At 67.6% G+C, this 85,286-nt stretch carries 85 protein-coding genes and 2 tRNA genes; 34 read left to right on the top strand and 53 right to left on the bottom strand.

Annotated features, from left to right (window positions below):
• Positions 1-280 precede the first annotated feature (280 nt).
• The 5 genes from ACFWO8_RS31345 (at position 281) to ACFWO8_RS31325 (ending at position 5,763) form a co-directional block, all read left to right on the top strand.
• A complete protein-coding gene (locus ACFWO8_RS31345) occupies positions 281-640 on the top strand; it encodes a hypothetical protein (protein WP_378972500.1) in 360 nt (119 codons plus the stop codon).
• A gap of 217 nt (positions 641-857) precedes the next feature.
• Entirely contained in the window at positions 858-1,313 is a 456-nt protein-coding gene (locus ACFWO8_RS31340) for an EXLDI protein (protein WP_378972495.1), read from the top strand.
• Between the two features lie 29 nt (positions 1,314-1,342).
• The gene (locus tag ACFWO8_RS31335) at positions 1,343-3,517 is read left to right on the top strand and encodes an MMPL family transporter (protein WP_378972491.1); all 2,175 of its coding nucleotides are present in this window, start codon (positions 1,343-1,345) and stop codon (positions 3,515-3,517) included.
• Between the two features lie 69 nt (positions 3,518-3,586).
• Entirely contained in the window at positions 3,587-4,546 is a 960-nt protein-coding gene (gene ligD, locus ACFWO8_RS31330) for a non-homologous end-joining DNA ligase (protein ID WP_378972481.1), read from the top strand.
• Between the two features lie 266 nt (positions 4,547-4,812).
• Entirely contained in the window at positions 4,813-5,763 is a 951-nt protein-coding gene (locus ACFWO8_RS31325; protein ID WP_378972475.1) for a D-isomer specific 2-hydroxyacid dehydrogenase family protein, read from the top strand.
• On the opposite strand, the gene ACFWO8_RS31320 is transcribed toward ACFWO8_RS31325, so the two are convergent.
• Both ACFWO8_RS31320 and ACFWO8_RS31315 read right to left on the bottom strand, forming a co-directional pair.
• Positions 5,757-8,765, bottom strand: coding sequence for an AAA family ATPase (locus tag ACFWO8_RS31320; protein ID WP_378972472.1), 3,009 nt, complete (start codon positions 8,763-8,765; stop codon positions 5,757-5,759). The genes ACFWO8_RS31325 and ACFWO8_RS31320 overlap by 7 nt on opposite strands.
• Before the next feature lie 53 nt (positions 8,766-8,818).
• The gene (locus ACFWO8_RS31315) at positions 8,819-9,640 is read right to left on the bottom strand and encodes a DUF5602 domain-containing protein (protein ID WP_378972468.1); all 822 of its coding nucleotides are present in this window, start codon (positions 9,638-9,640) and stop codon (positions 8,819-8,821) included.
• A 194-nt stretch (positions 9,641-9,834) separates the two neighbouring features.
• Here ACFWO8_RS31315 and ACFWO8_RS31310 point away from each other — a divergent pair, with 194 nt between their 5' ends.
• The 3 genes from ACFWO8_RS31310 to ACFWO8_RS31300 are packed head-to-tail and all read left to right on the top strand — an operon-like array spanning position 9,835 to position 12,467.
• Positions 9,835-10,566, top strand: a complete 732-nt coding sequence (locus tag ACFWO8_RS31310) for an ESX secretion-associated protein EspG (RefSeq protein ID WP_378972411.1) — start codon at positions 9,835-9,837, stop codon at positions 10,564-10,566.
• 36 nt (positions 10,567-10,602) lie between these two features.
• On the top strand, positions 10,603-10,977 hold the full coding sequence (locus ACFWO8_RS31305) for a hypothetical protein (protein WP_378972396.1): 375 nt from the start codon (positions 10,603-10,605) through the stop codon (positions 10,975-10,977).
• Complete coding sequence (locus tag ACFWO8_RS31300) at positions 10,974-12,467, top strand: hypothetical protein (protein ID WP_378972389.1); 1,494 nt, start codon at positions 10,974-10,976, stop codon at positions 12,465-12,467. The genes ACFWO8_RS31305 and ACFWO8_RS31300 overlap by 4 nt, the downstream gene beginning before the upstream one ends.
• A gap of 282 nt (positions 12,468-12,749) precedes the next feature.
• On the opposite strand, the gene proB is transcribed toward ACFWO8_RS31300, so the two are convergent.
• The 9 genes from proB to ACFWO8_RS31255 all read right to left on the bottom strand — a co-directional run bounded on the left by proB (position 12,750) and on the right by ACFWO8_RS31255 (position 25,287).
• A complete protein-coding gene (gene proB, locus ACFWO8_RS31295; protein ID WP_378972383.1) occupies positions 12,750-13,865 on the bottom strand; it encodes a glutamate 5-kinase in 1,116 nt (371 codons plus the stop codon).
• Positions 13,866-13,970: 105 nt separating this feature from the next.
• The gene (gene obgE, locus ACFWO8_RS31290) at positions 13,971-15,434 is read right to left on the bottom strand and encodes a GTPase ObgE (RefSeq protein ID WP_378972372.1); all 1,464 of its coding nucleotides are present in this window, start codon (positions 15,432-15,434) and stop codon (positions 13,971-13,973) included.
• Between the two features lie 122 nt (positions 15,435-15,556).
• On the bottom strand, positions 15,557-15,823 hold the full coding sequence (rpmA, locus tag ACFWO8_RS31285) for a 50S ribosomal protein L27 (protein ID WP_056821498.1): 267 nt from the start codon (positions 15,821-15,823) through the stop codon (positions 15,557-15,559).
• 24 nt (positions 15,824-15,847) lie between these two features.
• On the bottom strand, positions 15,848-16,159 hold the full coding sequence (rplU, locus tag ACFWO8_RS31280) for a 50S ribosomal protein L21 (RefSeq protein WP_194828727.1): 312 nt from the start codon (positions 16,157-16,159) through the stop codon (positions 15,848-15,850).
• A 262-nt stretch (positions 16,160-16,421) separates the two neighbouring features.
• The gene (locus ACFWO8_RS31275) at positions 16,422-19,604 is read right to left on the bottom strand and encodes a translation initiation factor IF-2 N-terminal domain-containing protein (protein ID WP_378972354.1); all 3,183 of its coding nucleotides are present in this window, start codon (positions 19,602-19,604) and stop codon (positions 16,422-16,424) included.
• Positions 19,605-20,138: 534 nt separating this feature from the next.
• Complete coding sequence (gene ndk, locus ACFWO8_RS31270; RefSeq protein ID WP_266298471.1) at positions 20,139-20,555, bottom strand: nucleoside-diphosphate kinase; 417 nt, start codon at positions 20,553-20,555, stop codon at positions 20,139-20,141.
• 108 nt (positions 20,556-20,663) lie between these two features.
• The gene (locus ACFWO8_RS31265) at positions 20,664-21,059 is read right to left on the bottom strand and encodes a DUF4233 domain-containing protein (protein WP_378972345.1); all 396 of its coding nucleotides are present in this window, start codon (positions 21,057-21,059) and stop codon (positions 20,664-20,666) included.
• Between the two features lie 71 nt (positions 21,060-21,130).
• Positions 21,131-22,501: a bifunctional folylpolyglutamate synthase/dihydrofolate synthase gene (locus ACFWO8_RS31260; RefSeq protein ID WP_378972524.1), complete on the bottom strand. Its 1,371-nt coding sequence runs from the start codon at positions 22,499-22,501 to the stop codon at positions 21,131-21,133.
• Positions 22,502-22,608: 107 nt separating this feature from the next.
• Positions 22,609-25,287, bottom strand: a complete 2,679-nt coding sequence (locus ACFWO8_RS31255) for a valine--tRNA ligase (RefSeq protein WP_378972339.1) — start codon at positions 25,285-25,287, stop codon at positions 22,609-22,611.
• Between the two features lie 298 nt (positions 25,288-25,585).
• On the opposite strand from ACFWO8_RS31255, the gene ACFWO8_RS31250 reads away from it, so the two are divergent.
• Entirely contained in the window at positions 25,586-26,284 is a 699-nt protein-coding gene (locus ACFWO8_RS31250) for an AAA family ATPase (RefSeq protein ID WP_378972326.1), read from the top strand.
• Between the two features lie 11 nt (positions 26,285-26,295).
• Here ACFWO8_RS31250 and ACFWO8_RS31245 read toward each other — a convergent pair whose 3' ends face one another.
• Positions 26,296-27,243, bottom strand: a complete 948-nt coding sequence (locus tag ACFWO8_RS31245; protein WP_378972321.1) for a diacylglycerol kinase family protein — start codon at positions 27,241-27,243, stop codon at positions 26,296-26,298.
• Positions 27,240-28,868, bottom strand: a complete 1,629-nt coding sequence (locus ACFWO8_RS31240) for an FAD-binding oxidoreductase (protein ID WP_378972304.1) — start codon at positions 28,866-28,868, stop codon at positions 27,240-27,242. The genes ACFWO8_RS31245 and ACFWO8_RS31240 overlap by 4 nt, the downstream gene beginning before the upstream one ends.
• Before the next feature lie 195 nt (positions 28,869-29,063).
• Between ACFWO8_RS31240 and ACFWO8_RS31235 the strand changes: the two genes are divergently transcribed.
• Positions 29,064-29,681 (top strand): TetR/AcrR family transcriptional regulator, encoded by a 618-nt coding sequence (locus tag ACFWO8_RS31235; protein ID WP_378972297.1) that lies wholly within the window; start codon positions 29,064-29,066, stop codon positions 29,679-29,681.
• Positions 29,671-31,227, top strand: coding sequence for a glycerol-3-phosphate dehydrogenase/oxidase (locus ACFWO8_RS31230; protein ID WP_378972293.1), 1,557 nt, complete (start codon positions 29,671-29,673; stop codon positions 31,225-31,227). The genes ACFWO8_RS31235 and ACFWO8_RS31230 overlap by 11 nt, the downstream gene beginning before the upstream one ends.
• Before the next feature lie 160 nt (positions 31,228-31,387).
• On the opposite strand, the gene ACFWO8_RS31225 is transcribed toward ACFWO8_RS31230, so the two are convergent.
• On the bottom strand, positions 31,388-32,053 hold the full coding sequence (locus tag ACFWO8_RS31225; protein WP_378972285.1) for a GNAT family N-acetyltransferase: 666 nt from the start codon (positions 32,051-32,053) through the stop codon (positions 31,388-31,390).
• Positions 32,050-32,709 (bottom strand): TetR/AcrR family transcriptional regulator, encoded by a 660-nt coding sequence (locus tag ACFWO8_RS31220; RefSeq protein WP_378972281.1) that lies wholly within the window; start codon positions 32,707-32,709, stop codon positions 32,050-32,052. Before ACFWO8_RS31220 ends, ACFWO8_RS31225 begins: the two co-directional genes overlap by 4 nt.
• Before the next feature lie 177 nt (positions 32,710-32,886).
• On the opposite strand from ACFWO8_RS31220, the gene ACFWO8_RS31215 reads away from it, so the two are divergent.
• A complete protein-coding gene (locus ACFWO8_RS31215; protein ID WP_378972271.1) occupies positions 32,887-34,095 on the top strand; it encodes an FHA domain-containing protein in 1,209 nt (402 codons plus the stop codon).
• A gap of 77 nt (positions 34,096-34,172) precedes the next feature.
• Here ACFWO8_RS31215 and mihF read toward each other — a convergent pair whose 3' ends face one another.
• On the bottom strand, positions 34,173-34,487 hold the full coding sequence (gene mihF / locus ACFWO8_RS31210; protein ID WP_019045768.1) for an integration host factor, actinobacterial type: 315 nt from the start codon (positions 34,485-34,487) through the stop codon (positions 34,173-34,175).
• 476 nt (positions 34,488-34,963) lie between these two features.
• On the opposite strand from mihF, the gene ACFWO8_RS31205 reads away from it, so the two are divergent.
• A complete protein-coding gene (locus tag ACFWO8_RS31205; protein ID WP_378972253.1) occupies positions 34,964-35,779 on the top strand; it encodes a hypothetical protein in 816 nt (271 codons plus the stop codon).
• A 66-nt stretch (positions 35,780-35,845) separates the two neighbouring features.
• Here the strand turns inward: ACFWO8_RS31205 and clpX are convergent, their stop codons facing one another.
• From clpX to ACFWO8_RS31180, 5 genes are all read right to left on the bottom strand, one after another.
• The gene (gene clpX, locus ACFWO8_RS31200) at positions 35,846-37,126 is read right to left on the bottom strand and encodes an ATP-dependent Clp protease ATP-binding subunit ClpX (RefSeq protein ID WP_266298437.1); all 1,281 of its coding nucleotides are present in this window, start codon (positions 37,124-37,126) and stop codon (positions 35,846-35,848) included.
• Positions 37,127-37,368: 242 nt separating this feature from the next.
• Complete coding sequence (locus ACFWO8_RS31195; protein WP_067456730.1) at positions 37,369-38,034, bottom strand: ATP-dependent Clp protease proteolytic subunit; 666 nt, start codon at positions 38,032-38,034, stop codon at positions 37,369-37,371.
• Positions 38,035-38,077: 43 nt separating this feature from the next.
• On the bottom strand, positions 38,078-38,653 hold the full coding sequence (locus ACFWO8_RS31190; protein ID WP_378972517.1) for an ATP-dependent Clp protease proteolytic subunit: 576 nt from the start codon (positions 38,651-38,653) through the stop codon (positions 38,078-38,080).
• A 167-nt stretch (positions 38,654-38,820) separates the two neighbouring features.
• Complete coding sequence (gene tig, locus ACFWO8_RS31185; RefSeq protein WP_378972234.1) at positions 38,821-40,185, bottom strand: trigger factor; 1,365 nt, start codon at positions 40,183-40,185, stop codon at positions 38,821-38,823.
• A 151-nt stretch (positions 40,186-40,336) separates the two neighbouring features.
• Positions 40,337-40,885: an FKBP-type peptidyl-prolyl cis-trans isomerase gene (locus ACFWO8_RS31180; RefSeq protein ID WP_378972227.1), complete on the bottom strand. Its 549-nt coding sequence runs from the start codon at positions 40,883-40,885 to the stop codon at positions 40,337-40,339.
• Between the two features lie 167 nt (positions 40,886-41,052).
• Here ACFWO8_RS31180 and ACFWO8_RS31175 point away from each other — a divergent pair, with 167 nt between their 5' ends.
• Both ACFWO8_RS31175 and ACFWO8_RS31170 read left to right on the top strand, forming a co-directional pair.
• Entirely contained in the window at positions 41,053-41,853 is an 801-nt protein-coding gene (locus ACFWO8_RS31175) for a metallophosphoesterase (RefSeq protein WP_378972222.1), read from the top strand.
• A 125-nt stretch (positions 41,854-41,978) separates the two neighbouring features.
• A complete protein-coding gene (locus ACFWO8_RS31170; RefSeq protein ID WP_378972215.1) occupies positions 41,979-42,332 on the top strand; it encodes a hypothetical protein in 354 nt (117 codons plus the stop codon).
• An 8-nt stretch (positions 42,333-42,340) separates the two neighbouring features.
• Here ACFWO8_RS31170 and fabG read toward each other — a convergent pair whose 3' ends face one another.
• The 12 genes from fabG to ACFWO8_RS31110 all read right to left on the bottom strand — a co-directional run bounded on the left by fabG (position 42,341) and on the right by ACFWO8_RS31110 (position 50,563).
• Positions 42,341-43,099, bottom strand: coding sequence for a 3-oxoacyl-ACP reductase FabG (fabG, locus tag ACFWO8_RS31165; protein WP_378972204.1), 759 nt, complete (start codon positions 43,097-43,099; stop codon positions 42,341-42,343).
• A gap of 181 nt (positions 43,100-43,280) precedes the next feature.
• A complete protein-coding gene (gene xerC, locus ACFWO8_RS31160) occupies positions 43,281-44,267 on the bottom strand; it encodes a tyrosine recombinase XerC (RefSeq protein WP_378972201.1) in 987 nt (328 codons plus the stop codon).
• Positions 44,268-44,398: 131 nt separating this feature from the next.
• Positions 44,399-44,623 carry a helix-turn-helix domain-containing protein gene (locus tag ACFWO8_RS31155; protein WP_378972193.1) on the bottom strand — a complete coding sequence of 75 codons (225 nt, stop codon included), beginning with the start codon at positions 44,621-44,623 and terminating at the stop codon, positions 44,399-44,401.
• A gap of 16 nt (positions 44,624-44,639) precedes the next feature.
• Positions 44,640-46,370 carry a replication initiator gene (locus ACFWO8_RS31150; RefSeq protein WP_378972190.1) on the bottom strand — a complete coding sequence of 577 codons (1,731 nt, stop codon included), beginning with the start codon at positions 46,368-46,370 and terminating at the stop codon, positions 44,640-44,642.
• Between the two features lie 33 nt (positions 46,371-46,403).
• Complete coding sequence (locus ACFWO8_RS31145) at positions 46,404-47,051, bottom strand: hypothetical protein (RefSeq protein WP_378972185.1); 648 nt, start codon at positions 47,049-47,051, stop codon at positions 46,404-46,406.
• Between the two features lie 148 nt (positions 47,052-47,199).
• On the bottom strand, positions 47,200-47,385 hold the full coding sequence (locus ACFWO8_RS31140) for a hypothetical protein (RefSeq protein ID WP_378972180.1): 186 nt from the start codon (positions 47,383-47,385) through the stop codon (positions 47,200-47,202).
• A gap of 1 nt (position 47,386) precedes the next feature.
• Entirely contained in the window at positions 47,387-47,707 is a 321-nt protein-coding gene (locus ACFWO8_RS31135) for a hypothetical protein (RefSeq protein WP_378915105.1), read from the bottom strand.
• A complete protein-coding gene (locus ACFWO8_RS31130; RefSeq protein ID WP_378972173.1) occupies positions 47,704-49,011 on the bottom strand; it encodes an FtsK/SpoIIIE domain-containing protein in 1,308 nt (435 codons plus the stop codon). The genes ACFWO8_RS31135 and ACFWO8_RS31130 overlap by 4 nt, the downstream gene beginning before the upstream one ends.
• Positions 49,011-49,232 (bottom strand): hypothetical protein, encoded by a 222-nt coding sequence (locus ACFWO8_RS31125; protein ID WP_378972168.1) that lies wholly within the window; start codon positions 49,230-49,232, stop codon positions 49,011-49,013. Before ACFWO8_RS31125 ends, ACFWO8_RS31130 begins: the two co-directional genes overlap by 1 nt.
• 1 nt (position 49,233) lies before the next feature.
• Positions 49,234-49,836, bottom strand: coding sequence for a DUF2637 domain-containing protein (locus tag ACFWO8_RS31120; protein ID WP_378972163.1), 603 nt, complete (start codon positions 49,834-49,836; stop codon positions 49,234-49,236).
• Between the two features lie 2 nt (positions 49,837-49,838).
• Positions 49,839-50,126 carry a hypothetical protein gene (locus ACFWO8_RS31115; protein ID WP_378972160.1) on the bottom strand — a complete coding sequence of 96 codons (288 nt, stop codon included), beginning with the start codon at positions 50,124-50,126 and terminating at the stop codon, positions 49,839-49,841.
• The gene (locus ACFWO8_RS31110; RefSeq protein WP_378972155.1) at positions 50,123-50,563 is read right to left on the bottom strand and encodes a hypothetical protein; all 441 of its coding nucleotides are present in this window, start codon (positions 50,561-50,563) and stop codon (positions 50,123-50,125) included. Before ACFWO8_RS31110 ends, ACFWO8_RS31115 begins: the two co-directional genes overlap by 4 nt.
• Positions 50,564-50,731: 168 nt before the next feature.
• On the opposite strand from ACFWO8_RS31110, the gene ACFWO8_RS31105 reads away from it, so the two are divergent.
• From ACFWO8_RS31105 to ACFWO8_RS31095, 3 genes are all read left to right on the top strand, one after another.
• Positions 50,732-51,577 (top strand): GntR family transcriptional regulator, encoded by an 846-nt coding sequence (locus tag ACFWO8_RS31105; RefSeq protein WP_378972148.1) that lies wholly within the window; start codon positions 50,732-50,734, stop codon positions 51,575-51,577.
• Positions 51,574-52,257 carry an HAD family hydrolase gene (locus tag ACFWO8_RS31100; protein WP_378972140.1) on the top strand — a complete coding sequence of 228 codons (684 nt, stop codon included), beginning with the start codon at positions 51,574-51,576 and terminating at the stop codon, positions 52,255-52,257. Before ACFWO8_RS31105 ends, ACFWO8_RS31100 begins: the two co-directional genes overlap by 4 nt.
• Before the next feature lie 625 nt (positions 52,258-52,882).
• Positions 52,883-53,059 carry a hypothetical protein gene (locus ACFWO8_RS31095; protein WP_378972134.1) on the top strand — a complete coding sequence of 59 codons (177 nt, stop codon included), beginning with the start codon at positions 52,883-52,885 and terminating at the stop codon, positions 53,057-53,059.
• 552 nt (positions 53,060-53,611) lie between these two features.
• Here ACFWO8_RS31095 and ACFWO8_RS31090 read toward each other — a convergent pair.
• Positions 53,612-53,688 (bottom strand) — tRNA-Pro (locus ACFWO8_RS31090).
• A gap of 42 nt (positions 53,689-53,730) precedes the next feature.
• Positions 53,731-53,801 (bottom strand) — tRNA-Gly (locus ACFWO8_RS31085).
• A 683-nt stretch (positions 53,802-54,484) separates the two neighbouring features.
• On the opposite strand from ACFWO8_RS31085, the gene ACFWO8_RS31080 reads away from it, so the two are divergent.
• The gene (locus ACFWO8_RS31080; protein WP_056821857.1) at positions 54,485-55,438 is read left to right on the top strand and encodes a GGDEF domain-containing protein; all 954 of its coding nucleotides are present in this window, start codon (positions 54,485-54,487) and stop codon (positions 55,436-55,438) included.
• Between the two features lie 160 nt (positions 55,439-55,598).
• Here ACFWO8_RS31080 and ACFWO8_RS31075 read toward each other — a convergent pair whose 3' ends face one another.
• Genes ACFWO8_RS31075 through ACFWO8_RS31065 form a run of 3 tightly spaced genes read right to left on the bottom strand, consistent with a single transcriptional unit; the run spans position 55,599 to position 57,426 of the window.
• A complete protein-coding gene (locus tag ACFWO8_RS31075; RefSeq protein WP_378972120.1) occupies positions 55,599-56,105 on the bottom strand; it encodes a hypothetical protein in 507 nt (168 codons plus the stop codon).
• 40 nt (positions 56,106-56,145) lie between these two features.
• A complete protein-coding gene (locus ACFWO8_RS31070; RefSeq protein ID WP_378972116.1) occupies positions 56,146-56,949 on the bottom strand; it encodes an Fpg/Nei family DNA glycosylase in 804 nt (267 codons plus the stop codon).
• A 3-nt stretch (positions 56,950-56,952) separates the two neighbouring features.
• The gene (locus ACFWO8_RS31065) at positions 56,953-57,426 is read right to left on the bottom strand and encodes a ribose-5-phosphate isomerase (protein WP_378918204.1); all 474 of its coding nucleotides are present in this window, start codon (positions 57,424-57,426) and stop codon (positions 56,953-56,955) included.
• Between the two features lie 297 nt (positions 57,427-57,723).
• Here ACFWO8_RS31065 and ACFWO8_RS31060 point away from each other — a divergent pair, with 297 nt between their 5' ends.
• A complete protein-coding gene (locus ACFWO8_RS31060; protein ID WP_378972512.1) occupies positions 57,724-58,650 on the top strand; it encodes a M48 family metallopeptidase in 927 nt (308 codons plus the stop codon).
• Between the two features lie 40 nt (positions 58,651-58,690).
• Here ACFWO8_RS31060 and ACFWO8_RS31055 read toward each other — a convergent pair whose 3' ends face one another.
• Complete coding sequence (locus ACFWO8_RS31055) at positions 58,691-59,335, bottom strand: DsbA family protein (RefSeq protein ID WP_378972111.1); 645 nt, start codon at positions 59,333-59,335, stop codon at positions 58,691-58,693.
• 150 nt (positions 59,336-59,485) lie between these two features.
• Between ACFWO8_RS31055 and ACFWO8_RS31050 the strand changes: the two genes are divergently transcribed.
• The 5 genes from ACFWO8_RS31050 (at position 59,486) to ACFWO8_RS31030 (ending at position 63,366) form a co-directional block, all read left to right on the top strand.
• The gene (locus ACFWO8_RS31050; RefSeq protein ID WP_378972100.1) at positions 59,486-60,706 is read left to right on the top strand and encodes an NAD(P)/FAD-dependent oxidoreductase; all 1,221 of its coding nucleotides are present in this window, start codon (positions 59,486-59,488) and stop codon (positions 60,704-60,706) included.
• Between the two features lie 94 nt (positions 60,707-60,800).
• Entirely contained in the window at positions 60,801-61,199 is a 399-nt protein-coding gene (locus ACFWO8_RS31045) for a YciI family protein (RefSeq protein WP_378972095.1), read from the top strand.
• A complete protein-coding gene (locus ACFWO8_RS31040) occupies positions 61,196-62,413 on the top strand; it encodes an RNA polymerase sigma factor (RefSeq protein WP_378972091.1) in 1,218 nt (405 codons plus the stop codon). The genes ACFWO8_RS31045 and ACFWO8_RS31040 overlap by 4 nt, the downstream gene beginning before the upstream one ends.
• A 26-nt stretch (positions 62,414-62,439) precedes the next feature.
• Complete coding sequence (locus tag ACFWO8_RS31035) at positions 62,440-62,916, top strand: NUDIX domain-containing protein (RefSeq protein ID WP_378972085.1); 477 nt, start codon at positions 62,440-62,442, stop codon at positions 62,914-62,916.
• A gap of 18 nt (positions 62,917-62,934) precedes the next feature.
• Complete coding sequence (locus tag ACFWO8_RS31030) at positions 62,935-63,366, top strand: nitroreductase family deazaflavin-dependent oxidoreductase (RefSeq protein WP_378972082.1); 432 nt, start codon at positions 62,935-62,937, stop codon at positions 63,364-63,366.
• 51 nt (positions 63,367-63,417) lie between these two features.
• Here ACFWO8_RS31030 and ACFWO8_RS31025 read toward each other — a convergent pair whose 3' ends face one another.
• Complete coding sequence (locus tag ACFWO8_RS31025) at positions 63,418-64,365, bottom strand: AraC family transcriptional regulator (protein ID WP_378972077.1); 948 nt, start codon at positions 64,363-64,365, stop codon at positions 63,418-63,420.
• 68 nt (positions 64,366-64,433) lie between these two features.
• Between ACFWO8_RS31025 and ACFWO8_RS31020 the strand changes: the two genes are divergently transcribed.
• Entirely contained in the window at positions 64,434-65,234 is an 801-nt protein-coding gene (locus ACFWO8_RS31020) for an NAD(P)H oxidoreductase (RefSeq protein ID WP_378972073.1), read from the top strand.
• Between the two features lie 187 nt (positions 65,235-65,421).
• On the opposite strand, the gene ACFWO8_RS31015 is transcribed toward ACFWO8_RS31020, so the two are convergent.
• A complete protein-coding gene (locus ACFWO8_RS31015) occupies positions 65,422-66,240 on the bottom strand; it encodes an NAD(P)-dependent oxidoreductase (protein ID WP_378972070.1) in 819 nt (272 codons plus the stop codon).
• A 126-nt stretch (positions 66,241-66,366) separates the two neighbouring features.
• Here ACFWO8_RS31015 and ACFWO8_RS31010 point away from each other — a divergent pair, with 126 nt between their 5' ends.
• On the top strand, positions 66,367-66,723 hold the full coding sequence (locus ACFWO8_RS31010; protein WP_378972065.1) for a winged helix-turn-helix transcriptional regulator: 357 nt from the start codon (positions 66,367-66,369) through the stop codon (positions 66,721-66,723).
• A 12-nt stretch (positions 66,724-66,735) separates the two neighbouring features.
• On the opposite strand, the gene ACFWO8_RS31005 is transcribed toward ACFWO8_RS31010, so the two are convergent.
• Positions 66,736-67,563 (bottom strand): phosphoribosylaminoimidazolesuccinocarboxamide synthase, encoded by an 828-nt coding sequence (locus ACFWO8_RS31005; protein WP_378972058.1) that lies wholly within the window; start codon positions 67,561-67,563, stop codon positions 66,736-66,738.
• 274 nt (positions 67,564-67,837) lie between these two features.
• On the opposite strand from ACFWO8_RS31005, the gene pepN reads away from it, so the two are divergent.
• The 3 genes from pepN (at position 67,838) to ACFWO8_RS30990 (ending at position 71,922) form a co-directional block, all read left to right on the top strand.
• A complete protein-coding gene (gene pepN, locus ACFWO8_RS31000) occupies positions 67,838-70,429 on the top strand; it encodes an aminopeptidase N (protein ID WP_378972054.1) in 2,592 nt (863 codons plus the stop codon).
• A 169-nt stretch (positions 70,430-70,598) separates the two neighbouring features.
• The gene (locus tag ACFWO8_RS30995) at positions 70,599-71,204 is read left to right on the top strand and encodes a ClpP family protease (protein ID WP_378972049.1); all 606 of its coding nucleotides are present in this window, start codon (positions 70,599-70,601) and stop codon (positions 71,202-71,204) included.
• Positions 71,205-71,331: 127 nt separating this feature from the next.
• On the top strand, positions 71,332-71,922 hold the full coding sequence (locus tag ACFWO8_RS30990) for a ClpP family protease (RefSeq protein WP_056821542.1): 591 nt from the start codon (positions 71,332-71,334) through the stop codon (positions 71,920-71,922).
• A 36-nt stretch (positions 71,923-71,958) separates the two neighbouring features.
• On the opposite strand, the gene ACFWO8_RS30985 is transcribed toward ACFWO8_RS30990, so the two are convergent.
• The 3 genes from ACFWO8_RS30985 to ACFWO8_RS30975 all read right to left on the bottom strand — a co-directional run bounded on the left by ACFWO8_RS30985 (position 71,959) and on the right by ACFWO8_RS30975 (position 75,482).
• On the bottom strand, positions 71,959-72,792 hold the full coding sequence (locus ACFWO8_RS30985; RefSeq protein ID WP_378972042.1) for an SDR family oxidoreductase: 834 nt from the start codon (positions 72,790-72,792) through the stop codon (positions 71,959-71,961).
• Positions 72,793-72,826: 34 nt separating this feature from the next.
• A complete protein-coding gene (locus tag ACFWO8_RS30980; RefSeq protein ID WP_378972037.1) occupies positions 72,827-74,302 on the bottom strand; it encodes a flavin-containing monooxygenase in 1,476 nt (491 codons plus the stop codon).
• Positions 74,303-74,486: 184 nt separating this feature from the next.
• Complete coding sequence (locus ACFWO8_RS30975) at positions 74,487-75,482, bottom strand: patatin-like phospholipase family protein (protein WP_378972031.1); 996 nt, start codon at positions 75,480-75,482, stop codon at positions 74,487-74,489.
• Positions 75,483-75,542: 60 nt separating this feature from the next.
• Between ACFWO8_RS30975 and ACFWO8_RS30970 the strand changes: the two genes are divergently transcribed.
• On the top strand, positions 75,543-76,157 hold the full coding sequence (locus ACFWO8_RS30970) for a TetR/AcrR family transcriptional regulator (protein ID WP_378972027.1): 615 nt from the start codon (positions 75,543-75,545) through the stop codon (positions 76,155-76,157).
• 139 nt (positions 76,158-76,296) lie between these two features.
• Here ACFWO8_RS30970 and ACFWO8_RS30965 read toward each other — a convergent pair whose 3' ends face one another.
• From ACFWO8_RS30965 to ACFWO8_RS30935, 7 genes are all read right to left on the bottom strand, one after another.
• Positions 76,297-76,698, bottom strand: a complete 402-nt coding sequence (locus ACFWO8_RS30965; protein ID WP_378972022.1) for a helix-turn-helix domain-containing protein — start codon at positions 76,696-76,698, stop codon at positions 76,297-76,299.
• Positions 76,699-76,923: 225 nt separating this feature from the next.
• Complete coding sequence (locus ACFWO8_RS30960) at positions 76,924-78,123, bottom strand: alpha/beta hydrolase family protein (protein WP_378972016.1); 1,200 nt, start codon at positions 78,121-78,123, stop codon at positions 76,924-76,926.
• A gap of 112 nt (positions 78,124-78,235) precedes the next feature.
• Positions 78,236-79,102: an alpha/beta fold hydrolase gene (locus ACFWO8_RS30955; RefSeq protein ID WP_378972011.1), complete on the bottom strand. Its 867-nt coding sequence runs from the start codon at positions 79,100-79,102 to the stop codon at positions 78,236-78,238.
• Between the two features lie 207 nt (positions 79,103-79,309).
• Positions 79,310-79,774, bottom strand: a complete 465-nt coding sequence (locus ACFWO8_RS30950) for a DUF5130 family protein (protein WP_378972006.1) — start codon at positions 79,772-79,774, stop codon at positions 79,310-79,312.
• Positions 79,761-80,036 (bottom strand): hypothetical protein, encoded by a 276-nt coding sequence (locus ACFWO8_RS30945; protein ID WP_378918236.1) that lies wholly within the window; start codon positions 80,034-80,036, stop codon positions 79,761-79,763. The genes ACFWO8_RS30950 and ACFWO8_RS30945 overlap by 14 nt, the downstream gene beginning before the upstream one ends.
• A 73-nt stretch (positions 80,037-80,109) precedes the next feature.
• A complete protein-coding gene (locus tag ACFWO8_RS30940; RefSeq protein WP_378972001.1) occupies positions 80,110-81,711 on the bottom strand; it encodes an alpha-amylase family glycosyl hydrolase in 1,602 nt (533 codons plus the stop codon).
• 190 nt (positions 81,712-81,901) lie between these two features.
• Positions 81,902-82,312: a globin gene (locus ACFWO8_RS30935; RefSeq protein ID WP_378971995.1), complete on the bottom strand. Its 411-nt coding sequence runs from the start codon at positions 82,310-82,312 to the stop codon at positions 81,902-81,904.
• A 164-nt stretch (positions 82,313-82,476) separates the two neighbouring features.
• Between ACFWO8_RS30935 and ACFWO8_RS30930 the strand changes: the two genes are divergently transcribed.
• A complete protein-coding gene (locus ACFWO8_RS30930; RefSeq protein ID WP_378971991.1) occupies positions 82,477-83,190 on the top strand; it encodes an HNH endonuclease in 714 nt (237 codons plus the stop codon).
• Positions 83,191-83,204: 14 nt separating this feature from the next.
• Here ACFWO8_RS30930 and ACFWO8_RS30925 read toward each other — a convergent pair whose 3' ends face one another.
• Positions 83,205-83,774, bottom strand: a complete 570-nt coding sequence (locus tag ACFWO8_RS30925; RefSeq protein ID WP_378971985.1) for a helix-turn-helix domain-containing protein — start codon at positions 83,772-83,774, stop codon at positions 83,205-83,207.
• Positions 83,775-83,841: 67 nt separating this feature from the next.
• Between ACFWO8_RS30925 and ACFWO8_RS30920 the strand changes: the two genes are divergently transcribed.
• Positions 83,842-84,534 (top strand): AzlC family ABC transporter permease, encoded by a 693-nt coding sequence (locus ACFWO8_RS30920; protein WP_378971976.1) that lies wholly within the window; start codon positions 83,842-83,844, stop codon positions 84,532-84,534.
• A 79-nt stretch (positions 84,535-84,613) separates the two neighbouring features.
• The gene (locus ACFWO8_RS30915; RefSeq protein WP_378971970.1) at positions 84,614-84,934 is read left to right on the top strand and encodes an AzlD domain-containing protein; all 321 of its coding nucleotides are present in this window, start codon (positions 84,614-84,616) and stop codon (positions 84,932-84,934) included.
• The last annotated feature ends 352 nt before the right edge of the window (positions 84,935-85,286 follow it).

The following is an 85,286-nucleotide window of genomic DNA, read 5'->3' as shown; positions in this document are numbered from 1 at the left end:
GCGGCCACGAAGTGGCCGGTCCGCGGCCGGGTCGCCGGTTAGCGCTCGAAAGCGCTGCGCCGAAGGCGCTAGTCTCGAGCGCTAACCGGCGGCCCCTCAGGGCCACGGACACGCGCGCGCCAGCGCGCCAATAAACACAGCGTCAAACCTCCTGGGACTACCAACCCCCCGAATCCCCGACCCACCCCAAAAAACCCAACACGCCGCCCGGATTGTGTGCGCCCTCCACCACCAGTGCTTGAATGCGCCTATGACCAGGACCACATTTGCTCGAACCCTGATGGCCGTTGCCGCGGGCTGTGCGGCCGGATTCACCCTTTTGACCGTTCCCGCCCAGGCGTCGAACGAGAACCCCCTCGACTGCGCCGGCGTCCCCGGCGCCCAGGCCGCGGCCGACCGCGAGAGCGCCATCCGCGGCATCGCCATCACACCGTTGTGCTTCAGCGGCGGCCTCTACAGCGGCGTCCACGCCGGCATCCCACTGGCGGTGTTCAATCCGCTGACCATGCCGGGCACCGCGAGCGTGTGCGTCGCGGAGCGCGAAACCGTTGAGGCGGCAGCGAAATTCGAATGGACCGACCGGGTCCACGTGATGCCGATGTGCATTCAGAATCGGGCGTTCGGCGTCTACGAGCTGTAGTTCCACCCCGAACTGAGCGGTCCGCACGGAGTCGATCCGTGCGGACTTTTTTTGCCTCTTGCTCTATACGTATACATCTACTTATAGTGAGTCGGACGGAACGCACACAGTCACCGCACAACTGAACACAGACCCACGACGACGGCCCGAAACGAGGGGCACGCCGCTCGTACACCCATGCCCATATGCGCACTGCCTTATCGAATCGGAGCGATCGATGTCCACCGAACCCCTCCCCACGCACGACACCGACCTGGTTGCCGTTGACACCACCAAGCCAACCAGCCCCGACGCCGACGGCTTCGCCCCGATCATCGTCAAGGTCGGCCCCGGCGGCGGCCGCACCCAGCGCTTCACCGGCCGACAGGTCGGCGAATCGCGCCGGGCAACCCGCAAGGCCATCGAGACCGTCCGGGTCTACCTCACCCGCAAGGGCAACTTCCTGGTGCACAAGCAGACCGCCGCGTGGTCGGACTACAACGAGCTCGGCGACTGGACCGAGGACTGGAAGAACTGGCGCTCGATCCTCGGCAAGAGCGAGCAGAGCTGGGGCGACTACACCACCGAGGTGGTCGATTCGCTCGACGCACTGCGCCCACTGGTCTCGCCGAAGGTCCACCTGATGGTCGTCGACCGCGTCCAGCACCCGCGCAACCACGACCTCGACGTCTGACCCGCCAGGCCAGGAAAGGACCTACCACTATGTTCGCCGGACTGGGACGCGTCGTCGTCCACCATCCTTGGAAAGTGATCGGCCTGTGGGTGCTCGCGATCGTCGCCGTGTTGGCGACGGCACCGACGCTCACCGCGACGACCGATCAATCCGAGTTCCTGCCTTCGCATTACGAGTCGATCCAGGCGATGAAGTTGCAGGAGCGGGCATTTCCGCAGCATGCCGCACCCGCCGCCCTCATCGTGGTGGTCCGCGCGGACGGCGCGGCGCTGACCGACGCAGATTCGACGGCGGTCAGCGCGGCCGCCGCGGCACTGACCGCACGCAACATCAAGGGCGTCACCGGCATTCAGGTGACGCCACCGTCGGACAACCGTCTGGTCCAGGTCATCGCGGTGCAGATGACCAAACTGACCGACGCCGCCGACAAGACCCAAGGCGAGGCGGTGAAGAGCCTGCGCGAGCAGCTGACGGAACAGGTGCGTGACTCCGGGCTGAAGGCAGGCATCACCGGCACGGCGGCACAGACCCTCGATCAGACCGAAGAGGGTGAGAAGGGTATGGCGATCATCGGCATCGCGACGATCATCTTGATCTTGGTGCTGCTGCTGATCATCTTCCGCAGCCCGGTGATCGCCTTGCTGCCGGTGATCACCATCGGTGCGATCTCGAGCACCGTCAGCGGCCTGATCGCGATGGCCGCCAAGGCATTCGACCTCGATATCGACACCTCGATCAGCGCGATCCTGCTGGTGGTGCTGTTCGGTGTCGGCACCGACTACATCCTGTTCCTGATGTTCCGCTACCGGGAACGGCTGCGGGCGGGCGATGACCCGAAGACCGCGATGGTCAATGCCGTAGCCCGCGTCGGTGAGGCCATCACCTCGGCGGCGGCGGCCGTGATCATCGCGTTCATGGCACTGACACTGTCGAGCCTCGGGATGTTCCGGGCGATGGGTCCGGCGCTGGCGATCGCGGTCGCGGTGGCACTACTGGCCGGTCTCACGCTGGTGCCCGCGATCGTCTCGCTGCTCGGCACCAAGGTGTTCTGGCCGTCGAAGTCTTGGCAGGTCGAGCCGCGGGGTGCCAGATTCGGCGCGATCGGTGCGGCGATGGGCAGGCGGCCCGGCGTGTTCGCTGTCGCTTCCGGCGGCGTGCTGGTGGCCCTCGGGGTGTTCGCGATCGGCTTCAATCCGACCTTCGATCTGAGCTCGGGCTCCACCTCCGACGCCTCCGAGTCGGTGGTCTTCACCACCGAGTTGCTCAAGGGCATGCCCGCGGGCGCGACCCAGCCCTCCGATGTGCTGCTGCACTCGCCCGGCGGGCCGCTCGGCGATGACCAGCTCGCGGCCTACCGAACCGCGTTGACCCAGGTGGCGGGTGTCGGCCAGGTCGGACCCGCGCAGCTGTCGCCGGACCGGACGATCGCGAACTTCCAGGTGACGCTCGCCGACGCACCGGAATCCGACGCCGCGCTCGACACGGTGGCCGGTCCGCTGCGTGCGGTCGCGCATCAGGCGGCGCCCGCGGGGGCCACGGCGGCGGTCGGTGGCATGACCGCGGTGTTCGTGGACTTCAAGGACGCGATGAACCACGACTACGCGATCGTATTCCCGGTGGCCGCGATCCTGATCATGCTGGTACTGGCGCTGCTGCTGCGCAGTCTCGTCGCACCCTGGTACCTGATGGCCTCGGTGTTCCTCGGCTTCGCCGCGACCCTCGGCGCGACGGTGCTGGTGTTCCAGCAGATCCAGGGGGAGAACGGCCTGATCTTCACGCTGCCGGTGATCATGTACTTGTTCGTCGTCGCGTTGGGTACCGACTACAACATCCTGATGGTCGCCCGCTCGCGGGAAGAAGCCCGCGAGGGGCACACACCACGGGAAGCGGCGGCGCTGGCCGTGCGACACACGGGGCCGACGGTGGCCGCTGCCGGTCTCATCCTGGCGGGCACCTTCGCCTCGATGATGTTGGCGGGCAACAGCACTCTGTCGCAGATGGGCTTCGCCATCTCGGTGGGTATCGCGATCGCCGCGTTCGTGATGGCACTGTTCTTCACTCCCGCGGTGACCGCGCTCCTCGGGCGCCGCGCGTGGTGGCCCGGCCACGGTGGTGACAGTGACGAGGACAAGAAGTCGCGCTGGGCAGCGCACTCCTACGCCGAGAGCTACTACACGCCGCCGACGGAGCACAGCCGCTGGTAGCGAACAGACACACAACGACACAGGTCCGCTCCCCGTCGGGAGCGGACCTGCTCGTCTATCGTTGGGCGGGTGGCCAAGTCTGCGGCGCCCGCGGTCGAACTATCGGTGGGTGAGCACACGGTGCGGGTCAGCAATCCCGACCGGGTGTACTTTCCCGAGCTCGGCGTGACAAAGCTCGACTTGGCGCAGTACTACCTGAGCGTCGGGGACGGGATCGTCAACGCTGTGCGGGATCGGCCCTGCATGCTACACCGATTTCCCAAGGGACTACCCGGTGGAAAGGTGCACCAGAAGCGGGTGCCAGCGGGTGCGCCGGACTGGATTCCGACGGTGCGCGTACATTTTCCGCGCTACGGCAGGCATGCCGACGAGCTGTGCGTGCGTGAGCTCGCGGACGTGATCTGGGCTGTGCAGATGTCCACGGTGGAGTTCCATCCCTGGAATTCGCGGGCCTCGGATACCGAGTCGCCGGACGAATGGCGCATCGACCTCGATCCGATGCCGGACTGCCCGTGGTCGCGGGTGCGGCGGGTAGCCGGGGTGGTGCACGAGGTGCTCGACGAACTCGGAGCGGTCGGCTGGCCGAAGACCTCCGGTGGTTCCGGACTGCATGTGTACGTGCGGATCGCGCCGGAGTACGGGTTCGGGGAGGTCCGACGGGCGGCGCTCGCGTTCGCGCAGGAGGTGGAACGACGCGCGCCCGAGGACGTCACGACGGCCTGGTGGCGCAAGGACCGCGATCCCGCGCAGCTGTTCGTCGACTACAACCAGAACGCGCGCGACCACACCATCGCCGCCGCCTACTCCGTGCGGGGCGTACCGGAAGCGACCGTGTCGACCCCGGTTCGCTGGACCGAGATCGACGACATCGTGCCGCGCGACTTCACCATCGCGACCGTGCCCGCCCGCTACGCCGAGCTCGGCGACCTGCAGGCCGACATGGACAACACCGTCTTCGACATCGCACCCCTGCTGGAACTGGCCGATCGGCACGGCGTCGAGGAACTCGTCGACCTCGACGAAGAATGAGCCGTCCTGGACGACACCGCCGACGACTACACGAGACCGCGATGCGGCGGGCCGCCGACGGATGAGTGTCACGACCAGCCGACCAGCGTGTGCACCGGGACGAGAAACCATGGTGGAACGACGCGCGCTGGGGACGAGACTGGGAGGGTGCGGCGGCGCCGTCGATAGCGACCAGGAAGAATCAGAGTCCGGGACCGCGCGCGGTGCCGACGACAGCGCTCGAGCCGCAGTGCGGCGCAGAAAGCCGATCGACCCAGGAGGTCTCTGTGCAGGAATCCGCGACCACGATCGCGATCGCCCCGGACCAGCCGGCGCCGCGCTTGCTCGAGAAAGCGGTCGTCGGAGCGGGCGCTCGGGTCGGTGAGCTCGCGGAGGCCGACGCACTGATCTGGACCGGCAAACCCGGTGATTTTCCGGCGACCCTGCCGTCGTCGGTACGCTGGGCGCAGTTGCCCGCCGCGGGGATCGAGGACTTCTTCGACGCAGGCGTATTCACCGCGCACCCGGACGTGCTGTTCACCTCCGCCGCCGGGGCGTTCTCGCACAGTGTCGCCGAACACGCGCTGATGATGTTGCTGGCGGGTGTGCGGTATCTGCCCGAGCAGTTGCGGGCTACGTCGTGGCAGCAACGCGAGTTCTTCCCGCACATCGGGTCGTTGCGCGGCAAGACCGTGACGATCGTCGGCGCGGGTGGGATCGGGCGTGCGCTGATCCCGATGCTGGCCCCGCTGGGTGCCCATGTGATCGCGGTGAACCGGTCGGGACGCCCGGTGAGCGGTCATGGGATTCCCGCCGATGTCGAGACGGTGCCCACCGATCAGCTCGCACGGGTGTATTCGCATACCGATCATGTGGTGGTGGCGGCACCGGCGACGGCGCAGACCCGCCACCTCATCGGTGCCGACGAATTGGCCAGGCTCAAGCCGTCGTCGTGGGTGATCAATGTGGCCCGTGGCAGCCTGATCGACACCGACGCACTGGTGGACGCGCTGACCGGCGGGTTGATCGGTGGCGCCGGACTCGACGTCACCGACCCGGAACCACTGCCCGACGGGCACCCACTGTGGACCTTGCCGAACGCGATCATCACCCCGCACGATTCGAACCCACCGCAGCTGCGGTTGGCGGCGTTCGCCGATCATGTCGGCGCGAACGTGGCGCGGTTCGTCACGGGTGAGCCGTTGGAGGCGATGATCGACACCTCCCGGGGTTACTGAGGGATCCGACTGCTCACCCAGGCGGCGATCTGGCTGCGTTTGGCGAAGCCGAGCTTGGTGAGAATGTGCTGAACGTGGTTCTGCGCGGTGCGGTCGGAAAGTACAAGAGCCGCGGCGATTTCGTGGTTGGTCAGGCCGCGTGCGACCAGGTCGGCCACCTCGCGTTCGCGTGGTGTCAGTGCGGCGCAGGTGATCTCGTGCGCGGCCACCACGCGTAGCCGATGGGTCCACGGGGGCATGGCGAGGGAGATCGCCGTCGGCAATGCCCTTTTCGCGAGGGCGACCGCGGCGGCGGTGTCGCGGTGCAGCAACAGCAGCTCGGCGAGTTCGCACTCGGCCTCGACGGCGAACCCGGGGGCGCCGATCATGCGCGCGGTCTGCGCGGCACCGGCGAGTTCGATGCGGGCGACGTCCGAATCACCGAGTGCCACAGCGAATTTGCCCAACCAGAGCTCGACCGGGCCGAGGTAGTTGGCATTGCCGCCGCCGGTGACGTGCATGCCACGGTATCGACCGAGTTGCTCGCGGAAGTACGCGACGTCGTCGCCGATGCGCAGCGCTGCGGCGATCGCCCCACCGACCGCGAGCACATTGAGCCGGAAATACGGCGGCACCGACCATTTCTGGGGCGGCCCGAGATTGCGATAGAGCGGTTCGGCTTCGGCACTCAGCCCGCTGTCCATCATCGGGAACGCGGTGCCGAGCGCGGCGAGCAGCAGGTTGCTCACCGGTCCGCGCGTCACCGCAGCGGCCGCCGTCAGCACCTCGCGGCGATGGCCGCGATGGTGTCCGACGACGCCGAGCAACGCCCGGTAAGCCCCCTCCCCCGCCGGATGCCCGAGTGTTGTCGCGAGCTCGTGTGCCTGTCCGGCCAGGTCGAGCGCATCGTCGAATTCGGCGTGCGCCTGAGCCGACGCGGCCTGCGCGACGAGCAGGCGCCAGCGCGACATCGGTCCGCCGGTCCGCTCGGAACACCAACTCAGACAGGCCAATTCGCCGGTGATCACACTCAGATCACCCTGCTCCCACAGTGCGTCGATGCGCCACAACCTGCCCCACATCTCCACGGCGGGATCACGCGCACGCTCGCCCGCTTCGATCATCCGGGTGGCCAGTACCCGGTGCTCGTCGCGGTGCTCGGGTCCGCTGCAGGCGAGCCGACGGGCGCGCAGCGCGGCAGCCAAGACGACGGGATCATCACTGCGGTCGGCGGATTGCATTGCGGCCCTGCTGGATTCATCGACACCGTCGAGATTGCCGAGGTGAACCGCCGCCTCGGTGGCGCGGGCGAGCAACCGGGCCCGCAACGACTCGGGGAGCGCGTCGGCGGGCGGCGCGCCGCTCAGCCCGTCGGCGGGCGTGCCGTCGGGCGGGTGATCAGCCGCTGACGCCACGGCCCGAGCGCCAGCCGCCAACGCCTCGTCTCGGGCGCGGGCCGCCAGCGCTTCGTCCCGGGGGCAGGCCGCCCGCGCTTCATCCCGGACACCGGCCGCCCGCGCTTCATCCCGGACACCGGCCGCCCGCGCTTCATCCCGGACACCGGCCGCCCGCGCTTCATCCCGGACACCGGCCGCCAGCGCTTCGGCACAGGCATCGGCGATGTCGCGATCCCAGCTTCGGTCGCCGATCGGCTCGAGCACCAGCGCGGCCTCGGCAAGCAAGACGACAGCCTCAGGTCTGCGGTGCGGAGGTCCGGCGTGACATGCGGCGCGCGCTATCGCTTGTGCTGCGAGGAAATCCGACTTCGCCGAGTTCAGGACGCCGGCACGCGCGGCTGCTGCGGCGCGTTGCAGCAGCAGGCCGCCCCTGGCGACCGGGTCGAGGTCGGCCGCGTGGGTCAAGGCCAACCCGTAGAGCCGGACGGCTTCCTCGAAAGCCAGTTCCCGCAACGCGACGTCCGCCGCGCGGCGCGCCCAGCGGACCGCGGGCTCAGGGGCTCCGCCCACCGCGGCATTGGCCCAATGCCAGGCCAGCGCCGCCGAATTCGCCTCCACCGCATCGGGATACAGCTCCTCGATACCCAGCGCCGCGCGTTGATGCAGCAGCACACGCCGCTGTAGCGACAACCCGTCGAGCAGGGCGGCGCGCACGAGGGCATGGGTGAAACGCACCGTACCCGGCTCATCGGCGGCGGCCAGCAGACCCGCATCGATCGCCTCGTCGACCGCGCCGAGACAGTCCGGCACCGAACGTTCGACGAGCCGGGCGGCGACCGCGATCGTGAACCGCTCGCCCAAGATCGACGCGGCGCGGAGCAACTCCTGCGCCGATGCCGAGCGGGGTGTCATCCGGCCGCGCACCACCTCGCGCAAGCTGGTGGGCAGGCGCAGCGCGTCATCGGTGGATCCGCGCAGGGAACGGCCTAGTTCGCGCAGGTAGAAGGGGTTGCCCGCGGTCATGTCGAAGGCCTCGCCGGCCAACTGGTCGGGGAGGTCACGGCCCGCCTCGATCCGCAAACAGTGCGCGGAGTCGGTGGGCGAGAGTCCGCGCAGGGGCAGCGAGCCTGCGACCGGTTCGCGCAGGAGGTCGGGTTTGATGGTGGTCCAGCCGGTGCCCGCGGTGCCGCAACATTCGGTGGCACACACCATGATTCGGCGCTCGCGCAACGCACGCACCACATAGAGCAGCGCTTGCAGCGATGGCTCGTCGGCCCAATGGATGTCGTCGACGACCAGCAGGACGCCGCCGGTGGCACCGTCGAGGCCCGCGGCGAACCCGTCGAACAGGGCGACGCGGTCGGCGCCGGGGGCAGGCGTGCTGGTGCCGAGCGCCTGGTGCCAGAGCCAGAACGGTGGGGTGTCGGGCAGTTCGAGGGCACGGGCCCACAGGGTGCGCACTCCGTCGCGCCGCGCGCGCACGGTCAGTTCGGCGACGAGGCTGGTCTTGCCGACGCCCGCCTCGCCGGAACAGATCACCAGTTGCGGCGCGCCGTGCACCGCGTCGTCGAGCCGACCCAGCAGATCGGCCAGTTCGCCGTCACGTCCGATCAACTCGGTCGCCACACCTCACCTCCGAGTATCAGAGCATACTCGCAGGTGAGGGGCTATAACAGGGGCTATGAGGCGGTGCGCTCGGTCAGGCCGCCGACCGATACTACGTACTCCTTCGCTTGATCGTCGAAGTTGATCGAATAGGTGGTCGGATAGCGGGTCGAGTGCTGGTAGGCCTGGGGTTGGGTGATGTCGCCGGTGAACGAGGGCTTGGTGAGCAGCCAGTCCCTGGTGAACATCGGTTCGGTGAAGATGTACTGGCCGTCCCACGCGCCGTTGATCAGGGTCTGAGTGAACTCGAACTGGCCCGGAACCACCGGTTTCGTGCCGTCGACCCAATGCACGCCCATCGCGGGCACCGCCTGCACCTCGATCGGCTCGGGCAGGGTGGTGAAACCGGTCGGCATGTACTTCAGGTCGGGCTTGACGCCCGCCTTGGCGAGGAACTGCGGGTCCTGCGGGTTGATCGCCTGCACCGCGGCATCGTCGATGAAGTAGAAGTGCGTGTCGAAATGGGATTTGTCGAAGATGCCGATCGGTGGGTGGCCGTGCGGGACCCAGTCGAAGGTGAGGTGGTTGATCACCGTGCCCTCGGCTTCCGCCGGGAGGGCCAGGCCGGGGCTGGCCGGTGGCGGGCCCTCTGGCATCGTGGCGGGCATCGGCAGCCCTTCCAGCGCCGACTCCTGGATACGCAGACCGAGTTCGGTGGGATGGCCGTCCTTGTCGGTGGTCACGTAGGTGCGGATCTGGCCGTTGCCCATGGATCGTTCGTCGCCGTAATAGGTCTTCGGGCCGGAATCGTCGCTACACGCGGCCGCGGAGGCGAGGACGAGCGCGGCCGCCAGCGCCGTCGTGAGTATTCGCGCGCGCCGCCTGATATCGGACATGACCGCTCCCTTCGACGGGGTCAGTCCTGAACGTAGAAGGGTTTGCCGACCCGAGCGTCCGCCGAAATACTCATCTGAGGTACTCATCAGCGGCAAAAGTTTCCATTCGGAGGTATGGGCATGATCGGCACGCCGGAATCGGACACCGCGGGTTAGGCTGTCCCCGTCCTGGTTCGGTAAGGATGGGATCGGCAATGGGATGGACCTTCACCGCTGACGAATTCGCGCACGTCTGGCGGGAATCGGGTCAGGACCGCATGCCGTTTCCGCTGCGCGTGCTCGAGTCACCGCACACCGAGAACGACGCGGCCCGATTGCGCGCGGGGCTGCACGATCGACTACCCGGGGGCGACCCCGACCTCGCCGCCTGCCTGCGGATCATCGCCGAACCGCACGCCAGAGTCGTACTGGTCGGCGGCGCCCATACCCCCGGCAGCGAAATCCGGCTACTCGCCTGCGCGGTCTACGACCATGCCGTGCTGGTAGTGCAAGATCCGAGTACCCGGCCCGATTACGGTGGCAGCGTGCGTGTTTCGATCGGGCATACCGCGGGGATCGGCGCCCGCGTGGCGGCCTGTCTGCCCGATACCCCGCCCGGACGCGAACCCGCGCGCGAGGCCGCGACCGACGCGGTACGCGACGAGGAAACCGTGCTCGCGACCCATCCCGCGGTGCCGCGTATCCAGCGGTTATTGCGCAGGCCGCATACCGCCGAGGGCCACATTCGGATCGAGACCGGGCTCGACCGTCCGGTGCCGAGCCCGCCGGTGCACTACAGCTGGATCGACGTGGCCAACGATGGTCGATACCTGCTGCGCGCGGGTGAAACCGTGCACGTGGTGCCCGCGTCCACTGGGCAACTCGCCGCGCAGTTACAGCGCAGGTTGGTGCCGGCGCACAGTTCGCACAGCAGAAGGTCCGGCTAACCTGGACTCCACCGCATCATCTGGAGGGGAGACGCGATGACGATCGAGAGCAGCAGAGCCGAGATCTCCCGGTTCCGCAGCGCCGCCGCGGCGGGGACACTGACATTCGACCCCGATGCCGCGCGCCGGTGCGCCGACCTGTACGAACAGCAGGCCGAGCACCTCGCTCAGTTGCGGCAGGGGCTCGAGAACGCTGCCGAGGCGGCGGGGTTCGGTGGGTTCGTCTCCGCCCAGCAGTTACAGGCGGGCTTCGCGCACAAGGCACGCGACGCCGCCGAACTGCTCGACCGCTACATCGAGGCGGCCTACCGGATGAAAGAGGCGTTCCTGCTCAGCGCGGGCCTCTACGAGGAAGCCGATGCCGCCGCGGCCGCCGCCCTGCGCGCCGTCGATACGAGGGTGCGCGGATGAGCACCGACCCGACCTACGTCAGTGCGATGGAACATTTCGAATCCATGCCGCACGAACAGATCTACACGCGTGCCCAGCAGATCGACGCCGGTGCCATTCTCGGCGCGTCGATGACCTGGCTGGAGACCGCCGCTACCCTCACCACCTCGATGCCGCTCACCAAATCCGGCGCCGACCGGGTGATCAACGACACCGGCTGGTCCGGTACCGCCGCCGACGCCGCCGCGGCGAGTACCCGCAGCTTCGCCGCATCCATCGACGAACTCGCGGTGGTGATGGCCGAAGTCGGCGCCCGCCTCGGCGGTGTCGCCGCGGCCGCCGAAGCCGTGAAGCTGGCCGTTGTCGCGCCGGGCGGGTCGGGCCCGATCGGGGCGATCGCCCGCCTGCTGGAGAGCGCGCAGGTGATCGACGCGCAGATGGCGGCCGAGGCGCTGCGCCAGGAAGCCGTGCTGGCGATGAACATGATCTACAAGCCGGCGTATTCGCTTGCCGGAAGCGGTGTCCCAGCGTTGCCCACCGCACCAGGGGAAACGGAATCGCCCGCGGGCAGCGGTGGTTCACCCGCACCGGGCAACGGGTCGACGCCGAGCCCTGGCACGGACCCCTCCGCGCCACAGGGCAATTCGCCGGAATCGCCACAGGCCCCGGAATCCGGCTCGGCTCCCGGTGACGCTCCGGCTCCCGGCGCAACTGTGACGCCGGGCGAAGACCCCGCACCCCGGACGCCCGCACCGGCGGAAAGCCCTGCGCCCCAAGGCCAGGGCTCTACTCCACAGTCTCCGACACCGGAGACACCCGCGCCAACTACCGAAGCGCCCGCGCCGACTTCCGAAGCGCCCGCCCCCACACCCGAGCAGCCTGCACCGCCCACTCAGGCGCCTGCGCCAACTACCGAACCGCCTGCGCCGTCCACTGAAGCGCCCGCGCCGACTTCCGAAGCGCCCGCCCCCGCTCCCGAACCGCCTGCGCCGTCCACTGAAGCTCCTGCACCGTCGACCGAACCGCCCGCCCCGCAGAGCCAGGGGCCGACGAGTTCGCCCAGCGACGTACCCACTCCCCCGCCCTCGCTTCCGAATCAGGCACCGACACAGCAGGATTCGAACCCACCTGCACCGAAGCCGCCGACCGCAGAGAATCCGCAGCCGGCGCAAACCCCCGCGCCGGCCTCGGAACAACCCGCGCCACCACCGGTCTCGACGTCACCGCAGCCGCTTGTCACCGAGCCGGCGCCGCCGCACGTCCCGGAACCACCCGCACAGCCGAACGTCCCCACGCCGACCGCGGAGCAACCAGCCTCCCCGGCACCACCCGGCCGCCAAGCGCCACAACCACTTCCGCTGCCCGGCATGCCCGACATGTCCGACCCAGGCGGACAGCCCGGTGTCACCGGCCCGGTTCCCGGGGCAGACGTGTCGCCGTCGCAGCCCGCCACACCGAAGGCACCACCGCCGGAAACCGATCAGCCGGGCGTCGTGCCGCCACAGCGGTAAATCCGCCATGACCGCACTCCCAACCCCCACCCGCGACCCATAGGGAGCGACGGCCACGAAGTGGCCGGTCCGCGGCCGGGTCGCCGGTTAGCGCTCGAAAGCGCTGAGCCGAAGGCTCTAGTCTCGAGCGCTAACCGGCGGCCCCTCAGGGCCGCGGACACGCGCGCGCCAGCGCGCCAATAAACACAGCGTCAAACCTCCTGGGACTACTCAAACCCCGGTCATCTCTTCACGACCCGCGCCTGCCGACCGCGGACAGCCCAAACGAACAGAAGTCCCTGTTCAGACCTTGACCAGATCGTCCGCGTGAATCACCGGACGTTGCATGGTGTCGGGAAGGTCGATGGTGGACCGCCCGAGCATGGAAGCAAGTTCGGTGCTGTCGTATTCGACGACGCCCCGGGCGACGACCTCGCCGTCAGGACCGACCAGGTCCACCACATCGCCGCCGAAGAACCGGCCGCGGATCTCGGTGATGCCCGCAGCCAGTAGGGAGTGCCGTTGAGCTACCGCGTCAACAGCGCCCGCATCGAGCAGGACCGCACCGCGGGGATCGGCGGCATGGCGAACCCAGAACTTACGACCGGACAGGCGAATCGGGCGCGCGGCGAAGGCCGTGCCCACGGCCCCGTCGGTGAGCGCGGACGAGGCGTCGGCAGCCGAGGCCAGCAGGACCGGAATGCCCGCGTCGGCAGCCAGCCGGGCGGCGGAGAGTTTGGAGGCCATGCCGCCGGTGCCGAGCGCGCCACCGCTGCCCGCGATGACGCCGTCGAGGTCGGCGCTGCCGCGCACCTCGGGGATGAAGTTGGCGGCGCCCTTACGCGGGTCACCGTCATAGAGGCCCGCCACATCCGACAGCAGGATCAGCGCTTCGGCGCCCACCAGATGCGCCACCAGGGCGGCGAGGCGGTCGTTGTCGCCGAAGCGGATCTCCTCGGTGGCGACCGTGTCGTTCTCGTTCACCACGGCGATCGCGCCGAGCGAACGCAACCGGTCGAGGGTGCGCTGGGCGTTGCGGTGATGCTCGCGACGGGCGAAATCGTCGGCGGAGAGCAGGATCTGGCCGACGGTACGGTCGTAGCGGGCGAACGAGGTACCCCAGGCGTGGGCGAGAGCCAGCTGGCCGACGCTGGCCGCGGCCTGCTTCGTCGCCAGGTCCTTGGGCCGCTTCGACAGGCCGAGCGGCGCGAGTCCCGCTCCGATCGCGCCCGAGGACACGACCACCACATCCGAACCGGCCCGCATCCGCGCTTCGACCGCGTCGGCCAGCAGATCGAGCCGACCGGTATCGAGCCCGCCTTCGAGGCTGGTCAACGCCGACGAACCGATCTTCACCACGACGGTGCGCGCCGACACGATCGCCGCGCGTCCCTGACTCAGCTTCGAACCCACCTGCATCGTTGCACTCCCTGCACCACGATCACCGAGCTAACCGGAACCATCGCAGTATGCCGATCGAACGGCCGTGCCCGACAGCGAATTTCGCCGGGCACGACCCCACTCTCACTCTTTTCGTTCGCCGTTTTCGTCGAGCAGACCACGTCGCGCCTGCGAGGCGAGCTTGCGCTCGGCCGCACCGATGCGGTCGTTGGTCTCGAGCCGGAGGTCGGTACCGCGGCCGGTCGGCTGCATATCGACACCCGCCGAGATCATCGGCTCCCATTCGAAGGTGACGCCGGCGATGGTGACCGGGCAACCCGGCTGGGCACCCTGCTTGACCAGCGCGGCTTCGACACCGAGTCGAGCCAACCGGTCGGCCAGGTAGCCGACGGCCTCGTCGTTGTTGAAATCGGTCTGCCGGATCCAGCGCTCGGGGCGAGTGCCGCGCACGATGAAACCACCGGGCTCGTTCGGATCGGCGATGACGCTGAAACCGGTCTCGTCGGTCGCGATCGGGCGGATGATGGTGCGCTTGGGCGCGGCCTTGGGGTGCGCTTCGCGGTACTGGCGGACCATGTCGGCCAGCGCGAAGGTCAACGGGCGCAGGCCGGCACGGCTCACCGCGGAGATCTCGAACACCGGCCAGCCACGTTCGGCGAACTCGGCCGACACCATCTCGGCGAGTTCGGCAGCGTCGGGCACGTCGGTCTTGTTGAGGATCACCACGCGCGGCCGGTCGGCCAGGTCACCCAGGCTGGCGTCACCTGACAGTGCAGGCTTGTAAGCGGCGAGTTCGGCTTCCAGCGCGTCGACATCGGAGACCGGGTCGCGACCGGGCTCGAGTGTCGCGCAGTCGACGACGTGGGCGAGCACCGCGCAGCGTTCCAGGTGGCGCAGGAAGTCCAGGCCGAGACCGCGGCCTTCGCTGGCACCGGGGATCAGGCCGGGCACATCGGCGACGGTGAAGGTGGTGTCACCGGAGAGCACGACGCCGAGGTTCGGGACGAGCGTGGTGAACGGGTAGTCGGCGATCTTGGGCTTGGCGGCGGACAGCACCGAGACCAGCGACGACTTGCCCGCCGACGGGAACCCGACCAGGCCGACATCGGCGACCGACTTCAGTTCGAGAACGAGATCGAGCTCTTCGCCCTCTTCACCGAGCAGCGCGAAACCGGGCGCCTTGCGCGCCTTCGACGCCAGCGAGGCATTACCGAGGCCACCACGGCCGCCACGGGCGATGATGAACCGGTTGCCCACGCCGACGAGGTCGACGACGACCTTGCCGTCGCCATCGACGACCACGGTGCCGTCGGGCACGGCGAGCACCAGATCGCCGCCGTTCTTGCCTTCGCGATTACTGCCCTCGCCCGGCTTGCCGTTGCCCGCCTTGGCGTTGGGGTGGAAATGGAAATCGAGCAGGGTGTGGACGTTGGCGTCGACCTCGAGGATCACGTCACCGCCGTTACCGCCATTGCCGCCGTCGGGCCCGCCCAGCGGCTTGAACTTCTCACGATGCACCGAGGCGCAACCGTGTCCACCTCTACCGGCACGAACATGCAGCACGACGCGGTCGATGAATTTGGACATGGGTTGATCCTCCTCCTTCTGACTGGTCGTTTGCGGTAAGGGGTGGGGAGAACACGACAGAGCGGATCAGGGAATCAACCCTGACCCGCTCTGGTGTCTGTGGGGAGCGAAGCTCCAGGCGGTCAGGCCTGGACCGGCTCCGGTACGACGATGTTGACGGTCTTGCGGCCACGCTTGGTGCCGAACTCGACCGCGCCCGCCTCGAGGGCGAACAGCGTGTCGTCGCCACCACGGCCGACGTTCACGCCCGGGTGGAAGTGGGTTCCACGCTGACGGACCAGGATCTCGCCCGCGCTGACCTTCTGGCCGCCGAAACGCTTCACGCCGAGGCGCTGGGCGTTCGAATCGCGGCCGTTCCGGGAGCTGGATGCGCCCTTCTTATGTGCCATTGCTTCGTCTCCTCGGGAAAATTCTTACTTGATGCCGGTGACCTTGATGACCGTCAGCGGCTGACGGTGACCCTGGCGCTTGTGGTAGCCGGTCTTGTTCTTGAACTTGTGGATCCGGATCTTCGGGCCCTTGGTCTGGTCGATGACCTCAGCGGCCACGGAGATCTTGGCCAGCTTGTCGGCGTCGGTGGTCAGATCGGTGCCGTCGACGACGAGAACCGGGGTCAGCGCCACGGCGGTGCCGACGGGACCCTCGATCTTCTCGACCTTCACCAGGTCACCGACCGCGACCTTGTACTGCTTTCCGCCGGTCTTGACGATTGCGTACGCTGCCATCGGTCGGCTTCCTCCACTCACATTGGTCCTGCACATGTCCACGCCGCAGCTGCGACGCGTATTACTGGGCTCATCCCCGCAAGAGCGGGGGAAGAACGTTTGCTGCCTGCGGTATACACCCGGCCTGTTCGGCCAGATGCTCAATCACTGGGCAGCGACCGACCTAGGTTACCAGAGCGGTATCCACTCCCCCAATTCGGCCGGTCAGGGCCCGAATCGAGGCTTGCGTGCGCGGAGGGGATCCGCGCACGCAAGCGTCGGGCTACTTCGATTCGGCGGCCGGAGCGCCCGCGGGACGACCCACGGCGCGACGACGCGGCTTGCGTTCCGGGACGATGACCGGCTCCGCGGCGAAGTCGACGACAGCCGCTGCGGGCGGCTGCTCGTTCGCCGACAGCACGAACACGGCTCCCGCGCTGTCCGGTGCGGGTGCTGCCGTCGACCGGGCTACGCGACGCCTACGAGGCGCCCGCGGTGCGGGTTCCTCGGCGGCCGGAGCCGGTTCGGACGTCTCGGGCTGTGGCGTCTCGACGACCGCGGCCGGTTCGGGCTGCGCGGTCTCGGCGACAGCGGCATCGGCAGGCGCCGAGCTCACCACTTCCTCCTCGACCTCGGCGGCCTCGGGCTCTGCCTCGCCGGCGATGACCCCGGTGAGCGGACCCTCGGTGCTCGGCTCGGTATTCGCGGCAGCGGCACCGCGACCCGATCGGCGCGACCGAGACCGTGAGCGCGACCTGGTCGGCTCGGCGGGCGCTTCCTCGACGACCTCGGTGCGCTCGTCGGTCTGCTCGTCGTCGTGATGACCTGCCATCGCGAGCACCACCGGGTGGGCCCGCTTGACCGCGATGTCCTCCTCGGCGTGTTCGGCGGCAGGCGCGGTGCCATTGGTCGCCGGTGCGGCGGTGGTGGTGGCGGGCTTGTCGCGGTCCTTGCCGCGGCGACGGCGCGAACCGCCCTCCTTCGCCCTCGGTTCTTCGACGCCCGACCCGGAATCCACCGGGTAGGAGTGCACGAGGATGCCGCGACCGTGGCAGTGCTCACAGGTGGTGGAGAACGCCTCGACCAGTCCGGTGCCCAGCTTCTTGCGGGTCATCTGGACCAGGCCCAGCGAGGTGACCTCCGATACCTGGTGGCGGGTGCGGTCGCGGCCGAGCGCCTCGGTGAGACGACGCAGCACCAGGTCACGGTTGGACTCGAGGACCATGTCGATGAAGTCGACGACGATCATGCCGCCGATATCGCGCAGCCGCATCTGGCGCACGATCTCTTCGGCCGCTTCCAGGTTGTTCTTGGTGACGGTCTCTTCGAGGTTCGACGAGCCCGAGCCGGTGAACTTGCCGGTGTTGACGTCGACGACGGTCATCGCCTCGGTGCGGTCGATCACCAGGGTGCCGCCCGAGGGCAGCCACACCTTGCGATCGAGAGCCTTGGCCAGCTGCTCGTCGATCCGGAACGTGTCGAACACGTCGACACCGTTGTTCTCGTGCCGGTTGACCCGCGGTAGCAGGTCGGGCGCCACGGTGCGGACGTAGGTCTCGACGGTGCTCCACGCGCGGTCACCCTCGATGACCAGCTTGGCGAAGTCCTCGTTGAACAGGTCGCGGATGACCTTGACCAGCATGTCGGGCTCTTCGTAGAGCGCCTTCGGTGCGTTGGTCTCCTTGGCGGCGGCCTCTTCGATGGTGCGCCAGGCGGCCTGCAGTCGCTCGACGTCGCGAGCCAGTTCGGGCTCGCTGACACCCTCGGACGCGGTCCGGATGATCACCCCGGCGTCGGACGGGACGATCTCGCGCAGAATCTCCTTGAGCCGCTTGCGCTCGGTGTCGGGCAGCTTGCGGCTGATCCCGGTGGAGGTGCCACCCGGCACGTACACCAGGAAGCGACCGGCCAGGGAGATCTGGGTGGTCAGGCGGGCGCCCTTGTGACCGACCGGGTCCTTGGACACCTGCACCAGCACCTGATCGCCGGGCTTGAGCGCCTGCTCGATCTTGCGCTCACGACCACCGAGACCGGCGGCTTCCCAGTTCACCTCACCGGCGTAGAGCACACCGTTGCGGCCGCGGCCGATGTCGATGAACGCGGCTTCCATGCTGGGCAGCACGTTCTGCACCTTGCCGAGGTAGACATTGCCCACCATCGACGCCTGACCGGAACTGGTCACGAAGTGCTCGACGAGGATGTTGTCCTCCAGGACCGCCACCTGCGTGGTGGTCTGGTGGCCCGGCGCGTGTTCGGCGGGGTCGAACGACTTCTCGCGCACGACCATCACCCGGTCGACCGCCTCGCGGCGGGCCAGGAACTCCGACTCGGTCAGGATCGGCGGACGGCGACGCCCGGCCTCCCGACCGTCACGGCGACGCTGACGCTTGGCCTCCAGGCGGGTGGAGCCCGAAATGCCCTGTACTTCGTCGGGGTTGGTCGAGCTGGAACGGCCGCGGCTCTTGTTGCGGGGCTCGCGCTCGTGCACGACAGTGTTCGGCGGATCGTCCTCGGTCGCCGCCTCGGCGTCGGCGGACTCGCCACCGACCTTGCGACGACGGCGACGACGGCGACGACGGCTCGCGCCATCGGAGGATCCGTCTTCGTCCTCGGTCTCGGCTTCGGTGTCTTCGGCCTGTTCGGCCTCGTCGGTGACCTGCTCGGCCTGCTGCTCGGCCTCGTCGGTGTCGTCGTCTTCGGTGTCGGACTCGTTGTCCTCGCCGTCGGCGGACTGCTCGCCACGGCCACGGCCACGGCCACGGCGGCCACGGCGACGGCGGCGCGGCTGGCCGTCGGCGTCGTGGTCACCGGACTGATCGGCGGACTCGTCCTCGACCTCGGCTTCGAGCTCCTCGGCCTTCGGCGCGACAGGCTCTTCGACCGGCGCGGCGGCGGGCTCTTCGGTCCGCTTGGGAGTCCGCTCGGCCCGACGGCGCTTGCGGGCTTCCTCGGCGGCGGTGGCATCCGGCGGGAGGAACAACGGCATGCCCACAGACGCGGGCGCCTCGAAGGTCACCGGCTCGGCCTGCACGGGGGTTTCGGACACCCGGTGGGTGAACAGATCGGTATGCGCGTCCTCGCGCATCGTGGCGAACACCTCGTCGGTGCGCGCGACGTGATGCGCGGAGAACAGCGACGCGGGCGCCGCTGACGTGTCGGCCGGCTGCTCGGCGACGGGTGTGGACGCGGCGCGTTTCTTCGCGCGCGTCGTGGGTGCGGGTGCGGTGGCTTCGTCGGGGGCGCCGGGTTCGGCGTCAGCGGCGGCGATCGCGTCGCGCACCGTTTCGGCGACCGAGCGGTCGACATTGGATTGAACGCTGCGCGCCTCGGCGCCCAGCTCGGCCAGTTTGGCCAGGATGCGTTTGCTGGTCACTCCCAACCGTTTGGCCAGTGCATGAACTCGAATTCGCTCCGGCAATTGATCGGCATCCTGTTGTGTTGTGTCCAGCGGCTCTTTTTCGGCCACGAAGTCTCCTCGGGCCCCCGGGCGCGTCCTTCCCCGGTACGGGAGTGACGCGGCCGACGCGGGGGCATCGTCCGTGCACCTCGTACCCGATGGTACGAGGGTCATCTGGTCTCGCCCCGCGTGTCCGGTCGCACCTTGATCGATCGTCTGGCGCGCCAACCGGTCACACGGCGCCTGGCTGTACGGCGTGGCACCGCGCTTTCGAGCGCTCATCCAGCGTGCCTGCGCGGGCAACCCCAGCAACAGGGTTGTCCGTGGCAGCGATGATCGGCATCAACCGCGGTGTCATCCGGTCATGTCCGCCGCCGCGTCACGTACCTGCGCGACAGGTCGGCGTCGAACACATCCGTAGTCAGTATCCCATACGGTTCGCGCGGGGATCGCCATCGGCGCAACTCACGCGAACTCCGCCCCGCTCACGGCTGTCGTTTCAGCGGCGGATCCAGCGAGCGAGGGTGACCCGGCCGAGCGGAGTTCGATACCGCCTGACCGGGTGTCCGACTATCTCTCTCGCGCTGGGCGAGGCGAGGCGGGTCAGGCGGGAAATTCGGGGAACCAGAGGGCGATCTCGCGCTTGGCGGACTCGGGCGAGTCGGATCCGTGGACCAGGTTGAACTGGGTCTCCAGGCCGAAGTCGCCGCGAATGGTGCCGGGCACGGCCTTCTCCACCGGGTCGGTGCCACCGGCGAGCTGACGGAACGCCGCGATCGCGCGCGGGCCTTCGAGCACGGCCGCGACGACCGGGCCGGAGGTGATGAATTCGATGAGCGAACCGAAGAAGGGCCGCTCGGCATGTTCGGCGTAGTGCTCGGCCGCGAGTTCCGCGGACACGTTCTTCAGCTCCAGCGCCTGGAAGGTGAGGCCCTTGCGCTCGATGCGCGCCAGGATCTCGCCGGTGAGGCCTCGGGAGACACCGTCCGGCTTGATGAGTACCAACGTCTGCTCAGTCACCGGGTAACCCTAGCGTCGCCCGGGTCAGTACGCCGATCGGGCCCTCGAGCCGTCAGGACTTCGTCTGGGTTCGCTGGCTGGGGAGCAAGCCTGCGTACCCGGCAACCGTCAGGGCTTCGTCTGGGTTCGCTGGCTGGGGAGTAGGCCTGCGTCCATGCGTCGCTGGACGTCCGAGCGCAGGATCAGGATGAATGCCCATACCGCGATGAACACCACCGCGATCACACCGATCGACAGGTGGATGAACGTGCCTGCGAGCAGCAACACCTGCAGACCCATGTTGAACGGGATCGCCCACGACTTGCGCTGCACACCCGCGCCCAGGATCATCAGCAGCGAGAGCACCACCAGATAGGTCCCGGACAACCAGGTGACACCGCCGCCGACATCGGCGACCACCGGCAGCGCCAGCAGGACCACGATCGCCTCGAGAACCAACGTCCCCGCCATGACCCCGCGCAACCCCTTCCAGGGATCGTTGGCGGGAGGAGGCACTTCACTCATGCTGTGTCCATTCGGCGTGCTCGGGCGGCCTCCGTGGTCACGCTCCGCTTCCTCCTCCGGCCGCTGACCGTTCACGCCGGAGCCTTTCCGAACAGGGCGCGCGCCGCACCCGCGGTGACGACCGACCCGGTGACGATCACGCCCGCACCCGAGATCACGTCGCCTTCGTCACCGGCCTGCTCGGCCAGCGCGATCGCCGACTCCAGCGCGTCGGGCAGCGTGTCGGCGGTGATCACTCGTTCATCGCCGAACCGCTGCACGGCCAGGTCGGCCAGTGTGTCCACATCCATGGCTCGCGGTGAACCGTTGCTGGTGACGACGATTTCGTCGAAGACCGGTTCGAGCGCGTCGAGAATCCCGGCCGCGTCCTTGTCGGCGAGCACCGCGACCACCCCGACCAGCTTGCGGAAGTCGAACTCGCCGGTGAGCGTCGCGGCCAGCGCCTGCGCACCCGCCGGGTTGTGGGCGGCGTCGACGAAGATGGTCGGCGCGTTGCGCATCCGTTCCATCCGCCCCGGGCTGGCTACTGTCGCGAAACCGGTGCGCACGGCCTCGATATCGAGCTGGCGATCCGCGCCGGCGCCGAAGAACGCCTCAACGGCGGCCAGCGCCAGCGACGCGTTGCGAGCCTGGTGCTCGCCGTGCAGCGGCAGGAAGATCTCGTCGTAGACACCGCCGAGTCCCTGCAGGGTCAGCAGCTGTCCGCCGACGGCGACGGCCCGTTCCAGCACCCGGAACTCCGCGCCCTCGCGCGCCACCGCGGCGTCCTCGGCGACGGCCCGGCGCAGCAGCACATCCATCACCTCGGGCTCCTGCTCGGCGATCACCGCGACGGTATCGGTCGGGATCAGCGCCTCGGGGGCGCGCTTGATGATCCCGGCCTTCTCCTTGGCGATCGACTCGAGGTCGGGACCGAGGTATTCGGTGTGGTCGAGGCCGATCGGGGTGATCACCGCGACCTGGGCGTGGATCACATTGGTGGCGTCCCAGGTGCCGCCCATGCCGGTTTCCACGACGGCCACGTCGACCGGTGCCTCGGCGAACGCGGCGTAGGCCATGCCGGTGAGCACCTCGAACTTGCTCATCGCCGGGCCGCCGGATTCGGCGGAGCGCTGGTCGATCATGCCGATATACGGTGCGAGCTCGTGATAGGTCGCCACGTAGTCGGCCGGCGAGATCGGCGCGTTGTCGATGCTGATCCGCTCGGTCGCCAGCTGCAGGTGCGGGCTGGTGATCCGGCCGGTGCGCCGGTGCAGCGCGGTGAGCAGAGCGTCGATCATCCTGGTCACCGAGGTCTTGCCGTTGGTGCCCGCGATATGGATGGCCGGATAGTTGTTCTGCGGGTTACCCAGCAGATCCATCAGGGTGGCGATCCTGGTGAGCGACGGCTCGATCTTGGTTTCGGGCCAGCGCTTGTCGAGTTCGGCCTCTACCAGGGCCATTTCGGCGAGGTCGACCGGCGACGGCCCGGTGCCGATCGGGGCCGCGTGGTAGTCGCTGCCGCCGAAGTCGGCGTCTTCGGGGTCGAGGTCACCGGGGCCCAGGTCGCTCACTTGGCGCTCAGCTCCGCCAGGCGGGCGCCGATGCGCGTGACTTCGGCCGCGGCCACCTCACGTCGCCCGGTGATCTTGTCGACGACCGGCTGCGGCGCCTTGGCCAGGAAGGCCTCGTTGCCGAGTTTGGCCGTGGTGGTGTCGAGGTCCTTCTGCGCGGCCGCGAGATCCTTTTCCAGCCTGCGGCGTTCGGCGTCGAGGTCGATCGCGCCGGAGGTGTCGAGCTGCACGGTGACGGTCGCGTTCGACAGCCGGACCTGCACCTCGGCGGTGGTGGCGAAGTCGTCGCCCGGTTCGGTGAGGCGGGCCAGGTTGGCCACCGAGTCGGCGAACCCGCCGAGCCCGGCCTCGTCGATCCCGACGAGGGTGGCCTTCACCTTCTGCTTGTCGGCCAGCCCCTGGTCGCCGCGGAACCGGCGGATCTCGGTGATCAGCCGCTGCGTATCGGCCACTCGCTGGGCGGCGACTTCGTCGGTCGCGATGCCACTGGCCTGCGGCCACGCGGCGATCACCACCGATTCGCCGCCGGTGAGCGCCTTCCACAGGGTCTCGGTGACGAACGGGATCACCGGGTGCAGCAGGCGGAGCACCGCGTCGAGCACGCTGCCGAGCACCACCGCGGTGCTCTCGGCGCGCGCGTCGGATTCGGCGAACTGCACCTTGGACAGCTCCAGGTACCAGTCGCACAGCTCGTCCCACGCGAAGTGGTAGAGCGCCTCGCAGGCCTTGCCGAATTCGTAGGCGTCGAAGGCGGTGTCGACCTCGGCGCGGACCTCGTCGAGCCGGTCGATGATCCAGCGGTCGGCGTCGGTGAGAGTCTCGCGCGGGGGCAGCTCGCCGATGCGCGCGCCGTTCATCAGCGCGAACTTGGTGGCGTTGAACAGCTTGGTGACGAAGCTGCGCGAGGCCAGCGCGTGCGCGTCGCCGACGGAGAGATCGCCGCCGGGCTGGGCGCCGCGGGCCAGGGTGAAGCGCAGTGCGTCGGCGCCGTAGGAGTTGATCCAGTCGAGCGGGTCGATGCCGTTGCCGCGCGACTTCGACATCTTCTTGCCGTGCTGGTCGCGGATCAGTCCGTGCAGGAACACATCCTGGAAGGGCACCTGCTCGCGTCCGCTCTTCCCGGCGGTGAGCACCGGGTCGTCGCTGACGTACATGCCGAACATCATCATCCTGGCGACCCAGAAGAAAATGATGTCGTAGCCGGTGACGAGCGCGCTGGTGGGATAGAACTTCGCCAGCTCGGGGGTGGCGTCGGGCCAGCCCATCGTGGAGAACGGCCACAGGCCCGAGGAGAACCAGGTGTCGAGCACATCGGGGTCCTGCACCCAGCCCTCTGGCGCTTCCTCGCCGGGGCCCAGGCACACCATCTCGCCCTCGGGGCCGTACCAGATCGGGATGCGGTGTCCCCACCACAGCTGACGCGAGATGCACCAGTCGTGCATGTTGTCGACCCAGTCGAACCAGCGCGGTTCCTGGCTGGCCGGGTGGATCTTCACATCGCCTTCACGCACGGCGTCCCCGGCGGCCTTGGCCAGGGTGTCGACCTTGACCCACCACTGCATCGACAGGCGCGGCTCGACCGGCTCGCCGGAGCGCTCCGAGTGACCGACCTGGTGCTTGTAGGGGAACTTGCGGCCGACGATGCGACCTTCGGCCTCGAGCCGCTCGCGGATCTTGACGCGGGCCTCGAAACGGTCCATGCCGTCGAATTCGGTGCCGCTGTCGGCGATCCGGCCCGTCTTGTCCATGATCGTCGGCATCGGCAGACCGTGGCGCAGGCCGAGTTCGAAGTCGTTGGGGTCGTGTGCCGGGGTGATCTTCACTGCGCCGGAACCGAATTCGGGGTCGACGTAGTCGTCGGCGACGATCGGGATCTGGCGGCCGGTGATCGGGTGGTAGAGCGTGGTGCCGATCAACGCCTGGTAGCGCTCGTCGTCGGGGTGCACCGCCACCGCGGTGTCGCCGAGCATCGTCTCCACGCGGGTGGTGGCAACGACGACGTGCGGTTCGTCGTCGTTCAGCGAACCGAATCGCATGCTCACGAGCTCGCCGTCGACCTCCTTGTGGTCCACCTCGAGGTCGGAGATACCGGTCTGCAGCACCGGCGACCAGTTCACCAGTCGCTCCGCGCGGTAGATCAGCCCCGAGTCGTAGAGCCGCTTGAAGATCGTCTGCACCGCGCGCGAGAGACCGTCGTCCATGGTGAAGCGGTCGCGGCTCCAGTCGACGCCGTCACCGAGGCGACGCATTTGCCCCTGGATCTGCCCGCCGGACTCGCGCTTCCAGTCCCACACCTTGTCGATGAACAGCTCACGCCCGAAGTCCTCCTTGGACTTCCCGTCGACGGCGAGCTGCTTCTCCACCACCGTCTGCGTCGCGATACCGGCGTGGTCCATGCCCGGCAGCCACAGCACCTCGTAGCCCTGCATCCGCTTGCGGCGGGTGAGCAGGTCCATGATCGTGTGGTCGAGCGCGTGGCCCATGTGCAGGGTGCCGGTGACGTTCGGCGGCGGCAGCACGATCGAGTACGGCGGCTTGTCCGAGGAGGCGTCGGCGGCGAAGTACCCGGCGTTTACCCAGCCCTCGTACAGGTCGGCCTCTACCTCGCTGGGGTTCCAGCTCTTGGGCAGGGCATCGGCACGATTACGCGAGTTGTCAGGGGCTGCGCTGGTCACGTCCCAATCCTAAGGGGAGGCGGCAACCAGCTTTTTCCCGCCTACCCCAGCACAAAAAAAGACGGAATCTTCGGTGGATGAGGGACACCGAAGACTCCGTCTACACCAGTGATCCTACCGGCGATCAACCCCACCGAGCAGAATCCATATGGAATTCTCAGCTTCGCCTCGCGCTGGTCGGCAAGGCCTGTGACGCGCCATGACGACACGCGGAAACCCTTGTGCCCCAGGCCTCGAACCCGAATATCCGGGTAACCCCGGATTGCCGTTTTGTCCCTTTTACCGGACCCTGGAGAAGGTGACGCCCCCGCTCGATTCCTCGTCCCCCGTTCCCGCATCGGCGCCGAGGATCATCACCCCGACCGCACTGGTCGACCTCCGCGCGAGCGAGGTCGAAGAACTGCGCTACCCGAACACCACCGTCCTGGTCTTCGCCGGTGTGCCGGGCGCGGGAAAGTCCACCGCCTTACACCGCTTCTTCGGCGCGGGCCCCGACGCCGAACATCCGGTGCGCACCGCGTCCGGCGCCCTGGTTCTCGACTCGAACCACACTCGCAATCGCCTGCGCCATCGCTTGGGCTGGGCGCCGTACTCGCTGTGGCGCCCACTGGTCCACCTCGCGCACTATCGTGCGATCCGCGACGCACTGCGCGAGGGTGCCGGACCGGTCGCCATCCACGACTGCGCGACCTTCCGCTGGAGCAGGCGCCTGATCACCCGCTGGGCCGCGCGGAGTCAGCGCGAACTACACATGGTGCTCATCGACGTTCCCGCGGAGCAGGCCAGATCCGGTCAGATCAGTCGAGGCAGAAGCGTCAACAGCATCGCCTTCACCGCGCACTGCCGCCGCTGGGAAACGATGATGGGCTCCCTCGGAGCCCGCGACACCACCTACGCGCCGGACCCGGAGACGCGACCGCTGTCATCGACCTCGGTGGTGATCATCGACCGTCCGACGCTGCACGCGGTGTCGCGCATCGCCTTCGACCCGGCCTGATCGAGGCGCGCTCACGGCACCAGCACGCTCAGCGCCCCCGGCATCGCCTGCACCGTCACCGGCAACATCCCCGCGGGCTCACCGTCGGCCGTCGCGTACCCGCCCTCGGCGCTGACCGTGATCCGCCGGGCCCGATAGCGCTTCGTTGCGGGATGGTCGATCCGCTTGCCCGCCGACAACGCGGGCAACAGCCGCGCCATCTCCAGCCGCGACACCGCACCGACCACCGTGATGTCGAGGTAGCCGTCGTCGGCGAGTGCTTCCGGACACACCAGCATCCCGCCGCCGTAGGTGCGGGTGTTGCCGATGGGTGCCATCACCGCGTCGGTCAGGATCACCACGTGCGAGTCGGGTGGATTGTCGAGCGCACCGGGCGCGAGGCCCGACATCTCGATCCGGAACGGCAGTGTGTAGCCCCGCATGAGCTCGGCCACAGCGGCCGCGGTGTAGCGCAGGGGGCCGCGTGGGTAGCGCATCTTGTTGGCGCGCAGGGTGACTCGCGCGTCGAACCCGGTGCCGACCACGGTCGCGAACCAGGTGGGGGTGGCATCCGGCGATTCGATCCGCCCCAGATCGATGGTCCGGGCTCGACCGCCGAGCACGATCTCGACGGCGGCCAGTGGGTCACCGGTCGGTATGCCGAATTCGCGCGCCAGGTCGTTGCCGGTGCCCGCGGGCACCAGCCCGAGCGGTACTCCGCTGTGCGCGACAGCGGCCAGCAGCACGTTCATCAGCCCGTCACCGCCGACGCAGATCACCGCATCCGGCCGGTCCTCGCCCGCGATCAGCGTCCTGACCTGCGTCACCGACTCGTCCGCACTCGGCGCGCGCACCTCGACCACGTCGACATCGCGGGCCAGCAGTTCGGCCAGTACCGCCTCGGCGACACCGTCGCCACGGCCCGACCCGGAATGCGGGTTCGTGACAACTACTACGCGCCGCACCGAATGTTGGTTCACGGCACCAGCTTCCCAGGGTTGAGCACGCCGGTGGGGTCGAGTTCGCGCTTCACCGCACGCAACACCCGAACCCCCAGGTCACCGATTTCGGCGCCCATCCACGGACGGTGGTCGGCGCCGACGGCGTGGTGGTGGGTGATGGTGCCGCCCGCGGCGACCATCGCGTCGCTCGCGGCGGATTTGGCGATGCGCCACTGCGCGATCGGATCGTCGAGCTGCTTGGTGACCACGGTGAAGTACAGCGACGCCCCGGTCGGGTAGGTGTGCGAAATGTGGCACATGACCAGCGCGGGCGTGCCCTGCGCCCCGAGCGCGTCCATCAGCGCGCCGGTGACCTTCACCTTGAGATTGCCCAGGTTGGCCCAGCTGGTGGCGGTTTCGAGGGTCTCGCACAGCACGCCGACATCGAGCAGCGCGTCGCGCATGTAGGGCGCGGCGAAGCGGCCGTGCTCCCACTGCTGCGCGGGTGCCTCGCCGAGCGCGGTGCCGCCCGCGGCGGCGAGCAGGTCACTCGCCTCGACAGATCGGGCGGCGACGTGGGCCTTACTGCCCTCGAAGGTGGTGATGGCGAGGCAGCCCGAGACCGGGTTGCCGCCGACATCGGCGGAGCGGGCCAGGTTCAGGCCCGTTTCGGCTTCGTCGGACAACCGCATCACCGTCGGCGCGGCACCGGCCTGCACCACACTGCGCAGCGCGGCTGCGCCGGTGGCGAAGTCGGGGAACGACCAGGCTTGGTAGCCAACGGTTTCCGGCACGGGGTGCACCCGCAAGGTGACCGAGGTGATGATGCCGAGCGCGCCCTCGGACCCGACGAACAACTCGCGCAGGTCGGGTCCGGCCGCCGACGCGGGGGCGCGACCGAGGTCGAGGGTGCCCTGCGGGGTCGCGATCACCAGGCGTTCGACCATGTCGTCGAACCGGCCGTAGCCCGCCGACGCCTGACCCGACGACCTGGTCGCGGCGAACCCGCCGATGCTGGCGAATTCGAAACTCTGCGGAAAGTGCCCGAGCGAGAGCCCGTGCGCGCCGAGCAGCTCCTCGGCCTGCGGGCCGGTGAGCCCGGCGCCGAGGGTGGCGGTGCCGCTGGCCGGATCGACCTCGGTGAGTGTGTCGAGCCTGCGCAGATCGAGCGCGATCACAGTGGCGAACTGGCCGCGCACCGGATCGACGCCACCGACCACGCTGGTTCCGCCGCCGAACGGGACTACGGCGATGCCGTGTTCGGCGCAGTACTTCAGCAGCGCGAGAACCTGGGGGTGATCGGCGGGGAAGACAACGGCGTCGGGGGCGTCCTGCGGGGTGCTCGCGCGACGGCGCAGCAGGTCGGGGGTGCTCTTGCCGCCCGCGTGCCGGAGCCGGTCGATGTCGGCGGTGGTGAGATGTTCGTCACCGACGATCCCGGCCAGACCGGACCGATCGGCGGCGGTGAGCGTGGTGGGGATCAGCGGCACATCGTGCTCGTCACGGCGCGCGACCGGCTCACCCGAGATCCCGAAAACCTGCGCGAGCAGGCCACGGATCTGGGCTGACAGCGGCTGGTGACCGGCGGCGACGCCCCAGGCGTCCCACACCATGTTCGGTGCCACGGTGGCAGACCCCGATTGTTCGCGTTGCGTCTCGACCATGCGTTACATAATGACATATAGTGTCAAGCAGTAACCAACGACATGTCCCAGAGTCGGCATCCACACCGCTGTCGGATGTCACTACCGAACATTCGCGACCGCGACCCTGCTGGTCCGCTCGATACCCTTGGGCGGTTCCAGCCCGACCATGGCGCCGCACCACGGCGCCACCGAACACACCGGCGGTGAAGCACGATGATCGACCTCGCGACCCACGCTGACCAGCTTTCGCCCACCGACGTGGCGATTCTCGATGCCACGCGGGCCTGCGTCGTCGATTTCGGTGTTCGCCGAACCACGCTCACCGAGGTGGCGCGGCGGGCAGGTGTGAGCAGGCCGACGGTCTACCGCCGCTGGCCCGACACCGGGTCGCTGATCGCCGAGCTGCTGGTCCGTGAACTGCGCACGATCGTCGCCGAGACTGTGCCCGACACCGGCCTCGGCCGGGATCGGCTGGTCCACGGCATCGTGGCGGGTGCGGCGGCGATCAGGTCGAACGCGGTGTTCGCCAAGATCTTCCGCACCGACACCGACCTGATGCTCACTTATGTGTTCGGCCGGCTGGGCCGCAATCAGCGCACGCTGATCGGGCTGTTCGCGACCGTGATCGAGCTCGGCCACGAAGACGGGTCGATCCGGGCGGGTAATGCCGAGCACATGGCCACCATGCTGCTGCTCATCACCCAGTCGGCGGTGCAGTCGGCGGGCACGGTGGAGTCATTGCTGGCCGGTGCGGAGTTCGATGCCGAATTGTCCAGGGCTGTCGAGGGTTATCTGCTCCCGCTACCCGACAAGGACTGTGATGACTCCTGACTCCCCCTCTTCCAGTGCCCTGAACGCGGCGCGACGCACCGCCGACCTCACCGCGCTCGGCGAGAATCCCGAGGTCGATCTGGTGGTGATCGGCGGCGGTGTGACCGGGGCCGGCGTCGCCCTCGACGCCGCCGCGCGCGGGCTGCGCACAATCCTGGTGGAGCGCAACGACTTCGCGTTCGGCACCAGCCGCTGGAGTTCGAAGCTGGTACACGGTGGGCTGCGGTATCTGGCGAGCGGACGGGTGGGGATCGCGCACGAGAGCGCGGTCGAACGCGGCATCATGTTGCGCACCACCGCACCGCATCTGGTGCGCCCGCTCCCTCAGCTCGTGCCGTTGCTGCCCGGCATCAAAATGGGCCAGAGTTCGCTCATCCGTGCGGGTTTCGCCGCCGGTGACGCGCTGCGGATCGCGGCGCGTACCTCCGTCGATACGTTGCCGCGCTCGCGCCGGGTGGCCGCCGCCGAGGCATTGCGCTTGGCGCCGACCGTGCGACGAGACGGGCTGCGCGGTGGGTTGCAGGCGTGGGACGGTCAGCTCGTCGATGACGCCCGTTTGGTAGTCGCATTGGCTCGCACCGCGGCCGGGGCGGGCGCGACGGTCCTCACCCGCATGGAAGCCGTTGCGGCAACCGGCGATTCGGTCCAGCTGCGCGACACTCTCACCGGCGAGACCTTGGCGGTCCGAGCACGCGCGGTCGTGAACGCGACCGGCGTGTGGGCGGGCGAGGTCGACCACAGCATCGAGCTGCGGCCCAGCCGCGGCACTCACCTCGTCTTCGACGCCGCGGCCTTCGGTGGGCTCAGCGCCGCGCTGACGGTGCCGGTGCCGGGCAGCATCAGCCGGTTCGTCTTCGCGTTGCCCGCCGCGCACGGCCGTGTCTACCTCGGCCTCACCGACGAGGACGCACCGGGCCCGATCCCCGACGAGCCCCAGCCCACCGAGGCCGAGATCGACTTCCTGCTCGACACCATCAACACCGCCCTGCGCGAACCGTTGACCCGCTCCGACATCCGCGGCAAGTTCGCCGGCCTGCGCCCGCTGCTCAAAACCGCCGATGACAGCACCGCCGACATCTCCCGTGAACACGCGGTCCTCACCGCCCCCGACGGCCTGATCACCGTCGTCGGCGGCAAGCTCACCACCTACCGTCAGATGGCCCAGGACGCCGTCGACGCGGCGGTGGCCCGGTCGGCACTCACCGCCGCCCCCTGCCGCACCACCCACCTCCCCCTCATCGGCGCGGTCGCCGGTGCCGCCCGCGACCGCATCGACGCCCCACCGGTCCTCATCGAGCGCTACGGCAGCGAAGCGAGCCAGATCGTCTCCGCATGGCTCGCCGACCCCACCCTCGCGGAACCGGTCGCCCCCGGAATCGACGTCACCGCAGCCGAATTCGACTTCGCCATCACCCACGAGGCCGCCCTCACCATCGACGACCTCCTCGACCGCCGCACCCGCATCGGTCTGGTCGACACCGACCGCGAAGCCGCCACCCCCGCCGCTGAAGCGGCCTTCGCCAGACACGCCGCGATCACCAACTGAGCCCGCAGCTCAGCGGCTGGTGGCGGCCGGCTTGCGCGCCGCCAGATCAGCCCGGAACCGCCGAGCCGGGCGGGTACTCATCGAGGCCCGCTCGGCACGCGGCGTATGCCAGCCGATAACGGCCGTGTGCGGAGCTATGGGGCAGTCCGGCCACCGCCGGTCAGTCGAATCTCCACTTCGCGAGCTCGGCGCGCATGGACGCGCGTGGCCATGCGTCGAGGCCATGCGCCACTTCGGTGGCACGGATCGCGCGCAGGCCCGGCGGTTCGGCTGCCGCAGGAAGGTAGACGAAGCCGAGGCGTTCGTAGTACGGGCCGTTCCACGGAACCTGGGTGAACGTGGTGAGCGTGATCTCTTGTAAGCCACGGTCGTTCGCCCAGCGCACCGCGTGATCGATGAGCCGCTTGCCGATCCGCGCGCCCGCGTACGCCGGGTCGACGGAGACCTGGTCGATGTGTGGCTGCTCGTCGACCAGGCCGAGAACCAGGTAGCCGATCGGGTGATCGCGGTCGTCGGGCCAGACCCATGCGCGACCCTCGACAACGAAGGCGCGCAACACTTCCCACGGTGGTGGCTCATCGTCGGCAACGGCGATCATCCCCACCTCGGCGAACGGTGCGCCCGCCCGCCGCTCGATCTCCTGCAGCGCCGCGATCTCCGCCTCACGCGCAAGGCGCACAGGTCCACCGACCACCGGGCGCCGGACGGGCCGTTGTGCGGAATCCACGCCGGTCGCCCCACCGGTCATCGGCGAGCCGACAGCTCCCGGCTCGCCGGCGCCCGACAAGACCGAGCTGAGTTCCGCCGGCTGATCGCCCCCGCTCATCGCGCACCCACCGGGGTGGCGACGATTCCGTTGAGCAGGGCCCGCAGGGCCCAGCGGGCACGGGCGGCACCGTCGCCGTCGCGCAGGTGCGTCTGCCACGCGGTCATCGTCGGGAATCGAGCGGGCAGGTCGGCCAGGCGCCGGGAGACGTCGGCGCGGTACGCCGCGCCCCCCGCACCGGAATTCTCGGCGGCCTCGGCGGCGATGTGGAGGTAGATCAGGTCGACGGCCCAGGTGGCGGTCGCGGGGTCGAGACCACCTTCGCTCAGCAGGCACAGCAACTGTTCGATCAGGCCGAGGGCGTGTTCGGTGGTCGGGAACCGGCCGAAGGCGACGAGCGCGAGACCGTCGTGGCGGCCGAGGGCGTCGATCGAGGTCTCGACCAGCTGGGTCACCCGCGTGCGCCAGTCACCGTCGGCGGGGACCGGAACCTGGGACAGGACGTGATCGAGCATGCCTGTCAGCAGGTCGTCGCGATTGGCGACGTAGACATACAGCGACGCGGCGCCGGTGTCGAGTTCCTTCGCGACCCGGCGCATGGTGAGCGCGGCCGAGCCGTCGGTGTCGAGGACGCGCAAGCCGGTCTCGATGACGAGGTCCCGGCTCAAGGGGACTTTCGCCGGTCGGGCCCGGCGACTGACGGGTGCGGCGTTCATGCGCCGATCCTACGCGGCCGACGAACATCGTTTGGCACGAACGCCGTTCGAAGTTCGCCTTCGGACGCTATCCCCGAGCGTCGGGCAACTATGCTGACGCGGAGACCTCGGTCGCGGTCTGCCGCACAGCGGGTCGGCCGAGGCGGCGGTGAAGACCAGTCCGACAAGGAGGCGTTGATGCACGCGCATTCGTCCACCGTGGCCATCGTGCCGGGGACCGGAATCGTCGCCAGATTCGGCGATGTCGTCGTCTATCTGGCCGGGGAGACGCCGTCGACCGACCGGTTACTCGGAGCGGTGGAAACCGTCGCCAACAGCACGGCAGCGAGCGCGCCCGGTGCGGCATTGGCGCAGCGTCTGGCGGGTGTGGTGTTCGGCGGAGCTTCTGCCCCACCGCCTTTCGGTGTGCTCGCCCCGACCGCCGACGGGATGCTGATCCTGCTGCGCGGCGCGGTGATCGCCGAGATCTCCGGCGCGGAGGGCAACCGCCGCCTGGCCGGCGACCGGGCCTTCACCTGGGTCGACGAGATCATCCGCGAACCGGTCCGCCGAATCGCGGTCGGCGCCGAGATGGCCGATCCAACCAGCGCCAATCCGCGCACCGACCTACGCGCGGGCATCGTCACCGGCAACGGTTTCGTCCTCAACCTGGGCCGTCGCCGTAATCCACCGCCCCGCCGGGTCGAATCCGTCGACGAACCCGCGCCGACCGAGGCCACCGGTTTCCAAGCCTTGCGCCCACCGACCGCGCGACCCACCGACACCAGCGACGCGCTCCCGGCCACCGCCGGATTCCCGGCACCCGACCAACCCGCGACCTCGGGTTTCCAGCCCGACGCGGGCCGACCCGACAGCGAGACGGTGAGCACCGGCAGCCGACCGAGAACCGGCGACGTCGTCAGCACCGGGCCGAGCAACTCCGACGGTGTCACCGTGAGCACCGGCCCGCGCAACTCCCCCGCCGCCAACGCGCCCCGCGCGTGGTCTCGAGCACTCGATGCCGCCGAGCGCGGCGAACCGGTCGCGTTGAGCAAAGGCACAGCGCCCCACAGCAGTTCGCGCGGCGCCCTGGTCACCGAAGACGGGCTCAGCTACCCACTTGACCGGCCTTACGTCCTCGGCCGCAACCCCTCGGGTGAAGAATCGGTACGCGCTTCCGCGGCGACGCCGATACTGATCGAGCGCGATCGGCTCGTCTCGCGGGTCCATGCCTTCGTCGCCCCCGACCGTGGCAAGGTGTTCGTCCGCGAGGCCCCCGCGACCTCCGGAACCTTCTTCGCCGCACCCGACAGCGAACGCTGGTCACGCGTGGGCACCCTCCCGATCGAGTTGCAACCGGGATGGCGCCTGCGGATCAACGACTTCCTGCTGACCTACTGCGTGTAATCACCTACTGCGTATCACTCACAGACCATCCCGACGCCCGTGCATCCAGCTCCACGGGCGTCGGATCGCGAATCGGCTCAGGCCTCGAGGGCGTCGAGCAGTGCCGCGCGCTGGCGAGCACCGAGGCCGCCGATGCGGCGATCCTCGGGAATCTCGGCCTGATCCATCAGCTTGGCAGCCTTGACCGGGCCAACGCCCGGCAGTGCCTTGATCACGGCAGCGACCTTGGTCTTTTTCACCAAGTCGTCGCTGTCGGCTTTCTTGAGCAGATCGGCGACGGTGACCTTGCCCTCCTTCACCTTGCCGATCAGTTCCGAGCGCGCCTTGCGCACGGCAGCCGCTTTGGCCAACGCCTCGGTGCGCTGTTCGGCGGTCATCGTAGGCAGTGCCATGTCTCCTCCGCTTCCACTCGTCACTCGAACATCTGATTGACGGACCGAGTAAACAGCACGAAATCGGCAGCACCAGTCCGACACACCGCGAGGATACGCCGATGAGTTTTGCTTGCCGAACCCGTCGTATTCAGTGAAGGGCCTCCCAAGACAGACCAAACGGACGAAATGACAAGCGGTCAAGGCCCGCGTAACACCCCGATGACCAGCAGCGACACATCATCAGAAGCACTTTTGCGGGATCAAGGTTCAACGGCGAACCACGGAGGATCAACGAAGCTCCTCGGCCCGGGCGCGACCCGTTCTCGAACGGTCGTCACCGTCTCCCGCATCGCTGCATCGACAGCTACACAGTTGTGCGCCAGACATTTTCAGCGCCCGCGGGTCGAGCTAATTCGGGCCCGCGGGTGTGCTACCCCCGCTCGATGCGCAACAATGACGCGACCCGGCGAACCCTTTTGCTACCTGGAGTTGCGATGCGCGAGGAACACCCGCTCGATCACGAGGTCACCGCTCTGCCTGTGCGGGTGGAACGGGCCAGGCGTCGCATCGCCTATCAGTCCGATCCGGCACTGACCGACGCGCTGTCCGAAGACGAGTTGCGCGCCGAGCGCGAACTCGCCGAGAAGATCCGTACCTACGAGCGCGACCAGCGCTGGAAGCACATCAAGGCCGCCTCCTCACACGCCGACCGCTTGCGTGACACCACCGCGGAGCTCGAGCGCGCCGAGATGTCGGACCTGATGCTGGCCCGCAAGGCCATCGCCGCGCAACGTCGTGAGTCCAACCCGCGCGCCCGCCTCGCCTCGCTCTATCAGCACCGCACCTGGTCGCTGCGGGCGCTGGCAGGCGTGGTGATCACGGGCATGCTGTGGTCGGCGGTGAACGTCCAGCACAACATCGCTCCCGGTGGACCGAGCGATCCGCTCTACTGGGCCAGCTTCGGCCTGGAGGCGATGATCAGCGTGTGCCTGATCATCATCATGATCGGCACCACGCGGGTGGCCGAGTGGGGCGTGATGGGCAACCGCAACCAGGTGCTGATCGCCGAGCTGTTCCTGCTCACGCTGACCATCGCCCTCAACACCTATCCGCACTTGAGCCAGCAGCACTGGTACGACGCCGCTGTGCACGCGGTGGCCCCGGTGATGATCGGTGTCGCACTGCTCATCCACAACGCCGCCAGTGCCCGCTACAGCACCGCGATCGTCCGTGCCAGCGCGGAGATCCCGGCAGACGACGGCGACGATCTCCTGGCCGCGCCGAGCCTGGGGAACCCCGCCGTCAACTAACGGCCACCCGCACACAGCGAAGGGCCCCTCGGATCAGATCCGAAGGGGCCCTTTGCCGTTGGTTTGTTAGGCCGACTTCTCGCGACGCTCGGGCCGCTGCGCCTTGCGCGGCACGATCGTCGGGAGGACGTTGTCGACCACGGTGTCGGCGTTCACGACCACCTTGGCGACGTCGTCACGGCCCGGGATGTCGTACATCACCGGCAGCAGGACTTCCTCCATGATGGCGCGCAGGCCACGGGCACCGGTGCCGCGCAGGATGGCTTGATCGGCGATCGCTTCGAGGGCGTCGGTGGTGAACTCGAGATCGACGCCGTCCATCTCGAACAGCCGAACGTACTGCTTGACCAGTGCGTTCTTCGGCTCCGAGAGAATGGTGACCAGCGATTCCTTGTCCAGGTTCGTCACCGAGGCGACGATGGGCAGGCGGCCGATGAACTCGGGGATCAGACCGAACTTGATCAGATCCTCCGGCATCACGTCGGCGAAGTGGTCGTCGGTGTCGACCTCGGCCTTGGAGCGCACCTCGGCGCCGAAGCCGATGCCGCGGTGACCGGTGCGGTCGGAGATGATCTTCTCCAGGCCCGCGAAGGCGCCCGCCACGATGAACAGCACGTTGGTGGTGTCGATCTGGATGAACTCCTGGTGCGGGTGCTTGCGACCGCCCTGCGGCGGCACACTCGCCTGGGTGCCCTCCAGGATCTTCAGCAGCGCCTGCTGCACACCCTCACCGGAGACATCGCGGGTGATCGACGGGTTCTCGCTCTTGCGGGCGATCTTGTCGACCTCGTCGATGTAGATGATGCCGGTCTCGGCGCGCTTGACGTCGTAGTCGGCGGCCTGGATCAGCTTCAGCAGGATGTTCTCGACATCCTCGCCGACATAGCCTGCCTCGGTGAGCGCGGTGGCGTCGGCGATGGCGAACGGGACGTTCAGCATCTTGGCCAGGGTCTGCGCGAGGTAGGTCTTACCGCAACCGGTGGGGCCGAGCATCAGGATGTTCGACTTCATCAGCTCGACGGCCTCACCGCGGCTGTCGCGGCCCTTGTCGCCCGCCTGGATGCGCTTGTAGTGGTTGTAGACCGCGACGGCGAGGGTCCGCTTGGCGGTGTCCTGGCCGATCACGTAGTTCTCGAGGAAATCTCGGATCTCCGAAGGCTTGGGCAGCTCGTCGAGCTTCACTTCGCTCGACTCGGCCAGCTCTTCTTCGATGATCTCGTTGCACAGGTCGATGCACTCGTCGCAGATATAAACCCCGGGGCCCGCGATGAGCTTTTTGACCTGCTTCTGGCTCTTTCCGCAGAACGAGCACTTCAGCAGATCGCCGCCGTCTCCGATGCGCGCCATCTCGTAGGTCCCTACTTCCTTGTCCGAGTGCGACCGTCGTCCCCCGATTGGGCCGGAAATACGTCTCGGTGCCGTCAATCAGAGCAATGGTCCCTGAGTCGACCGTACCTGTTGTGCGCGAGACAGGTCGACAACTCGCGCATGTTCGATGTGAAGGGTTGTGCGGGTTCTCACCATTGTGGGCCAAGCCCGGTGAAAAAACCGGGCCCGCCGCCCAGATCAGGACAGCGGGCCCGGGCGTGTCACTTCTGTCCGCTGAGCTTGCGGTAGTCGAAGACCTGATCGATGATGCCGTAATCCTTGGCTTCCTCGGCGGTCAGGATCTTGTCGCGATCGGTGTCCTTGCGGACCTGCTCCTCGGGCTTGCCGGTGTGGCGCGAGATGGTGACTTCCATCAGGCGACGCATCCGCTCGATCTCGGCCGCGGCGATCTCGAGGTCGGACACCTGACCCTGCACACCGCCGGAGGACGGCTGGTGGATCAGGATGCGCGCGTTGGGCAGTGCGGCACGCTTGCCGGGGGCACCGGCGGCCAGCAGCACCGCGGCGGCCGAAGCGGCCTGACCCAGGCAGACCGTGACCACGTCGGGGCGCACGTACTGCATGGTGTCGTAGATCGCCATCAGCGCGGTGAACGAGCCACCGGGTGAGTTGATGTACATGGTGATGTCGCGGTCGGGGTCCTGGGACTCCAGCACCAGCAGCTGCGCCATGATGTCGTTGGCCGAGACGTCGTCGACCTGGTTACCCAGGAAGATGATGCGCTCCTCGAACAGCTTGTTGTACGGGTCGGAGGTCTTGACGCCGAACGAAGTCTGCTCGGTGAACTGCGGCAGGATGTAGCGCGACTGCGGCAGGCCGGCAGCGGAGCCGCCGTGGCCGGCGCGCGGGTCGAAGAGGTTGGCCATCTTTATCTCCAAGCTTGTCTCGAGTGAGGGGGGACGGCGGCGGTTACTTCGCCTGGCTCGCGTGGGCGACCACATGGTCGATGAAGCCGTATTCCAGGGCTTCCTTCGCCGTGAACCAACGGTCGCGGTCCGCGTCCTCGGTCACCTGCTCCACCGACTTGCCGGTGTGCAGCGACTGCAGTTCGTTGAGCTCACGCTTGGTGTGGGCGAACTGCTCGGCCATGATCGCGATATCGGCCGCCGAACCACCGATGCCCGCCGAGGGCTGGTGCATCATGATCCGGGTGTGCGGCAGCGCGAAACGCTTGCCCTTGGTTCCCGCGGTCAGCAGGAACTGCCCCATCGACGCCGCCAGGCCCATGCCATAGGTGGCGATGTCGCACTCGGCGAACTGCATCGTGTCGTAGATGGCCATGCCCGCGGTCACCGAGCCACCGGGCGAGTTGATGTAGAGCGCGATGTCCTTCGTCGCGTCCTCGGCCGAGAGCAGCAGGATCTGCGCGCAGATCTTGTTCGCGATCTCATCGTCGACCTGGGTGCCCAGGAAGATGATGCGCTCGCGAAGCAGCCGTTCGTATACGGAATCACTGAGGTTGAGTCCAGCGGTAGCGGCTGTCATGACCCCTGCCTGGTTGATCGTCACGGATACCTGCCTTCTCTTCTCACCGATTGCTACGGCCATACGAATACGGTTCGTCGTCACAAACACTAACGAAGGAGGGCGGCACCGAACTCCCGGCACCGCCCCTATTCGCTCACAGCGCAATCAAATCACGCCCCCGAAACCTACTCGGCAGCGGCTTCGTCCAGCTCGATTTCAGCGGATTCCGCAGGGTCACCGAACATTTCGGTGGTGTCGACCACGTTGCCGTCGGAGTCGGTGACCTTCACCTGACCGACAACTCCGGCAAGGGCCTTGCCGCGTCGCACGTCGGCGAAGACCGCACCGAGCTGACCCGCCTGCTGCACCTGCTGGATGAACTGCTCGGGCGACATGCCGTAACGCTGTGCCTGGAACAGGATTCGCTCGGTCAGCTCCTGCTGGCCGACCTGGGTGTTCTCGGCCTCGGCGATGGCGTCGAGCAGCAGCTGGGTCTTCACCGACTTCTCGGCGGCTTCCTGGGTGTCCTTGTCGAACTCCTCGCGGGAGGAGCCCTGCGCCTCGAGCGCCTCGGCCAGCTTGGCCTCGTCGTGGTCGAAGCCGTGCACGGCGTCGTGGACCACGGCGTCGACCTCGGCCTTGACGACGGCCTCGGGCAGCGGGACCTCAACGGTCCCGAGCAGGGTGTCGAGCACCTTGTCGCGGATCGAACCGGCCTGCTCGACCTTCTTGACGCGCTCGACGCGGCCCTTCAGGTCTTCCTTGAGCTCGTCGATGGTGTCGAACTCGCTGGCCAGCTGGGCGAACTCGTCGTCGGCCTCGGGCAGCTCGCGCTCCTTGACCGACTGCACGGCCACGGTGATCAGGGCTTCCTTGCCTGCGTGGTCGCCCGCGACCAGGGTGGAGGTGAACTCGGCGGACTCGCCGGCCTTCAGGCCGATGACGGCCTCGTCGAGGCCCTCGATCAGCTGACCCGAACCGACCTCGTGCGACAGGCCGGTGGTGGCCGCCTCGGGGACGTCCTCGCCATCGACGGTGGCCGACAGGTCGATCGACACGAAGTCGCCATCGGCCACGGCACGCTCGACACCGGTGAGGGTGCCGAAGCGCTGACGCAGCGAGGTGAGCTGCTCCTCGATGTCGTCGTCACCGATGGTGAAGGAATCGACAGTCACCTCGATGCCCGAGTAATCGGGCAGGGCGATCTCGGGGCGCACGTCGACCTCGGCGGTGAACGCCAGCTCTTCGCCGTCTTCGATCTTGGTGATCTCGATCTCCGGCTGGCCGATGACCTTGACCTCAGCGGTCTGGATCGCCTCGGCGTACTTGTTCGGCAGCGCGTCGTTGACGACCTGCTCGAGCACGGCGCCACGGCCGACACGGGTCTCGATCAGCTTGGCCGGAGCCTTGCCGGGACGGAAGCCGGGGATCTTGACCTGCTGTGCCAGCGCCTTGTAGGCCTTGTCGAAGTCGGGCTTCAGCTCCTCGAAGGGCACCTCGACGTTGATCCGGACCCGGGTCGGGCTCAGCTGCTCGACGGTGCTCTTCACGGACATACTCCTTGGTTCGTAGTTCATGGTGGTGTCCCCGCATGGGGAAACGCGCCCTGAGTAGGAGCGGCGCATGCATCCCGACCAGGGTAGTTGACCGCCTGCGCGGTCGCGCAATCGGCGGTTGGTTGTGGGCCTGTCCAGTACCGCGCTAGCGGCCGACCTGCACCGCGTCGGTCACGAAGACCAGCGTCTCGTTCGGCGCGACGCCGTTGCCGCCTTCGCCGTAGCCGAGGTTCGGCGGCACGATCAGCAGCCTGCGCGTGCCCTGCTGCACGCCGATCAGACCCTCGTCCCAGCCCTGGATGACCTGGCCCGCGCCGAGGGTCAGCCCGAACGGCTTGCCGCGCTGGAAGGAGCTGTCGAGTACCTGCTTGTCCGACCAGGTGACCAGCTCGTAGTTCATGGTCAGCGGCTGCCCGGCCACCGCGCCGGGCCCGCTGCCGACCACCAGATCCTTGACGATCAACGTCTTGGGCGCATCGCAGGTATCGGGGATGGTGATCTTGGGCGCCTCGCCGAACCCACCGCTGACTTTCACGTCGTCGGCAGTGCATTCGAGGCCCGTGCTCGCGGGGTTCCCGCCGGCCGCGCTCGAGCTCGGCGAGCTGCTCGAGTCCGTGTCGGAGCCGCAGGCCGCTGTGGTGATCGCGGCGGCCGCGACGAGTCCGATTCCGATGATCCTGCCGAGAGAATGCATGGCCCGCACAGTAATCGACCGCCGTCGCCTGGTCGGGAACCGGCACGACGGTAGGCACGGCGGTGTGTTTCTCCACCGGGCGTCGATCGGCGCCCGTGCGGTCCCCGCGGCCCCACGGGGTAACGCAGTTGCGGCGTGGGCCCGCCCTGCACGACGATGAAAGGGATATGACCGAACCCCGCCGCACCGACCTCCTCCCCCGCGACCGCCGCGATCTGACCGGACCGTTCGATGTGATCGGCGATGTCCACGGTTGCCGCAGCGAACTGGAGACCCTGCTCGGCGAGCTCGGCTATGCCGTGGACCGCGACGACCGCGGCCGCCCGATCGGTGCCACCCACCCCGGCGGTCGCACCGCGGTCTTCGTCGGCGACCTCGTCGACCGGGGCCCCGACACCCCCGGCGTGCTCCGCCTGGTGATGGGGATGATGGCGGCGAAAACCGCCCTGTGTGTCACCGGCAACCACGACCACAAGCTGATGCGCGCCCTCGACGGCCGCAACGTCCGCATCGCGCACGGCCTCGAGCAGTCGCTGTCCCAACTGGCCGACGAGGACCTCGAATTCCGCACCGCCACACACGCTTTCCTGCGCGAGCTACCGAGCCACTACCTCCTTGACCGCGGCAGGCTCGTCGTGGCACACGCCGGTCTGCCCGAAAGTCTGCACGGCAGCACCTCCGGCCGAGCTCGCTCCTTCGCCCTCTACGGCGCCCCCACCGGCGAACTCGACCAGCACGGCTACCCCATCCGCTACGACTGGGCCCAGGACTACCGAGGCACCCCCACTGTGCTCTACGGCCACACCCCGGTCCCCGCCCTCACCTGGGTCAACAACACCCTCTGTCTCGATACCGGCGCCGTCTTCGGCGGCACCCTCTCGGCCCTGCGCTACCCCGAGCTGACCACGATCTCGGTTCCCGCCGAACAGATCTGGAGCGAACGCGCCGGCATCACCCCGACCGCCTGATGGGTGCCGGTTGGCGGATCGTCGCCGAATCGTCAACGCCGAACCTGGGTATGACGTGCGGATTCCCGCCCGGATAGGCCTACCATCAGCAGCGGACGACCCGACTCATCGACGAGGAGAGGTTCATGCGCCGTACATTTCTCGCACTGTCCGTACTCGCTCCGCTCATGGTCACCGGTGTCGCGAGCGCAGATCCGGCGCCGCAGGGAACATTGACGGCATGGGCGTTCACCGGACGGGAACCGATTCCGGTGAATCGGGCCGATATCGAGGTGACGCCGTGTGATGCGAAACAGGTGGTCGCCACGCTGGTCAGCGGGGCCGACGGGCGCGCCACGGTGGCGCTGCCGGTGGGCTGTTACGAGGCGAAGGTAGTGACCGTGCCCGGCGGCTGCGGGTTGGCCGTCACCGAGCCGGTGCGGGTCACCGTGGCGGCGGGCACCGAGACCCGGGCGGACTTCCGGTTCGGCTGCGCCTGAGGCGACATTCAGTCCTTCGGGCCACCGGCCACGTAGATGACCTGACCCGACACGAAGCCTGCGCCTTCGCTCACGAAGAACGAGGCGGTGTTGGCGATGTCGTCGGGCGTGCCGACCCGGTTGACCGGGATCTGCGCCGCGGCAGCCGCTTTGAACGCCTCGAAGTCGGCACCGACGCGGGCAGCCGTCGCGGCGGTCATCTCGGTCTCGATGAAGCCAGGGGCGATCGCGTTGGCGGTGACGCCGAACTTGCCGAGTTCGAAGGCGAGGGTCTTGGTGAAGCCCTGCATGCCCGCCTTGGCCGCGGAGTAGTTGGCCTGGCCGCGGTTACCGAGCGCCGAGGTGCTCGACAGGTTGACGATGCGCCCGAACTTCGCCTCGACCATGTACTTCTGCACGGCGCGGGTCATCAGGAAGGCACCGCGCAGGTGCACGTTCATGACGGTGTCCCAATCGTCGACCGACATCTTGAACAGCAGGTTGTCGCGCAGCACGCCCGCATTGTTGACCAGGATCGTCGGCGCGCCGAGTTCGACGGCGATCCGGTCCACCGCGGCCGCGACCGCCGCTTCGTCGGAAACATCGGCGCCGACGGCAAGCGCGGCGCCGCCCGCGCCCTCGATGGCGGCGACGGTGCCGGCACAGGCGGCTTCGTCGAGGTCGAGCACGGCGACAGCATTGCCGTCGGCGGCGAGCTTGATGGCGACGGCAGCACCGATTCCGCGTGCGGCACCGGTGACGATCGCGACCCTGGAGTCAGAAGACATGAGCGCCACTCTATCGCGCCCCGAATCGAAAAAAGCCCCTGGTCCGGGGCTGGATTCGAGTGATGGTCGGGGTGACAGGATTTGAACCTGCGACCCTCCGCTCCCAAAGCGGGGAAACAACTTCGAGGTCAGAGGGCCGCCAGGTGCCTGCGTGCATTCTACGTGCAACATCTCTGCGCGGTCAGTGCATGACGATGCCAGGCGGCAGCTTGGCCGCGTCACCGCTTCGTGCAATCTCGCTGAGCCGGATAGCGATCTCACGGTCTCGTCCTGCGACCATGTGCAAGTACCGCGACGCGGCTTGATCCGAGGCGTGACCCGCCCGGTTCTTGAGATCCGCGAGTGTGGCCCCCGACGCGGCCGCCAAGGTCTGCCCGGTGTGCCGAAGGTCGTGGAATGTCCCCGTGAAGCCGACCTTCTTCTTGGCCCGGTTGAACGCCTGCGAGATTGCATTGCCGCGCATCGGTGAACCATCCCGACTGACGAAGAACCGTTCAGTCCCGGCCCATTTCTTTCGATGGGCGGCAACGTAGGGAAGGATGTGCGGCGGGATGGCGATCGGCCGCCTGCCCGCAGCGGTCTTGGGGTCCTTGTCGAATGCGACATCGGATTCGAGCATCTCGACCCTGTTCTTGAGCACCCACGCAGTTGCTGAATCAAGGTCGACGTAGTCGGTCAACAACCCGCACAGCTCTCCGCGTCGAAGCTCGCACCATGCCGCCATCAGCACCGCCGCGCGGTATCGCGGAGTAATCGCCGCTACCAGCTGCTCAATCACCGCCGGAGTAGCGATGGCCCGCTCTTTCGCCCTGTCGGCCCCAGCACCCCGGATTTGGCAGGGGTTGGACGCGACAGCCCGTTCCCGCACAGCGCAGTTCATGACCGTGCTCAGGAAGCGGTACGACTGCGCGATCGAGGTGCGGCCACCCTTCCCCGCCATCACCTTCTTGTGCCAGGCCCGAACAACCACGGGTGTCATCGCGACCAGCGGCACGTCATGAAGGTCGACCATGTGCAAGCGCAGGTTCCGTAGACACGTCTCCTCCCACCGCAACCCCACCTCCGGATTGTCGCGCAGGTATGCCTTCGCGTAGTCCTCGAAGCGTTGCCGACCGGCGCCGTCATCCAGCCACGTCCCCCGACTGATGTCGGTCTCGATCTTGACCAACCACCGGTCCGCGTCCGTCTTGGTGCGAAAGGTGTTGGGCGCGTTCTGTCGCCGACCGTTCGGAGCGATGAACGACGCTTGGAACTTTCCAGATGGCAACTTGCGAACATTGCCGAACCTCCGTCGAGCCATCACGCCACCGCCTTGCCGCCGGACCAACGAACCTCGATCGGCTCGACACGACCGGCCTGCGCGAAGGCTTCGAGGTCCGACCGCTTGAACCGCACATAGTTGCCGACCTTGTAGAACACCACCCGTCGTTCGGCCACGATGCGCCGAATGAATCGGACACCCGTTCCGAGGTACTCGGCGGCCTGCTCGACCGTGAGGTACTCGGCATTCATATCGGCGCTCATCACCTACACCTCTCCCCTACGCTGCTGATTGCTGAATGGTCGAAATCTGTTGTGGTGCAACAGTTTCACGTGAAACTGCCTGGCCATCCGGCGGATTCTCCGCCAGCGCGAGACGGGCCGTTGTGTACTGCGCGCGGTCGTTGATCCGGGCGACGACGGCAGCCATGATCAGATGCTCGCGCGGGGGTGCATCCTTGTCGCCGGGTCGGACCGGGGTGATCCGCAGGTGCGAGGTATCCGGCTTCACGATCCCGACGGCCGCGAGGGATTGCCGAACAAACTCGACACGATCGGCCTTGTGATCCGGGAGCGTCTTGCCGGTCCATTTCTTCGACACCAGCACCCGCCGACCGGGCAGCCCGAGGGTGTCGCGGCGGTGGGCTTTGCCCTTGCACCGGCCGGGGACGGTCTTCTCGGTGGCGCCCTTGGGCACGACACCGAAGCGCAACCACACCCCACAACGCGGTGAGCACGGAGTGTGCTGCAACTCCGCGTGGAGGCGGTCGTAATGGACTGCTGTGCGCCGGGAGTCGGTGTCGAGGACATCGGCGATGGACTTGGTCAGGTATTTGGTCAGGTAGCGGACTCTGTTCTCGCACTCGTCGGTTCCGCCGAGGACCGCTTGCGGGTCGACCTGGTCGCCGAAGCGGATCACGTGTGCCGGTTCGAGGTCGTCGACGGTGTCCATCACGTCGAGTGCTTCATCCCAGCCGGTCAACGGCCGACGGGTACGCGGGTCGACGAAGGTGTGTGCGTCGTAGTCCCAGATGGGCATGTTGTCGTCGCGGTAGACCTCGCGATCATGGTGGGGCCACCAGATCTGGCGGTAGGTCGCCGCGGTGACCTGTTCGAAAGTCTTGCGCGAGATCGAGCCCCGGATCGCGATGTGCAGGTGCGGGGCACCACGCTTCTGCGGCTCCACGGTCGCGAAGTACTGCACATCCCAACCGACAGCGCGACGGAGGTTCTGAACCCAGCGGTCGAACAGGGCAGCGAAGTGGACGATGTCACGAGCCTGGCGGGTGTAGTCGTAGGTCTCCGGGTCACGCGGGGAGCCGTCACCGCAGACCTTGCCGTCCTTGGTCTTGCTGCCGGTCCGGTGGATCGCCCCGTACGAGGGCATGGTCAGGGTGAGGAACGTCGAGGGCCGGTGTTTGCCGCCGTAGAGCTTGCCGACCGTGGTCTTTTCCACCTTGAGCCGCGGGAGATCCGGGGCGTCCTGGCGCCGACGGGTCGACTTCGCTTTGCGGCGCGGCTTCTCTTCGAGCGCTGGGAAGCGGCCACGGACACCGAGCTCACGGAGTTCGGTGTCGATCTCGGCGACTAGGACGCGGATGGCTTCGGCGAGTTCGTCGTCTCCGTCGTCGCGGGCCGCGTGGTAGTCGTTGAAGAACCGGGCCCGGTCGGCCAGGAGTGCGCGTTGTTCGTCGGTCGGTTCGGTGGTTTCCGGGATCGGTTCGGCGTCGAGGGTCCAGCCCTCGCGGAGTTGCGTCATCCGCAGGGAGCGAGCAGCTTTGGCGCAGGCGGGGCATTTGTTGGCGTCGGTGGCTTTGCAGGGTGCGCCGAGGTAGGTGACTGTGCCGGTGGTCGAGTCGACCGCGCGCATGGGGATGACTCGGGTGCAGATGTCTTCTTTGTCGGCAGCGCTGGCGGCGATGTCTTTGAGGTTGGGCATTGCCCGTCGATCAGCGGCGGTTTGGCGGGCAGGACGGCCGAGGGAGGCCGTTCCGGTGGTGTGCTCAGACATGGTGCGGCCTCTCTCGATCGTGGTGTGTGCGGGTCATGCGGCTTTGCGAGTGGAGGGGATGGTCTTGAATCCGGCCATCGATTCGAATGGCACCACGACCGGGTCAGCCAAGGAGTCGGTGCGGCGGAAGGTGATTTCGACCAGGCCGGGACCGACCAAGCTGACTTTGGCCTGTTGTGCACCGAAGCCGTGGGCGAAGTGGTCGGCGCGGTTTGTCCAGGTGTCGGGGCAGTGACCGGGCAACATCCGGGCACGGACCGTGTCGAGGGATTCACCGATCTGCACCGAGACAAGCCGCGGGATGAACACCCTGTCACCGTCACGGGTGGACAGCCCGCAGGCGGTGGTCATGGTGGTCCAGCGGCGGCGGTAGCGGAACCAGGTCAGGAATCGTGTCCGGGCACGGCCGGTGAACCAGCACTCGAAGGTCTGTGGACTCGATACTCGCCACAGCACCATCCCCGCGACTGCCACCACGGCCACCCCGATCCCGAGCGGCCAGCCGAAGAACCAACCAACCGCGACAGAAAGGCCGGCGGGCACCGACACCATCGGGAACAAGACCGCCCACCACACGATCACGAACGCGCCGAGCAGGATCCGCCCAGCGACAGTCAGCAGGGCATCGAGGGCTTCATCGGCCGGGTCACTCGTGGTGGTCGTGGTGGTGGTCGTGCTCATCGTTTCTTCCTTCGGGTGACGGAGGTCAGGGGGAACAGTTCGAGCTGAGTCGGCTCGGTCGTTCTCCGACGCTTCGGCGTTTGATCGGCGGCGGCCTTGACGACCGGATTCACTTGTGGCACAGCCTTTTTTGGTGGCTTGCGAGTGGTCATGCGGCGTCATCCCAGTCGGAGCCGTAGTCGTTCCAGGCGGGGGCCGAGCCGGTCTCGGCGAGCATGGTCACGGCTACGGCGAGGGGGTCCAAGCCGCGGGCTTCGGATCGGCAACGGCTCCGGGCGGCGAAGTCGATGACGTCGGCGAGACCGTTGTCGGTACGGGTGTTGTTGCGTGCCATGTCAGTTCTCCAGTTCGGGAATGTCGGATTCGAGGAGCCCGCACATCGAGCAGACGTAGGGGCCGGTGACCAGTTCTGCCCAGGTCCCGTCGAGGACGAGTTCGTGTCCGTGGACGCGGCAGTGTTCCGCGGCAGCGCAGTCGTCGCAGCGGACGGTGTCGCCGTCGTAGTCCCACCCGGCAGCGGTATCGGCGGTGATGAACTCGACGGCTTCGTTGGTCGTGGTGAAGCAGCCAGGCGTACCGGACGAGGGATGGAACACATCCCCGCACGCGTCGCAGTAGACGACCACGTGCGATTCGGTCTGGATTCCACGTTTCATGCCGCCCACCCCTGCTCGTCGTCTTCGCCGGGGATGAAGTCTGGGTCGAACGTGGCCGGGTCGAAATCGTCATCAGCACCGGCCGAGGTGACCGCGGGAGTCGGGGCGTAGGCATCGACGATCGCGTCGGCCTGCTCGTCGGAGATCCAGTACGCGCGGACCCGCACGAACTCGGTCGTGCCGTCTTCACCGACGTAGCCGACACCGGGTGTGGTGTCGGGGATCTCGTGGCAGAGTGCCCCCCGGTCCTTGGAGCCCTGACCGTGGACCATCGATGTCTGGGTGGGCTCGTCCAGGCGCAACCCGATCCGGACGGGGAACAACTGCCGGAACGGCATCGTCTCCTTGGACGGGTCCTGCAACGCCGCGATGACCGAGACACCGACCGCGCGACCTTGCGAGAGCAGCAGACCGAGGAGCCGTTCGAACTCGGTGCGCTGCTCACGATTGGCGTAGGCAGACAGAGCGGCAGCTTCGTCGATGATGATCAGGATCAGCGGCGCGTCGGTGGTTGGGACGTGTTTGCGGACACCGGCCGATCGCAGCGCCGAGGCCCGGTTTTCCATCACCTGGACGGCTTCGGTGAGCATGGCGAGGATGCCGTCAGCGGTCCATTGGAACCTCACCCACAGCTTCTCGCCGCGCCCGAATTCCATGCCGCCCTTGGGGTCTGCCATCCACACATCCACGTATCCGGCTTTGATCGCGGGACCGATACCGCGGATGATCGACCACAGCACCGAGCCCTTGCCCGAACCGGTCGCACCGGCTAGCAGGATGTGGGCGTAGAGCACGCGCAGCAGCCACAACCGGCCGTCTTCCCGGATACCGGCCTCGACGGCTTCCAGATCGACCCCGGTCGCCTCGACACCGGGCACATCGACCGGAGCCGCGAGGGTGTCGAACGTGCGCAGCTCCACCCGCAGGAATCCCGGTGAGGTCTGGGCCACACGGACTTTCGGGACGCCGAGGTACTGGGCGAGTGCGTCGGTGGTTTCGTCGTTGGTCCAGTCCGACAGCTTCTGCCCACCGACCATCTGGACATCGATCACGGCCCCGGCCTCGACCAGCTCCGCCGACAACACATGCGGCCAATTCCCGTCCGAGCCCAAACCCAGCACCGGCCACATCAACGACAACTGACCGGCATCGGTCAGGATCAGAGCCGCGGTACGCAAATCCGCCGGCACTCCATCGAGCGGGTCGACCTCCGGCGTACTGCCGACGATGCGGTCGAGGTGGCGCCACCACAGCATCACACCCGCGGCGATGACCGTGGACAGGGCGACGACGGTGGAGCCCATCACGACACCGCTTTCAACGTCGAGGCGTAGACATCGAGCGCGGCGGTGATTTTCTCGGAGACCTCGGCGGCATCGACCGGCGTCAGATACAGCCTGACGTCACCGATCTCGACCATGACCATGCCAACGAAATCGACAAACCTGACATCGACCGGACGCCCGTAGGTCGCACCAGTAGTGGACAGGTAGGAGCGATTCGGCGTGAACGAGTGATCAGACATTTCAGTTGCCCCCTGTAGGGATCGGGACCGCGACGGGCAGCAACGGAGCAACCGGGCGCGGAGGAGAGTGGAAGGTCTGCACCGGCAAGACAGCCGGAGCGGGAGTCGTGACCGCGGGCACCACATCGGGCACCCAATCACCAGCAGGCTCGGCAACCGTGTCGACCATGACGACCAGTGCCGAATCCTGTTGTGCCGCACGGAAAAGCAGCGCTAGACCGTGAGTATCGATGAGTAGCGATATCGGGGCGATCGCGGCCACGATGGCGCACGCCCAACCCGGTAGCGGGTTACCGGCAGCGATGGCATGGACGCTGTTGCAGGTGATCGACACCGCCGCACCGGCCCCGAGCACCCAGAGGAACCATTGCCGTTCCGGTGATTTCGCCAGCGCGAGAGCGGAGATGGTGGCTTGGATGATGGTGCCGTCGACGATGACCGGGAACAGCCACGCCCACCGGTGCGGGGTGTTGGCCAGGATCGCCAGGTCACGCAGAGCGGCGAAGCTCAGGATGAAGCTCGCTACGCCGATGGTGACAATGACGAGGACGGCGGACCAGCGAGCCCACCGCATACCCTTGGACTGCCGATCCGCCGTGCCCATCACTACGCCGCCTTGTACGCGGAGTCGATCTCAGCAGCCGCCTTGACCACAGCTTTCTCGCGCTCGGCGGCATCGTGGGCCATCAGCACGCCCGGCAGGACCTCGGCGAGCTGGCGGACATGCTCGATATCGAGGACCAGCCCGGCATCGGCACTCACCTGCAACCTCACATACGCGCGAATCCAGTGCTCGGTACCACGCGCCGTGGTCAACGTGTGCGCCTCGATATACTCGGCGGTCACTTCGTCATCCAAGGGAATCGTCAGATCGATATGCGACATGGCGATCACGCGGCCTTGCGGGCGGCAGGCTCGTTGACCTTCGCTCCGGAGTTGTCGCCCTTGATCCCGGTCGCCCGGATCAGGAAGCCGATCGACTTGAACTGGCCATTGCCGACCACGCGCGGCTTGAGCAGCAGCCCCTCCAGCTCGATCGGCGTCAGACCCTCCATGACCTCCTGCGCCGAAGGAGTCGGCATCACATCAGCGACGAACGTGATGTCGAAACCGGCCTGGTTCGCCTTGCCGCCCGCCCGGTCCATGATCGTGGCCTTCCACAGCCGCTTACCCGAGCCGTTGCCCTCCCGGTCGAAGTCCAGGGCCTGGCGCTTCGGCGCGTTGCGGTCCTCGCTGAACTCGGTCTGGGCCTCGATGTTGCCGAGCAGCAGCACGCCCTTCGGGAAGACGGAACGGAAATCGGTCGGAATCCACATGTCCTTGAGTGCCATTGGAATCAACTCCTGTGTGTGTCAGCGGGATTGACAGATCGTCAGATGCGGCAGAAAGTGCCCTTGCTTATCCCCTAGGTTCCCTAGGTAGCTTCAAGGTTAGCCTACCTCCCTAGGGAGGTCAATACCTACATGGATTACCTAGGGAATAGCCCTTATGCTGGGCAAATGGAGACAATCGACCCCGACGACCCCCGCCCGGCGTCACAACAGATCGCGAACATCCTGCGCGCTTCGATCCTCACCAGGAAGTTCGCACCAGGTGAGCGGATACCGTCCGGCCCGCAGTTGGTAGAACGTTTCGGCGTCGCGAAAGCCACCGCCGAGGCAGCAATCCGCTCCTTGAGGGAGGAGGGCCTAGTCGTCAGCAGGCCAGGCAGCGGCACCTTTGTTCGCGAGCGGACCGAACGCCCCGTCGGCCTGCGCCCCCACATCGAGCAAGCGTTCGAATCAGCCACTGTCACAGTCGATTTCGCTGGGTTCTCCGGCGAGACTCTGCACGGCGCTATCGCCGAACCGCTCGATCGAATCCGCGAAGGTCGGCTACGGCCCGAGAGTCTCACAGTCAGACTCCTACTCCCCGACCCGTCCCAACCGTGGACGCTCCCGGCCCGAGTCGATGACCTCACCGACAGCCCCGCATTCCGGAAGCGTGCAACCAAGATCATGGAACGCCACGGCAGCGCGATCATGGAGTCAGTCGAGGAGCTCGGACGGCTGGGCTTGGTCCCCAACGCATCCGCGCAGATCAGGACCTATCCAGCCGTGCCGCTGTTCAAGCTCTACGTCCTCAACGGCGAGCAGTCGTTCTCCGGCTACTACCCGGTCGTTGAGCACACGGTGCCACTCGAAGGCGAGAGCGTCGCAATGTGGGATCTCATGGGCAAGGACGCGACCCTGTTCCACCACGCCCGCGATGTCGACCCCGACTCCACAGGCAGCCAGTTCGTAGCCCAGTCACTGATGTGGTTTGACAGCATTTGGAACTCGGTCGCGCAGGACTATCACCCGTGAACGACCTCCGACGTTTGATCGCCGACCGGCCCTGCCTCCTGCTCGACTTCGACGGCCCGGTGTGCGCTGTGTTCGCTGGCATCTCCAGCCGACACGTCGCGAAACAGCTCGGGGCCGCAATGGGCGTCACGCTCCCCGACCACCTTGGGGCCACCTCCGACCCATTCGAGCTACTCCAGTACGCCGCCCAGATCTCCGAGGAGGTCGCCGTGACGACCGAACGCGAGCTAACCCGCCTCGAGGTTGAAGCCGTCGCCGTCGCCACGCCAACCCCCTACGCTCACGACGTCATCCGCGAAGCCGCGGGAAGGGACGGCGGATCAGTCGCAATTGTCAGCAACAACTCGGTTGCGGCCATCGACGCGTATCTCCGCACCCACGGACTACAGGCCCACGTCTCCGGCCTCTACGCGAGAACGTCAGCCGCTACCCCACTCAAGCCGAGCCCGCACCTACTCGAAGCCGCGCTAGCCGGTCTGCGGACCGATGCCAGGACAGCCAGCTTCACAGGCGACTCAGTCACCGACATACTCGCGGCCGATTCCGCGACACTCCCTGCCGTCGCGTACGCGAACAAGCCCGGCAAGGTTGAGCGGTTCGCTCCCTTCGCTCCTGCCGTGACGATCACCAGCATGTCGGCGCTTCTGGATGCCGTTCGCGGCGAATCCATCTCGCAGTAGACCAGCCCAGCGCCCGTCACGTCACGGAGTTGTTGCTGAATTTCGCTATATAGAGTCAAGGGCGGCGCTGGCGCGCCGCAGCGGCGCCGCCGCGCGGCACCACGCTCCCGCCGGCCTCCGCTTCGCTACGGCAGGCGGGCGCGTTGGCAGCGTCGGCGCCGCTCTGGGCGCGGGGTAGCACGGCCCTTTCCCCGATCTGGCTACTTCTTCCATCAACCGAGAAGTATGGGCGCGTTGTGAGCCGTCCCCGACTGTCTCTCCCGCAGCATCGAGGCCGCGTACCGGACCAGCTCGCTCGCCTGGCTGTTGTTGCGACCAGGAACTCATCGGAGCCGAAGCCGCGGAGCGAGGTCACCAGCAGAAGTGCCCGTGGTCGGTGTCGCCAACGTCGCGGCTTGTCCGCAGAACTCACGTCCGTAGGAGCGCGCTGACCGAAGGTTGCGTTGGAGGCCAGGTCCTTTCCGGTGGGACGAACGATCTGCCGAAGGCATACCACACCGCCGGGGTCCTCCAAAGGGCGCTTCGCGTCACTACGTGATGGGCATTCGCCCACCCTTTTCCACACCCCGACGGCGCGGTATGGGACGAGCCCAGATCGATCGCCCCACCGGAAAGGACCCCCACCATGGCCATCAACGTCACCTTCGGTCAGCGCTCCTACTCCTGCGACTTCTGCTTCGATGACGCCACCGTTCTCGACACCGACCACGGCCACTTCTGCCAGCGGTGCACCGACAGCTACGGCATCGGCTCCGATGAGTTCCTGGCCAAGCTCGACGACATGGAGCGCCGAGGCTTCTGACCCAGCAGGGGGGCTTCGGCCCCCTTCTCCGGGCACCCAGCAACGGCGCTGGGCAGCGGGTCGCCAACGACGTCGACTCCCCGCCCCGAACCGGCACGTAGCGACGCTTACCCATGCGGACGGCAGAACACCAGCCCCTCGCCGATTGCTGAACGGAATCCGCGGTGAGGTCGGTGGTATCGCGACCGGTGGCCGCGTGGCCCTGTTCTGGGTTGGCCTGCATTGTGATCCCGCGCCCCTCACACCTCAAGGGCGCCGACGGCGTCAGCTTCGCTGATTGCTTCGCACCCCTTGACCTGTGAGCCTCTGCGCGTGAACGGCAGGCCGTATCGGGCAGGCGGTGAGCCAGCCCCTGTGTGTGCAACCCAACCCAGAGCAGGGCCAACCGTGGTCCGGACACACGAAAGCCGCAGATGGCGCGAACCATCCGCGTGCAATGTACGTGCAACTACTGGCGGTCAATCCCGGTCAATCGGAGTGATCAACAGCACATCACCCCAGCGGGGCCGGAGAGCCGATCGAGCCCTGAACTGGGCGAATGAATCGTGTTGATGGTCGGGGTGACAGGATTTGAACCTGCGACCCTCCGCTCCCAAAGCGGATGCGCTACCAAGCTGCGCTACACCCCGATACCTCACCGGCGAGAACACCGTTGAGGCAATACATGTTTGAGCGGGTGACGGGAATCGAACCCGCACCATCAGCTTGGAAGGCTGAGGTTCTACCATTGAACTACACCCGCAGGCATACGACATCGATGGGATCGCCACGATGTCGTGTGCGCCATGACTGTACCGAACGCCGCGCGATAAATGCCAATCCGGCCCCTGCCTGCCCGATTGATGCGCCTCGGCCGCCGGTGTACCCGAACTCCCCACGCGACCAACCGTCGCTATGCCCGATTAGGGCCTAAGGACCCTAGCCCCGAAACATCCTCCCGGCGACGATGGTTGGTGCGCTCACGGGGACCGGCGCCAGCTCCACCGGGGGATTAAACAGGAGAATTTTCCTAAAAAACCTGGCACGTGGGCGGCGAGTAGGCCACCATGAGAGTGCGCGTGACGGCTATTGCCACATCGTCACGACTCGCATCCCGTGCCAGGAGGGACCCATGGCGACGCAACGTCCACCGCCCAGCGGAGGGCATCACGCTGCATGTTTCTGGCTCCCGAAATTTTTTCGGGAAATGTGTAACGCCGGAGACGCTGCAGCGATGTCATAGCCGATCGCCATTCGCGAGAGACCAGAGAACGCGTTCTAGAACGTGACTTTTCGGTCTCGGGTGGCTTGCTAGGATCCTTTTTGCCGGACGGGGGTATCTGGAAAGGGGGCGGTGAGCGTGTGCCGAACTCGGTGGACCCAACCGCGTAGCAGTGCGAATGATCGAGGTGGCAAGACCGTCGCCACCTACCGCCGGTGATATCGATGACCCACATCGAGCCACCGGTAGCCGCGATGGCCCGCGCCTGGGCCCGCGCGGTATGCGCCGAACCGGGCTCGTCCACGGCGCCGCACCAGCTGGAGCCGGTGCTCGTCGACATCGTCGAGCGGCTGCTGCACCTGGCTCGGACCGAACCGTTCCCGGTACCACAGGCGCGCAAGCTCGGCGCGCGATTGGCCGAGGCGCCCTTCGAACGCACCAGAATGCTGGCCCATGCCAGTCGCTGGCTGCTCGGTTTCCCCTCGGGGGTCCCGGGTTCGCTGGTGGCGACCCGCTGGCCGTTGGTGGCCAGCCAGGCCATCGACAGCTACGCACAGGCACTCCAGGAACGCGCTCTGGCGCAACAGGAACAGAACATCTCGGCGAAAGTGTCACTGCGCGTTCAGGAGATCGCCGCGCTGCAGCACCGCTTGCGCCACGAGGCGACCCACGACGCACTCACCGATCTGGCGAACCGCACACTGCTGCAAGAACGGGTACGCGCGTTCGCCGCCGACCCGAGCCGCGGTGTCGGTGTGCTGGTGGTGGACCTGGACCGCTTCAAACAGATCAACGACGGCTACGGACACGCGATCGGCGACGAGGTACTGGTCGAACTGGCCAACCGCTTGCGTGAGGTGTGCCCGCCCGACACGGTGATCTGCCGATACGGCGGCGACGAGTTCGTGGTCGCGGCGAACCCGCGCCGCGACACCCTCGGCGAGCTGGCACACCGCGTGGTCGCCGCACTGCGCGACCCGGTGTGGTCGAGCGCGGGCCCCGTACCGGTTTCGGCCAGCGTGGGCACCGCTTTCTGCCCACCGGGAAAGACGTGCGATTTCACCGACCTGTTGCGTCGCGCCGACCGCGCGATGTACTCGGCGAAATCGGCGGGCGGGCGGCGTTTCGCGCTCGCTGAATCGGGCGACCCCGAACTGGGAACGGCGGTCGCCGGCTGAGTCGGATCGCGAAGCCTGCACTTCGCGGTCCGGCTCAGCCGACTCAGCCCGATGTTGTTGACATGTTCTTGGCACAGTACGAACGGGACACGCTCGTATTCGAAGAACGACGCGACCCGATAGCGGCTCGCGAGACGGCCATCCGGTAGCGGACGCGCACTCAGTGTTCGAGATAGCCGGCCGCAGCGTTCCCGGTGTTGCCGACGTCTACGGCAGACCGATCCTCGGCGGTGTCGCATCGGCGTACCACGACGATCAGCGGCGCGCACTGAGCGACGCCGCCGAGACGAAAAATGGTGCGGTGCAGCCGGAGCGCTCGCACCATGTCACGTGCGCTCGGCCTGACGCCATCCGAGCCACGAATCCACACCAGGCCCGTCAGGAACTGACCGACGGTCGCGCCGAAGACGCTCGGCAGCACCGTCGAGTTCGCCACCAGCACGACCACCAGGAAGATCATGGACCCGAGCATCACCGGGGCCTGATCATCCATGTCGAGAATCCCCTCGTGCCCGACGAGAAGCACAACAGCCGCGAACGCGACCATGAGCACTACGTAGGGAAGCACGATGTCGGCGACATTGGCCGCCACGTTGCGTAACTTGCGCGGTGACGGATAGCGCGGATCACCTTCGGCGCCATGATATTCCGACGCGAGTTGTGTCATCCGACCATGCTCGCATACCGGCGAATCCCTCCGGCGGCTGTCAGCGGGGCTGGCAGGTGGGGCACCAGAAGAGGTTTCGGGCTTCCATGACCTTGTGCGCGATGGGGGTCGCGCAGACTCGGCAGGGTTCGCCCTGGCGGCGGTAGACGTAGGTGCGGGGGCGGTCTTTGCTGTAGGACGGTGCGCCGGTGTCGTGTTCGGGGCGGACCACGTGCATGCGGCCGGTGGTGACGCCGATCGGCATGAGATCTACCAGGTCGGCCCAGAGGGCGTCCCATTCGGGGGCGGTGATCGAGGTGCCGGGGCGGAAGGGTGAGATGCCGTGGCGGAAAAGGACTTCCGCGCGGTAGACGTTGCCGACGCCGGCGATCAGGGCCTGGTCCATCAGCAGTGCGCCGATTGCCCTGCGGGAGCGCCGGATTCGCGCGCCCGCTCGTTCGTGGTCGGCGTCGGTGCGTAACGGGTCGGCGCCGAGGCGCGCGGTGAGTGCGTCCACTTCGGGCGGCATCAGCACTTCACACGCCGTCGGCCCGCGCAGATCGGTGCCGAAATCCGTTGCCGCACCGAGCATGCGCATCCGCACCTGCCCGACCGGCGCCGCCATCGGCAACTCGACCTCGCTGAAGGTGCCGTACAACCCGAGATGCACATGCACCGTCAGCCCGGACGCATAGTGATGCAGCAGATGCTTTCCGTAGGCCTCGGCCCGCTCGAACACCTGCCCGTCCACCAGCGCGGCACCCTCGACGAACCGACCCTGTGGACTCGAAACCCGCACCACCCCACCGGAGAACCGCTGCTGATGCAGCGCGGCGATCCGGTGGAGGGTATGTCCTTCGGGCACTACTCAGTAGGCGGGGACCGCGGGGGCTTCGCCGGACTTCTCGTAGTCGGCCAGGATGTCGATGCGACGCTGGTGGCGCGGCTCTTCCGACCAGGCCTGCGCGAGGAACGCGTCGACGATGGCCAGCGCTTCCTCGGTGGAGTGCATGCGGCCGCCGATGCCGATCAGCTGGGCGTTGTTGTGTTCGCGGGCCAGCTTGGCGGTTTCGACGCTCCAGGCCAGGGCGCAGCGGGCGCCGGGGACCTTGTTGGCGGCGATCTGCTCGCCGTTGCCGCTGCCACCGAAGACCAGGCCGAGCGAGCCGGGGTCGGCGACGGTGCGGCGCGCCGCCTCGATGCAGAAGGCGGGGTAGTCGTCGAGAGCGTCGTATTCGAGGGCGCCACAATCGACGACCTCGTGTCCGGCCTCCTGCAGATGGGCCTTGACGTGATTCTTCAGTTCGAAACCGGCATGGTCGGCACCCAGGTAAACGCGCATGGCTGCGATTGTCGCAGGCCCGCTTAGAGTCGTTTCATGCACCCGCACGAACCGCATTCCCCGCATTCGGCAGGTTCCCCGCCGGAGCACACCGCCCAGCAGCCCGACCGAACACCGTCGCTGGACAAGAACACCGCGCCACCGTCGCCGTGGGACCGACCCGATCCACGGACCGGCGGTTTCCCCGCGCAGAGCAGCCACGCGCAGCCGCCGACCGGCCCGTACCCACCCGTCGCCCCCGGCTATTACCCGCCGAGCGGTCCGCCCGCACCGCCGCAGCACCGGCCGCGCGGGCTGATGCCGTGGGATCGCCCGGCCCGGCATCCGTGGGAGATCCCGCTGCTGATCGTGGTCATCATGATCACCGCGGTCGCCTACCTGCTGGCGCTGCTGCTCATGACGGTCGAACTGTTCACCGATCCCGTCGTCGACGAGAAGGGCGTGGAGCAAACCAGTTCGATCGTCACCAGTCCGTATGTGCTGCTGCTGTTGTTCGCGCCGGTGCTGCTGTGGGCCGGTCGTGGTCTGAACCTCGCGGCCCAGCGCGTGAACGGCGTGAAGATGTCGCCCACCCAGTTCCCCGAGGGGTTCCGGATGGTGCAGGAAGCGGCGGCACGGTTCGGGATGCACAAGGCACCGGACGCGTATGTGATCCTGGGCAACGGCCAGATCAACGCCTTCGCCTCCGGGCACGGGTTCCGCCGGTTCGTCGTGGTCTACAGCGACCTGTTCGAGATCGGCGGCGCCGCACGCGAACCGGACGGGCTCGCGTTCATCATCGGCCATGAAGTCGGCCATATCGCCGCGGGTCACGTGTCGTATTGGCGCCAGCTCGGCATGTTCGTGGCACCGTGGTTGCCGCTGATCGGGTCGTCGCTGATCCGCGCCCAGGAGTACACCGCCGACAATCACGGCTTCTGCTTCCGGCCGCCCGGCGCGGCCACCGCGATGGCGACTCTCGCCGCGGGCAAGTACCTCAATACCGATGTCGGTGTCGACGAGATGGCCGATCGGGCCGTGCTCGAGCGGGGCGGTTTCGTCTGGCTGGTCAACGCCATGGCCAGTCACCCGGTGCTCACCTGGCGGATGTGGGCGCTGCGTGATCGCAGCAGGCCCGGTCCGATGTTCTGGCGTCCGAGCGCACCGCGGCCCGGCATGATCCCGCCGCAAGGCGGTTATCCGCTGAATTCGGCGCCGCCCGCCCTGCCGCCGAAGCCGGTCTGATCGGGCGGGGGCGCCGATACCAGTGCCCCCGCCCGCACGATCAGTCGAAGACCGGGTCCTCGGTTCGGGTGCGCTTGAGCTCGAAGAAGTGCGGGTACGAGGCCAGCGCGACCACGCCGTCCCACACCCGGCCCGCGTCCTCACCGCGCGGGATACGCGAGAGCACCGGACCGAAGAACGCGGTCCCGTTCACGTGGATGGTCGGTGTGCCCACGTCGGGCCCGACCTTGTCCATGCCCGCGTGATGGCTCGCCCGCAGTGCCTCGTCGTAGTCGGTGCTGGTGGCGGCCTGCGCGAGTTCGGCGGGCAAGTTCAGCTCGGCGAGCGCGTCGGCGACGATCGCGGCGAAGGTCTCCTGCAGCGTCTCGCGCTCGTACTCGGCCCGGCGGTCGTGGACCCGGGTGCCCATCGCGGTGTACAGCGGCGACAGGATCTCGTCCCCGTACTTCTGACCCGCGGCGGTGACCACCCGAACCGGGGCCCACGCGGCGGCCATCATGTCGACATACTGCTCCGGCAGGTCGTCGTTGCCCTCGTTGAGCACCGACAGACTCATCACGTGGAAGCGCGCCTCGATATCGCGCACCTTCTCGACTTCCAGGATCCACCGGGAGGTGATCCAGCACCACGGGCACAGCGGGTCGAACCAGAAATCGGCGACATCCTTGGTGGCCTGCTCGCTCACGATAGGTTCCTCTCGGGTCAGCGGCGGCGGGTCGGGTCGCCCCACCGACTGGTGCAACCGCATCACCCCCTGAATCGTTCCCGTGGGCGAAAACGCGCACTAAGCTCGGGTTGCGAGGAGTCCGGGTCGTCCGCGAGAAGGGGTCCGTTCATGAGCTCGAATCAGCATTTCGTCGTTATCGGTGGAGGTCTGGGCGGCGCGAAAATCGCCGAAGCCCTGCGCGCCAACGATTTCGACGGTCACGTCACTCTGCTGGCCGCCGAAGAAGAGCTACCGTACGAGCGGCCGCCACTGTCCAAACAGCATCTGGCGGGCACCCAGCAACTGCCCGATTTCACCGTCGACTCGGCCGCCTGGTACCGCGATCACCACGTCGACCTGCGGCTGGGCACCACCGCGACCGCGTTCGATCCGGTCGCCAAGACCGTGACGCTGCCCGACGGTTCCACGCTCGACTACGACAAGCTGGCCCTGGCCACCGGTTCACGAGCCCGCACGCTCGACATTCCCGGCGCCGATGCCCCGAACGTCTACACCCTGCGCACCATCGGCGATTCGAACGCGCTGCTCGAGATACTGCGCACGGATCGCCGCCTGGTCATCATCGGGGCGGGGTGGATCGGTCTCGAGGTCGCCGCGCAGGCCAGGGCCAAGGGTGTCGAGGTGACGGTGATCGAGACGGCCGAGCTGCCGCTTTTCGGTGTACTCGGCCCGGAGATGGGCGGCTTCTACGCCGATCTGCATCGCGCGCACGGCGTGGACCTGCGCACGAGCACCTCCGTCGACGCGATCCTCACCGACGAGGGCGAGGCGACCGGCGTGCAACTCGGCGACGGCACTGTCGTCCCGGCGCAGGCGGTGCTGGTGGCGGTGGGCGCGCAGCCCAATATCGAGGCGGCGACCGCGGCCGGCCTGTCGGTCGACGGTGGCGTGCTGGTGGACGCGGCGCTGCGCACCAGCAACCCCGATGTGGTCGCGGTGGGCGACATCGCCGAGGCCGCGCATCCCCTGTTGCACCGGTTGGTCCGAGTCGAGCACTGGGCGACCGCGTTGAATCAGCCTGCCGTCGCCGCCAAGACCATGCTGGGCAAAGTCGCTGTCTACGACCGGCTTCCATACTTCTTCAGCGACCAGTACGACGTCGGAATGGAGTACACCGGCTACGTCGGGCGCGGCGACGATGTGCGGGTAGTGGTGCGTGGCGACCTCGGCAAACAGGAGTTCGTCGCGTTCTGGCTCGACGAGCAGAACAAGGTGCGAGCGGGAATGAACGTCAACGTCTGGGATGTGACCGAGCGGATCAAGGAGCTGGTCCTGTCGGAGGTACCCGTCGACCCCGACCGGCTGACGGACACGAACATCCCATTGTGACCCAGTTCACAGCAATGATTGTGTCGAAGACCGCTCGTCGGCTCCGACCAACCGTCGAACGCGCCACAAGGGCGCCGCGAGCAGGAGCCGAACCATGAAATTCATGCTGGTCAAGACCTATTCCGAGACCGCCTACTGCGACCTGCCGCTACCGGAGTGGGCACCCGAGGACATCGCCGCCCACATCGACTTCCAGCGAGCACTGGGTGAACAGCTCGCCGCCGCGGGCGAGCTCGTCGACGCACAGGGCCTGGCCGCACCCGATCAGGCGATGATCGTGTGCTCCGACGGCCGCTCGGCGCCGGTCGTGACGGACGGACCTTTCCCGGAGACCAAGGAGTTCCTGGCCGGTTTCTGGGTGGTCGATGTCGATTCGGTCGAGCGCGCGGTCGAGATCGCCGCGCAGGCCTCCGCGGCGCCCGGCCCCGGCGGCAAGCCGATCGGTGAATACATCGAGGTGCGTCAGATCATGAGCGCGCCCGACGTCGCGTGACCGAGACGCTACCGCGCATCGAGGACCTGCTGCGTGAACTGTCGCCGCAGGTCCTCGGCGTATTGGTCCGCCGCTTCGGCGATTTCGACCTCGCCGAGGACTCGGTGCAGGACGCTCTGCTCGCGGCATCGACCCAGTGGAACAGCGACGGGCTGCCGGACAATCCGCGTGGCTGGCTGATCCAGGTCGCGCAGCGGCGGATGGCCGACGCGGTGCGGGCCGAAGTGGCACGGCGACGCAGGGAGACAACGGTGTTCGTGCGGGATGTACCTGCCGAGGCGGTGGACCGCGATGACACCCTCGACATGTATTTCCTGTGCTGCCATCCCGACTTGCCGCCCGCCGGGGCCGTTGCCCTGACGCTGCGGGCGGTCGGTGGCCTGAGTACCGCCGAGATCGCCGCTGCCTTCCTCGTACCGGAATCGACTATGGGGCAACGTATCTCGCGGGCCAAGAAGCGCCTCGCCGAATCGGATCGGCCGTTCGCCGACGGCGCGCACGACAGCGCACGGGTGAGTGCGGTGCTGGCTGTGCTGTACGTGATCTTCACCGAGGGGCACACCAGCAGTTCCGGAGCGGGATTGCGGCGCGGGGATCTGTCGGCCGAGGCGATCCGGCTCACCCGCGTCCTGCGCGCCCTGCTACCCGAAAACACCGAGGTCACCGGCCTTCTCGCGCTGATGCTGCTCACCGATGCCCGCCGCGCGGCCCGCTCCGGACCACACGGCGAATTGATACCCCTGCCCGAACAGGACCGGTCACGGTGGGACCGCCGCCAGATCACCGAGGGCCTGCGCCTGCTCACCGCGATCATGCCCACCGGACTGACGGGGACGTACCAGATGCAGGCCGCCATCGCGGGACTGCACGCCGAGGCCCAGCGCCCCGAAGACACCAATTGGTCGCGAATACTGGTGCTCTACACCATGATCGAGCGTCTGACCCCCAACCCGATGATCACCCTCAACCGTGCCGTCGCCACCGCGATGGTGCACGGTCCGGCCGCTGGGCTGGCGGTAGCCGACAGCGTCGCCGAACCACTGTCGCGCTCGCATCGCCTCGCAGCCGTCCGCGGGCACCTCCATGAGATGGCTGGTGAGCAGACCGCGGCTATCGCCGAATATCGCCGCGCCGCAACGCAAACGGCCAGCGTGCCGGAACGCGACTACCTGCTGCTGCGCGCCGCTCGCCTGCGCGTCGGCGACGCGAAGTGAAGCCCGCACCTGGCAGACTCGCTCCGATGACGGACGTTTTCAGCGCGGGCGTGCTGGTGTACCGCCGAGCCGAGGCCGGGATCGAAGTGCTGCTCGGCCACATGGGTGGGCCGCTGTGGGCCAAGAAAGACGCTTCGGCGTGGTCGATTCCCAAGGGCGAGTATGTGTCCGAGGAAGAGTCCGCGCGCGACGCCGCCCGGCGCGAATTCACCGAGGAGCTCGGGTTGCCCGCGCCCGAGGGCGAGTGGATCGAGCTCGGCGAAGTGAGTTATCGCAGCGGGACCAAGCGCAAGTACCTCACCGTGTGGGCGGTCGAGGGCGATCTCGACCCAGCCGACGTCGTGCCGGGAACATTCGAGATGGAGTGGCCGCCGCGGTCGGGGCGGCTCGCGGAGTTTCCCGAGATCGACCGGGCTGCCTGGTTCGACCCCGCCACCGCGGCGGAAAAGCTCGGCAAAGGCCAGCGGCCCTTCCTCACCCGCCTCACCGATCAACTGCGCTGATCGGAGTAGATTTCAGCTATGCCCAGCGACCTGCAGCTGAAGATCATGAATACTCTCCACCGCACGCTGCTCACGGTGACCGGCGGCCGCGTCGGCAACTCGTTCCTCGGGATGTCGTCCCTGCAACTCACCACGATCGGCCGCAAATCCGGCGATCCGCGCAAGGTCATGCTGACCGCACCGGTCATCGACGGCGACACCATCGTCGTCGTCGCCTCCCGCGGCGGCGGCCCCACCCACCCGGCTTGGTTCCTGAACCTGCGCGACAACCCGAACGTCGAGGTGTCGTTGCGCAACGGTCCCGAGCGCCCGATGACAGCCCACGTCGCGAGCCCCGACGAACGCGCGGCACTGTGGCCTCGGGTCATCGCGTCCTACAAGGGGTACGCCGACTACCAGACCAAGACCACCCGCGAGATCCCCTTGGTCCTGCTCGAACCGAGGAACTGACCCACCCGCCGAGGGCACGTCGCGAGCTCTGGCGTGGCGGACAAGATGCGTTTACACCAGCGCTGCCCGGAACTCGGTGGGACTGGTCCCGCGTAGTCGTTTGAAGGCCGCGCTGAAGCCGAAGGCATCGGAGTAGCCGACGGTGGTCGCTACCTGGGCGACGCTGCGGGCGGGGTCGGCCAGCAGTTCTTCGGCTTCGGCCATGCGCCATTCGGTGAGGTAGGCCAGTGGCGGTTCGCCCATCACTTCGCTGAAGCGCCGAGCGAACAGGGCGCGCGAGACCGCCGCCTCGGTGGCCAGGCTCGCCACGGTCCAGCGGTGGAACGGCCGGTCGTGGATGGCGGTGAGCGCCGGGCCGACGATCGGGTCGGCCATCCCCCGATACCAGGCGGGCGCGCAATGCTGCTGTTCGGCGAGCCAGGAGCGCAGCGTGCAGACCAGCGCCCAGTCCAGCAGCCGGTCCATCAGCGCCTGCGCACCCGCGCTGATCCGGACTGCGTCGGCGGCGGATTGTTCCAGCCACAAGCACATTTCAGGGTCCTCGTGGACCACCATCACCTGCGGTAGCGCTCGCAACAGCCGTTCGTGGCGTCGCCCCGCCGCCCGATAGGCGCCGACGAGCAGCGAAGTCTCCTCCGGCACACCAGTTGTCGATGGCGTGACGATCAATTCCGATATCGCGCAACTGGTGTCGGTGGGACCGAAACCGTCCGGCACGAAACAGGACAGCTCGTAGCGCTCGTGCGGCCGGTCGAGCGCGGCGGGGGTGTCGGCCAGGTGGAAGGGTTCACCCGCCTGCACGAGCGCGGTGTCACCGGCGACCAGACTCGTGCGTGATCCGTCGGCGAGCACCAGTGTGCCGCCGCCACGCAGCACCGTCACCATGATCAGGGGTGCACGGTCGGCGAAACGAATCGTCCACGGTGGGCGCAGCACGGCATGGGCCACGACCGATCCTTCGGCACGAATGCCGCTCAGCAACGAACTCAACGGGTCCACCCCATCAGCGTAGACGAATTCCTATCGACTGGAGATGATCACCCATAGATCGTCCACACGATCCGCGATTGACTCTAGGGACCGGGCCGACCAGCCCGCACCCGATCGAACAGGAGCTCACCGTGACCCAGTCCGCCGCCACCACGACTGCCACCGCCGAACTGACCACCACGGGTCCAACCGAGGCGGTGCCCACTGGCGACAGCTCCGCACCGACCGCGCTCGTGGTTCTCGGCCACCATCGCGCCGATTCACTTTCTGCCCATGTCGCCGACCGTGCCGTCGGCCGCCTCACCACCGCCGGGTACGCGATCGATTTCCTCGATCTGCAGGCCGAGAATTTCGATCCGCGGATGACCGTGGCCGACCAGCCCGAGTGGGGCAATCGCGACAAGGTCTACTCCCCCACCGCCGAGGCGCACATGCGGCGGATGCTGGCCGCCGATGTCGTGGTGGTGGTGTTCCCGGTCTATTGGCAGAGCGTGCCCGCCCTGCTCAAAGGCTGGATCGATGCCGTGTGGAACTACGGTTTCGCCTACGGCCGCAGCAAGCCGCGCCTGGCGGGCAAGCGCATCCTGTGGCTCGGATTGGCCGGAGCGACAGCCGATGACGCGATCATGCCTGGCATGCAGCAGCTGCTGGAGGCCCAGCTCAACGAGGGCCTGGCCTACTACAGCGGGTTCGCGGACTCGCGGGTCGGCCTGCTTCCCGACGCCGAGGAGCAGCCCCAAAGTCTCGACGCCGAAGGCAATCTCGTGATCGGCGAGGCGATCAGCGGGGACGCGCGGACCACCCACTACGCCGCCTTCGACGCGAAAGCCGAAGCCTTCGTCGACGCCCTGCTGGCCGCCGATCTGGTCAACGCCTGAGCCCCGGGATCCCGACTTCGACAACGCCGTCGACGCGCAGTGACCCACCTCGGTCACTGCGTGTCGGGTCGACTGCGGGCTCGGGACTCGTAGTCCGGCGAAATCGACCAATCGGCCGCCACCCAGTCAGATAACTGATTCCGGACCGCCGTTGTGGGCGATTACGCCGGTCGAGCACACCGACCGGTCACAGGCCGGCGAGACCGCCGCGCAGGACCGCGTAGAGCTCTGTGGGGTTGCCGGATTCAGCGGCGGACTTGTCGATCAGGTCGATGGCGGCGGCGGTGAAATCGTCACTTTGCGGTTGCACGTAGTCCGCCGGGTTGTCGATGCCAGGTGCGTACCCCTCGAGCAAGGTCCCCATCGCCTGCAGGAAGGGCACCATCAACTCGGCCAGGCGCGCGGCCGAGCCGCCGGTGGAGCGGACCATTGCGCCGCCCTGGCGGAACGCGGCGAACATGGCGTACATGCCACCGAGGATCGAAACGTCGTACATGGCGGCAGCGCCGAGATCCTCACCGACGAATTCGGCGCGACCGAACAACTCCAGCACCGCGCGGAATCGCTCGAACCCGGCGGCTGCACCGCTGTAGAGAACGAAAGCCGCAGGCCCGCCGATCATTTCGGGCACCGCCATGATGCCGCCGTCGACCAGCTCGACCGCCTCGTCCGCAGCCCAGCGACCCAGCGAGCGCGCCTGCTCCGGCGAAGTGGTGGTCAGGTTGACCACCACCTTCCCGCGCACCTGTGCCACGGCGGGCTCGATGTGTTCACGCACCGCGGCATCGTCGAGCACGCACAGGATCACCAGATCCGCCGCCGCCATCGCCTCGGCGGAGTTCGCCGCGACCTTCGCGCCATCGGCCACCAGCGCCTCGGCCCGCGCTGGGGTGCGGTTCCATACCGTCACGTCATGGCCGCCCGCCAGCAGCGCCTTCGCCAGCGCGGTGCCCATCGCGCCGAGTCCGATCACCGAAACACGCTGTGCTGCAGTCTGGTCGGTCATTGCTCTCCTTGTTCCGAAGCTCTTCGCTGCCGCTCGGCAACGCCCTCCTAGAATCGCCGGTTGCGCTACACTCGACAAGTACCGACTATTAAGTGCAATACCTACCAAAAAGTAAGTAAGGCGGCCATGAAGCAGCGAGAGCGCCCGTATTCCTGCGGTATCGATGCCGCCCTGGACATCGTCGGCGGCAAGTGGAAAGCGCTGATCCTGTGGGCCCTGTCCACCGGAACCCAACGCTTCGGCGACCTGAAACGCCTGGTCCCCGGCGTAACCGAGAAGATGCTGATCCAGCAGCTGCGCGAACTCGAGCACGACGGCATCATCAACCGCGAGGTCTACGCGCAGGTACCCCCGAAGGTCGAGTACTCACTCACCGAACGCGGACTCTCACTCAACGCGGCCCTCACCACGCTCGGCGCCTGGGGCCGCGAGAACATGAATCACATCTGCACCGTCAAGGGCGTAGACGCACCCGTGCACTGACGCGACAAGGTGTTACTGCACCCACTTCTGGCCGGTGATGCGCTCGTAGGCCTCTTCGTACTTGCGGCGGGTGCCTTCGACGACGTCGGCGGGGATCTCGGGGCCCGGGTATTCCTTGTTCCAGCCGGTGGAGGTCGACCAGTCGCGCACGAACTGCTTGTCGAAGGAACCCTGGGCGCGGCCCGGCTCCCACTCGTCGGCAGGCCAGAAGCGCGAGGAGTCGGAGGTCAGTACCTCGTCTCCGAGGGTGAGAACATCACCGTCCCAACCGAATTCGACCTTCGTGTCGGCCACGATCACGCCCGCCGTCGCCGCGTGCTCGGCCCCGCGCGAGTAGATCTCGAGGGTCAGATCGCGCAGCTTCTCCGCGACCTCACGTCCCTCCTGGTTCACCACGTCAGCGAAACTGATCGCCTCGTCGTGCCCCTCGGAAGCCTTCGTCGACGGCGTGAAGATCGGCTCGGGCAGCTTGTCGCCATCGCGCAAGCCCGCGGGCAGCGCGATCCCCGACACGGTCCCCGACCGCTGGTACTCCTTGAGTCCCGACCCGGTCAGATACCCACGCGCGATGCACTCGACAGCCAGCATCTTCAACGGCTTGACCCGAATCCCACGCCCGGCGAACTCCGCGGGCACATCGGTCGCCGAGACCACGTGATTCGGGATCCCGGTGAAGTACTCGAACCACCAGTTCGACAGCTGCGTCAGCAGCGCGCCCTTGTCCGGAATCGGCGTCGGCAGCACCACGTCGTAGACCGAAACCCGGTCCGACGCGACGAGCAGCAGGGTGTCGCCGTCCTCGTAGAGGTCACGAACTTTCCCGGCGTGCACATGCTTCAACGTCGAGCCTCCGAATCTCCGGTGCGGTACCTGCGGGTTTCCCCGAACTCTACCGGCCCACCCGTGGCCGGTATCAGGCCTGGTCATCGGTAGGCGAAACCGGTCACATTCCGCACAGGACCGGTCGTGGGATCACTGACCCGCGCCAGCACGGGTGCAGGTCGGCGACGTCGACCCACATCGTCGCCGGAAACCCGTGGGCGGGCACCGACGGCAGGTGGCATTGTGGACGCCGAACTACCGTGCCGTGTTCGTCGAGGAACGAAGGAGATCAATGTCCGCCCCGAATCTCACCCGCGACCAGGCGGTCGAACGCGCGGCCGTGGTGGCCGTGCAGAACTACCGGATCGAACTCGACCTCACCGATCAGCCACGCGGTGCGGGGTCCGAGGTGTCGGACACCTTCGGGTCGACGACCACTGTCAGCTTCACCGCCACCGCTGGTGCGAGCACCTACATCGATCTGGTGGCGTCGCGGGTGCGGTCGGCGGTGCTCAACGGGGTCGCGCTCGATGTGAGCGCCTATGACGAGTCGACCGGAATCGCGTTGCCGGGGCTGGCCGAGAACAACGAGTTGGTTGTCGAGGCCGATTGCGAGTACTCACATACCGGCGAGGGTCTGCACCGGTTCGTCGATCCGACCGACGACAATGTGTACCTGTACTCGCAGTTCGAGACCGCTGATGCCAAGCGGATGTTCGCCTGCTTCGATCAGCCCGATCTCAAGGCCACCTTCGACATCGTCGCCACCGCGCCGTCGGACTGGGTGGTCATCTCCAACGGTGCCGATATCGAGCAGCACAAGGTCGGCGCGGTCGTGCGCCACACCTTCGCTACCACCCCGCGGATGAGCACCTATCTGGTCGCCATGATCGCGGGCCCGTACGCGAAGTGGTCCGACACTTTCACCGACGCCAGCGGCGAGATCCCGCTGGGTCTGTACTGCCGTGCCTCGCTCGCCGAGCACATGGACGCCGAGCGGCTGTTCACCGAGACCAAGCAGGGTTTCGAGTTCTACCACAACAACTTCGGCGTGCCGTATGCCTTCGGCAAGTACGACCAGCTGTTCGTGCCCGAGTTCAACGCGGGCGCGATGGAGAACGCGGGCGCGGTCACCTTCCTCGAGGACTACGTGTTCCGGTCCAAGGTGACCCGCGCGTCCTACGAGCGTCGCGCCGAGACCGTGCTGCACGAGATGGCGCACATGTGGTTCGGCGACCTGGTCACCATGAAGTGGTGGGACGACCTGTGGTTGAACGAGTCGTTCGCGACCTTCGCCTCGGTGCTGTGCCAGGCCGAGGCCACCGAATACACCAGCGCCTGGACCACTTTCGCGAATGTGGAGAAGTCCTGGGCATACCGCCAGGACCAGCTGCCGTCGACTCACCCGATCGCCGCCGACATCCCTGACCTGCACGCGGTGGAGGTCAATTTCGACGGAATCACCTATGCCAAGGGCGCTTCGGTGCTCAAGCAGCTCGTCGCCTATGTGGGGCTGCAGCCGTTCCTGGCGGGCCTGCGCGACTACTTCGCCGAACATGCCTACGGCAACGCCACTTTCGATGATCTCCTCGCGGCGCTGGAGAAAGCCTCCGGGCGTGACCTGTCGGACTGGGGCGCGCAGTGGCTCAAGACCACCGGTCTCAATATCCTTCGGCCCGATTTCGTCGTCGCTGCGGACGGCACGTTCTCGAGCTTCGCGGTCGTGCAGGAGGGCGCCGCGCCGGGTGCGGGCGAGTACCGCGTGCACCGGATCGCTGTCGGTGTCTACGACGATGTCGACGGCAAACTGGTGCGCACCACGCGCGTCGAGCTCGACCTCGATGCCGCCGGGCGCACCGAGGTGCCCGAGCTCGCCGGCGTGCCGCGCGGTGCGCTGGTACTGGTCAACGACGACGACCTCACCTACTGCTCGCTGCGTCTGGACTCCGATTCCCTCGACGTGGTCGTGCAACGCGTCGGTGACATCGCCGACTCGCTGCCGCGCACGCTGGCCTGGTCGGCGGCCTGGGAGATGACCCGTCAGGCCGAGATGAAGGCCCGCGATTTCGTCGCGCTCGTGCAGCGCGGAATCGGCTCCGAATCCGAGATCGGGGTGGTGCAGCGACTGCTCATGCAGGCCAACACCGCCATCTCGAGCTACGCCGATCCGGTGTGGGCCGAGCAGGAGGGCTGGGCGGCATACGCCGACCGGCTGCTCGAGCTGGCCCGCGCCGCCGAGGCGGGTTCGGATCATCAGCTCGCCTTCGTCAACGCGTTGACCGGGGCGAAGCTGGCATCGCGCCACATCGAGGTGCTGGCGCAGCTGCTCGACGCTGACCCGGCGGCGGCCGGTCTGCCCGGTCTCACCGTCGACACCGACCTGCGCTGGCGCATCATCACCGCGCTGGCCGCCGCGGGCCAGATCGATGCCGACGGTCTGGACTCACCGACCATCGACGCCGAACTGCAAGGCGACCCGACCGCGGCCGGCAAGCGTCAGGCAGCCACCGCGGCCACCGCGCGCCCGATCGCCGAGGTCAAGGCGCAGGCCTGGAACACGGTGATGGGCGACGACTCGGTGCCCAACATCACCGCCCGCGCCATCGTCGGCGGGTTCGCCCCGGCCGGTCAGGGTGCGGTGCTCGCGCCGTACGTGGACAAGTACTTCGCCGAGATCCCCGCGGTGTGGGACCGCCGCTCGAGCGAAGTCGCCCAGACCGTCGTGATCGGCCTGTACCCGCACTGGGCGATCACCGAGGAAGCCGTCACCAAGGCCGACGAGTTCCTCGCAGGCGACCACCCACCCGCCCTGTACCGCCTCGTCTCCGAGGGCCGCGCAGGCATCGAACGTTCCCTGCGCGCAAGGGAATTCGACGCGAAATAAGAACCCACTAGTGGAGGGCGGCCGGACAATCCCGCCGCCCTCCCCGCGCACCCGACCCCACGGTTCACACCAGCCCGTCCCCGTCTTCCACACCCCTCCCTGCTGAGAGCAGATCCGCCCACAGCAGCATCAACAGCGAATCACCCTGTCCGCGAGGCACCGTGGACTCATGGCACACGACGACAAGACCCCGATGTTCAGCTGGCGAGCCCGCGAACAACTGTTCGGCCGCCGGATCCTCGTCCTCGACGGCCCCCTCGACGACGACAACGGCACCCTGCTCATCACCCAACTACTCACCCTCGGCGCCCAGAGCCCCGAGGCCGGGATCTCGCTGTGGATCCACTCCCCCGGCGGCTCGGTGCCGTCGATGCTGGCGATCCGCGACGTGATGCGGCTGGTGCCGTGCGAGGTCTCCACGCTCGCTCTCGGATTAGCCTGCAGCGCAGGACAATTCCTGCTGTCATCCGGCACGCCGGGTAAGCGCTACGCCCTGCCACACGCCCGCGTCCTCATGCACCAGGGATCGGCGGGCATCGGCGGTAGCGCGGTGGAGGTGGAGGTGCAGGCCGACGACCTGCGCTACACCGTCGACACGGTGCTCGGCCTCATCGCCGACGACACCGGCCAGCCGTTCGACCGCGTCTACGAGGACTCACTGCACGACCGCTGGTTCACCGCACCCCAGGCACTCGAGTACGGGTTCATCGACCACATCGTCGAATCGTTCGATCAGGTCGTTCCGAACCGCCATCGCATCGGGATCACTGCATGAGAGTCACTGCCGCACAGATTGTTTCGAGTAATCTCCGCGAATTCCTGTCCGGCGCCCTGCGCGGGCCGATACCGGAGACCGCTCGGCCCTACTCCACGTCGTTCATCACCGCCAGGAAGGCCACCTCATGACTTACACGATCCCGAACGTCGTGTCCCAGCATCGCGGCGGTGGTGAGCGGATCACCGATATCTACTCGCACCTGCTGAGCGAACGCATCGTCTACCTGGGCACCCCCATCGACTCCGGGGTCGCCAACGCGCTCATCGCCCAACTGCTGCACCTGGAATCCGACAGCCCCGGCCAGGCGATCAGCCTCTACATCAACTGCGAGGGCGGCGACCTGTCCGCCATGCTCGCCGTCTACGACACCATGCGATTCATCAAGGCACCGGTGCACACCACCTGTGTCGGCCAGGCGATCGCCGTCGGCGCCGTCCTGCTCGCCGGCGGCGCGCCCGGACATCGCGCGATGCTCCCGCACACCCGAATCGTGTTGCACCAACCAGCGACTCGCGGCCAGGGCACCATTCCCGACCTGATCCTGCAGGCCGACGAGATCGTCCGGATGCGCGCGGCGATCGAGGCGATCCTGTCCAAGCACACCGGCCAGACCCCGGAAACCCTGCGCCGCGACACCGATCGGGACCGTGTGTTCACGGCCGAGACCGCACTCGAATACGGACTGGTCGACCAGGTCCTGCACGAACGGGAGTGACCCGCCGAGCGCACCACAGTCGGGACTACCCGGCGCTCACTGCTTTTCGATGCGGTCCAGGTACACGCGACGGACGTCGTCGTCGACGCGGGTGATGGCGGCGTCGTCGTGGGCGGCCTTGCGGAAGGCCCGCATCACGGGCTCCGGCACCAGACCGGACGCGTTCGCCATCACGCCGACATACCCGGGCACCGCGGTCTCGGCTGCCCTGGTCTTGACCGTGCGCACCACCGCGGCCGCGATGTCCTCGGGGTCGACGGCGGGCAAGATGCCGTAGTCGATACCAGAGCTGAGTTCGGTGCGCACCGCGGACGGGAGGACCGCGCTCACACTGACTCCGGTGGCGTCCATTTCCAGCCTGGTGGCGGCGGTCAGGCCGACCACCGCGTACTTGCTGGCGTTGTACACGGCCAGGCCCTTGATCGGGAACTTGCCCGCCAGCGAGGCCACATTCACCACGTGGCCGTAGCCGCGCTCGACCATGGCGGGCAGGGCCAAGCGCATGCCGTGGATGACGCCGTAGACATTGACGTCCATCGTGAGCTGGTCGATGCGGTCGGACTGGTCGAGGAACGGGCCGTTGGGCATCACGCCCGCGTTGTTCACGAGTACGTCCAACGGACCGCGCCACTGGACAGTCGCCTCGAGAAACGCTGCGTAGGAAGTCTTGTCGGTGACGTCGAGCGCGTGACCCATCGCGTGGTCGCCGATCTCGGCGGCAGCCTGCACGGCCAGCGCTTCGTCGAGGTCACCGAGCGCGACGTACGCGCCGGCCTCGACAAACGCTCTGGCCGTGGCGAGTCCGATGCCGCGGGCGGCGCCGGTGATCGCGATGGTGGCGCCGTCGAGGTCGATCCGTGGGTAGCTCATGTGCTGGCCTCTCGTCGGTGGTGTGCGCGTGCGCTCATGCGAGCACCGTCACGTCGTCGGTGATGGTGAAGTCGGCCGGGTCGAACGTGCTGACCCGGGTGGTGAGCGCGCCGGTGGACCAGGGCCAGCTGAAACTGTTGCGGCCGTTGGCATCCATGTAATAGCTGTGGCAACCGCCCGCGTTGTAGACGGTGCCTGCCAGCGCGGCTTGCACCTGGTCGACGTAGCGCGCCTGTACCTCGGGACGCACGTCGAGCACCGCCCAGCCTGCGCGCCGGGCGCTGTCGATCGCGGCGACGAGGAAGGCGACCTGGGCTTCGAGGATGGCGAATGCCGAGGAGTGGCCGGTACCGAGGCTGGGGCCGAGCACGGTGAACGCGTTGGGGAACCCGGTGGTGACGGTGCCGAGGTAGGCCTCGGGCGAGCCCTTCCAGTGCTCGGCCAAGGTGCGGCCGTCGGCGTCGCGGACGATGTCGGCCAGTGGGGTGTCGAGGATGTGGAAGCCGGTACCGAGGATGACGGCGTCGACCTCGGCGGTGGTGCCGTCGGCGCCGACCACGGTATTGCCACGGAATTCGGTGACTCCGGTGGCATGCACGTCGACGTTGCTCTTGGTCAGCGACTGGAGATAGCTGTTGGAGAACAGGATTCGCTTGCAGCCGAGCAGATAGTCCGGCGTCAGCTTCGCCCGCAGTGCCGGATCACGCACCACGGCACGAAGATACGCCGACCCCACGGCCTGCACGGTCTGCATCAGCGGTCGCGGATGCCGGAACGCGACCCCGAGCCCTTCCATCAGCGCGTACTCGACCGAACGCAATGCCTTGTGCGCGAACGGGAATCGTCGCATCACCGTCTTCTCGAAGCCGGGTACGCGATGATCGAGTTTCGGCAGCACCCACTGCGCGGTGCGCTGGAACAGGTGTAGTTCGGCGACCTCGGGCTGGATCGCGGGCACGAACTGCACCGCGGACGCACCGGACCCGACCACCGCGACTCGCTTGCCACGCAGGTCGTAGTCGTGGTTCCAGCGCGCGGAATGGAAGACCTCGCCGGGGAATTCGGCCAGACCCGGAATCTCGGGCAGGCGCGGTTCGTTCCACGGACCCGCCGCCGAAACGACGAAGCGGGCGCTCAGCGGGCCCGCACTGGTATCCAGCCGCCACAGCCGCGCGGCATCGTCGAACTGCGAACCGACCACCTCCACCCCGAACCGGGTGCGCTCGGCCAGCCCGTGCTCGCGCGCCACCCGGTCGACATAGTCGAGGATCTCGGGCTGGGGCGCGAACAGCCGCGACCACTCGCTGTTCGGCGCGAAGGAGAACGAGTACAGGCCGGACGGAACGTCGCACGCGCAGCCGGGATAGGTGTTGGCCCGCCAAGTGCCGCCGAAGGTTTCGGCCTTCTCGACGATCACCACATCCTCGACCCCGGCCTCGATCAATTTGATCGCGGCACAGATGCCGGAAACACCCGCTCCGATCACAACGACCTCATGCTGGCGGCTCATACGACTTCTCCTTCGAACGAAACGAGCGGCGCGCCGATCACAGCGCGAGTAGTTGTGGAACCGGCTCCCTGAGCACGAGGGAGCCGGGCACCGGTGGCGCCGGACCGCCCGCCCACGAGTCGGAATCTCGCCGCGGGGCTATCGATCGCTGGATGCCGGCAGACACTGCGCGTGGGAAGGCGATTCATGCGAGTCGGGCGGGACCGGAAACGCGCAGCGCATCGGCGACTCGGGTCGCCATACCGCGGCGGGCAGCGGCGATGGTGGCCGGGCGGCGGGCCGAATCCATGAAGTTCGGGCCCATGGCGGCGAGCTCTTCGGGGCCTGGTTCGACGCGGATCACGCGGGCGCCCGCGGCGCGCAGCAGCGCCACTTCGCGGTCGAGGCCGCGGGTCATCTGGGCGCGGAGCAGGCGTTCGACGCGGTTCAGGCCGGTGGCCGACGCGCCACCCTCGGACGTCATCGGGGCGATGACCACCACCTCGTCGAGTTCCAGTGGCACCAGCAGATCGGCCGACACCGACGACACCGAACCACCGTCGATGTAGTTCTTCCCGTCGATCCGCACGGGCGGGAACCAACCGGGGATCGCCCAGGACGCGGCGATCGCATCACCCAGATCGACCGGCGCCGCACCAGCCGCGACCGATTCTCCGGCCGTCGCGAGGTCATTGCCCGCCCCGTTCGCTCCGAAGGCGACTCGCGCACCCGTTGCCGCGTCGGCGCCGACCACCCAGGTCGCGGGGTGGCTCACCCAGCCGCTCGGGGCGGCCAGCGCCTGACCGAAGGAACGCAACCAGCCGGCGTCGCCGCGGCCGCACGGAAGGAGCCCGGCCAGCGCGGTGTAGGGCGCATGAGCGCGCAGACCGGCGCCGACCAGGCCGAGGCCGGGGAATCCGAGTCTCGGCAGCGGGGGAAATTTGCCGGGATCGACGGCGACGTGGCCGGCCAGGATCGGGTCGGCGCCCGGAGCCGCGTCGAGGGCAGCGAGCAGGTCGGCGGGAGTACGCCCGGACCCGAGCGCCGCCACGAGCTCCGCGCCCGCGGAGGTGCCGATCAGGACATCGGCGGTCCGGGTGTCCCAGTTCATCGCGCGTTCGACGGCGTCGAGGGCTACGGCGGTCCAGGCGAAGCCGAGTAGGCCACCGCAGCCGATCGCTAAGCCACGTCGTGTAGTCATGTTTCGAATACTAACGGTATTTGAATTCCGGCGGTAGCCCATTTTGCTAAACTCCTGCGCATGGCCAGGATGACGCGCAAGGAGTCGCACGCACTCACGCGTGAACGGCTGGTCGAGACCGCCAAACGGCTGTTCATGGCCGACGGCTACAACGTGACCCCGCTGGAGAAGGTGGCCACCGAGGCCGGATTCTCCAAGGGCGCGGTGTACTCCAACTTCGCGACCAAGCACGAATTGGGCCTCGCGGTGCTCGACGTCGTGCACGTGGAGCGCGCGCAGACGCTCGTGGACGCGATGCTGCCGCACGACACCATGGCGGAGCGGATCGAAGGTTTCGCGCGATGGGCCGACGAGAACATCGGCGATGTCGGCTGGACCGCGCTGGAAGTGGAGTTCGCGACGAGCACCCGGCACATGCCCGAGATCCGCACCGAACTCGCCGAGCGCAGACGCACCCTGACAGCGATGCTCGCCACGGTGATCCAGACGCAGGCCGACCAGCTGGGCCTCGAGCTCCCGATGTCCGCGGATGATGCCGCGCTGCAACTACTCTCGCTCGGCATCGGCCTCGGCGTGCAACGCGCGATCGACCCCGAACTCCCCGTCAGCGCGATCGTCGACCTACTGCGCAGCCAGATCGCCGCCGCCCGAACAAGCGCGACGCTGGACGGTTGATCACCAGGACATCACGCAAACATCGCCCGAGTGGGAAATGCACCGAGGCCTGTTGATCTTGATAGACCGGGCTCGGATGAGGACGGTTCGGCTCGGGTGAGCCGACCTCGAGCCGGGCTCCATGCCGACCTGGGTCAGATCAGGCGGCGAGCAGTACGGCGTTCGGGGCGTGCGCGATGGGGGCGGCGTGGGCGGGGGCGATGCGGTGCTGTCCGCCCAGCACCACCGCGCGAGCAGGCACGAGCGCGTGCCTGCGCATCGATTCGGCGACCTGGGCCACGAGATCGCCCAGCGAAGTACCGAGGGCGCCGGCCAAGGCCGCGATCATCTCGCTCGAAGGCTCCTTGCGACCGCGCTCGACTTCGGAGAGGTACTGCGGCGAGATACCCGCGCGACCCGCGGTGTCGACAAGGGTGGAGCGCTGTTCCAAGCGCAGCGCGCGCAGGCGTTCGCCCAGCGCCTCACGCCAGAGTGGTTCCGGCCGCGACCGCTGTTCGCCGCGTCCGCCTGGAATCACCCGCAACCCGTTGTGCTCGCCCATACTCCGAGCGTAGGGATGCCGAGCCCGAAACACCCGGCTCTTCTGCTCTCGGCGTAACCGGGATACCTCTTCTCGGCGTAACCGCGATACCTCTCAGCGCAACTGAGTTCCAAGGGGCCCGCCCTGATCTGGACTGAGTGGAGGGTGCGACGAAGGAGTACCCGGAGGGAGGGAAGATCAGGGGCCCGAAGGGCCCCGCCTCGAGCGCGCCAGCGCTCCAATACTTCAGCGATTGATGCCGAAGCGGGTGTCGGCCCAGCCGAGCGCGTCGGCGAAGGAGGCGGAGACGATTTCGCTGTGGTCGACGTCGTCGTACTTGCGGTAGTCGACCGACTCGCCGCGTGCCTGCTGTTCGGCGACCATCGCATCGGTGGCCTGCAGCGGGACGGTGAGGTCGGAACGGCCCTGGAGAACGAGGACCGGAACGGTGAATCGCAGGCTGCTCGGGTCGTTGTCATCGAGGACTCGCAGCAGCCCGGAGACATCGCCGTCGGAGGTGAAGACATCCTTCGCCGACAGGCCGCCCCATTTGCTCTTGTCGCGCAGTCCGCCGGTGCATTCGGAGTCGGCGACCGGCAGCAGGGACTGCGCGCGGCCGGTGAGGAATCGGGCGGGGTCCACATCGGTCACCGTCTGGGCGCCGCGGACCAACAGCGGCAGGTATACCGACACGTCACCTGTACCGAGTTTGCCCAGCGGATTCGAGACCGCCCACTTCGCCATGCGGACCTGTTCGCCGAGGTGCGAGGCGGGTGCCAGCGCGATGGCGCCGAGCAACGGCGAATTCGGCGTCCACCCCGCAGCGTCGACGGCGGCGAACAGCGCCGCGTGACCGCCTTGTGAATGCCCCATCGCCACCCAGCGCGACCCGACCGATTTGTCGATTTCCCTTGCTGCCGTGGCGATATCGGCCATCGCACGCTGTTCGGTCTCGCCGATCATGTACCCGTGCGCGCCCGGCGTCCCCAAGCCCTGGTAGTCGGTTCTGGCGACCGCGTACCCCTTGGCCACCCAGCGAGCCTGTTCATCTCTGCTCGGCGAGGAGCCTTCCGAGCGCGAGGCCGCGCACACATCGGCGACCCCGGTGCTACCCGGCCCCCAGGAAATGAGTGGCCAACCACCCTCGGGCGCAACACCTTCGGGCACCGCGAGCGTCCCTGACACCGCGACGGGCTTTTCCTGCGCGTCCAGCGACCGGTACAGCGTCAGGTAGTTGCGGGCACCGGGCACGACCTGCGCACCGGTGAGCGGCTGCGAGCGGATCACCGAACCACGCTGTCCCGGAATCGAATCCGCACCGGGGTTGTAGAACGCGGAAAGAGGTGCGGCGGCGGCGAATTCGACCGGCGGGCTGTCCTCGGCGCAGGCCGACGCCGTCAGCGCCAGGCACGCCGCCGCGAGCACCCGAGTGATACGTGCGTGCAAGTTTCCCCCCGATAGGCCGACGGCCGATGATGTGGCCGATAGACCGCCGACCAGGTTACTCGATGCCGCCCGGACGGCTGGGCGCCCCTCGATGCTCAGCCGTCCGCCGGACTCAGCGCACGACCCGGCCGAGGAAGTCGCGGATCAGCGCGGCGATCTCGGGTCCGTGCGTCTCCAGCGCGAAGTGGCCCGCGTCGAGCAGATGCAGTTCGGCGTCTGGCAGGTCGCGCAGGTACGCGCGGGCACCGTCGGCGCCGAAGATCTCGTCGTGCTCGCCCCAGGCGATGAGCGTCGGCGGCTGATGCGTGGCGAAGTACTTCTGGAAGGCGGGGTAACCGTCGAGATTGTTCTTGTAATCGAAGAACAGTTGCAGCTGGATCGCCTTGTTGCCGGGGCGGTCCAGGTAGGCCTGGTCGAGGGTCCACGCATCCGGGCTGACCAGCGCGAGCCGGTCGGCCGGAACACCGTGCGTGTACTGCCACTTCGTGGCGTCGAGCTCGAGCAGCTTGCGCACTTCGGGCTCATGGGTCACGCGGTCGGTAGCGTGCGCGAACAGCACCTCCCAGAACGGGGTGAAGCCCTCCAGATAGGCATTGCCGCTCTGGGTGATGATGGCGCTGACCCGCTCGGGATCACGCGAGGCGATGCGCAGACCGATGGGGGCGCCGTAGTCCTGGATGTAGAGCGCGAAGCGTTCGATACCGAGGGTGTCGAGCAGTTCGCGGGTGATCTCGGTGAGCTTGTCGAAGGTGTAGTCGAACTCGTCGACCGGCGGCATGGACGACTGGCCGAAACCCAGGTGATCGGGGGCGATCACGTGATAGTCGTCGGCGAGGGCAGGGATGAGGTTGCGGAACATCGCCGAGCTGGACGGGAAGCCGTGCAGCAGAAGCAGCGTCGGCTTGTCCGGGTCGCCCGCCTCGCGATAGAAGACGGACTGACCCTGGATCTCGACGGTGTGGTGGCTGATCTGATTCATCACGAAGGTTCCTAACTGTTGAACTCGATTTCAACGGTTAGAACACGATGGCCGACGGCCGTATTCCTTTGTCACGAAAGTCATCGGCGTACGGAATCGCTTCGCAGCCGGGCAATCTCGGATTCGACGGCGAGCCGGTCTCGCACGCCGCAAATACGAAACGGCGCGCTCACCATGAGGTGAACGCGCCGTCCGGAAGTGAACGAACTAGCGGAGCAGCTCGGCGGCCATCACACGGACGGCCGAGATCAGGCCGTCGATCAGGTGGCCCTGACGGAACGGGGACAGGGCGGCGGTGGCGCCGAGCTGGCAGATGTTGTCTTTGGCGCGCGCGGCCACGTCGACACCGGCGCGGACCTCGATCGCGCCCTGGTTCGGGGACACCGCGATGAGCAGCGAATTGGCCGCCTCCGGGGTGTTCGGCAGGATCGCGTCGGCACCGGCCGCCGGATCGGCACCGAGATCGCCGAGGTAGATGTTGAAGCGGACCTTGGTGGCGCGGGTCGCCTCGGTGAGCGCGTTGTCGAGGGAGATACGCTCGTGATCGGTGAACGGCACCTCGTCGAACACAGTGCCTGGCTCATGCACACCGGACACCCGACCGCTGCTGGTCATGGCGAACCCGTGCGGCAGGTCGGCCTCGACCACCGCGGGCCAATTAGAACTTGCCACTTGCCCGGCCTCCGATCAGCTCCGCATGCGCGGTTTCGAGAGCCGCATGACCATGCGGCTCGGCGGTGTGGTGCCCCGCCGCAGCGGTCACCTCATCGGTAGCACTCCACAGCACCGGCCGGTGGGTCCACTTCTGCCCGAGTGCGAAGTGGGCCGGCTTCTCACCGGGGAATGGCTTACCGAGATAGGACAAGCCCGCGATCGCGAAGTAGATCGCGGCCGGGATGCCGACGAAGATCAGCACTGTCTCGAGAATGCTCACGCACCAACGGTAGACGATGCTGTGTAGTAGTTCATCCTCCGGCCATAGGTTGCCGCACGCGTGTCCGCCGCGGCTACACCAACCAGGCCGCCGCGTTCGGGGGCAACCGATCGTCGGCGACCGGCGCGCTGGACAGCAGCACCTCCCCCGGCGGCAGCTGGATCGGGCCGTCGGAGGCGTTGAGCACGCAGATCAGCCCGCCCGGACGACGGAAGGCGAGGCAGCCGTCGGGACTGCCGTACCACTCGATCCGCTGGCCGGCGAACTCCGGCCGGGTGGCGCGCAGGTCGATCCCCAGCCGGTACAGCGACAGCGTCGAGTGCAGGGTTTCCAGTTGCGCTTCGACGGTGCGCTCGGCCCAGTCGGCGGGGATCGGCAGCCACGGCTTGCCCTCGGTGAAACCGAACGGCGTGGCCGGTCCCTCCCACGGCATCGGAACCCGGCAACCATCACGACCGCGTTCTTGATGGCCCGTGCGCTCCCACACGGGATCCCGCAGGACGTCGTCGGGCAGGTCGTCGACATTGGGCAGGCCCAGTTCGGCGCCGTTGTAGATGAACACCGCACCGGGCAGGGCGAGTTCGACCATCATCATCGCCCGCGCCCGGGCGAGGCCGGTCTTGCCGCCGCCGTAGCGGGTCACCTCGCGTTCGATGTCGTGGTTGGACAGCGTCCAGGTGGGCGGGGCGCCCGCGTCGGCGACGGCCGCGAGGGAGTGGGTGATCGCGTCGTGGACGCCCTGCGCGGTGAAGGGGGTCTCGGCGAGACGGAAGTTGAATGCCAGGTGCAGCTCGTCGGGGCGCACGTACTCGCCGAAGCGGACGTTGTCGTCGACCCACACCTCGCCGATCGACACCGCGTGCGGGTAGTCGTCGAGGACTGTACGGATGCGGCGGTGGATGGCGTGCACGCCGGGGTTGTTGAAGCGGGGATCGTCGTCGTCGTGCACCAGCATCTTGGTTTCGACCTTGGTCATGTCCGGCAGACCTTCTGGTTTGGCCATGCCGTGTGCGACATCGAGGCGGAAACCGTCGACGCCACGGTCGAGCCAGAAGCGCAGGGTCTTCTCGAAATCATCGGCGACCTCGGGGTTGTCCCAGTTCAGGTCGGGTTGTTCGAGCGCGAAAATGTGCAGGTACCACTGTCCGGGGGTGCCGTCGGGCTCGGTGATCCTGGTCCAGGCCGGACCGCCGAAGATGCTCGGCCAGTTGTTGGGTGGCTCGTCGCCGTTCTTCCCGCGACCGTCGCGGAAGATGTAGCGGGCGCGTTCAGGGCTGCCCGGCACCGCCTCCAGCGCCTCGGCGAACCACGCGTGTTCGATGCTGGTGTGGTTGGGCACCAGGTCCATCGTCACTTTGATCTCGCGGTCGTGCGCTTCGACGATCAACTCGTCCAGCGCGTCCAGCCCGCCGAAGAGCGGGTCGATATCGCGTGGGTCGGACACGTCGTAGCCACCGTCGGCCTGCGGTGACCGCATCACCGGACAGATCCACAGTGCGTCGACGCCCAATAGCTCCAGGTACCCCATCTTCTCGCGGACACCGCCCAGATCGCCGACACCGTCACCATCGGAATCGGCGAACGAACGCGGATAGACCTGATAGAACACGGCGGTTTTCCACCACGGAGCGGTGCTTGCTTCCCCCGGCACCGGCGAGGCAGGTGTCTGTGTCACACCCGCAATATTGCCAAAGATCGCCCGCAATATTCATGGGGGGCCGAGACTTTCTGCGAATCCGGCAAATCACCAGCGTTCGCCACGCCACGGAGAAACCTCGTGGTAAAGGAGGGCATCGGTGCGAAACTGGGCCACTATCCGCCGGTCATCAGCGAACACCGGGCACCCACGGGCTCAGGCGAGGCGTCTATGGGGCGTTCTGGAGGGAAGCTGCGGCCATTTGGAAATAGTCCAGCAGGGCCTTGCGGTGTTCGTCGTCCAGGATCGACGGTTCGATCTCGCCGACGGCGATCCGCATGCAGCGCATCCAGGCGTCGCGCTCGAGCGGCCCGATGACGAACGGGTTGTGGCGCATGCGCAGACGCGGGTGCCCGCGCTCGTCGGAGTAGGTGCGCGGACCACCCCAGTACTGTTCGAGGAACATCCGGAACCGGCGCTCGGCCGGTCCTAGATCCTCCTCCGGGTACAGCGGACGCAGGATCTCGTCGGCCGCGACCTCGCGATAGAACACCGACACCAGACGGCGAAACGTCTCGGCGCCGCCCACGGCTTCGTAGAAGGAGGTCGTTGTCTGCTCACCGGTGCTCACGCGTTCCATTGTGCCCCGATCGCCAGGGTCACGAACGCGCCGCCCTTCAACCACAGTTCATCCGGAAGTTTGAAAAATAGCCGTGCAATACCGCCGGAACCATGGTCAACTGGGGGCAGTATCGGCCCCAGATACCACATGATCCTGCCAATCATGAAATTGAGGTCAAGAGGATGAAGCAGCGACCGAGCGCCCGTTCACACGAGGCGCGCACGCATCGACAACTCCAGCCCGCCGACGTCCACAACCGTGGCTCGGGGGCTATTCCGCTGCATATCCTGTCCGATCACCATCCGGGCGCACACGGTCTTCACGACCTGCCGCATCTCCCCGCGCCACTGCACCTCGCCGGAGACCACGACGCCGCCGCATGGCGCAAACGCCGGGTCCTCCTCCTCAACGCCACCTACGAGCCGCTCACCGCGCTGTCCGCGCGTCGCGCTGTCGTACTGCTGATCTGCGCCAAAGCAGACGCCGTCCATGACAATCCCGAAGGACCGGTCCTGCATTCGGCAGGCGCCCAAGTGGCGATTCCGTCCGTCATCCGCCTGCGCACCTATGTGCGGGTGCCCTATCGCGCCCGCGTGCCGATGACCCGCGCCGCGCTCATGCATCGCGACCACTACCGATGCGGGTACTGCGGCGGCAAGGCCGAGACCATCGACCACGTGATCCCCCGCAGCCGCGGTGGCGAGCACTCGTGGGAGAACTGCGTCGCCAGCTGCGCCCCTTGCAATCACCGCAAGGCCGACAAGATGCTGACCGACCTGGGCTGGCACCTGCGCCACCCACTGGTCTCCCCCAAAGGCCCGCACTGGCGGCTGCTGTCCACCACCGCCGATCTGGATCCGATCTGGTTGCAGTACCTCGGCGAAGGAGCCGCCTGACACGCTCGATCGGTTCAGGCGCTCTCGATGACCATCGTCGCCCAGGTTCCCGGTTCGAGCGCTTCGAAGATATGCGGGAGATCACCCAGGTAGCGGATGTAGTCGCCCGGGCGCATCTCGACGGGCTCATCGGCCGGACCGACCATGGCGTGGCCCGCTGCGAGCACGACATGTTCCACGACGCCGGGGGTGTGCGGCTCCGAGCGCCGGATGTGACCGGGTTCGGCCGCGATGCGGTAGACGTCGCAGCGGGTGTGTGACTGGCCCGCTGCGAGCAATGTCACCCGGTAGTCGGCGTCGGCTGCCGGGACCGGCGATCCCTCGTCGGCGCGGATCACCTGAACGTTGGATCGGGGCGGGTCGAGCAGCCGGGAGAACGGCATTTCCAGGGCAACGCACAGTGCCCACAGGGTTTCCAGGCTGGGATTGCCGGTGCCCGATTCCAGTTGGGACAGTGTGGATTTCGCGACACCTGCCCGATTGGCGACCTCGGTGAGCGATAGGCCCGCGCGGGCGCGTTCGCGGCGCAGCGCCGCCGCAATCACCGCCTGGGGCGGTCCGACGACAGGGTCCTGCCGGTCCATCTACGCCTCCTGAGGGCTGGCGATACCGCGTTGACTTTACCCACCAGGTGCGTTCAATATAAACAACATGCGTTCGATCTGGCGAACACTCGACCGGGGAACCGTGGCTGCCGTAGCCGCGGCGTGCCTTGCCGTCGGCTTGTTCGGTGTGTCCTACGGCGCGTCGACGATCGCGGCCGGGTTTCCCATGTGGATGCCGATCGTGATGGCAGTGACGGTGCTCGCCGGCGGGTCGGAGCTGCTGTTCTTCGGGATCGTCGCGGCCGGTGGTAGTCCAGTGGCGGCGGTGGTCGCCGGGCTGCTGCTCAACGCGCGGCACCTGCCGTACGGGTTGTCGGCGCCGGAGGTGTTCGGGCGCGGCTGGAAACGGGTGCTCGGCATCCACGTCCTCAACGACGAGTCGGTGGCCTTCGCCGCGGCGCCGGGCAATCAGGAACGCAAACGCGCCGCGTACTGGGCGTGCGGGATCGGGGTCGCGCTGTGCTGGCCGCTGGGTGCGACCCTCGGTGCGGCGCTGGGTTCGCTGGTGCCGGATACGTCGGCGCTCGGACTGGACGCGGTGTTCCCGGTGATTCTGCTGGCGTTGATCCTGCCCGCGCTGCGCGACCGGGCGACGTTGCGGCCGGTGCTGGTCGGTGCGGGACTGGCCGTGGCCGTCGCGCCGTTCGTACCGGCGGGGCTGCCGGTTTTGATCGCGCTCATCGGGCTGGTCTTCGCATTGCGTCCACCCGCGTCGATCGCGGAGCCGGTGGCGTCATGAGGCCGCTCGACTCGATGCCGGTCCGGCCGACGATGTTCTCGCCCCCTCCGCCCGCACCAGCGGTCGGTGCGGTGGCCGCATGAACGCGCCGTACCTGCTGCCCGCCATGTTGGCGCTGGCCTTGGGAACGTACGCACTGCGCTGGACCGGGCCCGCGATGCGCCATCGACTGCGGCTGTCCCCCAGAGCAATTCACCTCCTCGACACCGGCGCCCTCATCCTGCTCGCGGCCCTGGTCGCGACAGCCACGCTGCCGACCGGCTCCGGCCATCTCGGCATAGCCCTGCCCGCAGGCGTCTGCGTCGGCGGATTCCTCGCGTGGCGGCGCGCCCCCCTGCTCGTCACCGTGCTGGCAGCAGCCACGACAACCGCACTGCTACGCCTCATCGGCGTGCACTGACCCAACCGCCAGGCGACAACACTCCCAACCACACTGTCCACCTCGAGACCGCCACGACCACACTCCAACCACCCCGTACACCCCAGCTCCGCCATGACCACACTCCCACCCACACCGCGCACCCAGCTCCGCCATGACCACACTCCCCCACCCACACCGCACACCCCTGCTCCACCATGACCACACTCCCCCAACCACACCGCACACCCCGAAGACCACAGCCCTACCGCACTCCCAGCCCCACCGTGCACCCCAGGTCCGCCATGACCGCACTCCCAACCCCCACCCGCGACCCCTGGGGAGCGGCGGCCACGAAGTGGCCGGTCCGCGGCCGGGTCGCCGGTTAGCGCTC

Origin of the sequence: Nocardia sp. NPDC058480 (genome assembly GCF_042720495.1) — a bacterium.
Lineage (GTDB): Bacteria > Actinomycetota > Actinomycetes > Mycobacteriales > Mycobacteriaceae > Nocardia.
Note: the sequence above shows the minus strand (reverse complement) of the source record. Positions and strands in the feature narration are given on the sequence as shown.

What these genes read in the sequence shown, in the direction of transcription:
- proB (WP_378972383.1), bottom strand. Translation starts at nt 13,865, where the DNA reads ATGCAGGTGGGTTCGAAGCTGAGTCAGGGACGCGCGGCGATCGTGTCG.
- ACFWO8_RS31190 (WP_378972517.1), bottom strand. Translation starts at nt 38,653, where the DNA reads ATGACAGCCGCTACCGCTGGACTCAACCTCAGTGATTCCGTATACGAA.
- ACFWO8_RS31225 (WP_378972285.1), bottom strand. Translation starts at nt 32,053, where the DNA reads ATGAGCGGGGGCGATCAGCCGGCGGAACTCAGCTCGGTCTTGTCGGGC.
- ACFWO8_RS31235 (WP_378972297.1), top strand. Translation starts at nt 29,064, where the DNA reads ATGATCGACCTCGCGACCCACGCTGACCAGCTTTCGCCCACCGACGTG.
- ACFWO8_RS31120 (WP_378972163.1), bottom strand. Translation starts at nt 49,836, where the DNA reads ATGGGCACGGCGGATCGGCAGTCCAAGGGTATGCGGTGGGCTCGCTGG.
- pepN (WP_378972054.1), top strand. Translation starts at nt 67,838, where the DNA reads ATGTCCGCCCCGAATCTCACCCGCGACCAGGCGGTCGAACGCGCGGCC.
- ACFWO8_RS31010 (WP_378972065.1), top strand. Translation starts at nt 66,367, where the DNA reads ATGAAGCAGCGAGAGCGCCCGTATTCCTGCGGTATCGATGCCGCCCTG.
- ACFWO8_RS31095 (WP_378972134.1), top strand. Translation starts at nt 52,883, where the DNA reads ATGGCCATCAACGTCACCTTCGGTCAGCGCTCCTACTCCTGCGACTTC.
- ACFWO8_RS31125 (WP_378972168.1), bottom strand. Translation starts at nt 49,232, where the DNA reads ATGTCTGATCACTCGTTCACGCCGAATCGCTCCTACCTGTCCACTACT.
- rplU (WP_194828727.1), bottom strand. Translation starts at nt 16,159, where the DNA reads ATGGCAGCGTACGCAATCGTCAAGACCGGCGGAAAGCAGTACAAGGTC.
- rpmA (WP_056821498.1), bottom strand. Translation starts at nt 15,823, where the DNA reads ATGGCACATAAGAAGGGCGCATCCAGCTCCCGGAACGGCCGCGATTCG.
- ACFWO8_RS31195 (WP_067456730.1), bottom strand. Translation starts at nt 38,034, where the DNA reads ATGGCCAACCTCTTCGACCCGCGCGCCGGCCACGGCGGCTCCGCTGCC.
- ACFWO8_RS31050 (WP_378972100.1), top strand. Translation starts at nt 59,486, where the DNA reads ATGAGCTCGAATCAGCATTTCGTCGTTATCGGTGGAGGTCTGGGCGGC.
- ACFWO8_RS31305 (WP_378972396.1), top strand. Translation starts at nt 10,603, where the DNA reads ATGACGATCGAGAGCAGCAGAGCCGAGATCTCCCGGTTCCGCAGCGCC.
- ACFWO8_RS31180 (WP_378972227.1), bottom strand. Translation starts at nt 40,885, where the DNA reads ATGCATTCTCTCGGCAGGATCATCGGAATCGGACTCGTCGCGGCCGCC.
- ACFWO8_RS30955 (WP_378972011.1), bottom strand. Translation starts at nt 79,102, where the DNA reads ATGAATCAGATCAGCCACCACACCGTCGAGATCCAGGGTCAGTCCGTC.
- ACFWO8_RS31030 (WP_378972082.1), top strand. Translation starts at nt 62,935, where the DNA reads ATGCCCAGCGACCTGCAGCTGAAGATCATGAATACTCTCCACCGCACG.
- ACFWO8_RS31300 (WP_378972389.1), top strand. Translation starts at nt 10,974, where the DNA reads ATGAGCACCGACCCGACCTACGTCAGTGCGATGGAACATTTCGAATCC.
- ACFWO8_RS30970 (WP_378972027.1), top strand. Translation starts at nt 75,543, where the DNA reads ATGGCCAGGATGACGCGCAAGGAGTCGCACGCACTCACGCGTGAACGG.
- ACFWO8_RS31175 (WP_378972222.1), top strand. Translation starts at nt 41,053, where the DNA reads ATGACCGAACCCCGCCGCACCGACCTCCTCCCCCGCGACCGCCGCGAT.
- ACFWO8_RS31265 (WP_378972345.1), bottom strand. Translation starts at nt 21,059, where the DNA reads ATGAGTGAAGTGCCTCCTCCCGCCAACGATCCCTGGAAGGGGTTGCGC.
- ACFWO8_RS31170 (WP_378972215.1), top strand. Translation starts at nt 41,979, where the DNA reads ATGCGCCGTACATTTCTCGCACTGTCCGTACTCGCTCCGCTCATGGTC.
- ACFWO8_RS30990 (WP_056821542.1), top strand. Translation starts at nt 71,332, where the DNA reads ATGACTTACACGATCCCGAACGTCGTGTCCCAGCATCGCGGCGGTGGT.
- obgE (WP_378972372.1), bottom strand. Translation starts at nt 15,434, where the DNA reads ATGTCCAAATTCATCGACCGCGTCGTGCTGCATGTTCGTGCCGGTAGA.
- ACFWO8_RS31340 (WP_378972495.1), top strand. Translation starts at nt 858, where the DNA reads ATGTCCACCGAACCCCTCCCCACGCACGACACCGACCTGGTTGCCGTT.
- ACFWO8_RS31150 (WP_378972190.1), bottom strand. Translation starts at nt 46,370, where the DNA reads ATGTCTGAGCACACCACCGGAACGGCCTCCCTCGGCCGTCCTGCCCGC.
- ACFWO8_RS30915 (WP_378971970.1), top strand. Translation starts at nt 84,614, where the DNA reads ATGAACGCGCCGTACCTGCTGCCCGCCATGTTGGCGCTGGCCTTGGGA.
- ACFWO8_RS31145 (WP_378972185.1), bottom strand. Translation starts at nt 47,051, where the DNA reads ATGAGCACGACCACCACCACGACCACCACGAGTGACCCGGCCGATGAA.
- ACFWO8_RS30980 (WP_378972037.1), bottom strand. Translation starts at nt 74,302, where the DNA reads ATGAGCCGCCAGCATGAGGTCGTTGTGATCGGAGCGGGTGTTTCCGGC.
- ACFWO8_RS31015 (WP_378972070.1), bottom strand. Translation starts at nt 66,240, where the DNA reads ATGACCGACCAGACTGCAGCACAGCGTGTTTCGGTGATCGGACTCGGC.
- clpX (WP_266298437.1), bottom strand. Translation starts at nt 37,126, where the DNA reads ATGGCGCGCATCGGAGACGGCGGCGATCTGCTGAAGTGCTCGTTCTGC.
- ACFWO8_RS30975 (WP_378972031.1), bottom strand. Translation starts at nt 75,482, where the DNA reads ATGACTACACGACGTGGCTTAGCGATCGGCTGCGGTGGCCTACTCGGC.
- ACFWO8_RS31205 (WP_378972253.1), top strand. Translation starts at nt 34,964, where the DNA reads ATGCGCGAGGAACACCCGCTCGATCACGAGGTCACCGCTCTGCCTGTG.
- ACFWO8_RS31035 (WP_378972085.1), top strand. Translation starts at nt 62,440, where the DNA reads ATGACGGACGTTTTCAGCGCGGGCGTGCTGGTGTACCGCCGAGCCGAG.
- ACFWO8_RS31260 (WP_378972524.1), bottom strand. Translation starts at nt 22,501, where the DNA reads ATGGCCCTGGTAGAGGCCGAACTCGACAAGCGCTGGCCCGAAACCAAG.
- ACFWO8_RS30985 (WP_378972042.1), bottom strand. Translation starts at nt 72,792, where the DNA reads ATGAGCTACCCACGGATCGACCTCGACGGCGCCACCATCGCGATCACC.
- ACFWO8_RS31230 (WP_378972293.1), top strand. Translation starts at nt 29,671, where the DNA reads ATGACTCCTGACTCCCCCTCTTCCAGTGCCCTGAACGCGGCGCGACGC.
- ACFWO8_RS30935 (WP_378971995.1), bottom strand. Translation starts at nt 82,312, where the DNA reads ATGGAACGCGTGAGCACCGGTGAGCAGACAACGACCTCCTTCTACGAA.
- ACFWO8_RS30920 (WP_378971976.1), top strand. Translation starts at nt 83,842, where the DNA reads ATGCGTTCGATCTGGCGAACACTCGACCGGGGAACCGTGGCTGCCGTA.
- ACFWO8_RS31335 (WP_378972491.1), top strand. Translation starts at nt 1,343, where the DNA reads ATGTTCGCCGGACTGGGACGCGTCGTCGTCCACCATCCTTGGAAAGTG.
- ACFWO8_RS30925 (WP_378971985.1), bottom strand. Translation starts at nt 83,774, where the DNA reads ATGGACCGGCAGGACCCTGTCGTCGGACCGCCCCAGGCGGTGATTGCG.
- ACFWO8_RS30965 (WP_378972022.1), bottom strand. Translation starts at nt 76,698, where the DNA reads ATGGGCGAGCACAACGGGTTGCGGGTGATTCCAGGCGGACGCGGCGAA.
- ACFWO8_RS31065 (WP_378918204.1), bottom strand. Translation starts at nt 57,426, where the DNA reads ATGCGCGTTTACCTGGGTGCCGACCATGCCGGTTTCGAACTGAAGAAT.
- ACFWO8_RS31075 (WP_378972120.1), bottom strand. Translation starts at nt 56,105, where the DNA reads ATGACACAACTCGCGTCGGAATATCATGGCGCCGAAGGTGATCCGCGC.
- ACFWO8_RS31080 (WP_056821857.1), top strand. Translation starts at nt 54,485, where the DNA reads ATGACCCACATCGAGCCACCGGTAGCCGCGATGGCCCGCGCCTGGGCC.
- ACFWO8_RS31130 (WP_378972173.1), bottom strand. Translation starts at nt 49,011, where the DNA reads ATGGGCTCCACCGTCGTCGCCCTGTCCACGGTCATCGCCGCGGGTGTG.
- ACFWO8_RS31140 (WP_378972180.1), bottom strand. Translation starts at nt 47,385, where the DNA reads ATGGCACGCAACAACACCCGTACCGACAACGGTCTCGCCGACGTCATC.
- ACFWO8_RS31060 (WP_378972512.1), top strand. Translation starts at nt 57,724, where the DNA reads ATGCCGTGGGATCGCCCGGCCCGGCATCCGTGGGAGATCCCGCTGCTG.
- ACFWO8_RS31215 (WP_378972271.1), top strand. Translation starts at nt 32,887, where the DNA reads ATGCACGCGCATTCGTCCACCGTGGCCATCGTGCCGGGGACCGGAATC.
- ACFWO8_RS31345 (WP_378972500.1), top strand. Translation starts at nt 281, where the DNA reads ATGGCCGTTGCCGCGGGCTGTGCGGCCGGATTCACCCTTTTGACCGTT.
- ACFWO8_RS31240 (WP_378972304.1), bottom strand. Translation starts at nt 28,868, where the DNA reads ATGGTCGAGACGCAACGCGAACAATCGGGGTCTGCCACCGTGGCACCG.
- ACFWO8_RS30930 (WP_378971991.1), top strand. Translation starts at nt 82,477, where the DNA reads ATGAAGCAGCGACCGAGCGCCCGTTCACACGAGGCGCGCACGCATCGA.
- ACFWO8_RS31135 (WP_378915105.1), bottom strand. Translation starts at nt 47,707, where the DNA reads ATGAAACGTGGAATCCAGACCGAATCGCACGTGGTCGTCTACTGCGAC.
- fabG (WP_378972204.1), bottom strand. Translation starts at nt 43,099, where the DNA reads ATGTCTTCTGACTCCAGGGTCGCGATCGTCACCGGTGCCGCACGCGGA.
- mihF (WP_019045768.1), bottom strand. Translation starts at nt 34,487, where the DNA reads ATGGCACTGCCTACGATGACCGCCGAACAGCGCACCGAGGCGTTGGCC.
- ACFWO8_RS31105 (WP_378972148.1), top strand. Translation starts at nt 50,732, where the DNA reads ATGGAGACAATCGACCCCGACGACCCCCGCCCGGCGTCACAACAGATC.
- ACFWO8_RS31045 (WP_378972095.1), top strand. Translation starts at nt 60,801, where the DNA reads ATGAAATTCATGCTGGTCAAGACCTATTCCGAGACCGCCTACTGCGAC.
- ACFWO8_RS31155 (WP_378972193.1), bottom strand. Translation starts at nt 44,623, where the DNA reads ATGAGCGCCGATATGAATGCCGAGTACCTCACGGTCGAGCAGGCCGCC.
- ACFWO8_RS31310 (WP_378972411.1), top strand. Translation starts at nt 9,835, where the DNA reads ATGGGATGGACCTTCACCGCTGACGAATTCGCGCACGTCTGGCGGGAA.
- ACFWO8_RS30995 (WP_378972049.1), top strand. Translation starts at nt 70,599, where the DNA reads ATGGCACACGACGACAAGACCCCGATGTTCAGCTGGCGAGCCCGCGAA.
- ACFWO8_RS31110 (WP_378972155.1), bottom strand. Translation starts at nt 50,563, where the DNA reads ATGGCACTCAAGGACATGTGGATTCCGACCGATTTCCGTTCCGTCTTC.
- ACFWO8_RS31315 (WP_378972468.1), bottom strand. Translation starts at nt 9,640, where the DNA reads ATGTCCGATATCAGGCGGCGCGCGCGAATACTCACGACGGCGCTGGCG.
- ACFWO8_RS31220 (WP_378972281.1), bottom strand. Translation starts at nt 32,709, where the DNA reads ATGAACGCCGCACCCGTCAGTCGCCGGGCCCGACCGGCGAAAGTCCCC.